General features: G+C 72.5%; 105 protein-coding genes and 2 pseudogenes (2 of these 107 running past the window's edge). 64 read left to right on the top strand and 43 right to left on the bottom strand.

Going from position 1 to position 112,264, the window contains the following annotated elements:
* The 4 genes from IH25_RS0104815 to IH25_RS42115 form a co-directional block, all read right to left on the bottom strand.
* Positions 1–639 carry the 5' portion of a hypothetical protein gene (locus IH25_RS0104815; protein ID WP_051753785.1) on the bottom strand. Its footprint begins 15 nt before the window's first position, so 639 of the gene's 654 nt are visible here — the first part of the coding sequence; its start codon is at positions 637–639; its stop codon lies off the left edge, out of view.
* Positions 640–1,420: 781 nt separating this feature from the next.
* A complete protein-coding gene (locus IH25_RS41115; RefSeq protein ID WP_280842468.1) occupies positions 1,421–1,726 on the bottom strand; it encodes a TetR family transcriptional regulator C-terminal domain-containing protein in 306 nt (101 codons plus the stop codon).
* A 368-nt stretch (positions 1,727–2,094) separates the two neighbouring features.
* On the bottom strand, positions 2,095–3,303 hold the full coding sequence (locus tag IH25_RS0104805) for an amidohydrolase (RefSeq protein ID WP_245172690.1): 1,209 nt from the start codon (positions 3,301–3,303) through the stop codon (positions 2,095–2,097).
* Positions 3,300–4,715 (bottom strand): MFS transporter, encoded by a 1,416-nt coding sequence (locus IH25_RS42115; RefSeq protein ID WP_030603360.1) that lies wholly within the window; start codon positions 4,713–4,715, stop codon positions 3,300–3,302. The genes IH25_RS0104805 and IH25_RS42115 overlap by 4 nt, the downstream gene beginning before the upstream one ends.
* 100 nt (positions 4,716–4,815) lie before the next feature.
* On the opposite strand from IH25_RS42115, the gene IH25_RS0104795 reads away from it, so the two are divergent.
* On the top strand, positions 4,816–5,835 hold the full coding sequence (locus IH25_RS0104795; RefSeq protein ID WP_030603355.1) for an Lrp/AsnC family transcriptional regulator: 1,020 nt from the start codon (positions 4,816–4,818) through the stop codon (positions 5,833–5,835).
* A 43-nt stretch (positions 5,836–5,878) separates the two neighbouring features.
* On the opposite strand, the gene IH25_RS42110 is transcribed toward IH25_RS0104795, so the two are convergent.
* Both IH25_RS42110 and IH25_RS0104780 read right to left on the bottom strand, forming a co-directional pair.
* Complete coding sequence (locus IH25_RS42110) at positions 5,879–7,072, bottom strand: glycoside hydrolase family 3 protein (RefSeq protein ID WP_245172700.1); 1,194 nt, start codon at positions 7,070–7,072, stop codon at positions 5,879–5,881.
* A gap of 545 nt (positions 7,073–7,617) precedes the next feature.
* Positions 7,618–8,118, bottom strand: coding sequence for a DUF4232 domain-containing protein (locus IH25_RS0104780; protein WP_030603351.1), 501 nt, complete (start codon positions 8,116–8,118; stop codon positions 7,618–7,620).
* Between the two features lie 254 nt (positions 8,119–8,372).
* Here IH25_RS0104780 and IH25_RS0104775 point away from each other — a divergent pair.
* The 7 genes and pseudogenes from IH25_RS0104775 to IH25_RS0104745 form a co-directional block, all read left to right on the top strand.
* Positions 8,373–8,831: pseudogene (locus tag IH25_RS0104775) on the top strand (molybdopterin dinucleotide binding domain-containing protein); the annotation flags it as partial.
* Positions 8,828–9,310, top strand: a complete 483-nt coding sequence (locus tag IH25_RS0104770; protein ID WP_030603345.1) for a hypothetical protein — start codon at positions 8,828–8,830, stop codon at positions 9,308–9,310. The pseudogene IH25_RS0104775 and the gene IH25_RS0104770, both read left to right, overlap by 4 nt.
* A gap of 252 nt (positions 9,311–9,562) precedes the next feature.
* On the top strand, positions 9,563–10,753 hold the full coding sequence (locus tag IH25_RS0104765) for a carboxylate-amine ligase (protein ID WP_030603341.1): 1,191 nt from the start codon (positions 9,563–9,565) through the stop codon (positions 10,751–10,753).
* Between the two features lie 161 nt (positions 10,754–10,914).
* Positions 10,915–12,696 (top strand): N-acetylglutaminylglutamine amidotransferase, encoded by a 1,782-nt coding sequence (locus IH25_RS0104760; RefSeq protein WP_030603338.1) that lies wholly within the window; start codon positions 10,915–10,917, stop codon positions 12,694–12,696.
* A complete protein-coding gene (locus tag IH25_RS0104755; protein WP_037654342.1) occupies positions 12,672–14,972 on the top strand; it encodes a prolyl oligopeptidase family serine peptidase in 2,301 nt (766 codons plus the stop codon). Before IH25_RS0104760 ends, IH25_RS0104755 begins: the two co-directional genes overlap by 25 nt.
* A gap of 76 nt (positions 14,973–15,048) precedes the next feature.
* A complete protein-coding gene (locus IH25_RS0104750) occupies positions 15,049–16,755 on the top strand; it encodes a RecQ family ATP-dependent DNA helicase (protein WP_030603332.1) in 1,707 nt (568 codons plus the stop codon).
* A gap of 109 nt (positions 16,756–16,864) precedes the next feature.
* Positions 16,865–17,410, top strand: a complete 546-nt coding sequence (locus tag IH25_RS0104745) for a hypothetical protein (RefSeq protein ID WP_030603329.1) — start codon at positions 16,865–16,867, stop codon at positions 17,408–17,410.
* Positions 17,411–17,450: 40 nt separating this feature from the next.
* Here IH25_RS0104745 and IH25_RS0104740 read toward each other — a convergent pair whose 3' ends face one another.
* From IH25_RS0104740 to IH25_RS0104720, 5 genes are read right to left on the bottom strand one after another with little or no spacing between them, the layout of a single operon-like run.
* Positions 17,451–18,077 carry a GOLPH3/VPS74 family protein gene (locus tag IH25_RS0104740; protein WP_030603326.1) on the bottom strand — a complete coding sequence of 209 codons (627 nt, stop codon included), beginning with the start codon at positions 18,075–18,077 and terminating at the stop codon, positions 17,451–17,453.
* Positions 18,074–18,697 carry a dTDP-4-dehydrorhamnose 3,5-epimerase family protein gene (locus tag IH25_RS0104735; RefSeq protein WP_078844138.1) on the bottom strand — a complete coding sequence of 208 codons (624 nt, stop codon included), beginning with the start codon at positions 18,695–18,697 and terminating at the stop codon, positions 18,074–18,076. Before IH25_RS0104735 ends, IH25_RS0104740 begins: the two co-directional genes overlap by 4 nt.
* Positions 18,685–19,581 (bottom strand): dTDP-4-dehydrorhamnose reductase, encoded by an 897-nt coding sequence (rfbD, locus tag IH25_RS0104730; RefSeq protein WP_051753783.1) that lies wholly within the window; start codon positions 19,579–19,581, stop codon positions 18,685–18,687. The genes IH25_RS0104735 and rfbD overlap by 13 nt, the downstream gene beginning before the upstream one ends.
* The gene (gene rfbB / locus IH25_RS0104725; protein WP_030603319.1) at positions 19,578–20,576 is read right to left on the bottom strand and encodes a dTDP-glucose 4,6-dehydratase; all 999 of its coding nucleotides are present in this window, start codon (positions 20,574–20,576) and stop codon (positions 19,578–19,580) included. The genes rfbD and rfbB overlap by 4 nt, the downstream gene beginning before the upstream one ends.
* Positions 20,577–20,592: 16 nt before the next feature.
* Positions 20,593–21,660, bottom strand: coding sequence for a glucose-1-phosphate thymidylyltransferase (locus IH25_RS0104720; protein ID WP_030603317.1), 1,068 nt, complete (start codon positions 21,658–21,660; stop codon positions 20,593–20,595).
* Positions 21,661–22,321: 661 nt separating this feature from the next.
* On the opposite strand from IH25_RS0104720, the gene lxmK reads away from it, so the two are divergent.
* The 18 genes from lxmK (at position 22,322) to IH25_RS0104630 (ending at position 39,786) form a co-directional block, all read left to right on the top strand.
* A complete protein-coding gene (gene lxmK, locus IH25_RS0104715) occupies positions 22,322–23,422 on the top strand; it encodes a class V lanthionine synthetase subunit LxmK (RefSeq protein ID WP_063755133.1) in 1,101 nt (366 codons plus the stop codon).
* The gene (locus IH25_RS0104710; RefSeq protein ID WP_157846946.1) at positions 23,419–24,378 is read left to right on the top strand and encodes a T3SS effector HopA1 family protein; all 960 of its coding nucleotides are present in this window, start codon (positions 23,419–23,421) and stop codon (positions 24,376–24,378) included. The genes lxmK and IH25_RS0104710 overlap by 4 nt, the downstream gene beginning before the upstream one ends.
* A 66-nt stretch (positions 24,379–24,444) precedes the next feature.
* Complete coding sequence (locus tag IH25_RS41515; RefSeq protein WP_167346010.1) at positions 24,445–24,612, top strand: LxmA leader domain family RiPP; 168 nt, start codon at positions 24,445–24,447, stop codon at positions 24,610–24,612.
* A 90-nt stretch (positions 24,613–24,702) separates the two neighbouring features.
* Entirely contained in the window at positions 24,703–24,885 is a 183-nt protein-coding gene (locus IH25_RS37385) for an LxmA leader domain family RiPP (protein WP_037654341.1), read from the top strand.
* Between the two features lie 151 nt (positions 24,886–25,036).
* On the top strand, positions 25,037–26,107 hold the full coding sequence (locus tag IH25_RS0104695) for a methyltransferase (protein ID WP_051753780.1): 1,071 nt from the start codon (positions 25,037–25,039) through the stop codon (positions 26,105–26,107).
* Positions 26,100–27,851 (top strand): ABC transporter ATP-binding protein, encoded by a 1,752-nt coding sequence (locus IH25_RS0104690; protein ID WP_030603308.1) that lies wholly within the window; start codon positions 26,100–26,102, stop codon positions 27,849–27,851. Before IH25_RS0104695 ends, IH25_RS0104690 begins: the two co-directional genes overlap by 8 nt.
* Positions 27,848–28,813 carry an LLM class flavin-dependent oxidoreductase gene (locus tag IH25_RS0104685; protein ID WP_030603306.1) on the top strand — a complete coding sequence of 322 codons (966 nt, stop codon included), beginning with the start codon at positions 27,848–27,850 and terminating at the stop codon, positions 28,811–28,813. Before IH25_RS0104690 ends, IH25_RS0104685 begins: the two co-directional genes overlap by 4 nt.
* Positions 28,814–28,842: 29 nt before the next feature.
* Positions 28,843–29,469 (top strand): flavoprotein, encoded by a 627-nt coding sequence (locus tag IH25_RS0104680; RefSeq protein ID WP_051753793.1) that lies wholly within the window; start codon positions 28,843–28,845, stop codon positions 29,467–29,469.
* Complete coding sequence (locus IH25_RS38490; protein WP_030603300.1) at positions 29,466–30,395, top strand: hypothetical protein; 930 nt, start codon at positions 29,466–29,468, stop codon at positions 30,393–30,395. Before IH25_RS0104680 ends, IH25_RS38490 begins: the two co-directional genes overlap by 4 nt.
* Before the next feature lie 20 nt (positions 30,396–30,415).
* Entirely contained in the window at positions 30,416–33,088 is a 2,673-nt protein-coding gene (locus tag IH25_RS38485; protein ID WP_051753779.1) for a M16 family metallopeptidase, read from the top strand.
* Positions 33,089–33,098: 10 nt separating this feature from the next.
* Positions 33,099–33,581, top strand: coding sequence for a hypothetical protein (locus IH25_RS0104665; protein WP_157846945.1), 483 nt, complete (start codon positions 33,099–33,101; stop codon positions 33,579–33,581).
* Positions 33,578–33,880: a transcriptional regulator gene (locus IH25_RS0104660; protein ID WP_030603292.1), complete on the top strand. Its 303-nt coding sequence runs from the start codon at positions 33,578–33,580 to the stop codon at positions 33,878–33,880. Before IH25_RS0104665 ends, IH25_RS0104660 begins: the two co-directional genes overlap by 4 nt.
* Positions 33,881–33,953: 73 nt before the next feature.
* Positions 33,954–35,132: a nucleotide disphospho-sugar-binding domain-containing protein gene (locus IH25_RS0104655; protein ID WP_030603288.1), complete on the top strand. Its 1,179-nt coding sequence runs from the start codon at positions 33,954–33,956 to the stop codon at positions 35,130–35,132.
* Positions 35,129–36,085 carry an ABC transporter ATP-binding protein gene (locus IH25_RS0104650; protein ID WP_030603286.1) on the top strand — a complete coding sequence of 319 codons (957 nt, stop codon included), beginning with the start codon at positions 35,129–35,131 and terminating at the stop codon, positions 36,083–36,085. Before IH25_RS0104655 ends, IH25_RS0104650 begins: the two co-directional genes overlap by 4 nt.
* A complete protein-coding gene (locus IH25_RS0104645; protein WP_245172689.1) occupies positions 36,082–36,954 on the top strand; it encodes an ABC transporter permease in 873 nt (290 codons plus the stop codon). Before IH25_RS0104650 ends, IH25_RS0104645 begins: the two co-directional genes overlap by 4 nt.
* 16 nt (positions 36,955–36,970) lie before the next feature.
* Positions 36,971–38,179 carry a glycosyltransferase gene (locus tag IH25_RS0104640; RefSeq protein ID WP_157846944.1) on the top strand — a complete coding sequence of 403 codons (1,209 nt, stop codon included), beginning with the start codon at positions 36,971–36,973 and terminating at the stop codon, positions 38,177–38,179.
* Positions 38,180–38,200: 21 nt separating this feature from the next.
* Complete coding sequence (locus IH25_RS0104635) at positions 38,201–39,442, top strand: class I SAM-dependent methyltransferase (protein WP_030603276.1); 1,242 nt, start codon at positions 38,201–38,203, stop codon at positions 39,440–39,442.
* A gap of 38 nt (positions 39,443–39,480) precedes the next feature.
* The gene (locus IH25_RS0104630) at positions 39,481–39,786 is read left to right on the top strand and encodes a hypothetical protein (RefSeq protein WP_157846943.1); all 306 of its coding nucleotides are present in this window, start codon (positions 39,481–39,483) and stop codon (positions 39,784–39,786) included.
* 64 nt (positions 39,787–39,850) lie between these two features.
* On the opposite strand, the gene IH25_RS41110 is transcribed toward IH25_RS0104630, so the two are convergent.
* Together IH25_RS41110 and IH25_RS0104615 are read right to left on the bottom strand one after the other, a co-directional pair.
* Positions 39,851–40,252, bottom strand: a complete 402-nt coding sequence (locus IH25_RS41110) for a hypothetical protein (RefSeq protein ID WP_157846942.1) — start codon at positions 40,250–40,252, stop codon at positions 39,851–39,853.
* A 218-nt stretch (positions 40,253–40,470) separates the two neighbouring features.
* Positions 40,471–41,415, bottom strand: a complete 945-nt coding sequence (locus tag IH25_RS0104615; RefSeq protein WP_030603264.1) for an NADP-dependent oxidoreductase — start codon at positions 41,413–41,415, stop codon at positions 40,471–40,473.
* A 680-nt stretch (positions 41,416–42,095) separates the two neighbouring features.
* On the opposite strand from IH25_RS0104615, the gene IH25_RS0104610 reads away from it, so the two are divergent.
* From IH25_RS0104610 to IH25_RS0104595, 4 genes are all read left to right on the top strand, one after another.
* Positions 42,096–43,160 carry an aromatic ring-hydroxylating dioxygenase subunit alpha gene (locus IH25_RS0104610; protein WP_030603261.1) on the top strand — a complete coding sequence of 355 codons (1,065 nt, stop codon included), beginning with the start codon at positions 42,096–42,098 and terminating at the stop codon, positions 43,158–43,160.
* Positions 43,157–43,378: a hypothetical protein gene (locus IH25_RS0104605; RefSeq protein WP_030603256.1), complete on the top strand. Its 222-nt coding sequence runs from the start codon at positions 43,157–43,159 to the stop codon at positions 43,376–43,378. Before IH25_RS0104610 ends, IH25_RS0104605 begins: the two co-directional genes overlap by 4 nt.
* 39 nt (positions 43,379–43,417) lie before the next feature.
* Positions 43,418–44,386 (top strand): PDR/VanB family oxidoreductase, encoded by a 969-nt coding sequence (locus IH25_RS0104600; RefSeq protein WP_030603251.1) that lies wholly within the window; start codon positions 43,418–43,420, stop codon positions 44,384–44,386.
* A 124-nt stretch (positions 44,387–44,510) separates the two neighbouring features.
* Entirely contained in the window at positions 44,511–45,287 is a 777-nt protein-coding gene (locus tag IH25_RS0104595; RefSeq protein ID WP_030603248.1) for an IclR family transcriptional regulator, read from the top strand.
* A 196-nt stretch (positions 45,288–45,483) separates the two neighbouring features.
* Here the strand turns inward: IH25_RS0104595 and IH25_RS0104590 are convergent, their stop codons facing one another.
* On the bottom strand, positions 45,484–46,170 hold the full coding sequence (locus tag IH25_RS0104590; protein WP_030603246.1) for an adenosylcobinamide amidohydrolase: 687 nt from the start codon (positions 46,168–46,170) through the stop codon (positions 45,484–45,486).
* Positions 46,171–46,416: 246 nt separating this feature from the next.
* Between IH25_RS0104590 and IH25_RS0104585 the strand changes: the two genes are divergently transcribed.
* From IH25_RS0104585 to IH25_RS0104575, 3 genes are all read left to right on the top strand, one after another.
* On the top strand, positions 46,417–47,841 hold the full coding sequence (locus IH25_RS0104585; RefSeq protein WP_030603244.1) for a glutamate decarboxylase: 1,425 nt from the start codon (positions 46,417–46,419) through the stop codon (positions 47,839–47,841).
* 69 nt (positions 47,842–47,910) lie between these two features.
* Positions 47,911–48,780 carry a class II glutamine amidotransferase gene (locus IH25_RS0104580; protein ID WP_030603241.1) on the top strand — a complete coding sequence of 290 codons (870 nt, stop codon included), beginning with the start codon at positions 47,911–47,913 and terminating at the stop codon, positions 48,778–48,780.
* A 62-nt stretch (positions 48,781–48,842) separates the two neighbouring features.
* The gene (locus tag IH25_RS0104575; RefSeq protein ID WP_037654339.1) at positions 48,843–49,760 is read left to right on the top strand and encodes an NAD-dependent protein deacetylase; all 918 of its coding nucleotides are present in this window, start codon (positions 48,843–48,845) and stop codon (positions 49,758–49,760) included.
* 45 nt (positions 49,761–49,805) lie between these two features.
* On the opposite strand, the gene IH25_RS0104570 is transcribed toward IH25_RS0104575, so the two are convergent.
* The 3 genes from IH25_RS0104570 to IH25_RS0104560 form a co-directional block, all read right to left on the bottom strand.
* Complete coding sequence (locus IH25_RS0104570; RefSeq protein WP_030603234.1) at positions 49,806–50,090, bottom strand: GlsB/YeaQ/YmgE family stress response membrane protein; 285 nt, start codon at positions 50,088–50,090, stop codon at positions 49,806–49,808.
* A 179-nt stretch (positions 50,091–50,269) separates the two neighbouring features.
* A complete protein-coding gene (locus tag IH25_RS0104565; protein WP_030603231.1) occupies positions 50,270–50,806 on the bottom strand; it encodes a hypothetical protein in 537 nt (178 codons plus the stop codon).
* A gap of 221 nt (positions 50,807–51,027) precedes the next feature.
* On the bottom strand, positions 51,028–51,579 hold the full coding sequence (locus tag IH25_RS0104560) for an NUDIX hydrolase (protein WP_030603228.1): 552 nt from the start codon (positions 51,577–51,579) through the stop codon (positions 51,028–51,030).
* 282 nt (positions 51,580–51,861) lie between these two features.
* Between IH25_RS0104560 and IH25_RS0104555 the strand changes: the two genes are divergently transcribed.
* On the top strand, positions 51,862–53,373 hold the full coding sequence (locus IH25_RS0104555) for a glycoside hydrolase family 43 protein (protein WP_030603225.1): 1,512 nt from the start codon (positions 51,862–51,864) through the stop codon (positions 53,371–53,373).
* Between the two features lie 92 nt (positions 53,374–53,465).
* Positions 53,466–53,897, top strand: a complete 432-nt coding sequence (locus IH25_RS0104550; protein ID WP_030603222.1) for a tetratricopeptide repeat protein — start codon at positions 53,466–53,468, stop codon at positions 53,895–53,897.
* A 614-nt stretch (positions 53,898–54,511) separates the two neighbouring features.
* Here the strand turns inward: IH25_RS0104550 and IH25_RS0104545 are convergent.
* Complete coding sequence (locus IH25_RS0104545) at positions 54,512–55,081, bottom strand: TetR/AcrR family transcriptional regulator (protein ID WP_037654337.1); 570 nt, start codon at positions 55,079–55,081, stop codon at positions 54,512–54,514.
* A 781-nt stretch (positions 55,082–55,862) separates the two neighbouring features.
* Between IH25_RS0104545 and IH25_RS0104540 the strand changes: the two genes are divergently transcribed.
* Positions 55,863–57,944, top strand: coding sequence for a SpoIIE family protein phosphatase (locus IH25_RS0104540; protein WP_030603219.1), 2,082 nt, complete (start codon positions 55,863–55,865; stop codon positions 57,942–57,944).
* Here IH25_RS0104540 and IH25_RS0104535 read toward each other — a convergent pair.
* From IH25_RS0104535 to IH25_RS0104510, 6 genes are all read right to left on the bottom strand, one after another.
* A complete protein-coding gene (locus IH25_RS0104535; protein WP_051753777.1) occupies positions 57,910–59,178 on the bottom strand; it encodes an MFS transporter in 1,269 nt (422 codons plus the stop codon). The genes IH25_RS0104540 and IH25_RS0104535 overlap by 35 nt on opposite strands.
* A gap of 64 nt (positions 59,179–59,242) precedes the next feature.
* Positions 59,243–60,823 carry a benzoylformate decarboxylase gene (gene mdlC, locus IH25_RS0104530; protein ID WP_030603213.1) on the bottom strand — a complete coding sequence of 527 codons (1,581 nt, stop codon included), beginning with the start codon at positions 60,821–60,823 and terminating at the stop codon, positions 59,243–59,245.
* 219 nt (positions 60,824–61,042) lie between these two features.
* A complete protein-coding gene (locus tag IH25_RS0104525; protein WP_030603211.1) occupies positions 61,043–62,287 on the bottom strand; it encodes a cytochrome P450 family protein in 1,245 nt (414 codons plus the stop codon).
* The gene (locus IH25_RS0104520; protein ID WP_030603208.1) at positions 62,284–63,420 is read right to left on the bottom strand and encodes an amidohydrolase family protein; all 1,137 of its coding nucleotides are present in this window, start codon (positions 63,418–63,420) and stop codon (positions 62,284–62,286) included. Before IH25_RS0104520 ends, IH25_RS0104525 begins: the two co-directional genes overlap by 4 nt.
* Positions 63,417–64,304, bottom strand: a complete 888-nt coding sequence (locus IH25_RS0104515) for an NAD(P)-dependent oxidoreductase (protein ID WP_030603204.1) — start codon at positions 64,302–64,304, stop codon at positions 63,417–63,419. The genes IH25_RS0104520 and IH25_RS0104515 overlap by 4 nt, the downstream gene beginning before the upstream one ends.
* The gene (locus IH25_RS0104510; RefSeq protein ID WP_030603202.1) at positions 64,301–64,639 is read right to left on the bottom strand and encodes an antibiotic biosynthesis monooxygenase family protein; all 339 of its coding nucleotides are present in this window, start codon (positions 64,637–64,639) and stop codon (positions 64,301–64,303) included. Before IH25_RS0104510 ends, IH25_RS0104515 begins: the two co-directional genes overlap by 4 nt.
* A gap of 298 nt (positions 64,640–64,937) precedes the next feature.
* On the opposite strand from IH25_RS0104510, the gene IH25_RS0104505 reads away from it, so the two are divergent.
* The 4 genes and pseudogenes from IH25_RS0104505 (at position 64,938) to cas6e (ending at position 68,256) form a co-directional block, all read left to right on the top strand.
* Positions 64,938–65,675, top strand: coding sequence for an SAM-dependent methyltransferase (locus IH25_RS0104505; protein WP_030603198.1), 738 nt, complete (start codon positions 64,938–64,940; stop codon positions 65,673–65,675).
* A gap of 483 nt (positions 65,676–66,158) precedes the next feature.
* On the top strand, positions 66,159–66,821 hold the full coding sequence (locus IH25_RS0104500; RefSeq protein WP_245172688.1) for a hypothetical protein: 663 nt from the start codon (positions 66,159–66,161) through the stop codon (positions 66,819–66,821).
* A gap of 5 nt (positions 66,822–66,826) precedes the next feature.
* Entirely contained in the window at positions 66,827–67,291 is a 465-nt protein-coding gene (locus IH25_RS42100) for a hypothetical protein (protein ID WP_245172687.1), read from the top strand.
* A gap of 268 nt (positions 67,292–67,559) precedes the next feature.
* Positions 67,560–68,256: pseudogene (gene cas6e, locus IH25_RS39010) on the top strand (type I-E CRISPR-associated protein Cas6/Cse3/CasE).
* Between the two features lie 283 nt (positions 68,257–68,539).
* Here the strand turns inward: cas6e and IH25_RS43175 are convergent.
* Complete coding sequence (locus tag IH25_RS43175; protein WP_030603189.1) at positions 68,540–68,845, bottom strand: hypothetical protein; 306 nt, start codon at positions 68,843–68,845, stop codon at positions 68,540–68,542.
* A gap of 556 nt (positions 68,846–69,401) precedes the next feature.
* Here IH25_RS43175 and IH25_RS0104480 point away from each other — a divergent pair.
* Entirely contained in the window at positions 69,402–71,489 is a 2,088-nt protein-coding gene (locus IH25_RS0104480; protein ID WP_245172696.1) for an NACHT domain-containing protein, read from the top strand.
* Positions 71,490–71,772: 283 nt separating this feature from the next.
* On the opposite strand, the gene IH25_RS0104475 is transcribed toward IH25_RS0104480, so the two are convergent.
* Complete coding sequence (locus tag IH25_RS0104475) at positions 71,773–72,312, bottom strand: GNAT family N-acetyltransferase (protein ID WP_030603183.1); 540 nt, start codon at positions 72,310–72,312, stop codon at positions 71,773–71,775.
* A 409-nt stretch (positions 72,313–72,721) separates the two neighbouring features.
* Here IH25_RS0104475 and IH25_RS0104470 point away from each other — a divergent pair, with 409 nt between their 5' ends.
* Both IH25_RS0104470 and IH25_RS0104465 read left to right on the top strand, forming a co-directional pair.
* The gene (locus IH25_RS0104470; protein WP_030603180.1) at positions 72,722–73,795 is read left to right on the top strand and encodes an enoyl-CoA hydratase/isomerase family protein; all 1,074 of its coding nucleotides are present in this window, start codon (positions 72,722–72,724) and stop codon (positions 73,793–73,795) included.
* 256 nt (positions 73,796–74,051) lie between these two features.
* Positions 74,052–74,801: a PIG-L deacetylase family protein gene (locus IH25_RS0104465; RefSeq protein WP_030603177.1), complete on the top strand. Its 750-nt coding sequence runs from the start codon at positions 74,052–74,054 to the stop codon at positions 74,799–74,801.
* Positions 74,802–74,819: 18 nt separating this feature from the next.
* On the opposite strand, the gene IH25_RS0104460 is transcribed toward IH25_RS0104465, so the two are convergent.
* The 3 genes from IH25_RS0104460 to IH25_RS0104450 are packed head-to-tail and all read right to left on the bottom strand — an operon-like array spanning position 74,820 to position 77,688.
* Positions 74,820–75,788, bottom strand: a complete 969-nt coding sequence (locus IH25_RS0104460) for a threo-3-hydroxy-L-aspartate ammonia-lyase (RefSeq protein ID WP_030603175.1) — start codon at positions 75,786–75,788, stop codon at positions 74,820–74,822.
* 47 nt (positions 75,789–75,835) lie between these two features.
* Entirely contained in the window at positions 75,836–77,020 is a 1,185-nt protein-coding gene (locus IH25_RS0104455; RefSeq protein WP_030603172.1) for a DSD1 family PLP-dependent enzyme, read from the bottom strand.
* A gap of 14 nt (positions 77,021–77,034) precedes the next feature.
* Positions 77,035–77,688 carry a helix-turn-helix transcriptional regulator gene (locus tag IH25_RS0104450; RefSeq protein ID WP_030603169.1) on the bottom strand — a complete coding sequence of 218 codons (654 nt, stop codon included), beginning with the start codon at positions 77,686–77,688 and terminating at the stop codon, positions 77,035–77,037.
* A 161-nt stretch (positions 77,689–77,849) separates the two neighbouring features.
* Here IH25_RS0104450 and IH25_RS0104445 point away from each other — a divergent pair, with 161 nt between their 5' ends.
* Positions 77,850–78,629 carry a thioesterase II family protein gene (locus IH25_RS0104445; protein WP_030603167.1) on the top strand — a complete coding sequence of 260 codons (780 nt, stop codon included), beginning with the start codon at positions 77,850–77,852 and terminating at the stop codon, positions 78,627–78,629.
* A gap of 61 nt (positions 78,630–78,690) precedes the next feature.
* On the opposite strand, the gene IH25_RS0104440 is transcribed toward IH25_RS0104445, so the two are convergent.
* The 3 genes from IH25_RS0104440 to IH25_RS0104430 all read right to left on the bottom strand — a co-directional run bounded on the left by IH25_RS0104440 (position 78,691) and on the right by IH25_RS0104430 (position 81,747).
* A complete protein-coding gene (locus IH25_RS0104440; protein WP_030603165.1) occupies positions 78,691–79,191 on the bottom strand; it encodes a peptidylprolyl isomerase in 501 nt (166 codons plus the stop codon).
* A gap of 208 nt (positions 79,192–79,399) precedes the next feature.
* The gene (locus IH25_RS0104435) at positions 79,400–80,473 is read right to left on the bottom strand and encodes an NAD(+)/NADH kinase (RefSeq protein WP_030603164.1); all 1,074 of its coding nucleotides are present in this window, start codon (positions 80,471–80,473) and stop codon (positions 79,400–79,402) included.
* Positions 80,474–80,877: 404 nt separating this feature from the next.
* Positions 80,878–81,747: an alpha/beta fold hydrolase gene (locus IH25_RS0104430; RefSeq protein WP_030603162.1), complete on the bottom strand. Its 870-nt coding sequence runs from the start codon at positions 81,745–81,747 to the stop codon at positions 80,878–80,880.
* A 107-nt stretch (positions 81,748–81,854) separates the two neighbouring features.
* Between IH25_RS0104430 and IH25_RS0104425 the strand changes: the two genes are divergently transcribed.
* On the top strand, positions 81,855–82,253 hold the full coding sequence (locus IH25_RS0104425) for a winged helix-turn-helix transcriptional regulator (protein WP_030603159.1): 399 nt from the start codon (positions 81,855–81,857) through the stop codon (positions 82,251–82,253).
* Between the two features lie 190 nt (positions 82,254–82,443).
* A complete protein-coding gene (locus IH25_RS0104420; RefSeq protein ID WP_030603156.1) occupies positions 82,444–84,132 on the top strand; it encodes a sigma-70 family RNA polymerase sigma factor in 1,689 nt (562 codons plus the stop codon).
* A 108-nt stretch (positions 84,133–84,240) separates the two neighbouring features.
* Here IH25_RS0104420 and IH25_RS0104415 read toward each other — a convergent pair whose 3' ends face one another.
* Positions 84,241–85,161, bottom strand: coding sequence for a CAP domain-containing protein (locus IH25_RS0104415; protein ID WP_030603153.1), 921 nt, complete (start codon positions 85,159–85,161; stop codon positions 84,241–84,243).
* Between the two features lie 454 nt (positions 85,162–85,615).
* On the opposite strand from IH25_RS0104415, the gene IH25_RS0104410 reads away from it, so the two are divergent.
* Positions 85,616–87,313, top strand: a complete 1,698-nt coding sequence (locus IH25_RS0104410) for a purine-cytosine permease family protein (RefSeq protein ID WP_030603149.1) — start codon at positions 85,616–85,618, stop codon at positions 87,311–87,313.
* 115 nt (positions 87,314–87,428) lie between these two features.
* Here IH25_RS0104410 and IH25_RS0104405 read toward each other — a convergent pair whose 3' ends face one another.
* Complete coding sequence (locus tag IH25_RS0104405; RefSeq protein ID WP_030603145.1) at positions 87,429–87,623, bottom strand: DUF2795 domain-containing protein; 195 nt, start codon at positions 87,621–87,623, stop codon at positions 87,429–87,431.
* Positions 87,624–87,799: 176 nt separating this feature from the next.
* On the opposite strand from IH25_RS0104405, the gene IH25_RS41510 reads away from it, so the two are divergent.
* Positions 87,800–87,943, top strand: coding sequence for a hypothetical protein (locus IH25_RS41510; RefSeq protein ID WP_167346009.1), 144 nt, complete (start codon positions 87,800–87,802; stop codon positions 87,941–87,943).
* Positions 87,944–87,952: 9 nt separating this feature from the next.
* Positions 87,953–88,276: a DUF2795 domain-containing protein gene (locus IH25_RS0104395; protein WP_030603141.1), complete on the top strand. Its 324-nt coding sequence runs from the start codon at positions 87,953–87,955 to the stop codon at positions 88,274–88,276.
* Between the two features lie 67 nt (positions 88,277–88,343).
* On the opposite strand, the gene IH25_RS0104390 is transcribed toward IH25_RS0104395, so the two are convergent.
* A complete protein-coding gene (locus IH25_RS0104390) occupies positions 88,344–89,102 on the bottom strand; it encodes an alpha/beta fold hydrolase (RefSeq protein WP_051753792.1) in 759 nt (252 codons plus the stop codon).
* A gap of 186 nt (positions 89,103–89,288) precedes the next feature.
* On the opposite strand from IH25_RS0104390, the gene IH25_RS0104385 reads away from it, so the two are divergent.
* The 3 genes from IH25_RS0104385 to IH25_RS0104375 all read left to right on the top strand — a co-directional run bounded on the left by IH25_RS0104385 (position 89,289) and on the right by IH25_RS0104375 (position 92,477).
* On the top strand, positions 89,289–90,167 hold the full coding sequence (locus IH25_RS0104385) for a helix-turn-helix domain-containing protein (protein ID WP_030603135.1): 879 nt from the start codon (positions 89,289–89,291) through the stop codon (positions 90,165–90,167).
* A 103-nt stretch (positions 90,168–90,270) separates the two neighbouring features.
* The gene (locus IH25_RS0104380) at positions 90,271–91,776 is read left to right on the top strand and encodes a purine-cytosine permease family protein (protein ID WP_051753774.1); all 1,506 of its coding nucleotides are present in this window, start codon (positions 90,271–90,273) and stop codon (positions 91,774–91,776) included.
* A 302-nt stretch (positions 91,777–92,078) separates the two neighbouring features.
* Positions 92,079–92,477, top strand: a complete 399-nt coding sequence (locus IH25_RS0104375; RefSeq protein WP_030603130.1) for an SseB family protein — start codon at positions 92,079–92,081, stop codon at positions 92,475–92,477.
* Between the two features lie 65 nt (positions 92,478–92,542).
* On the opposite strand, the gene IH25_RS0104370 is transcribed toward IH25_RS0104375, so the two are convergent.
* The 4 genes from IH25_RS0104370 to IH25_RS0104355 all read right to left on the bottom strand — a co-directional run bounded on the left by IH25_RS0104370 (position 92,543) and on the right by IH25_RS0104355 (position 96,633).
* Positions 92,543–92,941 carry a MarR family winged helix-turn-helix transcriptional regulator gene (locus IH25_RS0104370; protein ID WP_030603129.1) on the bottom strand — a complete coding sequence of 133 codons (399 nt, stop codon included), beginning with the start codon at positions 92,939–92,941 and terminating at the stop codon, positions 92,543–92,545.
* Between the two features lie 73 nt (positions 92,942–93,014).
* Positions 93,015–93,383 carry a VOC family protein gene (locus IH25_RS0104365; RefSeq protein ID WP_030603128.1) on the bottom strand — a complete coding sequence of 123 codons (369 nt, stop codon included), beginning with the start codon at positions 93,381–93,383 and terminating at the stop codon, positions 93,015–93,017.
* A gap of 236 nt (positions 93,384–93,619) precedes the next feature.
* Positions 93,620–95,929: an ABC transporter permease gene (locus IH25_RS0104360; protein WP_030603127.1), complete on the bottom strand. Its 2,310-nt coding sequence runs from the start codon at positions 95,927–95,929 to the stop codon at positions 93,620–93,622.
* The gene (locus IH25_RS0104355; protein WP_030603126.1) at positions 95,926–96,633 is read right to left on the bottom strand and encodes an ABC transporter ATP-binding protein; all 708 of its coding nucleotides are present in this window, start codon (positions 96,631–96,633) and stop codon (positions 95,926–95,928) included. The genes IH25_RS0104360 and IH25_RS0104355 overlap by 4 nt, the downstream gene beginning before the upstream one ends.
* Before the next feature lie 140 nt (positions 96,634–96,773).
* Here IH25_RS0104355 and IH25_RS0104350 point away from each other — a divergent pair, with 140 nt between their 5' ends.
* A complete protein-coding gene (locus IH25_RS0104350; RefSeq protein ID WP_030603125.1) occupies positions 96,774–97,655 on the top strand; it encodes a sensor histidine kinase in 882 nt (293 codons plus the stop codon).
* Positions 97,652–98,335 carry a response regulator gene (locus IH25_RS0104345; protein ID WP_030603123.1) on the top strand — a complete coding sequence of 228 codons (684 nt, stop codon included), beginning with the start codon at positions 97,652–97,654 and terminating at the stop codon, positions 98,333–98,335. Before IH25_RS0104350 ends, IH25_RS0104345 begins: the two co-directional genes overlap by 4 nt.
* Positions 98,336–98,476: 141 nt before the next feature.
* Here IH25_RS0104345 and IH25_RS0104340 read toward each other — a convergent pair whose 3' ends face one another.
* The 4 genes from IH25_RS0104340 to IH25_RS0104325 are packed head-to-tail and all read right to left on the bottom strand — an operon-like array spanning position 98,477 to position 102,658.
* On the bottom strand, positions 98,477–99,508 hold the full coding sequence (locus IH25_RS0104340) for a LacI family DNA-binding transcriptional regulator (RefSeq protein WP_030603121.1): 1,032 nt from the start codon (positions 99,506–99,508) through the stop codon (positions 98,477–98,479).
* The gene (locus IH25_RS0104335) at positions 99,505–100,410 is read right to left on the bottom strand and encodes a carbohydrate ABC transporter permease (protein ID WP_030603120.1); all 906 of its coding nucleotides are present in this window, start codon (positions 100,408–100,410) and stop codon (positions 99,505–99,507) included. Before IH25_RS0104335 ends, IH25_RS0104340 begins: the two co-directional genes overlap by 4 nt.
* Positions 100,407–101,345, bottom strand: a complete 939-nt coding sequence (locus tag IH25_RS0104330; RefSeq protein WP_030603118.1) for a carbohydrate ABC transporter permease — start codon at positions 101,343–101,345, stop codon at positions 100,407–100,409. Before IH25_RS0104330 ends, IH25_RS0104335 begins: the two co-directional genes overlap by 4 nt.
* Positions 101,342–102,658: an ABC transporter substrate-binding protein gene (locus tag IH25_RS0104325; RefSeq protein WP_030603114.1), complete on the bottom strand. Its 1,317-nt coding sequence runs from the start codon at positions 102,656–102,658 to the stop codon at positions 101,342–101,344. Before IH25_RS0104325 ends, IH25_RS0104330 begins: the two co-directional genes overlap by 4 nt.
* Before the next feature lie 236 nt (positions 102,659–102,894).
* Between IH25_RS0104325 and IH25_RS0104320 the strand changes: the two genes are divergently transcribed.
* From IH25_RS0104320 to IH25_RS0104275, 10 genes are all read left to right on the top strand, one after another.
* On the top strand, positions 102,895–104,916 hold the full coding sequence (locus IH25_RS0104320; protein ID WP_030603110.1) for a beta-galactosidase: 2,022 nt from the start codon (positions 102,895–102,897) through the stop codon (positions 104,914–104,916).
* A 112-nt stretch (positions 104,917–105,028) separates the two neighbouring features.
* Positions 105,029–106,591: a glycoside hydrolase family 53 protein gene (locus IH25_RS0104315; protein ID WP_030603107.1), complete on the top strand. Its 1,563-nt coding sequence runs from the start codon at positions 105,029–105,031 to the stop codon at positions 106,589–106,591.
* Positions 106,592–106,782: 191 nt separating this feature from the next.
* Positions 106,783–107,082, top strand: coding sequence for a helix-turn-helix domain-containing protein (locus IH25_RS0104310; RefSeq protein WP_030603104.1), 300 nt, complete (start codon positions 106,783–106,785; stop codon positions 107,080–107,082).
* 118 nt (positions 107,083–107,200) lie between these two features.
* Positions 107,201–108,160, top strand: a complete 960-nt coding sequence (locus IH25_RS0104305) for an SMP-30/gluconolactonase/LRE family protein (protein WP_030603101.1) — start codon at positions 107,201–107,203, stop codon at positions 108,158–108,160.
* A 68-nt stretch (positions 108,161–108,228) separates the two neighbouring features.
* The gene (crcB, locus tag IH25_RS0104300; RefSeq protein ID WP_030603099.1) at positions 108,229–108,690 is read left to right on the top strand and encodes a fluoride efflux transporter CrcB; all 462 of its coding nucleotides are present in this window, start codon (positions 108,229–108,231) and stop codon (positions 108,688–108,690) included.
* A 68-nt stretch (positions 108,691–108,758) separates the two neighbouring features.
* Complete coding sequence (locus tag IH25_RS0104295; protein ID WP_051753773.1) at positions 108,759–109,175, top strand: DUF190 domain-containing protein; 417 nt, start codon at positions 108,759–108,761, stop codon at positions 109,173–109,175.
* Positions 109,172–109,546: a fluoride efflux transporter CrcB gene (crcB, locus tag IH25_RS0104290; protein WP_030603094.1), complete on the top strand. Its 375-nt coding sequence runs from the start codon at positions 109,172–109,174 to the stop codon at positions 109,544–109,546. Before IH25_RS0104295 ends, crcB (IH25_RS0104290) begins: the two co-directional genes overlap by 4 nt.
* A gap of 77 nt (positions 109,547–109,623) precedes the next feature.
* Positions 109,624–110,460, top strand: a complete 837-nt coding sequence (locus IH25_RS0104285; protein WP_030603092.1) for an undecaprenyl-diphosphate phosphatase — start codon at positions 109,624–109,626, stop codon at positions 110,458–110,460.
* 120 nt (positions 110,461–110,580) lie between these two features.
* Positions 110,581–111,312 carry a FadR/GntR family transcriptional regulator gene (locus IH25_RS0104280; RefSeq protein ID WP_078844122.1) on the top strand — a complete coding sequence of 244 codons (732 nt, stop codon included), beginning with the start codon at positions 110,581–110,583 and terminating at the stop codon, positions 111,310–111,312.
* Positions 111,309–112,264: the 5' portion of an amino acid permease gene (locus IH25_RS0104275; protein ID WP_030603088.1), read on the top strand. Its footprint extends 484 nt past the window's final position; only the first 956 of its 1,440 coding nucleotides appear in the window; its start codon is at positions 111,309–111,311; its stop codon lies beyond the right edge, outside the window. Before IH25_RS0104280 ends, IH25_RS0104275 begins: the two co-directional genes overlap by 4 nt.

The following is a 112,264-nucleotide window of genomic DNA, read 5'->3' as shown; positions in this document are numbered from 1 at the left end:
CCCGGCGATCGCCTTGGCACGGATCACCTGCCATTGAGCCGCCATGTCATGGACCAGGTACAGATCCCGGCGCCGGGTCCATGTCTGCCCGGACTGGGGGTCGTAGGTGTGCGGCATGGCGATGCCCTGCGGCGCGTAGGCGGGCATGCCGCGGTCGCGGGTGGTCTGGACGCATCGCTTGTGGTGGTCGCGGAAGCCTACGACGCACGCGGTTCCGATGCCGCCGGGCGCCTTCTTCCGGTACTCGACTATCCGGGCGGCGACGTCGTCGGTGCTCAGATAGGTGATGGTGCCGTTGGACGCGATGACCGGCTCGATCGACGTGACGTCGTCCATCCGGTACTTCGAGTGCAGGAAGCGGGCGATCTCCCACTGGGCGTAGACGGGCATGCGCCGACGGGCGCGGATGCGGGCGATGGTGTCGGCCAGGTCCTCGTTGACTGGCCCCGGTTCGGGCAGTGTCGTGCTCGGATCGCCGCCCTCGGCCGGACGGTTGCCGAAGGAGTAGGCGACGATGAAGTCGAAGCGGTCGAGTCCGGCTGTGGCCGGGTGCCAGTCGAACCCGACGTCTTCGATGAGGGGGACGAGGGCACGTGCAGTCGCCGGGTCACCGAGTTCCCGGGCCAGCGTGACTCGCATGTGTTCGGTCAGGCCATTGCCTGCGTGGCCGAGATGCGCCCCACCTTGAGGGGCGGCCTGGGCGGGCTCCGCGCTGAGCAGTGCGGGAGTGGTGAGAGCGGCGGTGAGGACAGCGGCGAAGTCGCGACGTTGAATCACTCGAGAACCCGTTCATGATCATTCATCCGGACATGCGGGATCCTCCGCGCCTCGCCAGGCCCGCCCGTGAACACCGAGTGACACGTGTCCGACACGGGAGAGTCTTCTGCGCACGACAGGCGCTGTGGCCGAGGCCAGCCCATCTGCCACGGCCGATGTCTGAACCGGCACTCGCAACCTTGGGTGCGATGTTCGGCAACTCGCCGCCGGGTGCGATCGCGACACCGGTCACCAGGAGCCGCCGGCCGGGCCGCGGATCCGGAGGTCGCCGCATTCCGGTCGCACCGGCGGGGCCGGCTCCTGAACATCCGGGCCCACGGTGCCGCCCACGTCTCGTACGGCGACAACGAAGCGCCCCGGCCCAGGCTTTCCCAACGTCTCGGGCAGTCTTGGAGGACCAGGTTTCCCCGGAGGACCATGTGGCCCAGGGGTCCCAGTGGGCCCCGATGCCCCAGGGTCCGCAGGCGACCGCCGCCCGTCAGCCCCTACGCCACCACGAGTTCAACCTCGGTAGCGTCCTGAGCGCGGCTGTTCACGGCCTCGCCGGCAGCTGTGCGGCTTGGTGCGGAAACGCCGCACAGGCGCCTGGTGCGGAGCTGGGCCGGCGCCCGCGCGTGGCCGTCCCGACCGGGCGCAGGGGGGCTCAGGATCCGGTGACGAACGCCTGCGCCCTGCGGGCGGCTGGGACGCCGTCGGCGACCAGGGTGTCGAGGGCGTGCAAGAGCTGTTCGGGGATCGCCTCGCCTTTCCCGTACAGCGCGTGGACCTGAAGCCCGTCCCACAGGGCCGCGAACCAGGCCGCCTCCGCCTCCGCATCGAGGTCAGCGCGGAAGAGGCCCTTTGCCTGGAACACGCGGACCTGAGCTGCGACCGTGTCGAGCACACGGGTGTACCGGGCAGCCACGGACGAGGAGCGCGGGGGGTTTGTGGACCTTCGCGATGGCTCCATAGCTGGACGAGCACAGTGCGATGCACCGGGCGCCAGACACAGGACCCATTTCGAAGAGGCAGGACGGACGCGCCCCTTGGGGACCAGACGGTGTCCGCGCACCTGAACGGCACGCATGGCATCGCACGCTATGCACCCCAATTTCTCGCTGTATATGCGGACACATTGGACACCTCCTACTCCTGGGGGTCAAGGGGTCGCACGTTCGAATCCTGTCGTCCCGACTTGTGAAAGTCGCAGGTGAGGGCCGGTTTCGGAGATATCCGGGACCGGCCCTCGGCCGTTCTTGGGGACTAGCTGGGGACCAGTGCTCTCTTGACCGGTGTCAGCGGGTCATGACGATCGGGCCGGCCATGCGCGAAGAACCATCACCCCAGGGATGCGCCCGCCGCCCGCCGCCCGGCGAGCAGGTCGAGGCAGCGTTTGCGCTGTGCCGAGTCGGTGGCGAGTTCGACACCGACCTGGGCGAGGGCGATCGCGGCGTCGATCACGGCCCGGTCGGCTCCCGCCGAGTTGCCGTACCGGGCGAACGGTGCGGTGTGGTGGAGGGCGCCCTGTGTGTCGTAGCCGATGGTCGGATGGAGTGCGGGCAGGATGTGGGAGACGTTGCCCATGTCGGTGGAGGCCATGACCTCGCCCCGGCGGTCCACGGGGTCGCGGCCCAGGGATCGGGCCGCGCGGGTGTAGGCGGCGGTGAGGAACTCGTCCTGCCGCAGGTCGGCGAAATCGGCGCCGTGTTCGGTGAGTTCCAGCTCTGCGCCGGTGGCCAGGGCTGCGGCCTCCAGGCAGGCCCGGACCCGGCGGCGGGCGTGGGCGAGGTCCTCGGTGGTGCGGGCGCGCAGTTCGTAGCGGGCGCGGGCCGTCTCGGGGATGACGTTGACCGCGTGGCCGGCCTCGAAGACGATGTCGTGGACCAGGACCCCGGGGGGCAGTTGCTGGCGCAGCAGCCCGACGGCGGTGTGGGCCAGGGCGATCGCGTCCAGGGCGTTGACGCCTTCCCAGGGCGCGAGCGCGGCATGGGAAGGCTTGCCCGTGTAGGCGACATCCCAGGCGCCGACGGCCAGGGAGGATGCGCCGACGGAGTCCTCCGGCGCGGCGTGGACCATGAAGGCGGCGGCCACATCGTCGAAGACCCCGGCCTCCAGCAGCAGCGCCTTGCCGCCGATGTCCTCTTCGGCGGGCGTGCCGATGAGTTTCACGGTGATCCCGAGCGCGTCGGCGACGGCGGCGAGGCCGAGGGCGGCGCCGACCGAGGCGGCGCCGTTGACGTTGTGCCCGCAGGCGTGACCGATGCCCGGCAACGCGTCGTACTCGGCGCACAGGGCCACTACCAGCTCGCCGCTGCCGTGGGTGGCGACGAAGGCCGTTGGCAGGCCGGCCACCCCGCGTGTCACGTCGAAGCCGGCGTTCTCGGCGAGGGAGGTGATCTTGGCTGCCGATTTGTGCTCGCGCATGGCCGTTTCCGGTTCGGCGTGCAGGCTGTGGCTCAGGGCGATGAGGTCCGGCTCGCGGGCGCGTACGGCGTCGGCGGCGATGGTGAGCGCGCGGCCCCCGGTTCGTGTGGCGGGGCTGGTCAAGCGGTCCTCCCTGCAGGGGTGGTGGCGGCTTCGGGCGCGGCGGTGGTGGACGGGTGGCGGAAGAGGAGGGCGACTGCGGCTCCGCCGAGCGCCATCGCCGCGCACGCGGCCCACGCCCATTGGTAGCCCGTGCCGGTGACGGCTCCCTGGGTGGTGGTGTGGGATGACCACAGGGCGCCGATCGTGGCGGCGCCGATGGCCGCGCCGAGGGAGAGCGCCATCTCGTTGACGCCGACGGACAGCGCGGTCTCGGCCTCGTCGACCACCTCGACCGACAGGGTCCGGGTGGCGGCTTCGAACATGCCGGTGGCCAGGCCGACGATCAGGGCCCCGACCAGGTACCGCGGTACGGAGGAGTGGAAGAGGTCCAGGCTCAGGAATCCCGCCGCACCCGCGCATCCGCCGGCCGCGAGTACGGCCCGGTCGCCGATCAGACGGGCCAGTCCCGGCGTCAGCGTGGAGCCGAGGAAGCCGACGGCGACCATGGCCAGGGACACCAGGGAGATGGCCTGCGCGCCGAGCCCGAGGCCGAACCCGTCGCCGTCTGGCCGGGTGCCGAGATAGACCGCGTTGGCGCCGAGGAACCCGATCGCACCGAAGGCGATACAGAAGGTGTGCGCGCTGACCGCCGCCAGCCGGGGATCGCGCAACATGCTCAGGTTGACCAGAGGGTGCGACGAGCGCTGTTCGACCGTCACCCAGGCGGCCAGCAGTACCAGCGCCACCGTGCCCGTCAGCAGGGAAGACGCCGATGTCCAGCCCCAGGTCTGGCCCTCGGTCAGCACCAGCATCAGCGCACCGAGTCCGCAGGTCAGCAGCAGGGCGGCGGGCAGGTTGAAGCGGCCCGTGCGCGCAGCCGTGCTGGTCGGCAGGGCGATCGCGGCGGCCACCGCCAGGGCGCCGAAGGGGACCGCGGTCCACAGCCCGGCGAGGGCGTGTTCGTCACTGAGCGATCCGGCCACGAAGCCGCCGGTGCCGATGGACAACAGCAGCGCGCCGACCAGCACCGACATGCCGATCCGGCCGTGTTCGGGGGAGCGTGAGCGCAGGATGCCCGCGAGCAGCGGGAAGAAGCCGACCACGGCGCTCTGGAGCACCATGCCGACCGCGAGGGTGGCGGTGGTGGGCCGTGCCGCGATGAGCAGCGACCCGGCGGCGACCATGGTCACGGCGGCGAGCAGCAGCCGCCGATGCCCCCACATGTCGCCCCAGCGCGACAGCAACGGCGTCAGCACGGTGAAGGCGATCTGCGACAGCAGGTACAGGTTGTTCTGGCCCACGCCGCCGATGCCGACGTGGGCACCGACGACTGGCAGCAGAGGGGTGAGATACCCCTGGACGACACCGCTGCAGACCACGATCACGATCATCACGGCGATCAGTCCCCGGCCCCGGCTGATGGCGTTCGTCACGGCCTCACCCTTCCCTTGGCTGGAATGCGACTGGTGGCTAGAGTGCGACCGCAGAACGAACCGGGCGGGAAAATGTAGAGAATCGGCGGCGAGCGAGGTCATGGTGTCGGATCCGGTCACGGTGAGCGAGCTGGATCTCGCCCTCGTGCACGCCCTCCAAGTTCGGCCCCGGGCTGCGTGGACGGATCTGGCCCCATTGCTCGGCGCGACCGCGGTGACCCTGGCCCGCCGCTGGGAGCGGCTCGCCAGGGAGGGACTGGCCTGGGTGTCGGCGGTGCCCGGACCGGCGTTCTCCTCCAGCGGCTGCACCGCCTTCGTCTTCCTTCGCTGCGCTCCGTCGGCCCGGGAGCGACTGGCCACGCGCATCGCGGAACTGCCGGAGGCGGTGACGGTCGAACTGCTCGCCCCGGGGCGAGCCGACCTCATGCTGGACGTGCTGGCACCCGACCTCACGAGCGTGCAGAGCTTCGTGGACGAGGAACTGGCAGCCCTGCCCGATGTCCTCGACCTCGAATGCGTCTTCGCCACGTCGCTGTACACAGAGGGCTCCCGATGGCGGCTCGGGTCGCTCGACGCGGCCCAGCTCTCCGTGCTCGGCCGGGCCGGCACTCCGGACGGACCGGGCGGGCCCCTCGACCTGAACACCCTCGACCGCGAGCTGCTTGACGCGCTGGTGGCGGACGGCCGGATGCGGCTGACGGAGCTGGCCGACCTCACCGGTACCAGCGCCACCACCGTGCGCAGACGCCTGAAGCGCCTCACCGCCGGCGGCATCGCGGGGTTTCGCTGCGACGTGGCTCCGGCGGTCTCGGGGCTGCCCGTGTCCGTCACCTTCCGCGGCCACGCCCCGCCCAGCGACGTCAACCGCCTGCACCGCACCCTTGCGACCCTGCCCGAGTGCCGGCTGCTGGCAGCCGTCACCGGAGGCGCAAACGTGCTCGCCACCTACTGGCTCCGCGACATCGGCTCGGTGCAACAGCGCGAGACGGCGGCCTGCTCCCAGCTGCCCGCCCTCCACATCACCGAGCGCGCCCTCGGCACCCGCACTGTGAAACGGATGGGGCACCTGCTGGACGGCGCCGGGCGACGCACCGGCGTCCGGCCGATCCGGCCCTGGTGAGACGGCCGAAGTCGCCTCCGGAGCGACGAGCCGTCCTGCCGCGTCACGCCGAGGTGACGCCGCCGATCCGACGGGTCAGCTCCCGCGCGGCCCGCACAACGTGGCCCGCATCCCGTCGCGTTCCGCCAGATCGAGCTGGTCGTCGGGGAAGGTGACCGAGACGCCGGCGACCGGGTGAGCCTGATGGTCGAGCACGGGCGCGGCGACGGACGTCCCGAATCGGTGTTGCCGCCGAGTGGGGCGTCCAGGTAGGTGCCGGGCTGGCCGCCCGCCGTGCGCGGGATCTGTACCGGCAGCGTGCCCGACGTGTTGACCCGCCGGAGAGCACTCCAGCGAGGGCGGGGCCGCCCTCCTCGCCGGGGAAGAACGCCTGGACGACGGCCGCCGCGCCGTCGGCGTACGCGCCGAGCACATATGGGCGCCCGGAGATGACGAGCAGGATGAGCGGCGTGTCTGTGGCTAGCAGCGCCTCGACCAGCTCGCCCTGAACACCGGGCAGGGAGAGGTCCTCCGCGTCACAGCCCTCGCCGGAGGTGCCGAGACGGAAGAGCGCGGCGCGGTCGCCGACCATGGCGACGCAGACGTCGGCCTGTTCCGCGGCCCGCACCGCCGCCTCGAAGCCGCTGCGGTCGATGTCCTTGATGGGCAGCAGCGTTCGTGAGTGATGCGGATGCGGGGCAGCTCCGTCGCCAGGGCATCCAGCAGCGTGCGGGCCTCGATGCCATTGTCGTGGCCTGGGTGGTGGGGCAGGGCGTGGTTCGGGAAGGAGTAGCAGCCGAAGAAGCGTTGGCGTCGTCGACGCACGGGCCGACGAGGGCGAGTGACCCGGTGTCCGCGGCCAGGGGGAGGTGCCCGTCCGGGTTGTCGAGCAGCACGATGCTCTGCTCGGCGAGCTCCCGGGCGATGGACCGGTGCGCGGGCGGATCCAGGCCAATGAGGGCGTCGTAGCTGGCCTCCGGGTTGAAGTCGGCGGCCGGCAGCCCAAGTTCCACCTTCTGCCGCAGCACCCGCGGGCGGCTCTGCCGGGTGCCTCTTGGTGCGTCTGCGGCCGACGATCTTCGGGTTGCTCTAGAGTCGGGACGACCTTCCCGGTGGCGTCTCGCTGCCGGGATTTCGTGTTCTCTGGGCAGAGCTGGATCTCGCGTAAGGCGCGGCTGCACGACCGGAACTCGGCGGGACCCGTCCCACGTATCAACTGGGCGGCCCGAGCCCGGTAGGCAGGCGCCCCCCTGGCCATCAGACCGTTTCGGCTGCACTTCATTGCCCGCCTGCTCTCCTGCGGGCTCGGCCGTGGCGCCCATCGGTCTGGCCTTCGCGGTCCTCCGGATCGGCGGCGGTCCCGGTGTGCTGGGCACGGTCCTTGCGGCGAGTGTCGTACCGCAGATCCTGCTTCTGCTCGTCGGCGGGGTCGCTGCGGACCGGTTGCCCAGGGAGCGGGTCATGGTGTGGTCCAACGTCGTCTGCGCGGTCGCGGAGGCGACGGGGCAGTGCTGTTGCTGGTCTCGGGTACGGCCAGGGTGTGGCACTTGGTGGCGATGTCGGCCGTCTGCGGGCCGGCGGGGGCCTCTTCACTCCGGCGGCCGGGGCATCGTTGTGGAAGTGGTCCCGGCCGAACTCCGGCACGCGGCCGACGCTCTGCTGGAAATCGCATCGTGCGCAACCGGCCAAGGCGCCTCCGGGGGATCGACGCGTCGGACGGGCTGTCACCGCGTGCCGTATCACCTCCTGCGCCGGCCCGTTGATGGACATACGCGCGTCCCGGCGTCCGGCGGGACGGCGCGGTCAGCTGATCGGGCTGACGAAGTTGCCGGGACGGCTGGCGGCTTCCTGTCGGGTGACGTCGCCCCACGTCCAGGTGAGGGTCTTCACCGTGCCACCGGGAAGGGTGACCACGGCCTGCTCGGGGCGGATGATCTCGTTGCCGTTCTTCCCGCTGTCGCTGAGGAAGGTGACGGTGAACTTCGCGGTCGCACCGGGAGCGAGGTCCACGAGGTGGCCTCCTCGCTGTTGCGACAGCGTCTCCGGCACGCCGTTCGTGGTGAGCATGACCGACGGCGCGCCGAGCAGGGAACAGGCGCGGTCCCCGCTGTTCTTCACCCGGACCAGGGCCGTTTCCTGCCGATCGCTGCCGCCGCCGGGCTTGGCCGAACCGCCCGCCCAGGACACGGCGACGTGATCGCAGGCAGGCGGGCCGGGGGCGGCCGCCGCCGGGACGGCCGTGGAGACGGCGGCGAGCAGAGTCCCGGCTGCGACACCGAGTGCGGTGTTCGGGATGCGCTGCATGAGTCCTCCGATGAGTGTGACGGCAGTGACTGGCACGTATCCGGTACCGCGGATGGGGCGACGGACCCCTCTTGAACCGTGAACCATTGAACGCTGGACCACTGGCTGTCTGATGAGCAGACGCCTGGGAGAAGACCACCGCCGGGCGGGGCCTGCGACGGCGCCGCCGGGCGTACCCGCGCGAGGCGCCCGCCGGGGACGGCACACGTCACGCCCCCCCGGGCCGAGGACGTTAGCCACCGTGCGCGAGGGGTACCCCCGACGTATGGGTCGAGGCAGCCGCCTCCGACGCGACCGCGCTCGGACTCGGCGAAGGAGACCTGGTGGACGTCGGCACACCCCGCGGCACCCTGCGCGGGCGGCTGCGCGTCACCGGCATCCGCCCGGGGCTGCTCTTCGTCCCCTTCCACTACGGCTACTGGGACACCACGGGCGGGCACGCCCCCGAGCCGGATGCCCCCGGGCGGGCGGCGAACGAGACGACCATCACCGACTGGGACCAGGTCTCCAAGCAGCCGCTGTTCAAGGCCGCCATGGCCGCGCTGCGTCTCGTGGCACGCGGCGACGGCAGCAGCGCCCCCGCCCCGACGACCACCGCGTCCGCCCCCGCGTCACCCTCCGGCGCCGTACCACCCACGACCGGAGGGCCGTCCGCCCTCGCCACCCAGACGCCCGGCACCACGGGGGACAGCCCCCGGAAGGAGGCACCGTGAACGGCGTCAACCTCACCTTGCGCGTCCTCCACCACGGTGAGAAGCACCTGGCCAGGAAGCTGACGGCGGTGGCCGAGCGCCACCGCGCCGAGCCCGAGATCCACCACGTCGCCCGGGACCTCGCCGGCTGGTCCCGCGAACACGCCCAGCGCCTGTCCGACACGGCCGACCGCCACGGCCTGGACCTCCGCGACTTCGCCGGCACGCCCCTGCTGTCCGCACTCGGGGAGAAGACGGCCGAAACGATGGTCCACCGCCCCGACCCCGCTCTGCTGCTCCTGCGTGACCTGCGGGAGCTCCACCTCGACGCCGCGGAGAACTCCGTGCACTGGGAGATGCTCGCCCAGGTCGCCCAGGCCACGAAGGACGACGAACTCCTCGGCCTGGCCTCCTCATGTCACCCGGCGACCCTGCGGCAGATGCGCTGGACCAACACCATGATCAAGGTCTTGGCCCCTCAGGTCCTGACCAGCCTGTGAGACCGGGTGGGACCGGGTCGCCCTGCCGCCGCGCCCACGCGCGGGGCGGCCGGGCGCGTTGCGTGACGCCCGGCCGTATCAGTGCACTCCGGTAGCGCTCATCTGTGAGGTCCCTCCCTCCGAGGAGCGGCCCTGCTTAGTAATGGGTCTGGTGGGAAGTCGGAGGTGCACAGCCCCGCACCGGCGGACCGGCGGGGCGGGCCGGTTCCCGGCCGAGGCAGTCAGCGCTCGCCCGTCACCTCAAGGAGTACCGTGACCGTTCGCATCGGAGTCGAAGAGGAATTCCACATCGTCGAGGTGGAGACGGGCCTGCTCGCGCCCCGCGCCGACACCATGCTGGAAACACTCCCCGCAGACACCTTCACGACCGAACTGCAGCAGGCGACCGTCGAGACGAACAGCGGTGTGCACGAGTCCCTCGCCGACCTGTACGACGACGTGGTCGGTGCCAGACGCAGGCTCGATGCCGCGGCGAGCGCCCACGGGCTGGCCGTCGTGGCCGCCGGTACCGTGCCGCTCGCCCGCCCGCAGGACACCCGCCCGACCGCCGGGCGCCGCTACCGCCACATGGTCGACGAATACCGCATGGTCGCCGACGAGCAGCTGATCTGCGGAACCCACGTCCACGTCGACGTGCCCGACCGCGACCTGGCCGTACGCGTCATGTGCGAGGTGTCCCCGTGGCTGCACGTCCTGCTGGCCCTGTCCGCCAGTTCCCCCTTCTGGCTGGGCGCCGACACCGGCTACGCCAGCTGGCGGACCATGGTGTGGCAGCGCTGGCCCACCGCGGGCCCGCCGGGATGCTACGCCGACGCCGCCGAGTACGACGCGGCCGTGCGGTGCCTGATCGACTCCGGTGTCATCAGTGACGCCGGAATGATCTACCACGATATCCGCCCGTCCGCCCACCAGCAGACCCTCGAACTGCGCATCTGCGACGCCTGCCCCCGGCCGGAAACGGTCGTCCTGGTCGCCGGGCTCTACCGCGCCCTGGTGACCGAGGCCCGCCGGCGGCTGGAGGCGGCGGACGCGCCCAGGTGCGACGGGCGGCACGAGTGGCTGCGCGCGGCTTCCTGGCGGGCCGCGCGGTCGGGCCTGGAAGGTGCCCTGATCGATCCCGGGACCCGGCACGAGGCACCCGCGGCGCAGGTCGTACGGCGCCTGCTGGAACGGGTGCGCCCGGCGCTGGAGGCCGCCGGGGACTGGACCACGGTCCGGGACCTCGCGGAGCGGGCCCTCGCGGCCGGCAGCGCCGCCCACCGCATGCGCCGCGCCGCCGAGGCGGAGGACCTGCTCGCCTGCACGGACCTGGCGATCGCGGAGACCCGGGGCGAGGCGCCTCCGCGCCGCCGGCCCGCCGCTCCCGCCCGCAACCTCACCACCTCCGGGCGGCCCGTCGCCCGCTCCTCCGGGGCCGGCCGGGCCGGGATCGCCGGCCGCTGAGCACACGCGGCATCCCCCGGCCCACGCACGCGCCCCCATCCCCGTATTCACTTGAGGCGAAGGAGAAGCTTCACCGTGTCGATCAGTCCCGGCCACATACCGGCGGGCGGCCCGCCGCGCACCCTGTGCGACCCGTTCACGCGGTGGGGAGGTCGTTGCCGATGTGCGGCCTGAGCGGAGAGATGCGCTTCGACGGCACGCGCCCCGACCTGGCGGCCGTCGAGCGGATGAACGACCGGCTCGCCCCCCGCGGGCCCGACGGGGAGGGGGTGTGGTCACGGGACGCCGTCGCGCTGGGACACCGCCGGCTGAAGATCATCGACCTCTCCGAGCGCGGGGCGCAGCCCCTGACCGACACCGGGCAGGAGATCACCGGCGTCTTCAACGGGTGCATCTACAACTACCAGGAGCTGCGCGCGGAACTGACGGCCCTCGGCCACCGCTTCCGGTCCACCTCCGACACCGAGGTCCTCCTCGCGGCCTACCGGCAGTGGGGTACCGCCTGCGTCGACCGCCTCTACGGCATGTTCGCCTTCGCCCTCGTCGAGCACCGGACCGGCCGCCTGGTCCTGGGCCGCGACCGGCTCGGCATCAAGCCCCTGTACCTGGCACAGACCCCGGGGCGGCTGCGCTTCGCCTCCTCGCTGCCCGCCCTGCTCGCGGCCGGTGACGTGGACACCTCCCTCGACCCGGCCGCCCTGCACCAGTACCTCAGCTGGCACGCGACCGTGGCCGCCCCCCGGACCGTGCTGGCGGGCGTGCGCAAGCTCCCCCCGGCCACCGTGCGGGTCGTCGAGCCGGACGGCACCTACCGGGAACACCGCTACTGGCAGCCGTCGTACACCCGCCGCCCCGAGCACGCCGGGATGGGCGCCGCCGAGTGGCGGGACGCGGTGCTGGACGCGCTGCGCACCGCCGTACGCCGCCGGATGGTCGCCGACGTCCCGGTCGGGGTCCTGCTGTCCGGGGGTCTGGACTCCAGCCTGATCGTGGCGCTGCTGGCCGACGAGGGGCAGCGGGACCTGGCGACGTTCAGCGTGGGCTTCGAGGCGGAGGGCGGTGACGAAGGGGACGAGTTCCGCTACTCCGACCTGGTGGCCAGGGAGTTCGCCACCGATCACCAGAAGTTCGTGGTCCCCTCGCAGCGTGTGTCGACGGCCCTGGACGCGGCGGTCGCGGCGATGAGCGAGCCCATGATGAGCCACGACGTGGTCGCCTTCCACCTGCTGTCCGAGCAGGTGTCGCGGAACGTCAAGGTCGTCCAGAGCGGGCAGGGCGCCGACGAGGTCTTCGCCGGCTACCACTGGTACCCGGAACTGGCGTCCGCGGCCCGCGAAGAGGAGCCGCGGAGGTACGCCGAGACGTACTTCGACCGGTCGCACGCCGACCTCGCCACGATGCTGCAACCGGACATGCTGCCGCAAGACGACGTCTCCGGCCGGTTCGTCCAGGAGCACATGGCGGCGCCGGGCGCCGAGACGGCGCTCGACGCCGCCCTGCGCCTCGACACCCACGTCATGCTGGTCGACGACCCGGTCAAGCGGGTCGACAACATGACGATGGACTGGGGCCTGGAGGCCCGCGTGCCCTTCCTGGACCACGAACTGGTCGAGCTGGCGGCCGCCTGCCCGCCGGAGCTGAAGCTGGCCGACGGCGGGAAGGGCGTCCTCAAGGAGGCCGGCCGCAAACTGCTGCCCCGCGAGGTGGTCGACCGTCCCAAGGGCTACTTCCCGGTCCCGGCGATCACGCACATGGCCGGACCCGTCCTGGAGCGGGTGCGCGAGGCGCTGGGCGCTCCCGAGGCGAAGCGCCGCGGCGTCTTCCAGGAGTCCTACGTCGCCGAACTGCTGGCGGCCCCCGACCGACACCGCACCAGGCGCGGAGCGAACGCGCTGTGGCAAGTGGCTTTGCTGGAGATATGGCTGCAGACGCACGGAATCTGACCGGGGAGTCCTTCGTGGCCCACTCGCCCGGCACCGGCGCCGCCGGTGCCGGGCGGCCCTCCACCGCCCGCCCGAAGCGGGCCGTCCCGCCGACCCCATCGGCCCCGGCCGGCCGTACCGCCGCCTTCGCCGCACCCGCCCGCGTCCCGTTGCCGAACGCCTCCGGGCCCCGCGAGGCGACGACGCGGCTCATCGCGCACGGCTGCTGGTACCCCTCGGCCGACCCGTCCGGCACCCGCGTCGCCTTCATCTGCGACCGGGGCGGCGTGCCACAGCTGTGGACGGGACCCGTCGACGGCGAGGCCGTGCACCTGCTCGACGACGGACCGGACCCCGTGACCGAGGTGTCCTGGTCGCCCGACGGCCGCTGGATCGCCTACACCACGGCCCCCGGGGGCGGTGAGCACACCCGGGTCCTGTGCGTCCGCCCCGACGGCGGCGACCGGCACATCCTCGCCGGGGCCGAGCCGGGCAGCTCCGCCCACCTGGGCTGCTGGGCGTACGACGGGTCGGCGGTCGCGGTCACCGTCGCGGTGCCCACCGCCGTACCCGGCCCGGAGACCACGGCGGAGGCCGGTGCGCCCGGCCCCGGCGCGGCCGACGGCCGCCTGCCGGCCCACTGGCAGGACCGGGCGGCCGGCACGGAACTGCTCGGTCCGGCGCCTCACACGGCCCCCGGCCCCGCGCTGCCGTCACCCGTGCTCACGGTCCGGACGGCGGCGATCGGCGCACCGGGCGGGACCGCCCCGGCAGCCGGGTTCGGCGACGGACTGTCGGCGTACCTCGTCGACCCCGACGGTGTCGACGCCCCCGTCCTGCTCGCCGTCGAGAAGGACGCGGCGACGCTCCGCGTGTGCGATCTCAGCCGGGACGGCGCGCTCGCGCTGCTGCGCCGGGGACCCCGCGGCCGGCGCGAGGCCGTCGTCCTGCGCACCGCCGACCTGGAGACGACCTGCGTGATGCCGGTGGCCGACGGGGACCCGTGGATCGGCGGCTTCTCACCCCGCGCGGACACCCTCTGGCTGCGCAGCGACGCCCACCGGGAGTTCGCGGTCCTGCTCGCCGCAGCGCTCGACCCGGACGGACGCCCGCGCGGCTGGTCGGTCGCCGCCTCGCGGGAGAACAGCGGCCTGGAGCTGCTGCGGTGCGCCCGCGACGGCGATTCCGCCGTGCTCGCCTGGAACGTCCGGGGCGTGAGCGAGCTGGAGGTCCTGGACACGAGCGCGGCCGTCGGGCTGGGGCCGGACGAGGCCGCGGCCGACCGGGCCGGCGCGGACACGGTCTCGTACCCGCCCGGCGCGGACACGGTCTCGTACCGGCCCGTGTCCCTGCCGCACGAAGTGGTCACCCGCATCACGGCCGCCGGCCCCCGGCCGCTGCTGGCCCTGTCCGGGTCCCGCCGCCGCCCCGGCATCTGGTGGCTGCCCGACGGGGCGACCCCGGTGCGCACCCCGTGGTCGTCACGCGACGAGGACGCCGTTCCCCCGGGCCGCCCGCCCGTGCGCCCGGACCCCCTGCGCCCCACCGCCCGGGACGGGCTGCCGCTGCACGGCTGGTACTACCGCGCGCCGGGCCGCGCCCCCGGCGAACCGGCGCCCTGCGTCATCCATCTGCACGGCGGTCCCGAGGACCAGGAACGCCCCGTGCTCGACCCGCTGTACCACGAGATCCTCGGGCGAGGAGTCGACGTCTTCGCACCCGACGTCCGCGGGTCGTCCGGATACGGCCGGTCGTTCGTCGACGCGGACCTGGGCAGGGGGCGGTTCGCCGCCATCGACGACGTGGCGGACTGCGCCGCCCACGCCGTGCTGGCGGGCCTGGCCGACCCCGCCCGGCTGGCGGTGATGGGACGCTCGTACGGCGGATATCTCACCTATGCCTCGCTGGTCTGGCACCCGGACCTCTTCCGCACCGGCATCGCGGTGTGCGGCATGTCGGACCTCCTGACGTTCTTCGAGGGCACCGAACCCTGGATCGCCCAGTCGGCGGCCCACAAGTACGGCCACCCCGAGCGCGACCGCGAACTGCTGCGGGCGCTGTCACCGATGAGCCGCGTCGACGCACTGCGGGCACCGGTGCTAGCCGTGCACGGGGAGCACGACACCAATGTGCCGCCGGGGGAGTCGGAGCAGTTCGTACGGGCGGCACGCGAACGCGGTGTGACCGCGGAACTGCTCACCCTGCCCGACGAAGGACACGAGTTCCTCCGCGCCGACAACCGCCGCCTCTTCCGCCGGGCCGCCGCCGACTGGCTGCAGCGCCGGCTGGGCACGTGACCGTGCGGAGACACGCGCGTCGCCGGACCGGCCCGGGGTACCCGGAACAGCCCTGCCACCGAACGAGGAGCGCGCCATGACCGGGGAAGGACCACCGGCCCGCGGCCGGTGGGCCGGGCGGCTGCGTGAGACGGCCGCCGAGGTGTTCGGCTGGAAGGAACTGCGTCCCGGACAGCTCACCGCCATGGAGTGGGTGCTGGAGGGGCGGGACGGTCTCGTCGTCATGCCGACCGGATCGGGCAAGTCCGCCGTCTACCAGGTGCCCGCCCTGCTGCTGGACGGGCCGGTCGTCGTCGTGTCACCGCTGCTGGCCCTGCAACGCGACCAGATCGCGGGACTGCCCGGCGGCGACCGCGGCCCGGGCGCCGTCGCCGTCAACTCCGACCTCGGCGCGGCCGGGACCGAGGACGCCTGGGCGGCGGTGCGCGAGGGCGCGGTGCGGTACGTCTACCTGTCACCGGAGCAACTGGCCAAGGACGACGTCGTACAGCGGCTGGCCGAGGCACACCCGGCCCTCTTCGTGGTGGACGAGGCCCAGTGCGTGTCCTCGTGGGGCCACGACTTCCGCCCCGACTACCTGCGCCTGGCCCAGGCCGTCCGCAGGCTCGGCCGCCCGCCCGTCCTCGCGCTCACGGCCACCGCCGCGCCCCCGGTACGGCAGGACATCGTCGAACGGCTCGGCATGGACCGGCCGCGGCAGCTCGTCACCGGATTCGACCGCCCCAACATCAGGCTCGACGTGCGCCTCCACCTGGCGGACGACGAACGGCGGTCCCGCGTCATCGAGGACGCCGCGGCCGCCCCCAAGCCCGGCATCGTCTACGCGGCGACGCGCAAGGACAGCGAGTCGTACGCCGCCGAGCTGGCCTCCCTCGGGTTCGCGGCCGGCGCCTACCACGCGGGCCTGCGCGCCGCCGAACGCCGCCGGATCCACGAGGAGTTCCTCTCCGGCGGCCTGGATGTCGTGGTGGCCACCTCGGCCTTCGGGATGGGCATCGACAAGGAGAACGTGCGGTTCGTGCTGCACGCGTCGCTGCCGGGCTCCCTGGACGCCTACTACCAGGAGATCGGGCGCTGCGGCCGCGACGGACGGCCCGCCCTCGCCGTCCTGCACTACCGCACCGAGGACACGGGGATGCAGGCGTACTTCAGCAGCCGCACGCCCCGCCCAAAGGCCGTGGAGGCGGTCGTCCGGGCGGTCCACGCCCACCGCGGCGCTCCACCGGACGTCGCCGGACTGCGACGGGACACCGACATGTCGCGCGCCCGGGTCACCGCGGCCGTGAACCTGCTGGAGGAGGCTGGTGCCCTGGTCACGGACGCCTCGGGTGCCATCCGGCCGGTCCGGGGCACGACCCCCTCACGCGCGGTGCGCCGGGCCGTGGACACCGCCGAGGCCCACAAGCGCATGGACTGCTCCCGCGTGGACATGGCCCGGGCGTACGCCGAGACCACCGGCTGCCGGCGCCGCTTCCTCCTGGGCTACTTCGGGGAGGAGTACGAGGCTCCTTGCGGCAACTGCGACAGCTGCGACGAGCCGGAGAGCGGCTCCGGCGACGCGACGGGCACCGAGCGGCACCCGGACGCGGGCGCCTATCCGCCGGGAGCCGCGGTACGGCACGGAGAGTGGGGCGGCGGCACCGTGCTGAGCGAGGAGGGCGACCGCATCACCGTGCTCTTCGACGAGGTCGGCTACCGCACCCTCTCCCTGGACGCCCTGGCCGCACGGGACGACCTGCTCACGGTGGTGAGCGGACCGGACGACAGCCGGGCCGGGCCGTGAACCGGCGGCATGTACGGGCGCCCGGCCCGCGCCGCCGCGCGCCGGACAGCGGCACCGTGCCGAGCGAGGAAGGAATCCCATCCCCCACCGCGACCGAAGGAGGCCGCAGATGAACGCCCCCGCGTACCCCGGCGCCACCCGGCGCCGGCCCACCGGACGAGGTGCCGGCACGAGGCTGCTCGGCATCTACCTCAACGACCACCTCGCCGGCGCGACCGCCGGTACCGATCGGGCCGCCCGCCTGGCGCGTACCGCCCGCGGGTCCGCGCTCGGCCGCGCGATCGAGCCCGTGGCGGCCGAGATCGCCGAGGACCGGTCCGCGCTGCTGGACATCATGCGGGACCTCGGCGTCCCCGTTCGCCGGTACAAGGTGTGCGCGGGCTGGGCGGCCGAGAAACTGGGACGGCTGAAGCCCAACGGGCACCTGGTGCGTCCCTCACCGCTCGGCACCGTCCTGGACCTGGAGGCCCTGCGGCTGGGGATCGAGGGGAAGACGGCCTGCTGGCAGATGCTGCGTCGGCTCGGTGCGACCGGCGAACGCCTGGACCCGGCCCGGCTCGACACCCTGCTCGAACGAGCCCGGCGGCAACAGGAAACGATCGAGGAGTGGCGCGTCCGCCAGGCCCAGGAGGCACTGGCCACCACGACGGGCTGAGCCCTCGCGTCAGGGAAGTCATCATCCGTCCGGGTCCCTGTCAGGTCGACGCGATGAACTCGATCTGAAGGTTCTCCAGGGCTTCGCGCACCGCGACCGCCGCCCAGCTCCCTTGCGCCAGTCGCGCCAGCCGCCGCGCCACGGCCCGCTGGTCGGCCCCGGGGAAGGCCGACTCGTGCAGTCCGGCGCCGTGCACCACCGCCAGCAGCGCCGACTGCCGCTCGTCCGGGTCCGCCCCGTCCAGCACCACCCGCGACAGCCCGGCACGCAACGCGGCTTCCGGCGCGCCGTCCGCTTCCGGGTAGCGGGTCACGGAGAACACGCCCCAGCGCTTCTTCCTCTCCTCCCGTACCAGCCCCTTGTCCAGCAGGCCGCGCCGCGCGTCGGCGACCGCCGTCCGGGCCAGCCGCGACACCCATGCGTACGGCTCGGCCGGCTTCTCGCGCGCGGCGATCGTCTCCAGAGCGGTGTCGAGCGCGGGCACGCCCATCGGGGACCGGTCCTGGACGGCGACGTCGCCGTCCACGATCCCGATCCTGCCGGCCAGCGCCAGCTCCGCGAGCGTGGCCGCCGCCACCGCGTGGTCGGCCCGGGTCCGCTCCTGGACGACACCGGTCTCGTCGTCCAGCGTCAACAGCATGATCTCTTCACCGAGTGTCGTCTTCATCGGCAACGGCCTTCCTGGTCGTGGTGGGGTGCGCTTGCCGGTCGTGCGGGCGCCGGAAGGGCGCTGCCGCGCGGGAGCGTGCCGGCGGCCTCGGCGGCGGCCAGGCCGGGTGCGCGGTCGTCCTTCGGCGACAGCAGGTAGGAGTAGCCCTCCGGCCAGCTGATGCCGATCTCCGGGTCGAACGGGTGGATGCCGTGCTCCCGCTCCGGCGCGTAGGTGCTGGAGCAGAGGTACATCATGGTGGCGTCGTCGGTGAGCGCCAGGAAGGCATGACCGAGCCCTTCGGCGGCGAAGACCGCCGTGTGGTGCTCATCGTCCAGGCGGAGCGCTTCCCAGCGGCGGTACGTCGGTGAATCGGTGCGCAGGTCCACGATCACGTCCCACACCGCTCCACGGACACAGCTCACGTACTTGGCCTGGCCGGGCGGCACGCTCGCGTAGTGGATGCCGCGCAGGGTGCCGCGCCGGGACACGGAGCAGTTCGCCTGCGCGACGGCGAAGGAACGGCCGGTGACCGCCGTGAACTCCTCGCCGCGGAACCACTCGTGGAAGGAACCGCGGGAGTCGCGGTGGACCTCGGGCCGGACGGCGTAGGCGCCGTCGATGCTCAGTGGCCGCAGCATGCGCTCACCTCCGTACGGCAGAACGCGGCCAGTGCCTCGGCCCACGGCCGTACGGGCAGGACGCCGAGCTCGCGCCACCGGTCGTGGCCGAGCACGGACCAGGCCGGACGTGGTGCCGGCCGGCCGAGCGACGCCGTGGTGACGGGCTCGACGCGATCGGGGTCGGCGCCGGCCAGCCGGAAGACCTCCCGCGCCAGCCCGTACCACGTGGTGCTGCCGAGGCAGGTGGCGTGGAAGACACCGGTGGTCCGTGCCGGGGGAGCGTCCGCCAGCGCGAGCAGGGCGCACAGCACGTCGGTGGCCGACGTGGGCTGGCCGTACTGGTCGTGCGCGACGCGTACGGTGCCCTGCCCGGCCGCGTGGCGCAGCATGGTCCGCACGAAGCTGCTCCCGTGCCGCCCGTAGAGCCACGCGGTGCGCACGACGGTGCTCCGGTGGGGCAGTTCCTCGAGCACCGCCCGCTCGCCGGCGTGCTTGGAGCGGCCATAGGCGTTGACGGGAGCGGGAGGGTGGTCCTCGGGGAAAGGGCGGGGCGGGTGCCCGGCGGCCGGTGAGAACACGGCGTCGGTGGACAGGTGGAAGAGGCGTGAGCGCGTGGCGCGGCAGGCCCGGGCGAGGTACCGGGGCGCCTCGGCGTTGATCCGCAGCGCTTCGGCCTCGTGCCGCTCGGCGTCGTCCACCCTCGTCCAGGCGGCGCAGTTGACCGTGATGTCGGGCGCCCAGTCGGAGAGGTACCGGGCGACGGCGGCCCCGTCGGTGACGTCGAGCCGGCCGCGGGAGGGGGCCGCCACTATGTGGCCGCGTCCGCGCAGCGCGTCGCACAGTTCCCGCCCCAACCGGCCGGACGCCCCGATGACGAGCCATCGTTCGGGCGCGCTCATGCCGGGCTCCGCCGGCCGGCGGGGGTCAGCGGCTCCCACCAGGCGCGGTTGTCGCGGTACCAGGCGACGGTCGCGGCCAGACCGTCGGCGAAGCGGTGGCGTGGGGACCAGCCCAGCTCTCCGCGGATCTTGCGGCTGTCCACGGAGTAGCGCCGGTCGTGGCCCTTGCGGTCCGTGACGTACGCGATCCGGTCCCGGGACGCGGCGGTCGCCGCCAGCAGCATCTCGGTGAGCTGGAGGTTGCTCAGTTCGTCGCCGGCCCCGATGTTGTAGACCTCGCCGGGGCGGCCGTGTTCCAGGACCCGCAGCAGGGCGGCGCAGTGGTCCTCGACGTGCAGCCAGTCCCGTATGTGCCGGCCGTCGCCGTAGAGAGGGACGGTGCCGCCTTGGAGCAGCCGTGTGGTGAACAACGGGATGATCTTCTCGGGGTGCTGGTACGGGCCGTAGTTGTTGGAACAGCGGGTCACCCGGACATCGATGCCGTGGGTGTGGTGGTAGGCGAGGACGAGCAGGTCGGCCGCGGCCTTGGAGGCCGCGTACGGGGAGCGCGGGGCCAGCGGTTGCCCTTCCGGCCAGGAGCCCTCGGCGATCGAGCCGTACACCTCGTCGGTGGAGACGTGCAGCAGCGTCCTGGGCGTGTGTGCGGTGGTGTGCTCCACCAGGGCGTCCAGGATCGTCCGGGTGCCCTGGACGTTCGTGGACACGAAGTCGGCGGCGCGGGTGAGGGAGTGGTCGACGTGCGACTCGGCGGCGAAGTGGACCACGGCGTCGTGCCCGGCGACGAGCGCCGACATCAGGTCGCGGTCGCGGACGTCCCCGTGCACGAAGGAGTACCGGGGATCGTCGGCGACGGCGGCGAGGTTGGCCGGGTTCCCCGCGTAGGTGAGCGCGTCCACGACGGTGACGGCGGTGGTGCGTCCGCCGTGCGGTCCGAGGAGCAGACGCACGAAGTGGGAACCGATGAAGCCGGCTCCTCCGGTGACGAGCATTCTCATGGCGGTACCCGGTCGGTCAGGAGGCGATCTGGACGTTGCTGTGGTCCCCGAGGACGAGGCGGTGGGCGCGTGGCACCTTCCCGGCCCGCCGCACCCGGGCGTCGCGGCCGATGAGCGAGGCCTCGATGCGTCCCACCCCGTCGATGACGGACCGGTTCAGCACGATGGAGAACTCCAGTTCGCTGCCGGTGATCCGGCAGTCGTCCGCCACCGAGGTGGAGGGGCCAATGTAGGAGTCGGCCACCACGGTGTTCGCCCCGATGACGGCGGGGCCGACGATCCGGGAACGGACGACGCTGGCTCCGCGTTCGATACGAACCCTGCCGACGAGTTCGCTGCTGGAGTCGACCGACCCGAGGACCTCCGGCGCGAGGGTCTCCAGGATCGTCCGGTTGACTTCGAGGGTGTCGGCCACGTTCCCGGTGTCCTTCCAGTAACCGGTCACGACGGTGGGCCGGACGGTGTGGCCGTGGTCGACGAGCCACTGGACGGCGTCGGTGATCTCCAGCTCACCGCGCGCCGAGACCGGTACGGAGCGGACGGCCTCGTGCACGGCGGGGGAGAAGAGGTACACACCGACGAGCGCCAGGTCGCTGCGGGGATGCTCGGGCTTCTCCGTCAGCCGGACGACCTGTCCGTCGGGTGACAGTTCGACGACCCCGAACTGCCGTGGGTCCGCCACCTTGGTCAGCAGGATGCCGGCGGCCGGCCGCTCGCGGCGGAACCGGGCCACGACATCGGTGATGCCAGAGATAAGGATGTTGTCGCCGAGGTACATCACGAAGTCGTCGTCGGCGAGGAAGTCCCGGGAGACGAGCACCGCGTGCGCCAGGCCGCGCGGCCGGTCCTGTGCGATGTAGGTGACGCGTGCGCCGAAGCGTGAGCCGTCGCCGACGGCGGCGCGGATCTCCCGCTCGGTGTCGCCCACGACCACACCCAGCTCGGTGATGCCGGCGGCGACCAGGGCCTCGATCGCGTAGAAGAGGATCGGTTTGTTGGCCACGGGCACCAGCTGCTTGGCAGCGGTGTGCGTGATGGGACGCATGCGACTGCCGGTACCCCCGGCGAGGATGAGCGCTTTCATCAGGATCCTTAACGGCTCGTGGCGAAGCCGCGGCGCCGGGACGCCCGTGCCCCCTGCCCGCGAGCGGCCGACGGGCGCGCCACGCTCCGCGGGCACGCCGTGCGTCCGGCCGAGGGGGCGCCGGGCGAACGTCCCTGAGCTGCCCCCTAGTTGGACCGATCCTGTACGGCCCCGCCCGGATCTGCAACCCCCTTGTGGTCTGTGAGGCGCACTGGGCCCAGTGTGACGTACGCCACGTGCATGGCGCTTGAAAGTAATTCAACGCCTTGTTTAACTGCGAGTAACAGCAAGGCAAGGTCAAGGTAAAGCGACGGGAGCGACCAGCTCGTCGTGGGGGCTCGGGGGGTTGACTTGTCACGGGGATCGATGCTGCACACACCCACATCCGGAGGAATGCGTTCCGGATTGTCCGCGTCCATGTGTGTGCCCTCGGCATATGGTTTCACCCGTCCGGGTCTCGCAATAGCTGCGTGAGGAACTGACCGCAGCGTAGTCACACGTTACTGTTCGCCGGATACGCACAAGCGGGTCCGGTGTGCTTGCGCCGGCGTCCCGGCGATTCCTGAGTGATATCCGAGGTCTGCCCGCTATTCATGGCGGTGTGCCGCGCGTGTCCTGGCCCATGCGGTGAAGCGCTCTCATCGGAAGGTGCAATGAGGCTGTGCAGAACAAGAAGATAGTTCCCGTCGACCTGGACTCCTTTCCCGAGGTCGACGCACTTCTCCAAGAACTCGGACTAGGCCCCTTCGTGCGGGAAACGGTCACCTCACCGGTGGGCCGGAACAACGCCTGGGCAGGCGTCACCGAACACGGCGACGAAGTCTTCGTCAAAAGACTGAGCGGCGGTGAGAAGGACGTCGCCTCGCGCATGCGCCGGACGCTCGCTTTCGAGTCCTACGCGTCCGCTGTGGGGCTGAACGGCGTCCGCCGGCCGGCTCTCCTGGGCAGCGACACCGAACAGCGGCTTCTCGTCTTCGAGCGCATCGTGGACGCGCGCACCGGGGCCGAACTCATGGTGGACGAGGAGTTCTCCCGGGAGCAGGCGCGCGAGGTGGGACGCACGATCGGGTGTCTGCACGGCACGCCACCCCATGACGTCCAGGCGCTGGACGGCGCGCCTCCGCCCTTTCCGCCGCTGCCCTACCTGCGCGGACTGCCCATGTCGACGTATCTGCAAGCCAGTGCGGGCGAGCTGGAGGCATGGCGGCTGATCCAGGGCGACACGGTGCTGATCGAGGCGCTGGAACGGCTGGGGGAGGCGGAGCGGGCCGCGCCGCGCGTCCCCTCGCACTGCGACTTCCGGGTCGACCAGCTGCTCATCAGGTCGGGGGACCTGTACGTCGCGGACTGGGAGGAATTCCGCCTGGCCGACCCGGCGCGCGACGTCGGCGCCTTCGCCGGCGAGTGGATTTTCCGTTCCGTGCTCGACCTGGTGACCAACCGGGGCGAGGACGTGTTCGCCGACGTGGAATACACGCACGAGCTGATTCTGCAGCGCGGAGCCGAAAAAATGAAAAGGCTCCTTCCTCTGGTGCGGGAATTCTGGTTGGGCTACATTGGAGCCCGCGAAGAGGTCGACGAAGGCCTGGCCGTTCGGGCAACCGCTTTCGCCGGTTGGCATCTGCTGGACCGGCTCATCGCCGGCGCCGTATCCGCAACCCGGCTCTCCGGAATTCAGAGAGCAGCGGCCGGAGTGGGGCGCACCGCGGTGATATCTCCTGAGAAATTCTCGCTGACTCTCGGTTTTGGGGACGTGGCATGACCGCAGACATGGGTGCGCTGAGCACCTCGCTGGCGCCGGCGATAAGTGACGTCGTGCGGGCGATCCACGTGGCGGCGGACCGTCTCACCGCACGGGTCCGGGACCGGGACATAGTGGCCGACACACCCCGTGAAATGCGGCGGCTGCTGTCCGAGAGCATTTACGACGTTTTCCATGCGGGACAGCCCGACGGACATGTACCGTCGCGACTGCGGGACCGCAAATTGGAGGCACAGTTCGCGGAAGTCGTTCCGCACCGCGACATCACGGTCCGGGCCCGGGTACTGTCCGAACCGGTCCGTGACGCCGATGGCGCCGTGCACCAGCTGGTGCGGCGGGACGGAGTGCGTTTCTGGGCGCCCCAGAGCGCGCTGCGCGCCGAGGGCGCGGGGCCCGGGGACACCGTCGACCTCGTCGTGCCGTCGGTGCGGCCCGCGCTCTCTCCCGGGTTCTTCCTCGTCGACGGCTCCCGGCAACGCACCGGCGGACCGGCCGTCCTGCGCGTCTACCTCCACGTCCGCGAGGTGCGACAGGCCGTCACCGTATGGCAGGAGACACTGTCCTACCTGGAGCGGGAGGGAGTCGGCTACCGCGCCAAGGTGCTGTCCGCCGCCGAGCTCTATCCCCGCCGCGACGCGGTCGTCGTCTACCTCGACGGCGACCAGGAGCACGTGGCCCGCGCAATCGCCCGTACCGTCGGGCACCTGCCGGGCATCGAACCCGCGGTCTCCTCCTTCACCGAGCGGCTGTGCCCCGGCGTGGCCACCGCCTGGGAACCCACCGACACCCACGCGGGCCGGCAGGGGCTGAGCTTCGGACAGCACCGCGCCACCGTCCTGGCGGCGGCCCTGGTCGAAGCCGCCACCGACCCCGACCACACCGAGCAGGTCGTCGTACGCCACTTCACCGAGGCGGCCATCGACCCCGCCAACCCCGCGCGCAACCACCCTTCCTGAGCTTCTTACTGGGAGCGTCCGGTGGCGCTTCCAGTACTGAGTTCAGTCATCCGAGAGAGGAACACCATGAACAACACCGACAGCATCATGGAGCTCGTCGCCGGCTACGAGACCTACATGGACGCGAGCGAGCTCGACGTCAACGCGGTCACCGACGCCCCCGCCACCACCTGGTACTGCGTCTCCGCCGGCGTCAGCTTCGTCACGGCGGCCACCTACGAGGCCACCTGCTGAACCTCCCGCCCACCGCGCCGGTACCCCGGTGCCCGGCGCACCCCCCGGCGCGTTCCGGCGCCGGTGGTCCACCACTCCCAAGGAGAGAACATGGAAAAGGTCGACTCCATCATGGAGCTGCTGTCCGGCTACGAGACGTACAGCACCGTCGAGGAAATCAACCTGTCCGCCGCGTCGGACGCCCCGGCCACCACGCTGGTCTGCGCGGCCACCGCCGGCGCCAGCTGGCTGACCGGCCAGGCGGTTTCCAAGACGTACGACGAGGGCTGCTGATCTGACCCGTCCCAGGTGAGCCGTGCGTGTGCCGGTCCCGCTATGACCGGCACACGCACGTCCTGATCCCGAGGGCCCCCGGCGGGGGCCCTCGGGCAGCTCTCCGCAGCGTGCCCGATTATCCCAGACTCCCAGAAGGCGTGAACCGGCGATGGCGGACCCTCAGCCCTACCAGCAACTGTTGTCCCTGGCGGACCTCCTGACCCCGTCCGCCATCCGTGCCGCGGCCACGTTGCGGGTCGCGGACCACCTGGCGGCCGGCGCGACGACGGCACGCGAGGTCGCCGAACGCGCCCAGGCCAGGCCGGACCTCACGGAGGCCCTGCTGCGCCAGCTCGCGCGGACCGGTCTGCTGACGGAGACCGGCGGCACGCCGGACGGCGAGCGGCGGTTCGCCCTCACCCCGCTCGGCGAGCCGCTCCGCTCGGACCACCCCTCCGGCGCCCGGGAAGCACTGCGCAACGACAGCATGATGGGCGGCAGCGCCCTGTCCCTGCTCCGCCTCGACCACACCGTCCGCACCGGAGAGCCGGCCCTGGCCGCGGAGTCCGGCGGCAGCTACTGGGAGAAGGTCAACGGCGATGCGCGGTACGCCGAGGAGTGGGCCGCGCAGGCCCGCGCCGTCGACGAGAACGCGGGCGGACCGCTCCACTGGGACGCCGACAACATCGTCACCGCCTACGACTGGAGCGGCGTCCGGCGGGTGGTCGACGTGGGCGGGCACCTGGGCGTCATCCTGATGGCGCTGCTGCGCAAGCACCCGCACCTGCACGGCACGCTGGTGGACCTGAAGAACGTCGCCGAGCAGGCGGCCGCGCGTTTCGCGCACAGCGACGTGGCGGACCGGGCCACGGCCGTGGTGGGCAGCTTCTTCGATCCGCTGCCCGAAGGCGCGGACGTCTACCTGATCTCCGCGATCCTGGCCGACTGGTCCGACGACGACGCCGTGCGCATCCTCCGGGGCTGCGCGGCGGCGGCCGGCGGCCACGGCAGGATCCTCCTGGCGGAGGTGGCCATGCCGACCGGGGACCCCGCGGTCGAACTGCGCCTGCGGTCGATGATGCCCGCCCCGTCCCGCTCGGTCGCCGAACTGGAGGCCCTCGCCGCCCGGGCCGGCCTGGAGGTCACCTGGCGCGGACCGGCCACCGCCGCGCGCACCCTGCTGGAACTCACCCCGCCGCGGACCGCCGGCCGAGCCGGAGAGGTACCCGCCCGTGGCTGAACGCGCGCGCAAGGCGGGCGAGTTCTCGATCCTCCGGGAACTCGTCGCGGGCCGCAAGGCCACCCTGGCCCTCATCGGCGTGCTCGCGCTGCTGTCGACCGCGAGCTCCCTGGCCCTGCCGTGGATCGTCGGAAAACTCATCGCCACGCTGAGCGGCGGCGGGATGAACCGGTGGACCTGGCTGCTGGTCGGCATCGGCATCGCCTCCGCCGCGGCCAACGCCGCGGCCACCTTCCTGCTGTCCCGGCTCGGTCAGCAGATGATCTGTTCGCTGCGCGTGCGGACGATGCGCCATGTCCTGGGCATGCGGATGGCCGAGATCCGCCGGGAGGGCAGCGGCAGCCTGGTGTCCCGGATCACCGCGGACACCGCCCGGATCAAGAAGCTGATCGACGTCGGCCCGGTGCAGTTGCCGATGGCCGCCCTCACCACCCTCGGCACCCTGGTGATCATGGGGTTCGTCGACTGGGTGCTGCTCCTGGTCACCGTCGGGGCCTTCCTCGTCGCCGCCGCCCTGATCGTCCTGGTGGTCAAGGCGCTGCGGCGCAGCTACACGGCCGTGCAGGAGGCGACGGGCACGCTGGCGCAGCGGTTCGCCGCCACCGTCGACGCGGTGAAGGTGATCAAGGCGTACCAGGCGGAGGAGCAGGTCGCCGCCGGCCTGGCCGAGCAGGCCCACGGTGTCGCGCGGCGGGAGATCGCCGCGGCCAGGGTCGAGGCGCTGATGATGCCTGCGCTCAACCTCGGCCAGCAGATCGCCATGGTCGCGGTGATCACGGGCGGCGGCGCGCGGATGCTGGACGGCCGGCTGTCCCTCGCGGACTTCGTGGCGTTCCTGCTGTACCTGCTCCAGCTGACCGGCCCGCTGATGATGGCGTCCTCGGGCGTGACGGCGGTGAAGATGGGCCTGGTGGCCCAGGACCGGTTCACCGGGCTGTTCGCCAAGGAGCAGGAGGACGCGAAGGGCGGCGAGACCGCCGCGGCCCCCGCCGCCGGGGCGCCGGCCGTGCGGTTCGACCGGGTCGACTTCGCCTACGGGTCCCAACCGGTGCTGCGCAAGGCCGACTTCCGTGTCCCCGCCGAAGGCCTGACGGCCCTGGTCGGGCTCTCCGGCTCGGGCAAGACCACGGCGCTGGAACTGATCCAGCGCTTCGTCGAGGCGGACGCGGGCCGGGTCAGTGTCTTCGGCACCGATGTGGCGCGCTGGGACCTGACGCGGCTGCGGGCCCGGATGGCCTACCTCGACCAGTCGTCGACCCTCGTGCAGGACTCCGTGCGGGCCAATCTGACGCTCGGCCGGAACGCGGACGACGTGACCGACGAGGAACTGATGCGGGCCCTGGACAAGGTGGGCCTCGCCGACGTCGTGCGGGACACGCCCGACGGGCTGGACACCGTGCTGGCGGGGGACACCGATCTCTCCGGCGGCCAGCGCCAGCGGCTGGGCATCGCACGGGCGATGCTGACCGAGGCGCCGCTGATCCTGCTGGACGAGCCGTCCTCGCAACTCGACAGCCTCAACGAACAGAAACTGCGGGACCTCGTGGACGACCTCGCCCGGGACCGTGCCGTTCTCGTGGTGGCCCACCGGATCTCGACGATCCAGCACGCCGACCACGTCATCGTCTTCGAAGGAGGAGAAGTGGTCGGACAGGGGACCCACAAGGCGCTTCTGCGGGAGTGTCCGCAGTACGCGCAACTGGTCCGGGGCCAGGCACTGATCGGTGAGGCGGTGCCGGCATGACCGACCACTCCTTCCTCGTGCCCTTCGTGCCGATCCGCCCGGAGCAGCTGCTGCCGTTCGCGGCGCTGGCGCAGTGGAGCGGGACGCACCGCATGTGGCAGGGACAGACGGTCAGCAGCGACCCCCTGCAGACGTTCACCTACGCCGCGGCCAGCGGCTTCCGCACCCCGGTCGGTACGTCGGTCTCCCTCATGCCCTTCTGCCATCCGCTGGAGGCGGCACTCCGGGTACGGAGCCTCGCCGCGGGGACGGGACATTCCGTCGTCGCCGGGTTCGGGCCGGGCGCCACCGTGCTCCAGCGCAGCCTCCTCGGCAGCGCGTACCGCAGCCAGCTGGGCGCCGTCCGCGACTACGTCACCATCGTCCGCGCCCTGCTGGAGGAAGGGCAGGTCCAGTACGAGGGTGAGTTCTACTCGTGCCGGGGACAGATGCCCCGGCTGCCGCTGCCGCCCATCGAGGTCGGCCTCGGCGTCCTGCGTCCGGGCATGGCGGAACTGGCCGGCGAGATCGCCGACGTCGCGATCACCTGGCTGACCCCCGTGGACTACCTGCGCAGCACGGTGATCCCCGCCCTGCGCAAGGGCGCCGAGAAGGCCGGGCGCCCGGTCCCGCGCCTGGTGGCGCTGGTCCCCGTCGCGCTGCACGCCCCCGACCGGGACGTCACCCGGCTCGCCCTCGCCAGCAACTCGGGCCACATGCGGCTCCCGCACTACATCGACATGCTCAGCCGCTCCGGCATCGCGGTGGACATGCAAAACTCCCCGGAGGCCAGCGCCAAGGCGCTGGTGGCGGGCGGCGCCTTCCTCTACGGCGACGAGCAGGAACTCAAGGCCCGGCTGGCGGAGTACGCGGACGCCGGCGTCGACGAGATCGTGCTCAACCTCACCGGTGTGGCGGGGACGCACGGCAACCACATCGCGCTGCGCGAGACCGAGATCCTGCTGAAAGCGGTGGGCTCGTGACCGCGCCGGCGTCTTCCCAGGCTTCCGGCGTGCTGGACGTACCGCCGCTCGGCGTCTCCCGGCTGCTGCTGGTCATCACCGGCTCCGCCGCGGCCTCCGGCATGCCGCAGTGGCTCACCTGGATCCGCGCGGCGTACCCGGAGCTGCGTCTGAAGGTCGTCATGAGTCCGAGCGCCCGGCGCTTCGTCACCCCGCTCTCCCTGGCTCTGCGACTGGACGAGGAGGTCGCGGTGGACGACTGGGAGGAGTGCGACCGGGCACGTCACATCGAGCACGCCGAGTGGGCCGAGGCCGCTCTGGTGTACCCGGCGACGTTCCACTTCACGGCGCGGCTGGCGCTGGGACTCGCCGACAGCCCCGCACTGCTGACCCTGCAGTGCACCGACGCGCCGGTCGCGGTCGCCCCCTCGCTGCCGCCCGGCGGGCTCGACAGCCCGGCGTTCCGGTCGCACTGGGCGGCACTCGCCGCTCGCCCCCAGGTGGTCCTCGTCCCCCCGGTGCAAGGGCACAGCCTGACCACGGGGCGCGAGGACAGCTGGGTGCCGCCGCCCCTGCCGGACGCCCTGCGCCGTCTGGAGGAGCGCCGGGCCGCACTGGCCGCGGCACCCCCGGACAGCGGCCCCGCCTCGCTGCTCGCGGACGGAGACCGCTCATGAGCGCCACCGCGGGCACCGCCGCCGGGGAGACCGGCTCCCGGCAGCTCCGGGACTTCGGTACCGCCCTGCTGCACACCGTGGTGTCCCGCTCCCCGGACGGCGGTTACACCTGGCGCCGGGAGAACGGGCCGGAGGCCCCAACCCCGTTCGTCCCGGCGGACGGCGGGCTGCACCGCCTCATCGCCGGGCTGGAACCGCGTACGACGGTGCGCTGGTCGGTCGGCGCCCCCGACGGGGCCGCGCGGCTCTACCGCGTCCGCGGACCGGAGTCGCTCGCCGGCCGCCTGCTGCGCGAGGGCCCGGACCAGGACACGGCCGCGACGGTGCGCGGTCTCGGCCAGGCCCTGCGGGAACTGCACGACACGGCCGTACCGGCGGGCACCGGCGCGGGAGAAGGGCCGCGCGGGCTGCGGCGGCTCACGGACTGGCTGGACGGCCGTGCGCCGAACCCACGGGCGGCGTACGCGGAGTCCCTGCTGCGGCCGGCGCTGGGCGGGGAGCGCCTCGCCGTGCTGCGCGGGCTGGCGGAACGGATGCGCGGCGGCGACGGCGCCGACGTACGGCTCTGCCACGGTGCCGCCGCCCTGGGCTCGCTGGTGCCGGCGGAATCCGGCACCGGTCCCCGCGGGGCGGCGGACATGCTGATCGGTGAGGACGTGTGCCTGGCGCCCTGGCAGTTCGACGTCGGCTGGACGCTCGGCGAGCTGGTGGAGCTGAAGTGGTACCGCAACGACCGGCACCCGGCGTGGTCCGGGATGGCCGAGGCGCTGTTCGAGGGTTACGGACGCGACCTGGCGGACGCCTGGCAGCGGCACGCGGCGCTGCGCGTCCTGCTCCACCTGCACGACTACACCGCTTACGTGGGCTGGGACCGGGCGGCGTTCGACAGGTACACGGGCTTCGTGAAGTTCCTGCTGGATCTGTGACTTCGGAGAACACGGCACACATGCATCCCGGAATCCACCACCCCGCCGGGGGCGGCGAACCGCCCGCCGCCGTGCGACGACGCACGCTCGGCAACGGGCTGCGCGTCGTCCTCGCACCCTTCTGGCCGGGCCCCCGCGCCGCGGTGGGCGTGCACTACGGGGTCGGCTTCCGGTCCGAACTCCCCGGGCAGGAAGGCCTTGCCCACCTGTTCGAGCACCTGATGTTCCGCGGCAGCGAAAGCCTGCCGGACGGCGGGTTCTTCGACGGCATCCATCCGCTGGCCGGCACCGCCAACGGCACCACGCACCAGGACTACACCGACTACGTCCAGGTCCTGCCCGCCGCGGCGCTGGAGCAGGCGCTCTTCCGGGAGGCGGACCGGATGCGCGCCCCCCTGTTCACCGAGACCCAGCTCGCGGCCCAACTGAGCGGTGTGGCCCGGGAGATCGCGCACGTGCGCGACGACCGGCCGTACGGCGGGTGCCCCTGGCCGCTCCTGCCGCGGGTGCTGTTCCGCGACTTCGCCCACGCCCACGACGGGTACGGCGACATCGAACGGCTGCGCCGGACCACCGTGGCGGACTGCGCCGCGTTCTTCGACGCGCACTACACCCCCGCCAACGCCGTACTGACCGTGGTGGGGCCCTTCGCCCCGGAGGACGTCTGGCCGCTGGTCGAGCGGCACTTCGGCGACATCCCGGGCCGCCGCCCGCTGTCCCCGCCGCCCGCGCACGAGCCGCCGCCGTCCGAGGACACCTGGCTGACCTGCCGGGAGCCGGGGGTGGAGAGGACCGCCGTCGCCCTGGGGCACCGGCTGCCGGATCCGGTCACCGCCCTTCCGGACTATCTGGCCCACATGGTCCTCGCGCGCCTCCTCGGCCGCCCGGACGGCGGCGGCACCGACGGCCTCCCCGCGCCGGTCAGCGCCGGCTGCGGATTCTTCGGCCCGTTGGACACACGGGGGCCCGACGCGCTCGTCGTCACCGCACTGCTGCCGCCCGGCCTCCCGCCCACCGGCTTCCGGCAGGCGCTGGCCGACTGGGGGGCCCGGCACAGTACGCCGGGGGCCGTCGCGGAGCGGGCGGTCCGTGCCGCTGCCTTCCTGGGGGCACAGCACCGGCGCACCCACGCCGGCCTCCAGGAGCGGTGCCGGGCGCTGGGCCGCCTCGAACTCCTGTACGGCCGGGCCGAGTTGGTCGACGAGGTACCCGAACTGCTGGAGGGCACCGGCCCCGAGGCCGTCGCCGCGGCGGCGGCCGGGCTGGCCGGTGCGCCTGCGGGCGTGCTGGTGCTGGAGCCCGGCCGGGAGCGGACCCGCCCCGCCGCTCCCGCGCCGGCCCCCGCGCCGCTTGTGCCGACGGCCGGACGAAGCGCCGCGGAGCTGGGGCGCAGCCCGCTGGGCCCGCGCCCGCTGCCGCCTCTGGCGAAGCAGCCGGAGGCGGCACTCGACAGGGCCCACGAGACCCGGCTCGCCAACGGACTGCGGGTGGTCGCCGTCCCCGACGCCCGCTCCCGGACGGTGGAGCTGCGGCTGCGCATCCCGCTGGGCGGCGTCGGCTGGAGCCGGCCGCGCGAGGTGGCCCGGCTGCTGCGGACGGTGGAGCACGTCACGGGGACCGGCGCCGCTGCCGCCCGGCTGGGCGGCGAACTGCGTCTGACCACCGACGGGCAGTGGGCCGACGTCGGCGGCTGGGCACCGGCGGACGCCCGGACGGAACTGTTCGGCGCCGTGGCCCGGCTCCTCGACGCGGACCGCCTCGCCGGCACCGCCGTGACCGGCCACCGCTCGCCGGGCCTGCCATCGGAGCGGCACATGGACGAGGTGCTGCGGCTGCACTGGCTCCGCGGCCGCGTGGCGGACCCCGCGGCGGAGAGCCAGGCGGCCCTGCACCGCGCTGTGTTCGCACCGCGCGGCGCACTCCTGGTCGTGGTCGGTGACGCCGATCCGGAACGGCTGGCCGAGGAGGTGGGCGCCGCGATGGGTGCGTGGACCGCCCCGGGGGCGGCCGTACCGGCGCCGCCCGGGGACGCCCCCGCAGCCGTGCTCGTCGTCGGCTCCGGCGGGGCCCGGCGGCCGTCGGACGGCGGGACGGCGCACGTGACGCTCTCGTGCCCGGAAAAGGCCGGGGGGTCACTGGATCCCGCGCGCTACCTCGCGACGGCACTGTTCGGCGGGCACCCGGATTCGCGGCTCGCACGATGGTGCCGGGAGTCCGGAAATCCCGCACACCACATGTACGCGGGCCGGGACACGGTCGCCGACCGGGCGCGCTCCCTGGTTCGGCTGTCGGTGCCCCGCACCTCCATGGCGCCCGCGGTCGCCGGGGTACGGGCGCAGATGCGCCGTCTTGCCACGGAACCACCCGCGCCGCCGGAGGTGGCGGCGGTCGCCCGGTACTGTGCCGCGCAGCTGCTGTCCGCCTTCGACTCGCCGGCGATGCTGGCCGACGCGCTGCGGCACACCCTCGCCGCCGGGCGGGACCTGGACTGGGTGGTGCGCCGGCCGCGTCTGCTGCGGGCCGTCGACGGCGAGGCGGTGACGGTCGCCGCGCACGCCCTCTACCTGGCGTCCGAGGTGACCGCCGTAGCTCTGACGGAAGGCGAACCCGCGGGCACGGAAGGGGAGTTGAGGGCCGCCCTGAAGGGCGAACGTACGACTCCGCCCCTTGCCATGGTGGAAAGTCACCCCTAGACTTTCCATCATGGAAAGAGAGGAGAACGCCGTGGAATCCGTGAATCCGCGTGACGCCCGGGAAGCTTTGGACCGGGCGGCCGGCGCCCGCGAAAGGAGCGCACGGGCCGCCGTCCATCCGGGCTGGTACTACCCCGCCATGGGCTGCTGCCTGCTGATCGCCTTCGCCTCCGTCAGCGCCGACCTGATGGTCTGGGGGGTGCCCTTCGGCATCGGCATCGGCCCCGCGCTGATCGCGCTCATCGCCTCGGGCGCGTCGGGCGCGACACCCGACCGCTCCTACGCCACCCCCGCCACCCGCCGGATCAGCTACCTCTTCGCCCTGCTGGTGGTGGTACTGGCCGCGATCGGCCTGGTGCTGGAGTGGGTCGCCGACATGCGGTGGTCCGCCGCCGCGTGCGGGCTGCTGGCGCTGGCCCTCACGGTGACCCTCGGCCGCCGGCTGGACCGGACCCGGGCGGACGAGCTGGGAGGAGGCGGGGTGCGGCCATGAGTGCCGCGGCCTTCGACGAGATCATCCACCCGTACAACCGGCTGCAGATCTGCGCGATGCTCAGCCCCGTCGACTCCCTCGCCTTCTCCACCGTGCGCGACGCCGTCGGGCTCAGCGACTCCGCGCTCAGCAAGCAGGTGAAGGCCCTCCAGGAAGCCGGGTACGTCACGCTCCGCAAGGAGCCGCTCAACTCCCGGGTCAGAGCCTGGATCGCCCTCACCCCGAAGGGCCGCAAGGCACTGGCCGGCCACCTGGCGCAGCTGCGCCTCATCGCCGACGCGGCACAAACGCCGGAGTGACGTCCCGGCGGGCCCGTGCGGACACTACCGGCCCCCTCCACCGGCGGGGCGCCCTCGACAGAAGGACGGAACCATGGCACATGTCGCCCTCATGTCGGTGCCCCTGCACGGACATGTGAACCCGCTGCTCGGCGTCGCGGCCGAACTGGTGGCCCGCGGACACCGGGTGACGTTCGCGACCGGAGCCGACTTCGCCCCGCTCATCGAGGAAGCCGGTGCCGTACCGGTCCGCTACCGGACCACCTTCCCCGGCACGGACAACCGCGGCCGCTCCTGGCTGCCCGCCGACGACGACGGGCGGCTCGCGGTGGACGCCTTCGCCAAGGAGCGCGACGCCGCGCTGCCGCAGGTGGCCGCGGCGTACACGGCGGACGTTCCCGACCTCGTCGTCTACGACACGGTCACCGGGCACGCACCGCTGCTGGCCCGCGCCTGGGGCGTGCCCGAGGTGCAGTTCTCCCCCACCCACGCCTTCCCCGCGGGCACACGCGGTCCCGGTGTCGGCGGCGGCCCCGGGGCGCTGTCCGACACCGTGCCCTGCATCGTCGCCATGCCGCCCTCGCTCCAGTTCGAGGCGGACAAGACGGGGCCGCACCACACCTATGTCGGACCCGTCACCTGGCGCCGCCACGCCCACGGCACCTGGACGCCGCCACCGGACGGCCGGCCGGTCGCCCTCGTGTCGCTCGGCACCACCTACAACACCCGCACGGACCTCTTCCGCCGGGCCGCCGAGGCGGTACGCGCACTCGACGGACCCGACTGGCACGTGGTGGTGGCGACCGGCCACGGGACCGCGCCGGAAGCCCTCGAAGGTCTGCCGCCGGGCACCGAGGTCCACGAGTGGGTCCCCCAGGTGAGCGTCCTGGCACGGGCGCGGCTGTTCATCACCGCGGGCGGCACGGGCAGTGTGCTCGAAGGATTGACCGCGGGCGTGCCCCTGGTCGTCCTGCCGCAGGCGATCGAACAGTTCCTCACCGCCCGCCAGGTGGACACCCTCGGCCTCGGCCGCGCCCTGCCGCCGCAGGAGGTGACCGCACAGTCCCTGCGGTCCGTGGTCCGGGAGGTGACCGGCGACCCGGGGATCGGCGGCCGGCTCGCCCGCATGCGGGAGGAGATCGCGCGCTGCGGGGGTGCCCGGGCGGCGGCGGACGTCATCGAAGCGCGGCTGCCCACGGACGGCTCCCGGCCCCCGGGCGCCGCACCCCGCACGAGTGCCGCACCCCACGGAAGCAAGGAGAGACTCGGATGACGGTTGTCCGGCCGGACCGCCGGAACGCTCCCGCCGACGAGGAGCCGGTCCTCGAGGTGCACGGCCTGCACATGCGGTACGGGGACAAGGAGGTGCTGCGCGGAGTGGACTTCTCCGTGCGCCGCGGCGAGGTCGTCGCGCTCCTCGGGCCCAACGGCGCGGGAAAGAGCACCACGGTCGAGATACTCGAGGGCTTCCGCGGGCGCTCCGCCGGCGAGGTACGCGTCCTGGGCACCGACCCCGCCCGCGGGGACGAGCGGTGGCGCTCCCGCCTCGGCATCGTCCTGCAGTCCTGGCGGGACCACGGGAAATGGCGGGTACGGGAACTGCTCACCCACTTCGCGGCCTTCTACGCGCCGTACTCCACGCCCGGCCATCCGCGTCCGCGGGACGTCGGCGAGCTGCTGGCGACCGTCGGCCTTACCGACCAGGCCGACCAGCGGATCGCCAGCCTCTCCGGCGGCCAGCGCCGCCGCCTCGACATCGCCCTCGGTGTCGTCGGCCGTCCCGAACTGCTCTTCCTGGACGAGCCCACCACCGGCTTCGACCCCGAGGCCCGCCACGAGTTCCACGCGCTGGTGCGGGCGCTGGCCGACGAGCGGTGCACCGTCCTGCTCACCACCCACGACCTGCGGGAGGCGGAGAAACTCGCCGACCGGGTCCTCATCCTGATCGGAGGCCGAGTGATCGCCGAGGGAACGGTCGAGGAACTCGCCCGGCGCACCGGCGCGGAAGCCGAGGTCACCTGGACCGGCGGGGGCGAGCGGCGCAGCCGGCGCACCGCCGACCCGACTGCGTTCGTCCAGCGGCTCTTCGCCGAGGACGGAACCGATGTGCACGACCTCCGGATACGCCGGGTCGGGCTGGAGGAGGTCTACCTCGCCATGGTCCGCGACGCGGAGGCGGGACGCGTGGAAGAGGCCTCCCGTCGGCTCGCGGAGGTGGCCCGGTGACCACGACGACGGCGACGGCCGGACCGTCCGCGAACGCCGTCCGGGAGGGTGTGCGCCGCGGCGTGAGGGAACTGCACCAGATGGTCACCAACCGTCAGGACCTGGCCGGCAACCTCATCTGGCTCTTCGGCATGCTGGCCCCCCTCTACTTCCTGCGCGACAACGAACTCCCGCACTCCACCATGCCGGTCGCCGGCTTCATCCTGCCCAGCGTCATGAGCATGTGCCTGGCCTTCAACGGGATGTTCAGCCTGGCCCAGCAACTGGTGGTCGAGCGCCAGGACGGCACCCTGCTGCGCCTGAAGGCACTGCCGCACGGCATGCTCGGCTACCTGATCGGCAAGATGACCAGCGTCGCCGCCACCGTCCTGCTGGCCTGCGCGATCGTGACCCTCACCGGCATCTGCATGCTGAAGGGCGTCTCGCCGGCCGACGCCGGCCTCTGGGCGACGCTGGCCTGGATGCTGCCGCTCGGCCTGCTGGCCGTTCTGCCGGCCGGCGCGGTACTCGGCTCCCTCGTCGAGAGCCCCCGCAACATCGGCCTGATCATGATTCCGCTCTTCGGCCTGGCCTCGGTCTCCGGGATCTTCTACCCGGCCTCGCGGCTGCCCGAGTGGGTCCAGCACGTGGCGGAGGTCTTCCCCCTGTACTGGATCGGCCTCGGGGCCCGTTCCGCGCTGCTGCCCGACGGCTACGCCGCCGTCGAGATCGGTGCGTCCTGGCGGCACTGGGAGACCGCCGGCGTCCTCGGCTGCTGGGCCGTGGCCGGAGTGCTCCTCGCTCCCGCGGTGCTGCGCCGCATGGCACGCCGGGAGTCCGGTTCCGCCATGGTCTCGCGCCGCGAGCGGGCGCTGCGGAACCCGGTGTAGGGGGGGGGCGGTGGACATGCGGACCGAACGGACAGCGCCCACCGAGCGGGCCGAGGGGCCCGTGACCGGCACCGGGCCGGACGGCATCGTAGTGATCGTCGACCAGTGCATCCCCCGCCCCGACCAGGACTCGGGGTCGGTACGCCTCAGCCGTGTCATCGACCAGCTGCGGGAGCTGCGACGACCGGTCCTCTTCTGCCCCCTGGACGGGCAGGCCCCGGAGCCCTACGCCACACGCCTGCGGGAACAGGGCGTGGCGCTCCTGCGCGACCCGGCACAGCAGCGGCGTTTCCTGCGCGAGCAGGGGCACCGGATCGTGCTCGCCCTGCTGTGCCGGCCGCAGCCGGCCATTCAGCTCCTCGGCGATCTGCGCGACCACGCCCCGCACTGCCGCGTCGTGTACGACACGGTGGACGTGCACTTCAGGCGGCTCGCGCGCCAGGCCGACCTGTCGGCACGCGAAGGACGCGCGGACCGCTTCACCCTGCGCGCACAGGCCGAGGCGACCCGGGCGCTGGAACTGCTGCTGGTACGGGAGAGCGACACCACGCTCGTGGTCTCCGACGAGGAGCGCCGGCTGCTGACGTCACTCGTACCGGAAGCCGATGTGCGCGTGCTCTCCAACATCCATTCCCGGGTGGGCACCGGCGCGCCGCCCGCTCCCGGCGCACGGGTGCTTTTCGTCGGGCACTACCTCCACGCGCCCAACGTGGACGCCGCCCAGTGGCTGGCCCGGGAGATCATGCCCCTCGTGCGCCGCGAGGTCCCGGAAGCGACACTGGACCTCGTCGGCAGCGCCGCCCCCGAGGCCGTCACGGCCCTCGCCGGCCAGGGCGTGGTGGTCCATGGATGGGTCGAGGACCTGGCCCCGCTGTACGCCCGGGCGCGCGTGGCGGTGGCCCCGCTGCGCTACGGCGCCGGCGTCAAGGGCAAGGTCGGCCAGGCCCTGGAGTACGGGGTACCGGTGGCCGGGACGAGCATCGCCTTCGAGGGCATGGGCCTGGTGCACGACCGTCACGTCCTGGCCGGTGACACCGCACGGGACCTCGCCGGGCACATCGTCCGGCTGGTCCGGGACGACGAGCTGTGCGCCAGGCTGACCCGTGCGGCGGCGGGGCAGCTGGCCGCCCGGTTCGGTCCCGCGCACGCCCGCGCCGTCCTCGACGACCTGCTCTCCCCGAGAGCCACCCCACCGCGGGCAGACCGGCCCGCCGTCCGTATCTGACTCGTTGCCCATGGAGAGCCCATGTCCCGTACCACCACTGTGCCGCCGTGCCGCATCTGCGGCGGCGGGCTGCAGGAATTCTTCGACTTCGGCAAGCAGCCGATGGCCAACGCGTACCGGACGCCGGGGGAGCCCGGCGAAGCCTTCACCTTCCGGCTGGCCGGCGGCATCTGCGACCGCTGCACCACGGTGCAGCTGCTGGAGGAGGCTCCGCACGACCGCATGTTCCATGGTGGCTACCCCTACCGTTCTTCCGGTTCGAGTGTCATGCGGTCCCACTTCGAGCAGTTGGCGGACACCTTCCTCGCCACCGAACTGGACCGGCCGGACCCGTTCATCGTCGAACTGGGCAGCAATGACGGCATCATGCTGCGGAAGATCGCGGCGGCCGGAGTCCGGCACCTCGGTGTCGAACCGTGTGACGACCTCGCCGAGACCGGGCGGCGCAACGGCATCCGGGTGTGCAACGAGTTCTTCGACGAGGAACTCGGGAAGCGGATCCGCGAAGAGGACGGACCGGCCGATGTGGTGTTCGCGGCGAACACCTTCTCCCACATCTCCTTCCTCGACTCCGTTCTGCGGGGCATCGACGCCCTCCTCGCGCCGCACGGCGTCTTCGTCTTCGAGGACCCGTACTTCGGGGACATCGTGCGGAAGACGTCGTTCGACCAGATCTACGACGAGCACATCTTCTTCTTCACCGTCAGATCGGTGAAGTACATGGCCGCCGCGCACGGCTTCGAACTGGTCGACGCCGAACGCCTCCCCGTCCACGGCGGCGAGATCCGCTACACCCTGGCGAGGCCGGGGACACGTGCCGTCCAGCCTTCGGTGCGGACGCTGCTGGCGGAGGAGGAGAAGGCCGGCCTGGCCGACCCGGCCACCCTGCGGCGCTTCTCGGACGACGTGCGGCGCGTCTGCACCGACCTGGTGTCCCTGCTCCGCGCACTGCGCGAGGACGGCAGGACCGTGGTCGGATACGGCGCGACCGCCAAGAGCGCGACCCTGCTGAACCTCTGCGGCATCGGACCCGAACTCCTGTCGTACGTCTGTGACACCACGCCCGCCAAGCAGGGCCACCTGACGCCCGGGACGGGTATCCCGATCCGGTCGCCGCGGGCGTTCACCGAGGAATTCCCCGATTACGCACTGCTCCTCGCCTGGAACCACGCCGAGGAAATCAAGAGCAAGGAGAGCGCGTTCGTCGCGAGCGGCGGCCGCTGGATCGAATACGTACCGGACGTGCGCATCAGCGCCACGTGAACACCCAGTTTGCTTCGAAACTACTCAAGGGATGCGCAATGACTCGTTCGACAAGGACAGCACTGCTCTGCGTTATTCCGGCCGCGATGCTCGCCCTGGGCGCATCCCAGGCACTCGCCGCCTCCGATGGCAATACCACCGGTGCCGCCCACCCGCCCGTGGCCTCCTCGGTGAGCGCCTGGACGCCTCCCGAGGGCTTCACCCGCGAGGACTCCTTCTACGGCATGGCCGCCGCCTGCGAGTCGGCGGGGAGAAACGGCATCGCGGAGGGCAGGTGGAGCGCCTACGTGTGCGTGCCGATCGCCCCCTTCTCGCCTTTCCACCACCTCTACGTCAAGAGGTGACGTCTTCCCGCGCGGGCGCCCGTCCCCTGTCGTAGGGGCGGGCGCCCATGACCCGAGCCGACCGCTACCCCGGAAGGTTGAGCTTCAGGGCGGAGCCGTCCGCCGGCTTGGTGATCGGGACGTTCTTCTTCTTGTACGTATTCGTGTCGCCGTCGTCGTCCACGCAGACAACCCTGACGGTGGCTGTCGTTCCGCCGTTCGGAATGCCGGTGAGCCTGACCGTGTATGGTTCGGTCTTCCCCTCGCCGGGCGGTTCGTCCGAGTCGGCGGTTCCCCTGCGCGGGGTTATCGTCACCGTCTTCGGAGACGAGTCCTCGAATTGAGCGCAACTCACCGTGCCGGTGATGGTGACTTTCACGGCGGCGTGCGCCGTACCCATGGCCGCGGCGGACGCCGCGAGCGTCAGCGAGGACGCGACCGCGATGGTCCTGAGGGAATTCCTTCGGGTGCTGTCGGAGTTCCGCATATCAGACTCCCGTACTGAGCTCAGCGCTCTGTCCCGGTTGAGCTCCGGTTTTCGTTCCGGTTGACTCCGGTTTTCCACGCCCGCTTTCCCGCGTACCGATCGCCGCGTCAGGCGTGGCATTCGTCCATCGAGCCTAGCCAGCGGGAAACGACGTGTCCACTTTTGCGCCACCGCGGGTGATTGACAGCTGAATCACCCGCGGTGGCGCAAAAGATTTCTCAGGAGAAATCCAGCACCACTCGCCCCCGCAGGCCGCCGGCTTCCAGCAAGCGGTGTGCCCGGGCCGCTTCGGCAGCGGGCAACACCTTCGCGACGCGCAAGGTCAGGACGCCCTTCTCGGCCTGGCGGCAAAGGGCGTCCAAGCCGGCGGTGTCGTCGATGCGGTCGGGCACCATCACCGGGTACACCCGGATGTCCCGCTCGGCCGGCCCTGCCCAGCCCCTGAGTTCGGCCAGGGCGCCACCGTCTGCGATCGCGGGCACGATCTCCGAGGTCTGCACCGATCCGTCCACCGCCCCGGCCACTCCCTCGGGCACGAGCGCACGGATCCGTCCGGCGATCCCGGCCCCGCGCTCAACGACGTGGTCGGCCCCGAAACCACGGACCAGTTCCCCATCACGCTCGGCCGCGTCGGCGATCACGGTCAGCCCGTCGGCCTTGGCCAACTCGACCGCGTACCCGCCCACGGCGCCGGCGGCACCGCTCACGGCGACCGTCCCGTGACGCGGCACGGACAGCACATCCAGAGCGAGGCGCGCGGTCATGGCGTTCATCAACAAAGTGGATGCCTCCGGGAAGCCGGCCCCTTCCGGAGCCGGCACCACCGATGGGGCGGGCACGACGACCTGCTCCGCGTAGGCTCCGCCGTGCGGACCGGTGAACGGCACCAGCGCCACCACCCGTTGGCCCAGGGCGAGACGGTCGTCAGCGCCGGGCCCGAGTTGATCGATCACCCCGGCGGCATCCATACCCGGTACGAACGGCGGCCGTCGGCCGGGCATGCGGACCGCATGCCCACCGGTACGCAGCAGGACATCGGTAGGACTGACCGCGGCGGCGTGCACCCGGATACGAACCTCACCGGGACCCGCCTGGGGTTCGGGCAGCTCCAGCACCCGCAGAACCTCCGGGCCGCCGAACTCGTGAATACCGATCGCCTTCATGCCCCACGCAACCGGTCCTACGGGCCGGGTATTCCGGTGCGGCCCACGCACTGACCGGAACCGCGTGCCGCCGCTCGCGGCACCCGAAGTCGGTGCTCTGCCGGCGGACTTCCAGGAGGGGGCGGGGTGCTCCGCTCCGGGTGGCCGCGTCGACGCCCGGCCCAGCGCGCACATCGCCGCCGGGGCTGCTCTCGCAGGCCCGACCGAGGCAACGGACGTGCCGAAGCTGTCCAGATCGTGCGATCGGGCAGCCGGGGGCGCGCGCCGGGGAGCATCGGTGTGTGTGCCCCGGTGCAGCAGCCGGCGCAGACGGACGGCGGCCCCTGTTGGCAGCCTCGGCACAGATCCGGGCTCGGTCTCCCACGTCTTCCGCGCCCCGCCCCTCCCGCGCCATGGCACCCCGCGCACGCCGCCCGGTCCGGTCGATCAACTCGACCTGCCGGCGATCGACTTGGCCGGTCGCCGGTGTCGCGATCCCGTAGGTGCCCCGAGGGTCTAGGTCTTCCGGTCAGCGGAAGGCGCCCTGTTCACAGGCCGGTGTCCGCAGCACTCTGGAAAGCGGAGGCGCCCGCTTCGGCCTCCCGGGCTGTCGGCGTCCGAAACCCGCGAAGCCACACCGTCGGGCACCAGTCCTCAGCCGGCCGACGCGTGGGGCTCGCCCGTACACAAGGGAGATGACGATGACGTCATTCGCGCGCAACCAGTGGTACGTGGCCGCCTACGGCCGCGAGATCGGGCGGGAGCCGTTCACCCGCACCGTCTGCGGCGAGCCGGTCCTTCTCTGGCGTACGCGAGCGGGCGAGGTCACCGCCATGGCCGACCGCTGCGTACACCGCCGTTTCCCGCTCTCCGAGAAACCGGGCCGGCTGGACGGCGACACGGTCGTCTGCGGCTACCACGGCTTCACCTACGGAGCCGACGGCGTGTGCGTGCGGGTGCCCGGTCAGCAGCGTGTGCCGCGCACCGCCCGGCTGGCCTCCTACCCGGTCAAGGAGCAGGACTCCTTCGTATGGGTGTGGATCGGCGACAAGGACAAGGCCGACGAGGCCCTCATCCCCCGCGCCCCCTGGCTGGACTCGCCCGACTACACCACCATCAGCGGCATGGAACCGCTGGCGGCCCGTCACGGTCTCCTCGTCGACAACCTGCTCGACCTCTCCCACGAGACGTACCTGCACGGCGGTTACATCGGCACCCCCGAGGTCGCCGAGACGCCCATCACCACCGAGGTCGACGAGAAGGCGGGCGTCGTGTACGTCAGCCGTCACATGGACGACGCGGAGTGCCCGCCGTTCTACGCCGGGTCCACCGGCATCGGCGGCCGCATCACGCGCTGGCAGGACATCGAGTACCACGCCCCCTGCCTGTACCTGCTGCACTCGCGCATCGCCCCCGTCGGCGCCCCCGGCCCGGGCCCGGACGGCAGCGATCCGGGCGCCTTCCACGTCGAGGTCGTCTACGCCATCACCCCCGAAACCGAGACCAGCACCCACGACTTCTGGGCCGTGGCCCGCGACTTCGCCCTGGACGACCAGGCGGTCACCGACTTCCTGTACGAGAGCAACCGCACCGTCGTCCTCCAGGACGTCGTCGCCCTGAACAGGCTGGAGCAGGCCATCGCCTCCGAGCCGGCCGGGACGCAGGAGCTCAGCATCAACATCGACACCGGTGGCCTGGCCGCCCGCCGCATCCTCGAGCGGCTCGTCCAGGCCGGCGCGACCGCGCCCGTGGCGGCCGTGCGATGAGCCCGCGGCCCACGGCCATGCTCGACGGGGACACGGTCCACCGGGTCGTGTGGATCCCGGGCACGGACCGGCTGTGCGGCTGGTGCTGGTGCGGGGAGTCCCGGGAGTCCGAGGACCCGGTGGAACTGTGGGAGTGGCTGCTCGCCCACCCCGACGGACACCCGGGACCAGGACCCGCCGCCCCGGCCCCCGCGCCCGGCCACCTCGTCGGTGCCTGACCCCGCTCGTTCACGTACCCGCGTACTCAAGGACCCCTGATGCCCGGAAACACCACCGCTCCCGAGGCCGAACTCGACCTCGTCGTGGTCCGCCGCACCGACGAGGCCGACGGTGTCGTCTCGCTCGACCTGCGCCGGGCCGACGGCGCCCCGCTGCCCGCCTGGACGCCCGGCGCGCACATCGACCTGGTGCTCGCCCCGGATCTCGTACGGCAGTACTCGCTGTGTTCCTCGCCCCGGGACGCCCGCGTATGGCGCGTCGCCGTCCTGCGGGAGAAGGAGGGCCGCGGCGGTTCCCTCCACGTGCACGACGAGCTGGCCGAGGGCGATCCCGTCCGGGTGCGCGGCCCGCGCAACCACTTCCCCCTGGAGGACGCCGGGACGTACCTCTTCATCGCCGGCGGCATCGGCATCACCCCGATCGTCCCGATGCTGGAACGCGCCGAACAGCAGGGCTCCGCCTGGGAGTTGGTCTACGGCGGGCGGACGCTCGCGTCGATGGCATTCCGCGAGGCACTCGTCACGCGGTACGGCGAGCGGGTGCGTGTCCGGCCCGAGGACGTGTACGGGCTCCTCGATCTCGACGCGCTCCTGGGGACACCGCGCCCCGGGACGCTCGTCTACTGCTGCGGACCCGAACCGCTGCTCAAGGCCGTCGAGGAGCGGTGCGCCGGCTGGCCGGCCGGCACCCTCCACGTCGAGCGGTTCACGCCGAGGGAGCCTCAGGCGCCCCTGCGGGACGGGGCGTTCGAGGTCGAGCTGGCGCGGACCGGCGTCACGGTGGCCGTCCCGCCGGACACGTCCGTGCTGCGGGCGGTCGAGGAGGCCGGGGTGCCGGTCCTCTCCTCCTGCCGGGAGGGCACGTGCGGCACCTGCGAGACGACCGTGCTCGACGGCAGGGTCGACCACCGCGACTCCCTCCTCACCCCCGCCGAACAGGAGGCGCACGACACGATGATGATCTGCGTCTCCCGGGCGGCGGGCCCGAAACTGGTCCTGGACCTCTGACAGCGATCTCTGACAGCGATTCGCCAGAGCGTTGACGGGCGTCAAAACTCTGCCTAACTTTTCGGTGACGTGCCGTGGCCTGGGTCCGCTGTGGAGCGGCGCGCACCCGAACGAGGAGGTCCGCATGCGGCGCCGAGCTCCGACCGGCGGCGGTTCCGTGACGGCCAGGGCGCTGCGGGTGCTGGAAGCCTTCGCTCCGGACCGCTCCGTCCTGCGGCTCGCCGAGATCTCCCGCCACACCGGTCTGCCCCTGACCACCACCCACCGGCTGGTGAGGGAACTGGCCGGCTGGGGCGCGCTCGAACGCGAGGCGGACGGCGGCTACCGCATCGGGCTGCGGTTGTGGGAGATCGCCTCGCTCGCCCCGCGGGGCCTGGGCCTGCGCGAGGCCGCCCTGCCGTACCTCTCCGACCTCGGCCACATCACCCGCGAGAACGTGCAGCTCGCCGTCCGGGAGGAGCTGTCCGTCGTCTACGTGGAGCGCCTCGCCGGCCGTGACGCCGTCCCGGTTCTCACCCGCGTCGGCGGGCGGTTCGACCTCGCTCCGACCGGCGTCGGCCTCGTCCTGCTCGCCCACGCGCCCCTGGACGTCCAGGAACGGGTGCTTTCCCGGCCGTTCGTACGGCACACGGAAAAGACGCTGTGCGACCCGGACGAGGTCCGGCGCGCTCTCGCCGAAGTGCGCCGTACCGGGATCGCCATCAGCGACCGGCAGGTGACGATGGACGCCGTGTCGGTCGCCGCCCCCGTGTGCGGGCCGGACGACACCGCCGTCGCGGCCGTCTCGGTCGTCGCCCACGCCGGCACCGTGAACCCGCACGCCCTCGTCCCGCTGGTACGGATCGCGGCACGCGGGATCTCACGGTCACTCGGGGCACGGCTCAAGTCCTCGGCCGCCTGACGGACACGGCCGGGTCGTCGCGGTGTGGCGCCGTACTGCCGGACGTACCGAGCCGGTACGGCTGTACCGCTGACGGGGCCGGTGGCCTCCCGGAGACGGCCACCGCCTGATGTCCCACCGTCGGCGGTCTCCGTCACCAGGTGATCGACCCGGTCCAGGCCCGTGCGGTGGCGGCTCCGGTGCCGGCCCGCCCGGGTCATGGACGGCCGGTCCGGGCGGCGGTGCCCACGGCCCCGTGGACGGCGCGGGCCACGCGCGCGCCCCACAGTGAGCGGGGACCGGCGAACGCGTGGACCTCGGCGTCGGCGCGCGGGGACCGGGCGGCCACGCACACGGCGTCCGTGGGGGTGCCGGAGCAGTCGTAGCCCGCCGCCAGCAGCGCCTGCACCTTGGCCTCGGTGGCGGTGGCCACGGCGTTGACCAGCGCCGCGTCGGTCAGCGCCACCGGCAGTGCGACGAGGATGTTGATCGTGCCGGGCCGTGCCGCGACGGCCGTGCCCTCCGCCGGGGAGGCGGCCCAGCCGCGTACCCCGAGCCCGGCGGTGGCGACCGCCTCCACACCGCCGTCGCACGCGTGCCCGTACGCCCGGACATCGGCGGCGGTCATCAGCCCCACTCCCGGCCCGTCGGCGCCCGCCGCGCGCGCCAGCTCGGCGAGGTGGCGGTCCGGGTCGGTGCGCCGGTAGCCGTGGGACACCTGCGCGTTGAGCACCCAGGAGCGTTCCCCGATGCCTCCGCCGAGCACGGCGCTGCTGATCACCCGCCAGCCGGCGCCCGCCCGCCACAGCAGGCTGTGCAGCCGCTCGCCGTCCTCGGCGCGGGTGTGCTGCCGCACCCGCAGCAACGCGGTCGCGGGGCGGGGCGACGGTATGGCGGCGGGCATCGGACGGTACTCCTCGCGGGACGGGGACCGGATGATCGTACGCCGCGCCGTCCGGCCCGGTGCCGGCCCGCGGCCCGCTGTGACGCCGCCGGCGCGGATGAAGGTCCTGCCGTACCGCCCTGACGAGGCCGGCCCCCGACCGCGCTGTTCTCTTTTGTTCTGGTTCGCCCGTGCGGGGGCGGGGAACCCCGGACAGTGCCACCCCGCACAGTGCCACGCCGGCCTGGCAGAGAGGACCGAGCGCGTATGACGGTGCAGCGTGACAAGCGCGGCGAGGGCCGGGACCTGGAGATCAATCCGATCTTCAGCCGGGAGCCCGTCCGAGTGCCCCGGTACGCGTTGCCGGACCAGGGGATGGAACCGGACACCGCCTACCAGGTGGTCCACGACGAGCTGATGCTCGACGGCAACGCCCGGCAGAACCTGGCGACGTTCGTCTCCACCTGGGCCGAGCCCCAGGCCCGGCGCCTGATGGCGGAGTGCGCCGAGAAGAACATGATCGACAAGGACGAGTACCCGCAGACCGCGGAACTCGAGAACCGGTGCGTCCACATGCTCGCCCGGCTCTGGCACGCCGAGGACCCGCGCCATGCGACGGGCTGCTCGACCACCGGTTCGAGCGAGGCGGCGATGCTGGGCGGGCTGGCACTCAAGCGGCGCTGGCAGCACAAGCGGCGCGCCGAGGGCAGGCCCGCCGACCGGCCCAACCTCGTGATGGGCATCAACGTGCAGATCTGCTGGGAGAAGTTCGCCGACTACTTCGAGGTCGAACCGCGCTACGTCCCGATGGAGGGCGACCGCTACCACCTCACGCCGGACAAGGCGGTCGAGCTGTGCGACGAGAACACCATCGGGGTCGTCGCCGTGCTCGGCTCCACCTTCGACGGCAGCTACGAACCCGTCTCCGGCATCGCCGCGGCCCTGGACGATCTGGAAAGCCGTACCGGACTCGACATCCCCGTCCACGTCGACGGCGCGTCCGGAGGGATGATCGCGCCCTTTCTCGACCCGGACATCACCTGGGACTTCCGGCTGCCCCGGGTCGCCTCCATCAACACCTCCGGCCACAAGTACGGCCTGGTCATGCCGGGCGTCGGCTGGGCGCTGTGGCGGGACCGCGACGCCCTGCCCGACGACCTCGTCTTCCACGTCAACTACCTCGGCGGCGACATGCCGACCTTCGCGCTCAACTTCTCCCGGCCCGGCGCCCAGGTCGTCGCTCAGTACTACAACTTCCTGCGCCTCGGCTTCGACGGCTACCGGCGGGTCCAGCGGACCTGCCGCGACGTCGCCACCCGGCTGGCCGCCGAGATCGCCGGGCTGGGCCCGTTCGAGCTGATCACCGACGGCGGCGAACTCCCCGTCTTCGCCTTCCGGATGCGCGACGGGATCGACACCTTCAGCGTCTTCGACGTCTCCGCCGCGCTGCGTGAACGCGGCTGGCTGGTGCCCGCCTACACCTTCCCCGAGCACCGGACCGATCTGGCCGCCCTGCGCGTCGTGGTCCGCAACGGCTTCAGCCATGACCTGGCCGACCTGCTCCTGGAGGACCTGCGCCGCGCCCTGCCCCGCCTGCGCGAGCAACACGGGCCGCACCGCGACGCCGACGACGCGGGCGGCTTCGCCCACGGCGCGGAGACCAAGAACCCGCGGCGCCCGGGCCGCCACTGACCACGCACCACCGCCGGACACCCCGTCCGCGCGCGCCGACGGGGTGTCCGGCGAGCGAGGAGAACGACCATGTGCCGTCTGTTCGGCCTCAGCAGTGCGCCACGACGCACCCACGCGACGTTCTGGCTGCTGGACGCCCCCGACAGTCTCAGCCGGCAGAGCCGTCACGACCCCGACGGCACCGGCCTCGGCTACTTCGCCGCGGACGGCACCCCACGCGTGGACAAGGCGCCGATCGCCGCCTACGAGGACCGGGCCTTCGCCGAGGAGGCCCGCCGGGTGGAGTCCGCCACCTTCGTCGCCCATGTGCGCTACGCCTCCACCGGCGGCCTCGACGCCCGCAACACCCACCCCTTCGCCCAGGAGGGACGGCTGTTCGCGCACAACGGGGTCATCGAGGACCTCGACCGGCTCGACGACCACCTGGGCGAGGACCGGTCACTGGTCGGCGGCGACACCGACTCCGAGCGCTTCTTCGCCCTGATCACCCGGGAGACCGGACGGAACGGCGGCGACCCCGGCGCCGGCATCCGCCAGGCCGCCCGGTGGATCGCCCGGAACCTGCCCGTCTACGCCCTCAACCTCGTCCTCGTCACCCCCACCCGGCTGTGGGCCCTGCGCTACCCCGACACCCACGAGCTGTACGTCCTCGAGCGCCCGGCGGGCGGACAGCACGGCGCGCGGCACCTGGACCACAGCGGCAGCCACGGCCGTATGCGCGTCCGCTCCTCGACCCTGGCCGACCACCCGGCCGTGATCGTCGCCAGCGAACGCATGGACGACCACCCCGGCTGGCGCCTGATGGAACCGGGCGAGCTGCTCCACGCCGCCACCGGCTCGCAGGCCACCCGCGAGGTGATCCTGCCGGAGCCCCCGGCGCACCGGCTGACCCTGGCGGATCTGCGTCCCGACGCCGCGGCTTCCCAGCAGGCGCCGTGACCCGGACCCCGCCGGCACCCGGCGGCCGGGAGCAGGGCAGAGCTGTTCCGTACGCTGGCCGTATGCGTATGCGCCCCACTTTGAACTGGACGCCCACCGAGGACCCGCTGCCGGGCAGCACGGACCTGGAACCGGTCGTGGAGGCGCTGCGCGCCGGAGGTGTGCTCGTGCTCAGCGGGGCGGGCATCTCCACGGAGTCGGGCATCCCCGACTACCGGGGCGAGGGCGGCAGCCTGAGCCGGCACACCCCGATGACCTACCAGGAGTTCACCACCAGCGCGCGGGCCCGGCGCCGGTACTGGGCGCGCAGCCACCTCGGCTGGCGCACCTTCGGGCGCGCCGAGCCGAACGCCGGGCACCGGGCCGTGGCCGCGTTCGGGCGGCACGGAATGCTCTCGGGGGTGATCACGCAGAACGTCGACGGCCTGCACCAGGCCGCCGGCAGCGAGGACGTCGTGGAACTCCACGGAAGTCTGGGCCGGGTCGTCTGCCTGTCCTGCGGCGCCCGCAGCGCGCGCCGGGACCTCGCCCGGCGGCTGGAGGAGGCCAACGCGGGCTTCGAGCCGGTGGCCGCCGGCGTCAACCCGGACGGCGACGCCGATCTCACCGACGAACAGGTCGGGGACTTTTGCGTGCTGCCCTGCGCTGTCTGCGGCGGCATCCTCAAGCCGGACGTGGTGTTCTTCGGCGAAGCGGTGCCGCCGCGGCGGGTCGAGCACTGCCGCGAGCTGGTCCGGGAGGCGGCCTCGGTGCTCGTCCTCGGCTCCTCGCTGACGGTGATGTCCGGGCTCCGGTTCGTCCGCCAGGCGGCCGGGGAGGGCAAGCCGGTGCTGATCGTCAACAGGGACCCGACCCGTGGCGACCGGCATGCGGTCACCCGGGTCGGGCTGCCTCTGGGAACGTCTCTCACCACAGTGGCCGGCCGGCTGGGCCTCCCCGCCGACGACGGGGAGGCCCAGCCGGCCGGCGCGAGGCCGTGACGCCGCCGACGCGGCGCGGGCCCGGACACGGCGGCCTTCGGCCGGTCAGGCGTGACGGTGGGAGTGCGAGTGCCGGCTGCCGGTGAACAGGCGGTAGAGAGCCAGCAGGATCAGGGAGCCGACGATGGCGGCGATCCAGGTGGAGAGCTCGAAGAACCCGTCGACGGAATCGACGCCGAACACCACCTTGCCCAGCCAGCCACCGAGCAGACCGCCGACCACACCGATGAGCATGGTGACGATGATGCCGCCGGGGTCCTTGCCCGGCATGATGGCCTTCGCGATGGCGCCGGCGAGCAGCCCGAGGATGATCCAAGCGATGATGCCCATGGTGGCCTCCGTTTCGTCGTTTCGTCGGGTAGAGCTTGTTAGCTCATCGTGTGTACCGTCTCCGCTCGTACAAACGTCCCCGTGCGAAAGAGGCGCGGCTGTCGTCCTGAAAGAGGCGCGGCTCTCGTCGCCGAGAGCCGCGCGTTCCGCCCGAGGAGGGCGGCGAAGTCCCGCGTGTGTCAGGCGCCTTCCGCCTTGGACAGCGCGTTGCTGATGAGGCGGGTGGCGAACTCGCGGTCGTCGGTGAGGCGGTTGATGTGCTCGGCGAGCAGGAACGCGGTGGCCTCCAAGGGGTTCATCTCCTCCTTGGTCCACTTGCCGTACTGCTGGCGCCACAGGCTGGGGCTCAGACCCATGCCCGCCGCGACGACCAGGCCGGCCATGGTGGGGATGGCCTCCGGACGGATGCTCTTGGGCATCATGCGCATCGAGGCCACCAGGCTCGGCACCACGTACTCGATGACGTCCTTGTCGTGGTCCTCGTGCGCCCTCCGCAGCCAGGTCATGAACATGTAGATGATCGTGCAGGCGCCGTCCAGCAGGTCGTGCGCCCCTCTCGGGCCCAGGGACGCGGTGAACTGGTCGGTCAACTGCCGCTGTTCGGGGTCGATCTCTCTCCCGCCGTCGTAGATGGCCTTGAGCCGGGAGTCGATCACCATGAGTGCTCCACTCACATCGCCGGCGGGGGCGTACTTGGGGTCGCAGACCGATGCCAAAGGGTCCCTCCTCATGTGGCCGCGGCACACGCGCGGCAGGTGCGTACGTACCGTAGACGGCCGATCACCCACCGTCCGGAGAATGTCCGGGGGAGGACCCGATGGAGGGGCGCGAGGCCGGCCGGCCTCACCCGTTCGGGTGGCGACACGGCTCACGGCAGGTCTCCCCGGCGGACCGGCGGTCTGCGCGGGCGCCGCCCCGGGGCGTGGTGGACCGAGGGTCAGTCCGCGAGCAGTGCCTCCACGCGGGACAGGGTCTCCTGGATGTTCTCCTCCGTGATCACCCGGCGTGCCTCACGCGGTGTCAGCCAGCGCAGTGGCGCCTGCGGGTTCTCCGGGCGGACCGCCTCGGGGGTGCGGGTGGCCAGTGTGAAGCGGATGTCGGCGTGTTCGTGGGCCGCTTCCCGGGAGTCGGCCGGAACCGGCACGATCGCGAGGTGCCGGATGCCGGCGTCGGGCCAGGGTGCGAGGTCGGTCAGTCCGGTCTCCTCCCGCCCCTCCCGCAGGGCGATGGCGAGCGGGTCGGACTCGTCCGGGTCGGCGTGCCCGCCGACCAGCAGCCAGGACTCGTGGCGCTGGTGCCAGCGCAGCAGGACCCGGCCGCTCTCCGGGTGCACGATCAGCGCGGACCCGGTGACGTGCAGCGGAGACGACCGCTGCCAGGGGTCGCCCGACGTGACGAGGGCGCGTACCCGCTCCGCGTCGGCGCGTTCGGTGGTGTTCTTCGGCTCGTAGCGGGCAAGGAGACCGAGGACTGCGTGCTGGGTGACCATGCACGGAATCCTAGTGACGGGGCGCCGGCCGGGCGGCGTACACGGGCCGGCGCAACCTCCGCGGGCCGTCCGGGAGTTGGGTGCCGGATCCGGCGGGGGAGCGTGCCTCCGCGGCCGAAGGAGGTGATCCGCGGCCACCCGGCGGCCATACCACCGCGCCGGAACACACACCCGTTGACCGCTCCAACGGCGGTCGATAGCCTCACCGGGAATGATTCGAACCTGCGAGCGAAACTTTCGCCGCATCGCCGTAGCCGCGGCTCATCCCGGAAAGGACTCGATGTGCCGAGCGCGCCCGAGAGCGGCATCAGCCTCAGCGACCCCGTGATCCCGGGATTCCACCCCGACCCGAGCGTCTGCCGGGCCGGGGAGGACTACTACCTCGCCTGCTCCAGCTTCGAGTACTACCCCGGCATCCCCGTCTTCCACAGCCGCGACCTGGTGCACTGGACCCAGATCGGCAACGCCCTGGACCGGCCGGAACAGCTGCGGCTGCCGCCCGGCGCCCGCTCCTCCGGCGGCCTCTACGCCCCCACGCTGCGCTACCACGACGGCCGCTTCTGGCTGATCGTGACCAACGTCAGCGGCGACGGAAACCTCCTGTTCACCGCGACCGACCCGGCCGGCCCCTGGTCCGACCCGGTCCGGCTGCCGGGGGTGCGCGGCATCGACCCGGACCTCGCCTGGGACGACGAGGGCACCTGCTGGTGCACCGTGGCGGGGGTCAGCCAGGTCCCGATCGACCCGCACACGGGCAGAACCCTCGGCGAGCCGCGGCGCGTGTGGTCCGGCACGCCCGGCGCCAAGGCCCCGGAGGCGCCGCACCTGTACCACATCGGCGAGTACTGGTACCTGCTGATCGCCGAGGGCGGCACCGAGCGCTGCCACGCCGTCTCGGTCGCCCGTGGGCGCACGCCCGACGGCCCGTTCGAGCCCTGTCCGGCCAACCCCGTCCTGACCCATCGCGGCACCGACCACCCCGTCCAGAACACCGGCCACGCAGACCTGGTCCAGGGGCCCGACGGTTCGTGGTGGATGGTGTTCCTCGGGGTCCGGCCGGGCGGCGGGTCGCCCGGCTGGCACGTACTGGGCCGGGAGACGTTCCTGGCCCCGGTGACCTGGTCCGACGGCTGGCCGGTCGTCGGCGGGATGACATCCGCCCCGGCCGTGCCGCCGTGGCCGCTCCAGCGGCCCGCCGCCGTGCCGGTCCGGGACGACTTCGAAGGCGGCGGCCTCGCCCCGGGCTGGATCTCGCCGCGCTTCCGGCACGAGGCGGACTGCACCACCAAGGAGCGCGCCGGCTGGCTGACCCTGCGCGCCCGCGGGGCCTCGCTGGACGACACCGACGTCACCTTCGCCGGCCGCCGCCAGCAGCACCTGGCCTGCCGTGTGCGGACCCTGGTCGACCCGGCCGGGGGCGGCGGCGGTCTGGCCGTCCGCCTGGACGAGCGGCACCACTACGCGATCGAGGCCACGGCGGACGAGGTGCGGGTGATCGCCCGGATCGGCCCGCTGCGGTCGGTGGTGGCCTCCCGCCCGTCGGCCGGCGGCCCGGTGGTGCTCGGCGTCGAGACGACCCCCGCCCGGGAGATCACCGACCCGCGCGAGGGGCCCGACACCGTCGCGCTCGGCGTGCGGGAAGCGGACGGCACGTTCACCGAACTCGCCAGGCTCGACGGCCGGTACCTGACCACCGAGGTCGCCGGCGGCTTCACCGGCCGCGTGATCGGCCTGTACGCCGCCACGGGAACCGTCCACTTCGACTGGTTCGACTACGAGCCGTACGAGGACTGAGCCGGCCGGGGGAATACCGGCGGTCCGGCACCGGTTCCAGGCCAGTGGTTGATGAATCAACAATTGGCTCGCTCATCCCAGAGGGAGGACTCGTGAACGACACCTTCCACGACTACCCGGCGACGGGCGGGGTCGCGCCGGACCGCTGGGCGAGCGCCCTGCACCTGTTCGACAACGGCCCCGGCGTCCCGCACGAGGAGACCACGGCCGAGCGCTGGGAACGCGCCCGGCTGCTCTTCGACGCCAAGGACTACGCCGGGGCGGCCAGGCTGCTTACCGCCGTGGTCGAGGAGGCCCCGGAGCAGACCGGGCCCCGGCTGCTGCTGGCCCGCGCCTACTACCACTCGGCTCAACTGCGGCGGGCCGAGGAGCAGCTGCGGCGGATCATCGACCGGGACCCGGTGGAGCACTACGCCCATCTGATGCTGGGCCGCACCCTGGAGCGACAGGGCCGCCACGAGGAGGCCGCGCCCTGGCTGCGCATGGCCGCGGCCTTCACCGGCGAGCTTCCCGCCGACGGCTGACGGGCGCCGCCGGGGCCACAAGGTGCCGGGGTGACGGGTTGCCGGGGTGCCGTGGTGCGGTGCCGGGGGCGTCGGCGCGGGTGGGCCGTGGACCGCTGCGAGCAGGGGCGCGCGGACGTCGGTGTCGAGGTCGGGGAGGTGGCCGAGCAGGACGTCGGCCGGGCCCTCGATCCGCAGCCGGCCCAGCGCGGCGGGCAGCAGCAGGCTCTCCGACCGGGCCGGCCGCTCCCGTCCCCCCGGCGTGGTCACGGTGACCGGCGCCCCCGCGCTGCTCAGGACCATCGCGACGGCGTTCCACTGGATCGACCCGGCGGGGCGCTCGCCGTGGTGCGCACCCGGCATGGGCGGGGCGGCACCGAGGGGCTCTGTGCCGAGGTCCAGCGCTGCTACGAGCGCTTCGACCCGGACACCCGCCCCGGTCTGCTGCCCCCGGACGCCTCCGGCCGCGACAGTTCGGACCACCATGCGGCGGAGGTGGCGCGGAGGGGTCGATTCGGGCGCACGGCGTTCCGCCGGCACGAGCGGGGTACGAGCAGGACATCACCTGCACCTCGGCGGAGCACTTGGACGTGCCGCGCACCTACTGCCGTCACCGGGCCCTGCCGGAGGCCGCGTCACCGCTCGGGCGGTCGCGGTTCGGTGAGGCGGCGGGCGGTTTCCACCACGGCCGCGCGGTGCCGGGCCAGCCGCTCCGGTGACCGGGGGCGGCCGTCGTCGTCCACCCAGAACCAGGCCTGGGCCGCGGCCACGACCATGGTGAGCAGATCGGCGGGCGCCAGCGCACGGGACAGCTCGCCGCGCGCTTGCGCGTCGGCCACCTCGGCGGCCCGGCGCCAGAAGCCCTCCGTCCCGGAGCCGGGGCCGGCGGGGCGCTCCAGCAGCTGCCACAGCCGCAGCCGCAGGAGGTCCGGCCGGGCCACCAGGTGGTCGAAGACCGCGCCGGCGTATCCGGGCAGGTCGTCCGCGTCGAACGGCACGGACTCGGCGCCCGCCTCCGCCGCCCGGCGCAGCACCTCGTCGAACAACTGGTCCTTGCTGCCGAAGTGGGCGTAGATCAGCCGCTTGTTCGCCCCGGCGGCCGAGGCGATCCGGTCCACCCGGGCGCCGGCGATGCCGTGGGCGGCGAATTCGGCGAAGGCGGCGTCGAGCAGCCGGGCTTTGGTCGCGTTCGAATCCCGAGGCATGCCCGCCACCCTAACCAGTGACGATCCGTTTGTTGACCCTTACACCGATCCGGACCGGGTGGCAGTCCGACGCCCCCGGACGGCCTGACCGGAACCGCCGGCGGCACCGTCGGCGGCACCTCGGGCCACGACCGCCGGAGTGGGAGGGAGCGAGGCCCGGCCCCCGACCGAGGCGCCGCTCCCGGCCTGCCGTCGCGGTCGTCTGCGGCCCGTAGCCCTGGCTCTCCTCGACCTGCCGCCGTGATCACCCTGGGCCTGCCGCCATGGTCGTCTCCGGCCCGCCGTCGTGACCCTTCCCGGCCCGCCCGTGGCCCTCCCCGGCTCGCCCCGTCGTGGGGCGTCCCCGGCCCGTCATCGTGGCCCTTCCCGGCCCACTCGTTGCGAGTCGGCTCCGGCCCGCCGTCGTGGCTCCTCCCGGTCTGCCACGGTGTCCGCTGCCCCGGCCCTCCGCGGTCTGCCACCGTGTCGGTTCCCCGCCTGCCACGGTGTCCGCCGCCCCGGCCCTTCCCGGCCTGCCACCGTGTCCGTTCCCCCCTGCCACCGTGTCCGCCGCCCCGGCCCTCTGCGGTCTGCCACCGTGTCCGTTCCCCCCTGCCACCGTGTCCGCCGCCCCGGCCCCCCGGTCCCCCACGTGGCCCTCTCCACCCCGCCGCCGTGGCCGACCCCGGCGCCGTGTCGCATCGTGGAGGGGGCTGGCGATCCGCGGGGAAGGCCGTCTCGTCCGACCCGTGGGGCGAGCCGGCCGTACCGCCGGTACGGCCGAGGGAAGGAGCGCGTTTCGATGGGACTGGAGAAGCGGCGCCCGCAGCAGGCCGATCCGCTGGCGGGTGCCGCGGCCGATCCGAGCGGGCTGCTGGACCTGCTGGGCGTCGCCGCGGTGCTGCTGGAGGCCGACGGCAAGATCGACATGTGGAGCCCCCAGGCCGAGGAGCTGTTCGGCTACACCCGCGGCGAGGTGGTCGGGCAGTACGCGGCACCGCTGCTCCTCCACCCCGAACACCAGGACGCGGCGATCACCCTGTTCGCCGAGGTGATGCGGACCGGCCGGCGCTGGGCGGGGGCCTTCCCCGTCCGGCACAAGGACGGCAGCACCCGGATGATCGAGTTCCGCAACGTCCGGCTGACGGACAGCCTCGGCGACCACTACGCCCTCGGCCTGGCCGTCGACCGGGTCGCCCTGCGGCAGATGGAACGCAAGCTGGCCCTGTCCAACCGGCTGGTCAGCCAGGCGCCGATCGGGCTGGCCGTCATGGACACCGAGCTGCGCTACCTCGCCGTCAACCCCGCCCTCGCGGCCATGCACGGCGTCAGCGAGGCCGACCACGTCGGCCGCGCCTTCCGCGAGGTCCTCTCCGACCCGGCCTTCGAGGACGCCGAGGCCCTGATGCGGCGGGTCCTGGAGACCGGCACCCCCTCGGTGGAGCAGCAGGTGGTGGGCCGTACGGCCGCCGACCCGGAGCAGGACCACGCCTGGGCGGTGTCCGTCTACCGGCTGGAGGACCACCGCGGCGGGGTCCTCGGCATCGCCAACGTGGTGGTCGACGTCACCGACCGGTACCGGGCGGCGCGCAAGGCCGACCAGGCCCAGCGGCGGCTGCGGATGATCGCCGACGGCTCGGCCCGGATCGGCACCACCCTGGAGGTGGAGCGCACCGCGCGGGAACTGGCCGACGTCCTGGTGCCCGGCCTGGCCGACATGGTCTCCGTGGACCTCCTCGACTCGGTCCTGCAAACCGGCCGTACCGCCCTCGGCGACGGCCCGGCCCTGTTCCGCGTCGTGGCGGTGAAGACCGCCTACCCCACCGACGCCGGCCGGGCCATGGTGCCGCCCGGCCGCCTCACCACCTACCACGCCGACCACCCCGCGTCGCACTGCATCCGCAGCCGCCGCCCCCTGCTGATCACCCACCTGAGCGGCGGCGACCACTCCCGCATCGCCGCGGACTCCGAGGCCGCCGCGCTGCTGGCCCGGGCCGGCGTCCACACCGACATGGCCGTCCCGCTCATCGCCCGCGAGAAGATCCTCGGTGTCATGGGCCTGGCCCGGGCCCGCAACCCGCTGCCGTTCGACGAGGACGACCTCACCCTCGCCTGCGAGCTGGCCTCCTCGGCCGCGCTGAGCATCGACAACGCCGTGCTGCACCAGCACATCCGCAGTGCCGTCGAGACCCTCCAGCGCAGCCTCCTGCCGCAGTCCCCGCCCCGGCGCCCCGGCCTGGAGGTCGCCGTCCGCTACCGCCCCGCCCAGGCCCGCGACGAGGTCGGCGGCGACTGGTACGACGTGATCCCGCTCGACGGCGACCGCACGGCGCTGGCGGTGGGCGACGTCATGGGCAGCGGCATCCAGGCCGCCACCGCCATGGGCCGGCTGCGCACCGCGACCGCCACCCTGGCCGACCTCGACCTCGACCCGGCACGCATCCTCACCCATCTCGACAAGATCACCCGCGAGCTGGACCCGTACATCGCCACCTGCGTGTACGCGGTCTACGATCCCCACCGGGCCCGGCTGCACGTGGCGTCCGCCGGTCATCTGCCCCCGGCCCTGGTGCGCATCGGCGAGCAGCCGAGGCTGCTGGACCTGCCGACCGGCACCCCGCTCGGAGTCGGCGGCGTCCCCTTCGAGAGCACCACCGTCGAGCTGAAGCCCGGTGACCGCCTCGTGCTCTACACCGACGGGCTGGTCGAGACCCGTGACGACCCCATCGACGAGCGCCTTCAGGCCCTGCTGCGTCTCCTCGCACCGCCGGACCAGTCCGTGGAGGAGACCTGCGACCGGCTGCTGCGCCTGCTGCGGCACCCGGCCGACCACGACGACGTCGCCCTCCTCATCGCCTGCGCACTGCCCCTCGCGCCCTCCTGAGCGCCCCGGCGCCGCCCGGCAGGGTGAGGACGGCCAGGACGGCGCAGACGGCCACGGCGGCGAAGAACCAGAAACCCCAGGGGTGGCCGATCCCGGCGGTCACCAGGGCACCCGTGACCGACGGGCCGACCAGGGAACCGACACGGCCGATGCCGGACGCCGAGCCGAGCGCGGTGCCGCGGACGGCGGCCGGGTAGAAGTGGGTGACGTACGCGTAGACGAGCACCTGCGCGGAGAAGACGAACACGCCGGTGAGGAAGACGACCGTGTCGAGCAGCAGGTCGCTGTCCATCCTGAAGCCGAGGCAGGCCAGCAGGACCGCGGAGGCGGCGAACCAGCCCAGCGCGGTCGGCTTGATGCCGCGCCGGTCGGCCACGAAGCCGCCCAGCACCAGCCCGGCCACCCCGCCCGCGTTGAGCACCAGCAGCTGCGTCACGGCCGTCGGCACGGGATACCCGGCGTCGTTCATCAGCTTGGGCAGCCAGGTGTTCAGGCCGTACACCAGCAGCAGCCCCATGAACGAGGCCACCCAGACCCCGATCCCCGCGCGCAGGTACGCCGGCCCGAGCAGCTCGGTGAAGGGCACCCGCGGTGACCCGGACGCCTCCCCGGCGCGTACGAACGCCGGCGACTCCGGCAGCCGGAACCACTGCACGACCGCGACGGCCAGTCCGGCGGCGCCGAGCACGTAGAAGAGCACCTGCCAGTCGGTGGTCACCCGGAGCGCCAGCAGCGAGGTGATCACGGCACCGGTGTGGTAGCCGGTCATGGTCAGCGTGCCGGCCCGCGCCCGCCGCCCGGCCGGCAGCCGCTCGGCCGTCATCGTCAGCGCCACGGGCATGCACGCCCCGAGCCCCACCCCGGCCGCGAGGCGCAGCGCGGCGAACACCGCAACCGAGCCGGCCACCGGCACCAGCAGGGTGAACACCGAGAACTCCACCACCGAGGCGATGAGCAGCAGCCGCCGGCCCAGCCGGTCCGCCAGCGGGCCGGCCAGCAGCGCGCCGACGGCCACGCCGACGAGCGACAGCGTGGCGACGGTGGTGGCGTCCCCGGCCGTCATGCCGAGGTGACGGGTCTTCAGCAGCGTCGGGATGACCGCGCCGAGGACGACGAGGTCGTAGCCCTCCAGCAGGACGGTGGTCCAGCACAGGATCACCGTCCAGACGGCGTGCCCGGCGCCGCCGGCCCCCGCCGAGGTGCCGGACGCGCCGGACGAGGCGACGGATGACATGACGACGAACCCCCTGGGCGGCTGTGGGACGGGTGAGCGGGCGACCGGGACCGGCGGCCGGTGGCTAGGCGGGCGTGGTGAGCGCGGTGTCGACCTGGAGCAGCCGGGGTCCGTCGACGGGTTCGGACAGCGCGGCCCGCAGCTCCGCCACGCCGCCGATCTGCCGGGCGGGCACCCCGTAGCCCTCGGCGATACGGGTGAAGTCCAGGCCGGGAAGGTCCAGTCCCGGCGCGTCCGGCACCCCGAGCAGCCCGCCGAACCAGTGCAGGGCCCCGTACGTCCCGTTGCGCAGCAGCACCACGGTGAGGGGGACCCGCAGCCGGGCGGCCGTCCACAGGGCGGTGATGCCGTAGTTGGCCGAGCCGTCCCCGATCACGCCCACGACCGGCCGGCCGGGCCGGGCCAGAGCCACGCCGACCGCGCCGGGCAGCCCGAAGCCGAGGCCGCCGGCCGCCGGGAAGTAGTACGAGCCGGGCCGGCGCAGATCCATCTGGCGCCACCAGGAGGAGTTGGTCGAGGTCGACTCCACGACGTACGCGGTGTCGGCGGGCTGTTCCTCCCGCAGGGCCGCGAAGACCTCCTCCGGGTGCAGCCGCGGCCCCCGCGTGCCGGCCGGCGCCGGTACGGGCCGGTAGCCGTGCACGGGAGTGTCCGGCGTGCCGAGCGCCGTCAGCAGCAGACGTGTCACCGCGGCGGGGTCGGCGACCAGTGCCTCGCCGACCGGTGCCCGCGCGGCGGCGGACACGTCCTCGGTGACCTGGATCAGCCGGGTGCCCTCCGGCAGGTACCGGCCGGGCAGATGCTCGTGGTACCGGAACACCGGGGCGCCCAGCACTAGGACGAGATCGTGGCCGGCCAGGGCCCGGCAGGCGGGCTCGATACCGGCGGGCAGTACCCCGCGGAACAGCGGATGGCGGTTGGGGAACGGCAGCCGGAACACCGAGGGCGCCGCCCACACCGGGCCGCCGAGCCGCTCGGCCAGCCGCACCGCGTCGTGGAAGAGCCCGTCCGCGTCGATGTCACCGCCCAGCACCAGGGCGGGCCGCCGGGCAGCGGCCACCGCCCCGGCCAGCCGGCGCCCCTGCTCCGCGCCGGGCACCCCGGCCCGCTCGACCCGGCGCTCCAGCACGGCCGGCGCGTTCTCGTCCGCGTCGGCCGTCCAGTCGTCGTACGGCACGGACAGGAAGGCCGGCCCGCGCCGCAACCGTGCCTCGAAGACGGCCTGGGCGAGCGCGCGCGGCACATCCCGGGCGCACGCCGGCTCGGCGGCCCAGCAGACGAGCGGCCGCATCAGGGCCGGGGCGTCGACGTTGGTGAGGTAGGCCTCCGGCCCGATCGCGGGCCGTGCCTGCTGGCCGGCCAGGACGACCAGCGGGGTGCGCGCGGCCACCGCGTTCGTCAGCGCGCCCAGCGCGTTGCCGGAACCGGCGGCCGAGTGCAGGCTGACCAGCGCGGGACGGCCGGACGCCTGCGCGTAGCCGTCGGCCATGCCCACGACCGCGCCCTCGTGCAGCCCCAAGACGTAGCGGAACCCGTCGGGGAGACCGCTGAGGAAGGGCAGTTCGTTGGAGCCCGGGTTGCCGAAGACGGTGGTGAGCCCTTGGCGCTCCAGGAACGCGTGGGCGATGCGACGCACGGACGGCACGGGCGGCCCCTTCCGGACGGGCGGTCCCTTCCGAGCGACGCGCCACGTGGTGACGCGCCACACGCTGACGTGCCACACGTGTGCCGCGGCACACGGCGACGCGGCATATGGTGCCGCGCCACAGGGTGACGCGGCACACAGTAGGGAGCGCGCGCCCCGGCCGCCATACGCCGGTCGCCCCCGGTTTCCCGGTGCTTCGCCGGCGAGTTCCCGGCGCGCCTATCCGGCGGGGTCCAGGACGACCGGCAGCTCCGCCAGGCCGCGGAAGGCCGGGAACGGCACCTCCAGCCAGCGTGGCCCGGCGGCCGGGTCGGCCAGGGCCATCCGGGGGAACCGGTCGAACAGCAGCGTCAGGGCCAGCTGGGTCTCCAGCCGGGCCAGCGGGGCGCCCAGGCAGTAGTGGCCGCCGTGCCCGAAGCCGAGGTGGGCGTCCTGCGCGTTGCCGGGCCGCCGCACGTCCAGCTCGTCGGGGGAGTCGAACTTGGCGGGGTCGCGGTTGGCCGAGCTGAGCGCGATCTGCACCAGGGCGCCCTTGGGGATCAGGGTCCCGCCGTACTCCACGTCCTCGGTCGCGTAGCGGAACGTCGCGCTCTCCACCGAGCCGTCGTAGCGCACCAGTTCCTCGACCGCCGCGCGGATCAGCTCCGGGTTCTCCCGTACGGCGTCCCACTGCGCGGGGTGGCGCAGCAGATGGTGCACGGCGTTGCCGATGAGGTACGCGGTCGTCTTGTGGCCCGCGAACATCAACAGGAAGGCCGTGGAGACCAGTTCGCTCTGGGTGAGCGAGCCGTCCGTGCCGTCCCGCACCGCGATGAGCGCGCTCAGCAGGTCGTCGCCCGGGCGGCCCCGCTTCGCGTCGATCAGCTCGGTGAAGTACCCGTGCAGGTCCTCCTCCGCCTGCTGCTGGGCCCGCTTGAACTCCTCGCCGAAACCGGTCTGCGCCACCGTGGTGGACAGCCGCTGCATCCGCGACCGGTCCTCGGCCGGCACCCCGAGCAGATCGCAGATCACGGTGATCGGCAGCGGGAACGCGAACGCGGGCAGCAGGTCGACGGGTTCCCGGGCCGGGCACGCGTCGAGCAGCTCGCGCACGATCTCCTCGATGCGCGGCCGCAGCGCCTGCACCCGCCGCGGGGTGAAAGCCGAGTTGACCAGTCTGCGCAGCCGGGTGTGCTTGGGCGCGTCGGAGTTGAGCATGTTGTCGTCGAGCGCGATGGACGAGTCCCCGAAGATCCTCCGGTAGGCGTCCATGGCCCCGTACATGTCCTTGCTCAGGCGCGGGTCCGACAGCGCGGCCCGCGCGTCCTCGTACCGGGTGATCAGATACGTCTCGTTGCCGTGCGGCGGTCTCATGGGGCAGACCGGCGCCTCGGCGCGCAGCCGGGCGTACACGGCGTGGGGATCGCGGCGGAACTCGGGAGTGCACCGTTCGGCCGCGGCGACGGCCTCCTGCGTGGTGGTCACGGACGGCTCCTCAGGTCGAAGAGGGCTTGGGCGTTTCCGCCGAGGATGAGCTGCTGGGCCGCCTTGTCGAGCGGCAGCTTCTCGACCATGTGGACGAAGTCCTCCAGCGGCGCGGCCATCGGCGGCGAGTCGGTGCCGAACAGCATCCGTTCCGGCCCCAGCACCTCCGCGTTCAGGCTCAGGTGCGCCGCGCTGAACGGACTGGTGTCGACGTACATGCGGCGCAGGGCGGCGACGGGGTCGGGGGACGGGGGGAGGGCGGGGGCGGTCTCCGGGGGAGCGGTGGCTCTGTGCGGACCGGGTCCGGTGTGCGTACCCGGGGCGCCGGACCTGCCGGAGGCCGGGGCGGTACCGGCGGCCCCCGGCGCCCCGGAGGCCCGCGGCCGGCCGGCACCGGGCGCGCCCCCGGCCCTACCAGTCCCATCGGCTCCACCAGTCCCACCGGCCCCGCCGGGCGCGCCCCCGGCCCAGTGCCGGGGGCGCGCCGCGGTCTGCAGCCGCTCGGGCAGCAGCGCCAGCGCGCCGCCGCCGGTCGCGCCGATCAGCCGCAGACCGGGGTACTTGTCCAGCCACCCGGCGAACGCGATCATCGCCATGCCCAGGGTGACGTCGCCGAAGCGGCCGATCTGCTCCACGAACGGTGTCTGCCCGACCCGTTCGGTGCCGGCCGGTTCCGCCGGGGCGTGCACCAGGACCGGCACCCCCGCCTCCGCGGCCAGCGCGAAGAACGGGTCCGCGCGCGGCGAGCCGAGCAGCTCCCCGTGGACGCTGGAGGTGGTGATCAGACCGACGAACGCGGGGTCCGCCAGGGTCTCCCGCACCCCTTCCAGGTGATCGTCGTCGCCGAACGGGTTGGCGTACACATAGCCGCGCAACTGGTCCGGGAACCGGCGGATCAGGCCCGACATCCAGGCGTGGAAGGCGCGCAGCCGGTCGCGTGGCTGCGCGTAGTTGTCCACGCCGGGCACCCGCGCCATCGCCCCGGCCCCGACGGGACTGCCGATGATGGTCAGGTCGATGCCGGCCTCGGCGCGGGCGGCGAGCATGCCGTCGACGTCGGTCAGCGCCGGGGGCATGGGGAAGCGCTCGGCGGCCTCCGGTGGGGACAGGTGCCCGTGGATGTCGATGATCACGTGTCGGTTCCCGGTTTCGGTCTCAGTGCGCGGGTGATCGCGGCACAGTCCTGGTCGCCCAGTCCTTGCTCGGTGGCGCGGACGTGGGTCTCCGCCGCGGCGGTCGCCAGCGGCAGGCTCAGGCCGGCGGCTGCCGCCTGCTTGGTAGCGAGCATGAGGTCTTTCGCCATCAGCCGCAGCCGGAAGTCCGGCTCGTCGAAGCGGCCCGCCGCCAGCCGCCGCGACTTGAACGCCATGACCGGCGAGGCGAAACCGCTGCCCGCGACGGTCTTCAGGACCAGCTGCCGGTCCAGTCCCGAGGCCTCCGCCAGCTCGGTGGCCTCGGCCAGCGCCTGCACCTCGATGCCCATCAGCAGGTTGAGGAGCAGTTTCATCCGCATGCCGGAACCGAGTGCGCCCAGATGGACGACGTCCTTGCCCAGCGCCCGCAGCAGCGGTCCGGCGGCGGCGAACGCCTCCGGCGTGCCGCCGACGAACAGCCGCAGCTCGCCGTCGCGGGCGTGGTCGCGGTTGCCGAGCATGCCCACGTCCAGCGCGGCGGGCAGGTCCCCGGCGATCTGGACGATCTCCTCGGGGGCGACGGTGCTGGCGCACAGCAGCGTGCCCGGGTAGGGACCGTGGGCCAGCACGCCGTCCGGTCCGCGCAGCACGGTGCCGAGGGCCTGGCCGTCGGCCACGACGCAGATGGCGGCGCTCGTTCCCGCGACCGCCTCGGCGGGGTGGGCGGCGACGTGCGCGCCGGCCTGGGCGAGCGGCGCGGTCCGGTCCGGAGTACGGTTCCAGACCCGGACCGGTATGCCCTGGTCGAGCAGGCGGTGGGCCAGTCCGGCGCCCATCGCGCCGAGGCCGAGCACGGCGACGGGGCCGTGGGCGGTGCGCGTCATGACGTCACCCCCCGGGTCTCCTTGACGACCCGGTAGCGCAGCGACTGCCGCTGGTCGACGAACTCGCGCAGCGGCGCGACCAGTTCACGGTGCTCCTCGCTCTGCTGCCAGGCGAAGAACTGCTCGGCCGACTGCCACTCGCTGGTGATCACCCACTGGCGGGAGTCGTCGACGGGGCGGCCGAGCCTTTCCACGATGTGGCCGGGGGTGCCGGCCACGGACTTCCGGAGCTGTTCGTACAGGTCCAGAAAGCCTTCTTCACGGCCTTCGATGACGCGGACCGCGAAGACGACGCCCAGCTTGTCGGCCGATCGGCCCTGGTGGTTGGTGCCCATGTCTCCTCCTGGGTGAGATCCGGTGGGACACGACTCCCACGGACTCATGTCGCCCGTACGGCCGCAACTCCGAACGGGGGAGGCCCCAGTGGGCACAAGGGGTGCACGCTGCGTCATTAGTCGGTTCGGGTGAGTGGGGGGCTGGTCGGGGCCCGGTCGCGGCGCCACCGGGACGGTCCACGGACGAGGCTCTCCGGTATGCCCCTTTCGAGTGGCGAGGCGTTTCGGCCCGCTCCGTGCGCGCCGCCCGGCCGAAATCCGGGTGCGCGGGTGCCGCCGGGCGTGTCAGGCTCCGCCGGTGGACCGTGAGGAGATCTCCAGGCGCGCTCACGCGGATCATCCGATAGCCGCGCCGCTCGACGACGACGCGGTGCGCGGGCTGCTGGACCGGGCCCTGCCGCACGACGGCGGACGCGTGCTCGACCTCGGCTGCGGCGGCGGGGAGTGGCTGCTGCGGGCCCTGACCGCGCGCCCCGGGCTGCGTGCCGAGGGCGTCGACCTCTCCGAGCGCGCGCTGGCGGACGCCCGCCGGGCCGCGGGCCGGCTCGGTGTCGAGGACCGCCTGGTGCTCCACCGGGAGGACGCCGCCCGGTTCACCGCCCCGCAGGCCTTCGACCTGGTGCTGTGCGTGGGGTCCAGCCACGCGTTCGGCGGCCTGCTCCCGGCCCTGGCGGCGGCACGCGGGCACCTCGCGCCCGGCGGACGCGTCCTGGTCGGCGACGGGTACTGGGACCGCGAGCCCTCCGCCGAGGCCGTCGCGCTGCTCGGTGACCTCGACGACCTGCCGACCACGCTGGCCCGGGTCGGCGCGGACGGCTGGACACCGGTCCACGGACATCTCAGCACCCGCCGGGAACTGGACGACTACGAGTGGGCGTGGACGGGGACGCTCGCCTCCTGGGCGCTGGACCACCCCGGCCACCCGGACAGCGCCCAGGCGCTCGCGACGGCCATGGCCCACCGCGACGAGTGGCTGCGCGTCTACCGCGACGCCTTCGGCTTCGTCTGCCTCGTCCTGCGCCCGACGACACACTGAACGCCGGGGCATCGCTGACACCGGCTCCCGCTGACACGAAGCCAGGCGCAGGGCTGGGCCGGCCGGGCGGGAGCCCGGTGACGCCACGACACTTCATGAGCCGGGACGATGCCGCCGGGACCGGCCATTTCCTTTGACGGTCATGGCCCTCTGGTTGTCGTCAAACACCGCGCCGACCTGGACGGGATCGCGGCCATGGCCCGCCCGCTGCTGCCCGCCCGGATACAACTGTCCCGGATCGGCCCGCCCCACCCGCAGGTACGGCTGCTGCTCCCTGCCCCGCACTTGCCACACCCCTCCAGCCCCCTGTGCCGGGCGGCGTAGACGGAATCGTCTCCTCCGCGCGCTGACTGCTGCCGCACGAAAAAGATCCTCAAGTCCGGCTCAGAAAAAGGATCACCTGCTTGTAGCAGACATAACTGTTCCGTAGTGTCCCGGTTGCCGCCCGTGACCACGGCGGATATCAGAAGAGGGGGGATACACATGAATCTCGGTATGCGCCGGACTGCCATGGCATCCGGTACCGCACTGCTGCTCTGCCTGGGAACCGTGGGCACCGCGATCGCCGATGGGGAGCTTCCCGCACCCGCGGCAGACGCCTCGGAGCGGCCCGTGTCCACCGATGACATAGCGGCGCAGGACGAAATCGACATCAACGACCGGACCGGCTGGGAGAACGGCGAGGTCACCAGCGTGGTGACTCCGCAATACTGCGACGGCCCGCAAACCTGGATCGAGATCACGTCCAAGAAGAACTACCACGTGCCGTCGTGGTGGAATGGCACAAGCTACAAGGACGGTCCCGGCGGCAGTATGACCGTGAGCGTCACCAAGGCCGGCACCGTCGGCATGGAAATATCAGCCGGAGCGGAAGCCGAGGCTGACGCAGTGCTAGCCAAGGTCAAGGCGAGCGTCAGTGTCAAAGTGGTCGGAAGCGTGACGATCACCACCGGTCACACCTATAGCCACACCATTTCCAGCCGTAAGTACGGCCACCTGCAATACGGTTCGTGGGGCTATAAGGTCTCATGGAAGAAGTGGCGGCGCAGAGGCAGCGGCTGCGGCAGCCCGACCCTCGTCACGAGCGGCACGGCTACCCTTCCGACGAAGGAAACAGGCTGGAAATATTGGGAGACCTCCTCATGAGGCCGGTGCCTGTATGGCTGCTCGGCATCGCCTTGGCCCCGATGCTGTGCCTGACGGCTTGCACATCCGACAACGACCCGGCACCCGGCCACGCTGCCACAACGTCTCCTCACGCAAGCGCGGAACCCTCCGGGGAGAAGAAGCTCACCGCGCAGGCGCAGTCGGCATTGGACGCGGTCACCGAGCAGGGTCAGTCCATGGTTGAGTCGGGTGTGGAACGAGTCTCCGACGGGGTACACACCCAGCCCGACCTCCCGGCAGGACGTTCCTACAAGCTGACGGTGGTCTGCGCCGGTAAGGGAGAAGCGCAGATCGTCATCACTCCGAGCAAAACTGTGCCGAAAAAGGCCGTACCCTGCGATCGCTCCGTTGTCTTCCAACGCTTCACCGGCGGTAAGGACGTGCGCATCGATGTCGAAGGTGATGCCCGGGCAACCGGAATGATCGCCTGGCGGATCAACACCATCTGAGTCGCTATTCGGGGCTGCGTCTCCGGCCGGAGACGCAGCCTCTCACCGCTACCGCCCACGACACTGCGCGTACGCTCCGCTGGGCCGGACGCCAGCACCGCGTCGAAGGCGGTATCCACTGGCGCCACCAGCCAGACCCACCGCACCCTCGTCCTAGCCTCGCGTTCTCCGGCGACACCGTGCTGGTCAGCTTTGTCGCGGGCTGTGGCGTAGGCGGTAGCCGCCCGGTGCATGTCGCCGTGACCCCCACCGGCTCCACGCCGCCGTCCTGGGCGGCCTCGCCATCCCGCCCGTCACCGAACGCGTGCTGTGGCGCCTGGAGAACAGCACTCCGCACCGTGCCGAGATCCTCGTCCTCACCGAGAAGCGGCCCTCCTGGCAGCACTTGGTGGAACAGGCCGGCTGGCCGGACGCCGACGGCGCCGGACCACTCATCGCCGACTACACACCGCTGCGCAACACCGCACCGCCGACGAGGAGTTCGCCTTCCGGCTCACCGCCAACCCCGTTCAGACCGTGCAGCGCCCCGACAAACCCAGCGAACAGCAGACGCAACGTCTGAAGATCCTTGCCGGCGCTCAAGAAAAGCGGCGCGGCTTCCGCGTCGCACACCGCACCGCCGCACGACAGCCCGCCTGGCTGCTCGCCCGTGCCGAACGCCACGGCTTCCCCATCCCCGCGGCCCGCACCGCCTCCGCCATCGATCTGGGAACCTCTGCCCCGGCCGAGCCTGCCGCCGGGCCGGCGCCCGCAGTCTCCCTCATCGCCCGGGAGACCCAGCGCTTCGCCAAGAGCAAGAACGCCCCCGCATCACGCTCTCCTGCGCCACCTTCCAGGGAAGGATCAGGGTGACGGACCCCGAGGCACTGAGGGCCGCCCTGCTGGGGGGCGTCGGGCCCTCCAAGGGCTACGGGCAGGGCTTGCTCACTCTCGGCCCGCTCCCGCCGGAGGCACCCCATGCCTGAACCCTGGTGGCGTACCGGCCCCCAAGACGTCCACAGGATCGAGGACCGGGTCTCCAGCCTGTACGTCGAACGCTGCCACATCGACCGGGACGACAACGCCATCGTCCTGATCGACAAAGCCCGCATCGTTCACGTACCGGTCGCCTATCTGGTTCGCCACCCGGCCCAAGGAACGGGTCGCCGTCGCGCGCCGTATGCACGACCTGCGCTTCCCCGGCGAAGACACATCCGCGCTCACCCTCCAGCAGCTCCGCGGACGCGAAGGCACCCGCGTCCGAAGACACTACGCACACCATTCCGAACGCACCGGCGTCCCCTGGACCAAGCGCGAGTACAAGGCCGGAGACGCCTTCGCCGCCGACGACGACGTCAACCGTCTGCTGTCCGCCGCCAACTCAACATTTGCCACACGGTCATCACCGGCATCGGCGCCAGCCCCGCCCTCGGCTTCGCCCACACCGGAGCCACCCTGTCGTTCGTCCTGGACATCGCCGACCTCTACAAAGCCGAGTTCACCATCCCCCTTGCCTTCGACCTCACCACACAACGCGACGCCCACACAGCCCTGCGCGAGGCCGTCGTCCAGCACAAGCTCCTCGCCCGCATCGTCCTGACATCAAACAACTTCTTGTGCCCGACGAGGGTCACCTGCCCGAGACCGATTTCTCCGGCCTGTAGAACGAAGGTGAAACCGTGGTCAGCGCCGGTCGGAACTGGAGCGATCCCTTCAGCCCGGACCACCACATCGACGTCATCCCGCCCGCCCCCGAAAAGGAAGACGGCAAAGGACAGGGAGCGAACGAATGAGCGCGGGCACCACGGTCCTGATCCTGATCGCGGCACCAGGAGGCGGCCGCACGCCCACACTCGGGGACAGGGTCGTAGACGAAGGAGCGCGGGCAGCGTCCGGTACGCCCGCATGGTCGCGGTGCGGCGCCGTGCGCCGTCGTCGGCAGCGATCAGCCGGGCCGGGTGCTGGCATGCATGTGGGCCCAGCCGTAGCCGAGCTGAGGCGTCTTCCGCTGTTCCTACGCCGGATGCCGTCTTCCTCGGGCACGATCGAGTGCGGCCGGACGAAGGCAGAGCGAAGGGCCTGAGGCATGGGCGGAGGAACGCGGTGGCCGGGGCGGTTGTACGCGTTGACGGTGCTGCTGGCCGTGACCGGAGTCCTGTGGGCATGGGGTGTTGACCGGGTCGACGACATAGGCAAAGTGATCGGTGTGGTGGCCGCACTTCTCGGCTTGCCGCCGCTGGTGGTCACCGCTTTCCGGCTGCGGTGGGGAACGTCGGCACCCGGCGGTGTGTCACTGGCGGAAGCCGTGGACCTCCTGGCAGAGGCGACGCGACGCCAATGGGAGGCAGAGAGCCGGGTCCGCAGACTGAACGACCCCTACCCTTTGCCGGTCGCCTGGAATGCGGCCGGCCCTGACGTGACGGAGGACTGGCGCTTGTTGCGCACCTTCGCCGAGCAGGCCCCCGGTGGACCGTCGAACGACCGATGCCACTGGGTCGATGGCTCCGAGGGGCTCAGCGGTTCGGGAAAGGACATCGAGGACGTCTTCCTCCAGCGGATCCCCACACGCCGACTGGTCGTGCTGGGTGAGCCGGGATCCGGCAAGACGATGCTGCTGATCCGGCTCCTCCTTGCGCTGCTGCGCCCTGACTACCGCGAGTCCGGCGGGCCGGCACCGTTCCTGTTCGCCCTGGCGTCCTTCGACCCGACACGTCAGGACCTGCGTACGTGGATGACCCAACAGCTGGTTCAGGAGCACCCGGAGTTGCGCGCCCCTGTCGAAGGAATCGGCACGGGGTCCGGGCCGCGGGACGGCTCCGTGGCCCGAGCCCTGGTGGAGAGCGGACGGGTGATCCCGCTCTTCGACGGTCTCGACGAAGTGCCCCGTGCTTTCCGCACCCACGTTCTGCAGGCGGTCAACGAGGCATTTTCGTCCCATGAACCGCTCGTTCTGTCCAGTCGTACTACCGAATACGGGCAGACGCGCGTACCGGCATGGGACGCTCCCGCCGTACGGTTGAACGGAGTCGCCGGGATCGTTCTCCAGCCCTTGGGCGTTGAGGAGGTCATCAAGTATCTGGCCAGGGATGCCGGGGACGGACACGGTGCGAGCACCGGACGCTGGTCCAGGGTCGCGAACGTCCTGCGAGACGACCCCCACTCGCCGCTGGCAAAGGTGCTGAGCACTCCACTCGGGCTTTTCCTGGCCCGCACCATCTACAACCCGCGTCTGGGGGAATCAACTGGCGCGGTCCCGCACCCCGACGACCTCCTTTTCATCGACCGGTCGTCACGGAACACCGTCGAAGCCCACCTGTTCCGCGTGTTCGTACCCGCTGCCTACCGCCCCCATCCCTTCCACCCCTGTCCCTGGAGTCTGCGGCAGGCCGAGCGTTACCTCACCTTCCTGGCCCGACACCTGCAGAGCAAGCTGGCGGGCAGGCCCCACCTTGCCTGGTGGCAGATTTCGGCGTCCTTCCGCAATCGCCATCTGATCCTCGCCCCGGGTGTCGCCGGCCTGCTCATAAGCCTGCTCGCCGGTCTCCTTCTGGGATGGCCGGCGCTGGGTGGCGGTGTCCTGGTGGTGGCCCTACTGTGTGCCAGTACCGTCGTAGGAACCTTGTTCAGCCCCGTGTACGAGTACTCGGGACCCAACACCCGGATCGGCTGGCTGCCCAACCCCTTCGTCGCGGTAGGAGCCGTCTGCGGCCTCGCAGCAGGGCTGGCACTCGGCCTGCCGTTCGGCCTGCGGAACGCGGTCACGACCGGTCTGGCGGCCGCGTTGGTCGGCGGCCTCGCGGGAGGGTTGAGCGCCAACGTCCCCACCACCTCCGCCGTGGACAGCCCGCGCGACCTCCTGGCCGCCGACCGCCGCGCGTTCATCGGCCTGTGGAGCACCGGCGCTCTCACCGCCGGCCCTGTGTTCGGGTACGGCACCCGCCCGTGGCTTGGAGCCCTCTGCGGTCTGGCCTTCGGCACGTTGCTGGCCACCGGCGGAGCACTGTGGTGGCGCTACAGCGTGGCACGCCTCCTGCTGGCCGCCCGCGGACGACTCCCCTGGCGCCTCATGCATTTCCTCAACGACGCCCATGTGCATCGAGGAGTCCTGCGCCGCGTTGGGACCGTCTACCAGTTCCGCCACCTCACGCTGCAGCGTTATCTGGCGCACCCGGAACACCCCTCAGGCGAACGGGCAGCCGGCGCTCAACGGTCACCATGAAATGCGGAGGGCACGGCCACGGATGCCTTTGCACGCCGCGATCGTCCCCGGGGCATAGGGAGCTGCGGCTATGGAAGGCTCCACACCGAACGCTTCTCCAAGGCCGTAGAACAACTCGGCCCAATCTCCCCAGCGGTTCGACTCGGTGGCGTCCACGCCTTGGCCGGCCTCGCCACGACGCTCACAGGGGAACATCGAACGCGCCCGCGCCCGCAGGGAAAGGGCATCCGCTGGGGGACGCCCCCCGGCCTCCGCAGCTTGATCAGCGACTTCAGCGAGGGCGTCAGGTTCTCGCACCCCGGGCGATGCGGAACAGTACGTTCGGACGCAGCGGTCCGTCGGGTGCGCAGGGGTCGTCGAAGTCGTCGGCCGGGTCGCGGATCATGCCGATGCGGCGCATCACCGCCTGAGAGCGGTGGTTGGTGGATGTGGTTACGGCGAGGATCTCGGGAAGCCCAAGGGTGTCGAAGCCGTAGGCCAGGACCGCCCGCGCAGCCTCGGTGGCATAGCCCTGGCCCCAGGCCGAGCGGGCGAGGCGCCAGCCGATCTCCACTCCGGTGAACGGCATGCCGTCATCCACCGGATCCAGGCCCGCGAAGCCGATGAACTCGCCCGTGCCCCGAACCTCAACAGCCCACCAGCCATAGCCCCGCCGGTCGAAGTCGGCCTGGTACTGCGCCACAGAGGCATCGCTCCGGTCACGGCTGAGCAGGTCACCCAAGTGCTCTCGCACCTCGGGATCGGCGTTCATAGCCGCCCACGGTTCAAGGTCGGAGTCACGCCAGCGACGCAGGAGGAGGCGATCAGTATGCAGTTCGGCCATACTGCCCAGCCAACGTGAGCCCTCCCCCCGAAGCAATCCCGTTTCCGCGGTGCGACACCTCATGCAGAAGGGACCTCAACGACTCGCGCCGAAGATCGGACGAAGCGACGCCCGCCCCGGCGAACCTATGCGGTCACAACCGTCACACACGTTCCCTGACGTACCGTGGTCGTCGGCGCACACGGACGAAACAGGCCGGAGTCTCCCTCCCGGCGCTCGCGGAGCGAGCCGCCCCGCCTGACCCCGTGCCTGTCGGGGCCGACCGCTCGTCGGTGAGGAGAGGGGGCCGCCGCCACCCCGGCCGACACGGCACTGAGAAGATCGTCCGCGACCGTGGGTGCACCCGACCGGAAGGAAGCGACGAGATCATGTGTGTCATCGTGGCCGGTGGCCTGATGGAGGCGTTCGGATGACCGGCACCGCCGAACCCGTCCTGCTGCGCACGGAGGGACGGGCCGCGTACCTCACGCTCAACCGGCCCAAGGCGCTCAACGCCCTGAACCATGTCATGGTCCGCCGGATCGGCGAGGCCCTGACCGCGTGGGAACACGACCCGGCCGTGGAGACCGTCGTCATCACCGGCGCGGGGGAGCGCGGCCTGTGCGCGGGCGGCGACATCCGCGCCGTCCACGACGACGCCCGCGACGGCGACGGCACCGCCTCCGCCGCGTTCTGGCGCGACGAGTACCACCTCAACGCCCGCATCGCCCGCTACCCCAAGCCCTACGTCGCCGTCATGGACGGCATCGTCATGGGCGGCGGGGTCGGTGTCTCCGCGCACGGCGCGGTCCGCGTCGTCACGGAACGCTCGCACATCGCCATGCCCGAGACCGGTATCGGCTTCGTCCCCGACGTCGGCGGCACCCACCTGCTCGGCCGCGCCCCCGGCGAACTGGGCACCCATCTCGCGCTGACGGGAGCCGTGTTCGGTGCCGGGGACGCCCTGCTCTGCGGGCTCGCCGACCACTACCTGCCGTCCGAGTCCCTCCCCTCCTTCCTGGCGGACCTCGCCGCCCGCCCCGTGGCCGACGCCCTGGCCCGTCATGAACAGCGGCCCCCGGGTGCGTCGTTGTCCGGTCAGCGCGCCTGGATCGATGCTTGTTATGCCGCCGGCACGGTCGAGGAGATCGTCGCGCGGCTGTTCGCCCACGGTGGTCCGGAGGCGAAGGAGGCGGCCGAGACCCTGCTCGCCAAGTCGCCCACCTCGCTCAAGGTCACCCTGACCGCGATCCGCCGCGCCCGGAACCTCGGCTCGCTGGAGCGGGTCCTGGACCAGGAGTACCGCGTCTCCTGCGCCGCCTTGGACAGCCCCGACCTGGTCGAGGGCATCCGGGCACAGATCATCGACAAGGATCGTCGTCCGCGCTGGTCCCCCGCGACCCTCCCCGAGGTCACCGACACCGCCGTGGAACGGTTCTTCGCCCCGCTCGGCGACCGCGAGTTGGGGCTCGGGGGCAACGGAGACGCAGACGGCCCGCGCTGAGCACCGTGCCGGGGCGGGCGGCGCCTGTCGCCAACTCCCGCCGAAGGCACCGGACTTGAAAGCACGCCGAGCAGCTGGGCCCCGGAGGAGCACGGCCAGGTGTGCGTGCTGCCGTTCGCGGACCGGCGGCCGTACCGGTGTGGCCGCGTACTTCCGCACCTGGGACCGGGGCAGGATATGACAATGGAGTCGGTCCCGTCGGCCGAAACGGCCGGCCCGGGCCGTCGCGAGGGGTCCGGATGTCTTGGAGGAAGCCGTGCCGCCCAGTCTGCTCGCCGTGTTCGCCCACCCGGACGACGAGGCGCTCCTCGCCGGCGGGATCCTCGCCCGGTACGCCGCCGAGGGCGCCCGTACGGCCGTCGGCACGGTGACCTGGGCGCCCGGCAGCCCGCGCGCCGGTGAACTCGCCGACTCCCTGGCGGCCTTGGGCGTCCCCGGACCCCCGCGCCTGCTCGGCTACGCCGACCACCGGGTCCCGGCCTCCGCCCCCGGCCGGCCGCGCTGGTGCGACGCCCCGGTGGACGAGGCCGTCGGACGGCTGGTCGCCCACATCCGGGAGGTCCGGCCCGGGATCGTCCTCACCCATGACGCCTACGGGCAGCTGACCGGCCACCCCGACCACCGGCACACCCACCGGATGACCCTGCTCGCGGTGACCGCCGCCGGGCTCGGGCAGCTCTACCCCGAGACGGGCGAACCCTGGCGGCCCGGCGCCCTGTATCTGGCGACCCACCCCCACTCGGCCGTGACCGAGCTGGGTGAACTCCTGGACGGAGTGGGCAAGTCCGTGCTGAGCGTGCCCGACCCGCACGTCACCGACACCGTGGACGTACGGCCGTGGCGGGAGCGGAAGTGGGCGGCGATCCAGGCCCACCGCACCGAGGTGGCGCGGGACCGGTCGCTGCCCGCCATCCTCGCCCGCCTCCCGGAGGAGACCCGCGACCGCCTCCTGGGCACCGAGTACTACACCCGCGTCGGCCTCACCGACGGCGCCCACCTGGTGTGACGGCCCGCCGACGGCAGCTCAGCCGCCGACCAGGGCGGTGAAGCGGCCGACGTCGATGTTGCCGCCGGAGGCGATGACCCCGATCCGCCGCGGGAGGCGGTCGACGCGCCCGGCCAGCAGCGCGGCCAGCGCGCTGGCGCCGCTCGGTTCCAGGACGATCTTCAGGCGTTCGAAGGCGAACCGCATCGCGGTGACGATCTCGTCGTCGCCGACCACGGCGATGGCCTCGACCAGCCGCTGGTTGACGGGGAAGGTGAGTTCGCCCGGGGTGGCCAGCGCCTGGCCGTCGGCGATGGTGCGGGGCACCGGGATGGTGACGCGCGCGCCGGCCGCCAGGGAACGCCTGGTGTCGTCGCCCGCCTCCGGTTCCACGCCGACGATCCGGATGCCGGGGTGCAGCGCGGTGGCGGCGGTGGCGCATCCGGCGATGAGGCCGCCGCCCCCCACCGGCACCACGAGGGCGTCCAACGGGCCGGTCTCCTCCAGCAGTTCCAGGGCCGTGGTGCCCTGGCCGGCCATGACGTGCGGGTGGTCGTAGGGCGGGATCAGGGCCAGACCGCGGTCCTCGGCCAGGGCGTGACCGAGCGCGGTGCGGTCCTCGGTGTAGCGGTCGTAGGTGACGATCTCCGCGCCGTATCCGACGGTCGCCTCCCGCTTGGAACGGGGAGCGTCCTCGGGCATCAGGATCACCGCGTGGGTGCCCAGTTCGCGGGCGGCCAGCGCGGTGGCCTGGGCGTGGTTGCCGGAGGAGTAGGCCGCGACACCCTTCGCCAGCTGCTCCGGGGGGAGTTGGGCGATGGCGTTGTAGGCGCCGCGGAACTTGAAGGCGCCGATCCGCTGGAAGTTCTCGGCCTTGATGAACACCTCCGCTCCGACAAGGGCGTTGAGCGTGCGGGAGGTGAGGACGGGGGTGCGGTGGGCGACACCCTCGAGGCGGGCGGCGGCCTCGCGGACGTCGGCGAGCGTGAGGGGCGGTGCGGTGGCCATGTACAAGTCCTTCGGGCGACGGGACGGGGAAGGGGGGACTGAGGCGGTCACCAGCCGGAGACGCGCGGCCAGTACGCCTCGATCGCGGGGGGCGCCGACGTACCGCGGCCGCTGTCGACGACGTGGTAGCCGTGGTGCTGGGCGGCCGTGGCGCAGGCGTGGTTGGGCAGGACGCGCAGCCGGGTGCCGATGGGCAGTTCGGGCAGGGCCGCGCCGTCCCGGGCGGTGAGGGTGCCGTGCTCCTGGCTGGCGGCGGTCATGACCAGGCCCGGGATCAGGGTGCCGGACAGGTCGGTGACCAGGCCGTAGCCCTGGTCCTGCGGCTGGGCGGCGGTGCCCCGGTCGCGGGACAGGGCCATCCAGCCGCCGTCCGTGACGATCCACCCGTACTCCGGACGGTGCCCGATGACGGTGACCACCACCGACAGGGCGATGTCGGCCGGCGCGCAGACGCCGAGGCCCGCCATCACCAGGTCGAAGAAGACGTAGTTCCCGGCGCGCAGCTCGGTGACCCCGGTGAGGTCGTCGGCGGCGTGCGCGGTGGGCGTGGAACCCACGCTGACGGTGCGCACCGGCAGGCCGGCCGCGCGCAGCCGCCGTGCCGCCGTGACCGCCGCGTCGCGTTCGTTCCGGGCCGCCGCGCGCCGCTCCTCGGCGGTGAACGCGGAGTACGACTCGCCCGCGTGGGTCAGGACGCCGTCCAGGCAGCCCGCGTCGTGCAGGACGCGGCCGATCCCGGTGAGGCCCGGCGCGTCGGGCTTGAGGCCGCCGCGATGGCCGTCGCAGTCGATCTCGATCAGCGCGGGCAGGGCGAGGCCGGCCTCCCGGGCCGCCGCGGCGACGAACTCCGCCTGCTCGGTGCTGTCCAGCAGGACGCGCAGCGTGACACCGCGCCGCACCAGGGCGGTCACGCGCGGGAGTTTGCGCGGTTCGATGCCGACGGCGTAGGTGAGGTCGCGGTACCCCGCGTCGGCGAACGCCTCGGCCTCGGCGAGGGTGGAGACGGTGACCGGGCCGGGCGTGCCGTCGTGCAGGAGGGCGGCGGCGTCCAGGCTCTTGGCCGTCTTCACGTGCGGGCGCAGGCCGACCCCGAGGCGGTCCGCCCGGGCCCGCAGCCGGGCGATGTTGCGCCGGGCCCGGTGCGCGTCCACGACGGCGAACGGTGTGTCGGGGTCGGCCAGGGTCCGGACGGCGGTGGGGCGGACGGCGGCGGGGGAGAAGGCGGTGCTCATGGGCGGGTGACCCCTCACTTCGCGTAGTTGTAGACCGTCGCCCGGGACACGCCGAGCAGGTCCGCGATGGTCTGCGCGGCGTCGCGCGAGTCGAAGTAGCCGTCGCGCTGCAACTGCCGTACGAGGGCCCTCTTCTCCTCCCGGCTCAGCGAGCGCGGGGTGGCGGCGCGCTCGGCGGCACGGGCCTCCACCGCCTCGCGCAGCTCCCGCGCGGTACGGTCGCGCAGGGTCTCCAGGGGCCGCTCGCGGTGCTCGGTGTCCGTCGCCACGAGGTTGGACAGGGCGAGGGTGACGGGGGAGAGCACGGACACGTCGAGGTTCAGGCACAGGGCGGCGACGTACTCGCCGGCCGCGTTCTTGATGCCGATGGACGTGCTCTTCGCCGGGCGGCCGTCGGGGAACCGGTTCGGGTAGTTCTGCACGACGCCGGGGTAGTCCGGGTCGGAGATGCGGGCCAACCCCAACTCCGTTGCCGGATCGCCTATCTGACGGCCCGACAGGTTGTTCTCGATGGCGCGGATTGCGTGCTCCGGGTCGCGCAGGTCGTGCAGCACGACCTCGCACAGACCGGGGAACATGCGGCCCAGCGCGACCGCGATCTTCTCCGCCTCCTTCAGGAGGTGCTCGTCCGCGTCGTGCTCGTCCGTGGCGTCCACCCGGTGCTCCATGGGTCTCCCCGTCGGCCTCGACATACGGTCTACTTCTGGACGAGGAGTCTAAGTTGTGTGATGTCCGCTGTCCAGGGGATCCGGGCCGCACCGCCGCCGGACGTCAACTACCCTCCGTACCGGCAGGTTTCGCACACGGCACGTATCGACGAGGGGGACGCATGGCAGACCGGTCCAGCGGGGGGCGCCCGAAGTGGCTGCGCCGCTTCCACCAGCCGGAGCCGGGCGCGCCGCGGCTGCTGTGCCTGCCGCACGCCGGCGGCTCCGCGAGCTTCTACTTCCCCGTCTCCAAGGCGCTGTCGCCCGCGGTGGACGTGCGCGCGGCGCAGTACCCCGGCCGTCAGGACCGCGCCGAGGAACCCTTCGCGCACTCCGTCCAGGAACTCGCCCAAGGGGTGTTCGACGAGCTGGACGAGTGGGAGCGGACGCCGCTGGCGCTGTTCGGGCACAGCATGGGTGCCTTGGTCGCCTTCGAACTGGCCCGGCTGCTGGAGAACGCCGGCCGGCCCCCCGCGGTGCTCTTCCTGTCCGGCCGCCGGGGCCCGTCCGCCGAGCGGGCCGAGAGCCTCCACCTGGACGACGACGCGCGGCTCATCGAGGAGGTCGTCCGGCTCGACGGCACCGACGCGGCCGTCTTCCAGGACGAGGAACTGCTTCAGCTGGTGCTGCCCGCGCTGCGGGCGGACTACCGCGTCGTGGAGAGCTACCGGCCCACCCCCGGACCACGACTGGGCTGCCCCCTCGTCGTCCTGACGGGTGACGCCGACCCCAGGGTCACCCCCGACGAGGCCCGTGCCTGGGCCCGGGAGAGCGACGGCCCGTTCGAGTGCCACGTCCACCCCGGGGGCCACTTCTACCTGGTCGCGCGGCAGCAGGCCGTCCTGGCCGGGATCGAGACCGCGCTGCGGCGGTTCGCGCCCGGCGCCGGGGCGGCCCGCTGAGCGCGCCGGGCACATGCGACGGGCGGCACCGGTGGAGACGGTGCCGCCCGGCGGGAGGGTGTCAGCCCAGGATCTTGGCGGACTCGATGACCACCGGCTCGGTGGGGACGTCCTGGTGGCCCTGGCGGCTGCCCGTCTTCACGCCCTTGATGGCGTCGACGACGTTCTGGCCCTCGGTGACCCGGCCGAACACGGCGTAGCCCCAGCCGTTCGGGGTCTTCGAGGAGTAGTTCAGGAACGCGTTGTCCGAAACGTTGATGAAGAACTGGGCCGTCGCGGAGTGCGGGTCGCTCGTCCGCGCCATCGCCACGGTGTAGTTGTCGTTCTTCAGCCCGTTGTCGGCCTCGTTCTGGATCGGCGCCAGGGTGGGCTTCTGCTTCATGTCCTGCGTGAAACCACCGCCCTGGATCATGAAGTCGTTGATGACCCGGTGGAAAATCGTGCCGTCGTAGTGGCCGCTGCGCACATACGCCAGGAAGTTCTCGACCGTCTTGGGCGCCTCGGCGTCGTTCAGCTCCAGCACGATCCGGCCGGCGCTGGTGTTCAGCTCGACTGTCGACATGAAAAAATCTCCTCATTCCGGTGGGACTCGCCCACGCTACAGGTACGGCCCGGCCGGCCGTTCTCCGGTGCGACCGACGGGCACGCCGGTCGGACGGCCCGAGGGCCCCATGGAATATACGACCACAGAGCACCCGTACGACGCTGCGGCGCCCCGGGCCCCGGGCGGCCATCCGGGTCATGGCGAGGTGCGCGGACGGCCCCGGGCATCAGGACAGCCGGGGCGCGTCGCCGGGGACCGGGGGCAGCGCCAGATGGGCGAGATCGCCCGGCGGCGGCGTGGTCACCGGCCACAGCGGGGCGGCCTCCCCGTCGGCGAGCGCGGCCGGCGCGTCGGTGAGGTTCATCCGCTCCCGCAGCCGGCCGTAGAAGTCCATCGGACCGAGCCGGACCGCCTTCAGCCGGCGCGGAGCGGCGTACACCCCGATCCAGTCCCCGGGGCCGAGCACCCCGCGCAACTGGCCGTCGATGCTGACCGCGGCCCGCCCCGACCCCTGGAGCACCCGCAGCGCGACGGGCTCGTCCGGCGCCGCCACCACCGACCGGTTGAACACCATGTGCGGCGCGACCGGCGTGAAAATCAGACCCTCCGCGCGGGGCGACACCACCGGGCCGCCCGCGGCGAAGCTGTACGCCGTGGACCCCGTGGGCGTGGCCACCAGCAGCGCGTCCGCCGAGTACGAGGCCAGCAGCCGGCCCGCCAGATACACCCCGACCGACACCTGCCGGTCGCGGGAGAGCTTCTCCAGGACCACGTCGTTCAGCGCCGTCACGTCCAGGGCGACCCCCCAGTCCCCGCCCGCCTCGCACTCCGTGCGCACCGGCGGCGGAGGCAGCAGCGGCCCGCGCCCGTAGCTCAGCAGCGCCTCCATGTGCGCGGGCACCTCCAGCCGGCAGGACGCGCGCAGGGTGAGCAGCATCCGGTGCTCCACGTGGATCCGGTCCTCCTGTACGGCGTCCAGCGCGGCCCGGACCGCCGGGGCGGGCACCTCGGTGAGGAAGCCGACCCGGCCCAGGTCGACACCGAGCACCAGGGCGTCGTTCTCGGCGGCCAGGCGGGCACCGCGCAGGAACGTGCCGTCGCCGCCCAGGGTGACGATGAGGTCGGGATCGCCCGCGCTGTCCAGCTCCTCGCGGGCACTGTGCCGCGCGCCCGCCCGCCACACGTCGATGTCCGCGCAGCCCACCCCGCGCCCGGCGCACCACGCGCGTACCTCGCGCGCGGCGGCCACCGCCTCGGCGCGCCCGCCGTGCACGACCAGGCCGACACGGTTCACCGTCATACCCGCACACCCGCCTCCCAGCCGGTTTCCTGCCCGGCGTCATCCTCGCCGCCCCCGGCACCGGCCCGGCGCGCGCCACGCCGCCGGGCGGCACCGTCCCCGCGTGTGCCGCGCGGAGGGCCACCGTCCCGGGGGCGTGTCGTACGGGAGTCGCCCTTCCCGGGGGCCTGCCGTACGGAGAAGAGCAACTGTCCCCGGGGTGCGCCGTGCGGAGAGTCGCTCTCCCCACGGTGTGCCGGGCGGAGAGCCGCCGTTTCCCGGGCGTGCCGTGCCGAGGGGCACCGTCCCCGGAGCCTGCCGTCCGGAGAGGAGCCGCCGCCCTCGGGGCGTGCCGTCCGGAGAAGAGCCGCCGTCCCCGGGGTGTGCCGTACGGAGAGCCGCCGCGGAGTGCCGGGCGGTGGCGCTCACTCCCGGTCGTCGTCCTCCGCCGCGAGGAACGGCTCCAGCACCGCCAGCAGCGCCTCCGGACGGTCCAGCGGGATGATGTGGCCGCAGTCCGGGATCACATGGCCGGTCAACCGGTCGGCGTACGGCCGCAGTTGCCGTTCCAGTGACCGGCCCACCGGATGGGCGCCGAGAGTGAGTGCCGGCACGGTGAGACGGGCCCCGGACACCGCCTCCCGGATCTGCCGGGCACCGGCGGGCAGCGCCCGGTAGGGGCCGAACGCCGCGCGCAGCGCCTCGCCGCCGGTGTAGGCGCGGACGAACTCCGCGCGGACGTCCGGCCGTACACCCCGGCCCAGCGTCCCGCGCCGGAGGAACCAGTCGACGTACGCCTCCTCGTGCCCCACCAGCACCGACTCGGCCAGTCCGGGCACCGCGTGGAACCCGAACCACCACGGCGGCCCGGCCGCGAGGAACTCCTCGGCGCCCGGCAGATCGCCCAGCAGGGACTCCATCAGCACCAGCCGCCGTACCAGGCCGGGCCGCCGCATGGCCAGCAGGAACGCGGGCGGGGTGCCGAGGTCGATGCCGACCACGGCGGCCGGTCCCGCGTCGAGCGCCTCCAGCAGGCCCGCGGCGTCGGCGGCGAGGGTCGCGGCGTCGTAACCGTCCGCCGGCCGGTCGCTGTCGCCGAAGCCGCGCAGGTCCGGTGCGATCACCCGGTACCGGCGGGCCAGCGGCCCGATGACCTCGGTCCACAGCCGCCAGGTGTGCGGGAAGCCGTGCAGCAGCAGCACGGCCGGACCCGAGCCCGCCGTGGCGACGTTGAGTCCGGTCCCGTCGACGGTGACCCGGCGCAGCCGCACACCGGGCAGGGAGGTGACAGTCATGAGAGACCTCTCTCAGTCCCTTGAGTAACCAATGGTGACAAGGGAAGGCTAGGTAACTAGGCTCGGGGTCAACAGACCGCACTTCCCCGTCAGTTGGTGAGCTTCAGGTGACTTCCCAGGCCAAGGGCGCGCCCGCCGCGCGCGGTGACCTGTTCGACCCCGCGTGCCCGACCCGCCGGCTGCTCGACCGGATCGGTACGAAATGGACGTCGATGGCGGTGAAGGTGCTGGCCCAGGCCGCACCGGGAGAGGTGCGCTTCGCCGAACTGCTGCGCCGGATGCCGGGCGTCTCCCAAAAGATGCTCTCGGCGACCCTGCGGAGCCTGGTCCGCGACGGTCTGGCCGAACGCCGGGTGGAGCCCTCCGTGCCGCCCGCCGTGCACTACCGGCTCACCCCGCTCGGCCTGTCGCTCGACAGCGTGCTCGCCGCCGTACGGGACTGGGCCGAGGAGCACATGGCCGAGGTCGACCGGGCCAACGCGCTGAGCGACCGGCAGGAGAAGTGAGCCACGACGCTCCGGTCCGTCCGGTGTGATCTCCCTCCTTGCGGTCGCCGCACCACCCTGTGAGCCTCCCCTCGAACGATTCTCCGAAAATCCGAAGAACTGTCCCGCGAAGAAGTGTTATCGGCACCGCACCGGACGGTCTCCCAGGTGACGCACAGCATCGTTCGGCGCCGAGGACAGGGAAGCTTTGATGAGGACACAGCACACGGTGGACACGGCGGCACTGGTCGACGCCGCCCGCGCGGGAGACCCGGCGGCCCAGGACGCCCTGGTCGGCGCGTACCTCCCGCTCGTGTACAACATCGTGGGGCGGGCCCTGAACGGTTCGGTCGACGTGGACGACGTGGTCCAGGAGACCATGCTCCGGGCCCTCGGCTCGCTCGGCGACCTGCGCACCCCGGAGAGCTTCCGCTCCTGGCTCGTGGCCATCGCGATGAACCGCGTCCGCGCGCACTGGCGGGACCGCCAACTCGCCCCGGGCACCGTGGAGGAGGCCGCCCACGTCGCCGACCCGGGCGCCGACTTCGTGGACCTGACCATCGTCCGCCTCCAGCTGTCCGGCCAGCGCCAGGAGACCGCGCGCGCCACCCGCTGGCTGGAGCCGGAGGATCGAGAGGTGCTCTCGCTGTGGTGGCTGGAGTGCGCCGGCGAGCTGACCCGCGCCGAGGTCGCCACGGCCCTCGGGGTGTCACCGCAGCACACGGCGGTCCGGGTGCAGCGGATGAAGGCGCGCCTGGAGTCGGCCCGCGTGGTGGTACGGGCGCTCGACACCCGGCCCCGCTGCGCGGAACTGGGAGGGCTGCTGGCCTCCTGGGACGGCCTGCCCTCCGCCCTCTGGCGCAAGCGAATAGCCCGGCACGCCCGCGAGTGCGCGCGCTGCGGCGGCCTGTGGAGCGGTCTGCTCCCGGCGGAGGGGCTGCTCGCCGGGCTCGCGCTCGTCGCGGTGACCTCGACGCTGACGGCGGCGACCCGGTCCGCCGTGGCGGCCGGCCTCCACCCCACCGCGTACGCCGACTCCGCCGCGCCGGACACGGGGGACACGGCAGCCACCGGGCCGGACGCCGCGCGCGACCGGAGCGGTCCCGTCGGTGTGCGTGCCTCCCGGCGTCGTACGACCGCCCGCGGCGAGGCCCGGCGACGGCGGCGGATCCGGCGCCGGGCCGTCGGCGGCGCCGTGGTGGCGGCCTGCGTGGCGGGCGGCGGCCTGTGGTACTTCGGCACCGGCTCCGGACCGGAGACCAAGGAGGCGACCGCCGCACCCACCGCCGGCGCCTTCGTGGCGGACCTGTCCGCCCCGAGCCCCGTACGGACCTCGGCATCGCCCTCGGCCTCCTCGTCGCCGTCCCCCTCGCGGTCGAAGAAGCCGAGCCCCGCCATGAACCCCCGTCCCGCGCGCACGACCGGCACGCCGAAGGCCCAGCCGACCCAGCCGCCCACGCCCGCGTCCGCCACGCCCAGCCCCGCTCGGACGGCCCCGCGGACGCGTCCGGCGCCCGCCGGCACGGTCGCACAGGTGGTCGCGCTGGTGAACAAGGAGCGGGCGGCCGCCGGATGCGGCCCGGTCGCCGAGGACCCGCAACTGGACCGGGCCGCCCAGGGACACTCCGACGACATGGCCGCGCGCGGCTTCTTCGACCACACGAACCCCGACGGAGCCGGCCCCGGCGAACGCGTCACCGCCGCGGGCTACCGCTGGTCCACGTACGGCGAGAACATCGCGCGCGGCCAGCAGACCCCGCAGGCGGTGATGGACTCCTGGATGCACAGCCCCGGCCACCGCGCCAACATCCTCAACTGCTCGTTCAAGAACATCGGCGTGGGCGTCCACAAGGGCTCGGGCGGCCCGTGGTGGACCCAGAACTTCGGTGCGAAACTCTGAACGGCGGACAACACCGCGCGCGGGTGGGCGCGTTGGGGACTGCGGAGCTGCCGAGCTGTCGGCCTGCGGGGGTCCCGGCCGGCGGGCGGGCCTGCCGGCCGGCCCGGCTCAGCGGGCCGTGCCGAAGTCCTGCGTCCAGTAGCTGCCGGGCTGCGCCAGACCGACGCCGATCTCCTGGAACCCGCAGTTGAGGATGTTGGCCCGGTGGCCGGGGCTGGCCATCCAGCCCGCCATGACCTGCTCCGCCGTGGTGTAGCCGTAGGCGACGTTCTCGCCGTAGCTGCTCCAGGTGTAGCCGGCGCGCGTGATGCGCAGGCCCGGGTCCGAGCCGTCCGATCCGGTGTGCGACATGTTCTGGTGGGCGGCCATGTCCGCGCTGTGGTCCTGCGCGGCCTTGGTGAGCGCCGGGTCGAGGGTGAGCGGCCGGCAACCGGCCTTGTTCCGCTCGGCGTTCACCAGCCGCAGGATCTCCGCGCCGACCCCGGACGCCGGGGCGGCGGACGCCGGTGCGCTGGTCGCCGTGGCGGTGGGCGCCGGGGCGCTGGGCGCGGCGGCCGTCGGGGCCGTGGGGGTGGTGGCGGTCGTGGGGGTCGTAGCGGTGGTGTCGGGGGTGGGCCGAGGCGGCTGGGCGAGGGGCCGGGCCGTCACCGCCGGACGCGCCTTGGGCCGTACGGCCGGACGCGCGTGCGCGGGCCGCGCCTTGGCCGGGGGCGTGACCGGCGCGGAGGGGGCCGGTGCGGACGTGGAGGGGAACGGCGTGGACGACGGCGGCACGGTGGTGACCGGTTCCGTGGTGCGCGGCGCGGTGACCCGGTCCGTGACCGCGTCCACTCCGTTGCGGTGGTGATGCCTGTGAAGGTGCTGCCCCTGCACCCCGGGCGTGCTCGTCGCGCCGGCCTGCGGCCGCGGGTCCGTGCCGTACGGCCAGTCGGTACAGGCCAGGGCGACGGACGGCACGCCCACGGCGCCGACGGCGACGGCGGTGATGACTATGCGCCGGTAGTGCTTGGTCTTGCGGTGCTGTCCCATACGTCAACCTCACTCGGTGATCGCGGAGCGCCCATTCTTGGGACGGCCTCACACGGGACGCAAAGACACCGGCTACTACCCCGCCTCGTAGACCCTCCCGGCCCTTGCCAGTCACGCCGGGAGATGCAGAAGATTGCGACCGCGACGTTTGCGCATCACTGTCGGTTCCTCAGGAACCCGATGCCGACGAGGGATCCGGCGAGTTGCCCGCAGGCCGTTCAGGTGTCACGCCGGGTGTGTTCCATGGCTGCGGCAAGACGGACAAATCCCATATGTCGTGGGAGCGGCACCTACTATCCGGCACCCTTAGTCGCCGACAGCCCTGTGACGGTTGTCACCTCCGACCGGGACGCTGTTCTTAAAGACGGGGAAACGGCAGGGCAACACGGCGGCACGAACCTTCCCTGCAACCGGCCCGGCGCGTCCGGGCGCAGCGCAGGACGAGGGGAGCGCCGTGACGGACATCGTCGACAGCCAAGCGCCACCGGCCCCGCCCGGCAGCCGTACGTACAACGGCTGGACGCGGAACGACACGCTGGAGGACTACTCGCTGCGCTACGCGCCCAAGTCCTTCCGCCGCTGGACGCCGTACGTCGTGGCCACCACCGCCCTCGGCGGCATCGCCTACCTCGCGGACTTCGCCATCGGCGGCTCGATCGCCGTCGCGCACGGCTTCTCCAGCGCCCTGGTGGCCATCCTGGCCGCCGCGGTGGTCATCTTCCTGACCGGCATCCCGATCTCGTACTACTCGGCGAAGTACTCCATCGACATGGACCTGCTGACCCGGGGCGCGGGATTCGGGTACCTCGGCTCGACGCTCACCTCGGTGATCTACGCGAGCTTCACCTTCATCTTCTTCGCCCTCGAAGGTTCCATCATGGCGCAGGCGCTGGAACTGGGCCTGCACATCCCGCTCGCCGTCGGGTATGTCGTCTGCTCGCTGGTCATCCTGCCGCTCGTGGTCTACGGCATGACCGCGCTGTCGAAGATGCAGGTGTGGACGCAGCCGGTCTGGCTGGTGCTGATGGTCGCCCCGTTCGTGTCCATCGCGATCCAGGATCCCGGGAAGTTCTCGGAGTTCACCCACTTCGCGGGCGACTCGCCCACGGGCTCCACGCTCAGCGCGCTCGGTGTGGGCGCGGGTGCGGGCGTCGCGCTGTCGCTCATCGCGCAGATCGGCGAGCAGGTCGACTACCTGCGGTTCATGCCCGACAAGACTCCGCAGAACGGCAGGCGTTGGTGGACCGCCGTGCTGGGTGCCGGACCGGGCTGGGTGGTCCTCGGGGCGCTGAAGCAGATCGGGGGCGCCTTCCTGGCGTTCTGCATCGCGGGCAGCGCGGGGCTCGCCAAGGCCGACGAACCGATCCGGCAGTACGTCCACGGATTCGGCACATTCGCCGCACCGGTGGCCCTGGGCCTGGCGACCTTCTTCGTCATCCTCTCCCAGATAAAGATCAACTCGACCAACGCGTACTCCGGTTCGCTGTCCTGGTCGAACTTCTTCTCCCGCCTGACACACCGTCACCCAGGCCGTGTCGTCTACATCTTCCTCAACGTCGGCATAGCGCTCGCGCTGATGGAGGGCGGTGTCTTCGGCTTCCTCAACACCGTGCTCGGCTTCTACTCCAACGTGGCCATCGCCTGGATCGGCGCGGTCGTCGCCGACCTGATCATCAACAAGCCGCTCGGGCTCAGCCCGTCGTACATCGAGTTCAAACGGGCCCACCTGTACCACTTCAACCCGGTGGGCTTCGGCTCGATGCTGATCGCCTCCGGGGTGTCCATAGCCGCCTACTTCGAGGCGTTCGGCGCCTACGGCAAGGCGTTCTCGCCGTTCATCGCGCTGTTCCTCGCCATGGCGCTCTCGCCGCTGTTCGCGGTGCTCACCAAGGGACGCTACTACCTCGCCCGCCCCGACACCCTGGACGAGCCGCTGCTCGGCGCGGACGGGCTGCCCTCGGCCGCCGTACTGACCTGCGCCGTCTGCGCGACCGACTTCGAACGGCCCGACATGGCCGGCTGTCCCTTCCACCAGGGCCCGGTCTGTTCGCTGTGCTGCAGTCTGGAGAAGGACTGCCATGACTCCTGCAAGCGCGGAGCGGGCGCCCCGGGGCCGGTCGCCCTCGGCCTGCCCGCCGTCCGGGTGCGGTGACCAATCGCGTGCACCCGCGGCTCGTTACGTAACCGTGTGACCGTGTGCGCGGCGGCCGAGCCTGGATGGCCGGCCGCCGCGCACCCGTCTCACCACACCGTCGGTCCGTGGGCCGTCACTCGTTCCGGAAGACGGCCTTACTGACCTCGGCGGGGTTCTCGAACTGCTTCTTCCCGAGGTGGGAGATCCGCTCCGTGATCTCCTTCGGCGCGTGGTTCTTCTCGGCCGCCTTCCGAAGGTCGTCGGTACCGGCCGGGTACTCCACGCCGTGCAGCGCTTTCTGCAGATCAGGTGGGGTGATGCCCGCCATGGCTCCTCCTGGCAGTTAGTCGGTGAACGGCCGGCGCGAAAGGAGCGCCGGGACTGCTCAGGTACCCATCCCACGGAAGCGGATTCAGATATTCCGGTTGATGGTGGGCCGAGGCGCGCGCGGGTACCCGACGGTTGCGAACCAGCAAGGCACGGGACCGCGGATGAGAGGACCCGATGAGCGAGAACACCCCATCGCAGGCCGAGGGCGAGCGCGAGACGGACGCCCCGGACACGGAGCAGCCGACCCGCACCACCCCCTCCCAGGCGGAGGGGGAGAACACCGCCGACGAGACCCCGGACGAGGAGGGCGACGCGTAGGGAGGCGTCATGGGCACGGCACACACCAGCGACCCGCTGGTGTTGGACGCGCTGAAGGACGTGACCTACCCGGCCGGCAAGGAAGAGCTGAACTCGGCCGCCCGGCAGGCCGGAGCCGGGGACGAGGTCGTCAAGGCCCTGCGCGGCATGCCCGCCGAGGAATACGCCGGCCGCGCCGAGGTCGCGAGCTTGGCCCGGGTGGACCCGGACTCCGATCTCGGAACCGACGCCGGCCGGCGGGCCGGACAGGCACCGCGCGGCGGCAGACCAGGTCTCTCCCAGCACCTGCGGGAAGAGCCGAAGACACCCATCCAGGAGGAATTCGACCGCTGAGCCGGCCTGCGGGGACGGCCGCACCGGACGCGGCCGTCCCCGGCCGTGTCGATCGTTCGGGCCGTCCTCAGCCGCGCAGGCCCTTGAGGAAGTCGCCCAAGCCCCCGGCCACCGCTTCCGGAGCCTCCAGTGGCAGCAGATGCCCGCCCGGAACGGTGGTCAGCGTCGCGTGCGGAACGTAGGACAGCAGGCAAGCGCGCAGTACGGCGGGCGGTTCCACCTTGTCCCGCGCGCCCGCCAGCACGGTCACCGGGACCTCGATACGCAGGGCCTCCTCGGTGATGTCCCGGGCGATGCCCCGCAGCGGCCACTCCGTGCGGGCCTCGTCCGCCGCCGCCAGGCTGTCCCGTACGACCGCCTCCCGCGCCGGCCCGGGCAGGGGCCCGGCCGTCAGGACCCGGTCCAGGGCCTGGCCGACCGACTCGGGGGAGTCGTAGGCGTGGGACAGTGCCTGCCGGTACTCCTGCGTGACGGCTTCCGGCGGCCGTGGCGGAGCGGGCGCGACCAGGAACACGCCGGCCAGTCCGGCCGGACGCCGGGCCGCGACCAGCTGACCGACCTTTCCGCCCATGGAGTGCCCCACGAGGACGAACGGACCCGTGACGCATTCCTCGGCCACGCGCGCCAGATCATCGGCGAGCCGGTCCAGGTGGTACGGCCCCGGCAGCTCCCGTGAGGCGCCCCAGCCGCGCTGATCGAACCGGACCGTCTTCTGCCCGGGCGGCAGCCGCCGGACGACCTCGTCCCACGTACCGGCGGAACCGCCCCAGTAGTGCGCGAACACCAGCGCGGGCCCGTCACTCCCGTCCCTGATCCGGACCTTCATCGATCCGCCGGTGACGGCCACGGTCCTTGTGCTTTCCAACACTTCCACGTCTCCCCTCCGTATCGTGGCAGGCGTCGGCGACCCCGTGGCACACTCGCCGGGCCATGCCGTCCGCCTGCTTCCGGGCACGGGATAGACGCTAGGCCGGTGGCACACTCCGTCTTCGTGGAAAGAGACCGACCTGTTGTGGAAAACGGACACCCTGCCGTACGGCACCTGCGCTATCTCCCCCCGGTCGGAGCCACCTACGGCGTGGAGGTCCTCAGCTTCGCCGCGCTGCGCGAGACCGATCCCGACCGGCGGCGCACCCGGCTCCAACGCCCCGACTTCCACGTCCTCGCCCTGATCACCGGGGGGAGCGGCGCCCACGAAGCGGACTTCCATCACCACGAACTGCACGAGGGCAGCGTCGTGTGGATCAGGCCGGGCATGGTGCACCGCTGGAGCGACGTCGAGCGCCTCGAAGGGCCTCTGATCCTCTTCCAGCCGGGGTTCCTGCCCGACCCCGCCCTCGAAACCCGGGGCGTCGCCGCACCCACCTGCTGGCGCCTGCCGCCCGAGGTCCTCCGGCTGGCGGCACCGGCCGCCGACCACCTCGGCCACGAGCACCGCGCGGCGGTGCGCCGCCCGCACCTGGCCTCCTCCGCGGTGCTCTCCCATCTGCTGGCGGCCCTGCTCCTGCGCGTCCTGCCCCCGGCCTCCGCACCACCCACCCCCGGCGTGTCCGTGAGCCGGCAGTCCGAGGTCTTCCACGCCTACCGTGCCGCCGTCGAGACCCACTTCCGCCACCGGCACCGCGTGGCCGACTACGCGCGGGCACTCGGCTACGACGTGCGGACCCTGACCCGCGCCACCCGCGCGGCCACCGGACACGGCGCCAAGACCTTCCTCGACCAGCGCATCCTGCTCGAAGCGAAACGGCTGCTCGCCCACGGCGGGCTGCCGGCCGGTACCTGCGCACACCGCCTCGGCTTCCCCGATGCCGGCAACTTCACCACCTTCTTCCGGCGCCAGACCGGCCTCGCCCCCACCGCGTGGGCAGCGGCGCTCCACCAGAAGCCTTGACCACTCTCCGGGCCGCGACCTAGCGTGACGCACACATCAGTGCACGCAGTGCAGTCAGTGCAGTCAGGGCAGGCAGGACAGTGCAGTCGGCGCAGGAGGCTCGGTGACGGCCCATCCGCACGGCGTCCCGGACGGGGCGCCCGCCGGCCGCCCTCCGCGGGTGGAGACCCACGGCCTCGACGTGATCGAGGACGCGGAACGCAAGGGCACCCCGCGCACCCTGTTCTGGCCCTGGTTCGGGGCCAACGTCTCCGTCCTCGGCCTCGGCTACGGCGCGTTCGCGTTCGGCTTCGGCATCTCCTTCCGGCAGGCCCTCGCCGCCGGCGCGCTCGGCATCGTCGTGTCGTTCCTGCTGTGCGGCTTCGTCGCGGTCGCCGGCAAGCGCGGCTCGGCCCCGACCATGGTGCTCAGCCGTGCCGCGTACGGCGTGCGCGGCAACCGGCTGCCGGCCGTCGTCTCCTGGATGCTCACCGTCGGCTGGGAGACCGTCCTCACCGCGCTCGCCACGATGGCCACCGCGACCGTCTTCGGCGCCCTCGGCTGGGGCGGCGGCACCGGGACCAAGGCCGCCGCCCTCATGGTGGTGGCCGCGCTGACCGTCGTCGGCGGAGTCATGGGCTTCGACCTGATCATGCGGCTGCAGACCTGGATCACCCTGGTCACGGGCGTCCTCACGCTTGTCTACGTCGCCCTCGTCGCCGACCGGATCCACTGGAGCACGGTCGACGCCCTCCCGGCCGGCTCCGCCCAGCGGTTCATCGGCGCGCTGGTGTTCATGATGACCGGCCTCGGCCTCGGCTGGGTCAACGCCGCCGCCGACTACTCCCGCTATCTGCCCCGGGACTCCTCCAGCCGGGGAGTCATCGGCTGGACCACCTTCGGCGCCTGTCTGGCCCCGCTGGTGCTGCTGGTCTTCGGCCTGCTGCTGGCCGGATCCGCCCCGGAGCTGAGCCGGGCGATCGCGGCCGACCCGATCGGCGCGCTGGCCACCCTGCTGCCGGCCTGGTTCCTGGTGCCGTTCGCCGTGGTCGCCGTCCTCGGCCTGGTCGGCGGCGCCGTCCTCGACATCTACTCCTCCGGCCTGGCCCTCCTCTCGGCCGGCCTGCGGGCACCCCGCTACCTGGCCGCCCTCCTCGACGGCATCCTGATGATCGTCGGCTCGGTCTACATCGTGTTCTTCGCCGATGACTTCCTCGGCCAGTTCATGGGCTTCCTCACCACACTCGGCGTGCCCATCGCGGCCTGGGCCGGTGTCATGCTCGCCGACCTGGCGCTGCGCCGCCGCGACTACGACGAAGCCGACCTGTACCGCCCGCACGGCCGCTACGGCGACGTGCCCCTCCTCCCGCTATGTGTCACCCTCGCCGCCACCGGCGTCGGCTGGGGCCTGGTCACCAACACCGCGGCGCACTGGCTGACCTGGCAGGGCTACCTGCTGGCGCCGCTCGGCCTGGGCGGCCGGACCGGCCCCTGGGCGTACGCCAACCTGGGCGTCCTCGGCGCGCTGGCCCTCGCCTTCCTGGGCACGCTGTCGACGGGCAGGGCCCGGATACGGCACCAGGAGGCGCGGGCACCCGGCCCGGCCCGCGAGGACGTGCCGCACCCATGAGCCCCGATACTCGCTGACGACTTTGTGCGGCGGATGTCGCGGAAACGGCCCGTGACCGGCTCCCGACCCACACACATCCCGCGCGCTATGTGCCGGCAGGCCATGTGCCGGGGCCCCGCTGTGCCCGGCAAGCCATGTGCCGGCAAGCCACCATTCCGTCGATGCCGTCGATCCATGTGCCGGGGATCCACATGTTCCGCGTACGCATGCCCCGCACCCCACCGGGTACGCGAGGCGGGAGCACGTCCGGGGCGCCGAGCCGTCCCGGCAGCCCGTACGACCGCCGAACCTGGGGACCAGCCATGGAGACACCCGCACACGCCGACTCGCCGACGCCGGCCCAGCAGGCACTGGACGCGCTGACCGTCAACGCCGAGGACCAGGCCGCACTGGAGACCCTCGCGCACAGCGACGTACTCGTCCCGGTGCCGGACGACGCGCTGGACGGAGAGGGCGCCGATGCCACGACGGTGGCCCTGCCCGTCCTGGAACAGCCCGGCGGCGACGCGGTCGTCCCGGTGTTCACCACGGAGGGGGAGATGACCGATCTGCTGCCCTTCGTCTCGCGCTACCGTCTGATCCCGCTGGGCGCGCTCGCCGCGCAGTGGCCCGACGAGAACCTGTCGCTCGCCATCGACGGCAGTTCCTCGCACGCCCTGACGCTCACGTCACAGGGGGTCCGCACACTGCTGGCCCGCTGAGCCGCAGACCACCTTGCGAGGGCGCCGCCGGGGTACCGCCCCCGACGGCGCCCGGCTGCGCCGGTCTACAGCTCCTGCCCGGCCAGCATGCGCCGCAGGACCGCCCGCTGGAGGGGCAGTACCTCGGCGTGCAGGGCGCGGCCCTTGGGGGTGAGCGCGACCCACACCCCGCGCCGGTCCTCCGCGCATACCGAGCGTTCCACCAGGCCGTCCTTCTCCAGCCGGCCGATCAGCCGGGACAGCGCGCTCTGGCTGAGGTGGACCCGGCCGACCAGGTTCTGCACCCGGCACTGCTCACCCTGCTCGGGCGGCTCCGTGGCCAGCAGGTCCAGCACCTCGAAGTCGCTGGCGCCGAGCCCGTGCGGATGCAGGACGCGGTCGATCTCGCACATCGTGCGCGCGTGCACGGCGAGGATGTCCCGCCAGCGTTCCTCCAGCCGGGTCTCGGCCGTCTTGACTGCCATAACCGCACGGTAGCACCGCGCCGACCACTCGTTGAGTGCGCAACCAGTGCCGGGGCCGGCGGTCGCTCCCGGCTCAGGCCGACGGGCCCGACGGGTCCGACGGGTCCTGGAGCAGCCCCAGGTGGTTGCCGTCGGGGTCCTTCACGAAGGCGATCAGCCGGCCGCCGCCGACGTCCTGCGCGTCCTGGAGCAGTTCCGCGCCCGCCGCCAGCAGCGCCGCGAGCCGCTCCCGCAGGTCCGTCACGTGCCAGTACGGCACCGGCCCGGTCATGCCCTTGGCGTGCCCGCTCGGGTCCAGCCCGACGTCCTGGCCGGCGGCCTTGTAGCCCACGTAGTACGGCTCGTCCGCGTACGGCTCGACGCCCAGCAGCGCGCCGAACAGGGCCTTGGCCCGGTCCAGGTCCTTCACCGGGTAGATGATCGTCTGCAGGCCTGCGGCCATGATGCTCACTCCTTCGCACAGCGGTGCCCGGCTTCACGGGGCCGGGGCACCGACGCATTCCTCGTCGGTGCCCCCACGCTAGGACGGGCGAGCCCACGGCGGCTTCTCCGATCCTGACCGGTTGCGTGACCGGATGCCGTGTGCGGGTGCCGTGACCGGTTGTGCGGCACATGTCCCGACCGGTCGCCGCCACGCGCCGAGCGGCGGCGGCACCTGCTCACGGCCGCTCGCGGCGTTCACTCGTTGCGCAGCACCTCGGCGACGGTGAGCCGGGCCGCCCGTCGCGCGGGCACCAGCGCCCCCACGACGGCTATCGCCACCCCGGCGAGCGCGAGGACGGCCAGGAGAGGCGGATGCCAGACCGCCGTCATGGAGTCGGGCAGCGTGATGTCCAGCCCGGCCGCCATGCGCGGCACCACCACCCGGTGGGCGGCGATGCCGAGGGGAACCCCCAACAGCGATCCCAGCACGCCGAGCACCGCCATCGACGTCACCGTCATCACGGTCACCTGGCGCGGGGTCATCCCGATCGACTTCAGCATGCCGAGGTCACGGCGCCGGTCGTGGGTGTTGAGCACGGCGGTGTTGAAGACACCGAGGGCGGCGACCAGGGCCAGCATCAAGGTCAGGGCGGTCGCGGAGCCGACAATGGTGCCGGTGACGGTGTTCGGCCCGCTCACCTGGACGGACAGCCCCCGATCGGCGGCCCGGACCGCACGGGCGTACGCCTCCTGCTCCACGCCCTCGCCCAGCTTCACGTGGTACGCGATGGGCCGCACGTCCGGCATCAGCGCGGTGACCGTCGGCCAGCCGCCGATGACCAGCCGGTCGTCGGTGTCCATCGTCTCGCCCACGACGGTCACCCGCTCCTCGCGGCCGTCCTTGCGCAGCCGCAACCGGTCCCCGAGCCGCACCCCGTTGCGGCGCAGGAACGGCGACCCGGCCACCACCTCGCCCGTCCGGCTCATCCAACGGCCCTTCACGAGCACGCCGCCCAGGGACCGGCCGCCGCGCCGCCCCTCGAACATCACCACGTTCGTACTGCCCACGAGGAGCACCTCGTCGTCCGACCGCGCCGTGACATGACGCGCGCCCGGCAACGAGCCCAGCAGCGCCTGGAGTTCACGGTCACCGTGCACCGGCCGTACCTCCTTGCCGTGCCGGTACGCCCCCGCGTAGACGGTGACGTCATAGGTCCGGTCACCGCCGTTCCCGATGCTGTTCAGCGTCGCGGCCAGGCCGGTCGCGAAGGTCACCGTCGTCACCCCGAGGACCACGGCGGCCAGCGTGAGCGCGCTGCGCGCGGGCCGGGCGAAGGGGAGTCCGGCGCCGAGGCTCACCGAGCGGGGCAGCCGGGCCCCCGCCAGCCGCCGCTGGAGACCGAGCGCCCGCCCGGCCCGGGGCGCGCTGCCCGCGCTGATGGCCCGCGCCGCCGGCAGCCGCCGCGCCCGCACGGAGGGGCCGAGGGCGGCGAGCACACAGACCAGGGGCATGCCGAGCAGGGCGACCAGGTTCACCCGGAGCGGGATGCCCAGGCCGTCGTGCAGCACTCCCGAGGCCGGCCCGGAGAACACGAACTCCAGGAACGGCTCCGCCAGCAGATTGCCGGCCACGGTGCCCAGTCCGCAGCCCAGGACCGCGGGCACGGAGATCATCGTCAGATAGACGCCCAGTACCTGCCCCGGGGTGAAGCCCAGCGCCTTCAGGATGCCGATGTGCCGGAACCCGGAGACCACGGCCCCGCCGACCACGTTCGCGACGATCAGCACCGCCACCAGGATGCCGAGCACCCCGAACGCCATCAGATACGGCGCGTAGGCGCGCGCGTTGCCGCCGATCCGGTGCTTGAGCGCCAGGTACGTCTGTGATCCGGCGAGCGAGCCCGGCGGCAAGTCCCCTGTCACCTCGGCCAATTGCGCGCGCAGATCCTGCTCCGTCGCCGCGTCCCGGAACCGGAACAGCATCTGTCGGCCGGCCGGGTGCAGCGCACCGATCTGCTCCGGGGCGACCCAGGCGTCCGCCGTGTGACCGAGGTCGAAGGCGAACCCGACGATCGTGAGCCGCGGGCCGGACGGCACCTGGAACCTCTTGCCGAGGTCGTCGGCGGTCCAGTCCCGCTGCCGGTTCAGGACGATCTCGCCCGGCCGGGTGGGCCAGCGGCCCGCCCACACATCCACCCGGTCCACCGGCCCGCCGGGACCGGGGCGGCCCACCACCGTGATCTCACCGCCGAGCCCGAAGTCCGCCGCAGTGCGCGGAACACTGACCGTCGCCCGCGCGAACGGCCCCGCCACCGCCTCCACTTCCGGCCGCCGTGCCGCGCGCGTCAGCCGGGCGTCCGACACCTTGCCGCTGTCGAAGGCGGCCACGACGTGCGGCCCGTGCAGCTTCTCGAAGGCGCGGTCGAACGGCGCCGACGCCGCGTCGACCAGCCCCAGCGCCACCACCGTCGACCCCGTCGACACCAGGGTGACCAGCCAGATCACCAGCGTCTGCACCCGCCGCCGGCGCACGGCCGCCCGCGCCGCCTGCCACACCGCCCTCACGCGGACGGCTCCAGGGTGTGCCCGCCGGTCACCCGGCCGTCGGCCAGCAGCACCAGACGGCTCGCGCAGCGCTGCGCGAGCTGCTCGTCGTGAGTGACGATGACCAGGGTCTGGCCGATCTGGTTCAGATCGATCAGCAGGTCCATCACCTGCTCCCCGGCCCGGCTGTCCAGCGCGCCGGTCGGCTCGTCCGCCAGCAGCAGCGCGGGCCGGTTCATCAACGCCCGTGCCACCGCGACCCGTTGCCGCTCACCACCGCTGAGCACCGCCGGGTAGGCGTTGCGCCGGTCCGCGATCCCCAGCTCCGCGAACAGCTCCAGCGCCCGCCGCCGGGCCTGCCGGGCCGGTGTGCCCGTCAACTGGGCCGCCAGCGCCACGTTGTCCAGCGCCGACAGGTCGTCGACGAGGTTGAAGAACTGGAAGATCATCCCGATCCGCCGGCGCCGGTACAGCGCCAGCCCCTTCTCGCTCAACTCCCCGACGTTCTCACCGTGTACGACGATCCGCCCGGCCGACGGCCGGTCCAGCCCGGCGATCATGTTGAGCAGCGTGGACTTGCCGCACCCCGACGGTCCCATCACGGCGACCGCCTCCCCGGCCCGGATCTCCAGCGACACCCCGTCCAGCGCGACCGTCTCGCCGTACTCCTTGCGCACCCCGTCGAGCCGTACGACGGCGTCTTCCGTTCTCACCTCGGTGACCATGGGCAGGACGCTAGACGCGGGCCCGCACCCCGGGCATCCCTCCCCGGATGGCACTCGGCCGCGGAACTCATCCCGGGGATGCAGTGCGCTGGATCCCCGGGTCGATGCGGATGTCAGTGGCGTCTGCGAGAGTGGTGGCCATGGGGGAGGACGAGGTGCTGACGGCGGCGCTCGCGGTGGCGTGCGCGGCCGCCTCGGGACTGGCCGTGGCGCTGGCGCGCACCCGGCGCCGCTGGCAGGCGGTGGCCGGCGAGCGGGGGTGGCTGCTGGAGCGGGAGCGGGAGAGCGCCGCCGAGGCCGCGATCGCGGCCGAACGGGACCGGATCGCGAGGGAGTTGCACGACATCGTCAGCCACAACGTCAGCCTGATGGTCGTCCAGGCGAGCGCCGCCCGGGAGGTGCTCGGCACCATGCCGGACGAGGCGGCGACCGCGCTGCGCGCCGTGGAGGACGCGGGCCGGGGCGCGATGACCGAGCTGAGACACCTGCTGGGCCTGCTGGCGCCCGCACCGGACGGCACGGAAGGCACGGACGGCGACCCGGGACCGGGCGCGCGGGCGGTCGCTGCGCCGCTCGCCCCGCAGCCCGGCCTGGACCGGCTCGGCCCGCTGGTGGACCGCATATCGTTCGCCGGGCTGCCCGTGGAGGTCCACGTCTCCGGCGAGCCGTGCCCGCTGCCCCAGGGCGTCGACGTGACCGCCTACCGCATCATCCAGGAGGCCCTGACCAACGCGCTCCGGCACGGCGACGGCGGCAAGGCCCAGGTGACCGTGCGCTACGCCGGCCACGCCCTGCGCGTCGAGATCCTCAGCACCGGCCCCAGCGTGCTCACCGGCACCGCGCCGTCCGTCACGGGCGGCGGCAGCGCGCCTCCCGCTTCGCGACCGTACGGCGAGGGCACCGGACGCGGTCTGCTCGGCCTGCGGGAACGGGTCGCCGTGTACGGCGGTGAGCTGGACGCCCGGCGCCGGCTCGGCGGCGGCTTCCGGGTGCGCGCCCGCATCCCCCTGGACCGGCCGTGACCCCGGACGCGCCCGGGCGGGCGCCCCGTGTCCTGATCGCCGACGACCAGACGCTGATCCGGACCGGTTTCCGGCTGATCCTCACCGCCCGGGGCATCGAGGTGGCGGGCGAGGCCGCCGACGGGGCGCAGGCGGTCGCCGCGGTCCGTGAACTCAGGCCGGACGTCGTCCTCATGGACATCCGCATGCCGGTCATGGACGGACTGGAGGCCACCCGGCGCATCCTGGCCGAGGCACCCGGCTGCCGGGTGCTGATGCTGACCACCTTCGACCTGGACCGGTACGTGTACACGGCCCTGTCCCTCGGGGCCGCCGGCTTCCTGCTCAAGGACGTCACCCCGGAGCACCTCGCGGCGGCCGTACGGCTCGTCGGCACCGGTGACGCCCTGCTGGCCCCGCAGATCACCCGGCGGCTGGTGGAGCGGTACGCGGCCGAGGCCGACCGGACGGGCACGGCCCTTCCCGCCGATCTGGCCGCCCTCACCCCGCGCGAGCGGGAGGTGCTCACCCTGATGGGCCGGGGCCTGTCCAACACGGAACTGGCCGCCGAACTGACCCTCAGCGAGGCCACGGTGAAGTCCCACGTGGCCCGCATCTTCGCCAAGCTCGGCCTGCGCGACCGCGCCCAGGCGGTGGTCATCGCGTACGAGACGGGTCTGGTGAGACCCGGCGCGCGGTGACGAAGGCGCGCGGTGACGAAGGCGCGCGGTGACGAAGGCGCGCGGTGACGAAGGCGCGCGGGGAACCGCGCGACCGGGCCACGGCGAAGCGGCAGCCGCCCGACGGCCGAACCCGGCACCCCGGGCGGCCCGGCCCACCGTCTACGCGGACTCCCGCCGCACCAGCTCCGTAGGAAGGATCACCGCCGCCGGCTCCTCACCGCCCAGCTGGGCGAGCAGCACCCGCACCATCTCGCTGCTGATCCGGTCCCACGGCTGCCGGATGGTGGTGAGCGCCGGAGTGGCGGCGGTCGCCGCCGGGGAGTCGTCGAAACCGCCTACGGCGATGTCCTGCGGCACCCGCTTGCCGGCCCGGTGCAGGGCCGCCAGCACACCCTGCGCCATCAGGTCGGAGGCGACGAACACGGCGTCCATGTCCGGCGCCCGCTCCAGCAGCCGCTCGGCGCCCGCCTCACCGCTCGCGCGGCTGTAGTCGCCGGAGACGACGAGCCGCTCGTCGGCCGGCAGCCCCGCCTCGGCGAGCACCTCCCGGTATCCGGCGAGCCGCTCCACACCGCCCGGGGTGTCCAGCGGACCGGTGACCACGCCGATCCGGCGCCGCCCCAGCGACAGCAGGTGCCGCACCATGTCCCGGGCGCCGTCCCGGTCGTCGGCGGCGACGTAACTCACCTTCGAACCGAGGCCGATCGGCTTGCCGCAGGCGACCAGCGGCACCCCCGCCGCGCGCAGCTCCTCGGCCACCGGGTCGCCGGAGTGGCTGGAGACCAGCAGCACGCCGTCGACGTGCCCGGCGGTGATGTACCGCGTGATCCGGCGCCGTTCGTCCCGCGTACCCGCCAGCATCAGCAGCAGCGGGATGTCGTGCGCGGCCAGCGCCTGGGTGCAGCCGCGCAGCAGGACGTTGAAGTTCGGGTCCTCGAAGAACCGCTCCTGCGGCTCGGTCAGCAGGAAGCCGACCGAGTCCGAGCGCCCCGTTATCAGCGAACGGGCGTGCCGGTTCACGACGTAACCGGTCTTGCGAATGGCGGCGTTGACCGCCTCCTGCGCGGCGGGGCTGACATAGTGCCCGCCGTTGAGCACCCGCGAGACGGTGCCGCGCGAGACCCCCGCCTCGCGCGCCACATCGTGGATCGTCGGTGCTCTGCGCCGGCCCCCCGTGTTGCTCATGGTCATGACTTTACGGCCCCGGACAGCAGATCCAGGCTCCAGAACCGCTGGATGACCAGGAACAGCGCGATCAGCGGAAGCACCGCGAGGAACGCGCCGGTGATCACCAGGGTGTACAGCGCGGGCGTGTTCGCCCCCTGCTCCAGCAGCGTGTAGAGACCCAGCGTCAGCGGGAACTTCTCGTCGTCGCTGAGCATGATGTACGGCAGCAGGAAGTTGTTCCAGATCGCGACGAACTGGAACAGGAACACCGTCACCATGCCGGGGATCATCATCGGCAGCGCGATCCGGGTGAAGATCCGCCACTCGCTCGCCCCGTCCATCCGCCCGGCCTCCACCACGTCGGCCGGCACGGCGGCGGACGCGTAGATCCGGGCCAGGTAGACCCCGTACGGGGAGAGGATCTGCGGTAGCAGCACGGACAGGTAGGAGTCCGTGAGGTCGGCCTTCGCCAGCAGCAGGTACTGCGGGATCGCGAGGATCACCGGCGGCATCAGCACGCCCGCGAGCAGCACGTTGAACATCGTCTCGCGGCCCCGGAAGCGGTACGTGGCGAGCGCGTAGCCGCTGAACGCCGACACGGCGGTCGACAGTACGGCGCCCAGACCGGCGTACAGCGCGGAGTTGCCCATCCACGTCCAGTAGACCCCGCCCCGGTAGGCGTCGAGGTCCTTGATGTTGTCGGTGAAGCCGGTGCCGGGCAGGAAGGTGAACGTGGAGAACAGCTCGTGCCCGGACTTGGTGGACGCGATGACCACCCAGGCGACCGGCAGCAGGGTGTAGACCGCGCCGAGCAGCAGCGTGACCGTCGGCACCAGCGCGATCCGGCGCCGCAGCGGAGGCCGCCGCGCCGTACCCGGAGCGGTGCCGGCGGCCGGGGCCGCCTCGTGGACGGCGAGAGCACTCATCGCGCCCCTCCTTGACTGACGGCCCGCTTGTCGCGGCGGTTGGAGGCGCGCAGGAACCCGAACGACAGCAGCAGCGTGACCACGGCGATCAGGGTCGCCTCGGCCGCCGCCGAGTACATGTCGTTGCGGCCGAAGGCGTCCTGGTACACCTTCATCAGCGGACTCCAGGTCGTGTTGACGGAGTTGGTGAGCGGCTTCAGGGTGGTCGGCTCGTTGAACACCTGGAGCGTCGCGATGATCGAGAAGAAGAAGGTCAGCACCAGCGAGGGCGCCACCATCGGGATCTTGATCCGCAGCGCGATCTGCAGCGGGGTGGCCCCGTCCAGCCGCGCCGCCTCGTACACCTCGGCCGGGATCGACCTCAGCGAGGTGTAGATGACGATCATGTTGAAGCCGGTGCCGCCCCAGACCGCGATGTTCGACAGGGCGAGGTAGAGCGGTCCGCCGTCCAGCAGGTCCGGCTGCGGCAGGCCCAGCCTGTCGAGCACGAAGTAGAACGGGCTGACGTCCGGCAGGTACAGAAAGCCCCACAGCAGCGCGGCCACCACACCGGGGATGGCGTACGGCAGGAAGATCGCGAGCCGGGTGAACGGGGCGAGCCGCACCTTCTCGGAGTCCAGCATCAGCGCGAACAGCAGGGCGAGGCCGAGCATCACCGGGACGACGATGCAGCCGTAGCCGAGCACGCGCAGCGCGCCGTGCAGCAGCTCGCTGTCCTGGAAGGCCGCGCGGTAGTTCTCGAAGCCGGCCCAGACCTCCTGCCGCGCGCCCGATCCCAGGCCGAGGCCGGAGACGTGCACCTTGCGGAAGCTGAGCCACACCGCGTAGCCGATGGGCAGCGCGAAGAAGAGGGCGAACAGGATCGTGGCGGGGAGGAGGAAGGTGTAGGGGGCCGCCTTGACCCCGTACCCCCTCCGGCTGGTCGGGCTGCTCACCGCGAAACCCCGAAGCCCTGCTTCTTCATGTCGGCGACCGTGTCGTCCTGCATCTTCCTCAGGGCGGCGGCGAAGTCCGACTTGTCCTTGGCGGCGGCGCCGAAGGCGTCCTTGAACGACGTGTAGGCGACGTTCACGTTCGGGCCCCAGGAGGCGGGCGCGGTGGTCTTCGCTATGCCGGCGGCCTTGGTGTAGAAGTCCGGCTGGTTGGAGAAGTACGCCGGCGGGTTGGAGAAGGCGCCGCTGAGCTGGGCGGAGGTGGACGCCGGGTAGATGCCGCCCTCCTTCGCCAGCGCGTTCAGGGCGTCGTGGTCGGTGTTCAGCCAGACCGCGAACTTGGCGGCGGCCTCCTTGTGCGCGGAGTCGGTGGTGACCGCCGTGGAGGACCCGCCCCAGCTGCCGGTGACGTCCTGTTCCGCCGACCACTGGGGGAGCGGGGCCATGGCCCACTTGCCCTTGGTGTCCGGCGCCGCCGTGTTCAGGGTGCCGGGCGCCCACACGGCGCTGACCCAGGCGATCTGCTTGCCCGTGTTCAACGCCTTGTTCCAGGACGGGGTGTACATCGGCTGGTTGTCGATGACGCCCTCCTTGACCAGACCGCCCCAGAACTCGGCGACCTTCCGGGTGGCCGCGTCGTCGATGCCGACCTTCCACTTGTCGCCGGAGGTGGTCCACCACTTGGCGCCGGCCTGCTGGGCGAGGCCCGCGAAGAGACCGGAGTCGTTGGCGGAGAAGGTGGTCAGGTCCTTGTCGGGGGCCTTCTTCTTCAACTGGCGGGCGGTCTCGGCGAACTGCTCCCAGGTGGTGGGGACCTTGAGGCCGTACCTCTTGAACAGGTCCTCGCGGTAGTAGAACATCATCGGGCCGATGTCCTGCGGCACCGCGTAGACGGCGTCCGTGCCGAGCGTGGTCTGCTGCCAGACGCCCTCGGCGAACTTCTCCTTGACGCCGTCGACGTCCTCGGAGACATCGGCCAGGGCGTCGTTGCTGACCAGGGTCGGCAGCGCCTGGTACTCGGCCTGCACCAGGTCGGGGGCCTTCTTCGCCTTGTGCGCGGTGAGGATCTTGGTGACCAGCGTGTCGCCGGACGCCTGCTTCTTCACCGTGACGGTGATCTGCTCCTTCTTCCCCGGCCCCTTGTTCCACAGGTCGACGACCTTGTCCATGCCGGGTGTCCAGGTCCAGTACGTCAGCGACACCGGACCCGACTCGGCCTTGCTGTCGTCCCCGGACCCACAGGCGGCGAGGGCGGTGGCGCCGAGCGACACGGCGACGGCGGTTGTCACGAGGCGACGGCGCTTCGTGTGCGGCATGGTTTCTCCCCTGACCCGGGTCCCCGCCCGCTGCGGAGACCTGTCATGCAGTTGTGCACGCTCACATGACCCGGGCGCCCTGGTGCCGGGAGCCCCTGCCATGCTTCTGTGAGCGTTCACAGTAGAGAAACATCCCGGACACTTGTCAATGGTTGTTGCTGTGCGGTTATGTTGGCCTCGCAGCGCAGCCGCTGTGTGTGCACGTTCCCATCTGATCGATTTTCCGGGAGAGATCCATGCCGGACAGCGCCCCCAGGGGCCTCACGAGGCTCGCCTTCGGCGGGGACTACAACCCCGAGCAGTGGCCGGAATCCGTCTGGCGGGAGGACGTCCGGCTGATGCGGGAGGCCGGCGTCACGATGGTGAGCGTCGGCATCTTCTCCTGGGCCCTGCTGGAACCGGCGCCGGGGGAGTACGACTTCGGCTGGCTCGACCGGATCCTCGGCCTGCTGCACGAGGGCGGCATTCGCGTCGACCTCGGCACCCCCACGGTGGTGCCGCCCGTCTGGTTCTACCGGGCCCACCCCGAGGCCCTGCCGGTCACCGCCGACGGCGTGCGCTACGAATTCGGCTCGCGCGGCGCGATCTGCCACAGCAACGCCGACTACCGCGCCGCCGCCGCGCACATCACCACCCGGCTCGCCGAGCGCTACGGCGACCATCCCGCGCTCGCGATGTGGCACGTCCACAACGAGTACGGCGTGCCCGTCTCCGCCTGCTACTGCGACTCCTGCGCGGCCCGTTTCCGCGGCTGGCTCGCGGACACCTACGGCAGCGTGGACGCGGTCAACGAGGCCTGGGGAACGGCCTTCTGGGGCCAGCGCTACACGGACCTGGCGCAGATCAACCCGCCCCGCACCACCCCGACCGTCGGCAACCCGGGCCAGGCCCTCGACTACAAGCGCTTCACCGACGCCGTCATCCGGGAGAACTTCCGCGCCGAGCGCGACATCCTGCACCGCCTCTCACCCGGCGTCCCGGTCACCACCAACTTCATGACCGCGCTCAGCCAGTGCGACTCCATGGACTACTGGGCCTGGGGCCGCGAGGTCGACCTGGTCACCAACGACCACTACCTGATCACCGACGGCCGGCGCACCCACGTCAACCTCGCGATGGCCGCCGACCTCACCCGCTCGGTGGCCGGCGGCGCCCCCTGGCTGCTGCTGGAGCACTCCACCTCGGGCGTCAACTGGCAGCCCCGCAACCCCGCCAAGGCACCCGGCCAGATGGCCCGCAACTCCCTCGCCCATGTCGCCCGCGGCTCCGAGGGCGCGATGTTCTTCCAGTGGCGCCAGTCCCGGCGCGGCGCCGAGAAGTTCCACTCCGCGATGGTCCCGCACGGCGGCACCGACACCCGTGTCTGGCGCGAGGTCGTCGAACTCGGCGCGTCGGTGGAGGCGTTGAGCGAGATCCGGGGCACCCGCACCGAGGCCGACGCGGCCATGCTGTGGGACTGGCAGTCCTGGTGGGCGCAAAACCTCGACTGGCGGCCCAGCGAGGACCACGACCCGCGCGAGCGCGCCGACTCCTTCTACGAGGCCCTCTACGACCGCCACCTCACCGTCGACTTCGCCCACCCGGAAGCCGACCTGTCCGGCTACCCCCTGGTCGTGGTGCCGGCCCTGTACCTGATGACCGAGGCCGCCGGGCGCAACGTCCGGAGTTACGTCGAGAACGGCGGCACGCTCGTGGTGTCGTACTTCTCCGGGATCGTGGACGAGCACGACGCCGTCCACGAGGGCGCCTACCCCGGTGTGCTGCGCGATGTCCTCGGCCTGACCGTGGAGGAGTTCTCGCCGCTGCTGAAGGACCGGCGGGTGCGGCTGACCGGCCCGGACGGGCCCGGGCCGACCGGGGATGTGTGGACGGAGTTCGTGGTCCCGCGCGGCGCCGAGACCGTGTGGCGGTACGCCGACGGGCTCACCGCGGGCCGCCCGGCCGTCACCCGGCACCGGCTCGGCCGCGGCACCGCCTGGTACGTCTCCACCCGCCTCGACACCCAGGGCCTGGACGCGCTCCTCGGCCGGGCGGCCGACGACGCCGGACTCGCCCCGCGCGCCGAACTGCCCCGCGACGTCGAGGTCGTGCGCCGCCGCGGCGAGTCGGGCACCTTCCTCTTCGTCATCAACCACACCGCCGACGACACCAAGGTGCCGCTGGCCTCGCCCGGCACCGAGCTGCTGACGGGCGAACGCGCCGCGGGCCGCCTGGCGGTCCCGGCGGGAGCCGTCCGGGTCGTGCGACTCGACGGCTGAGCCGACCCCCCTCCGCCCGCGTGAGCCGTGGGAGCCGCGGGCGGAGGGGCCCCTCCTCCCGCCCCACCGCGGGAGGAGCCTCTCCCCAGTTACGTCGAAGGGACGACGGACGATGAAGTTCCATCCCAGACGCACCATCACCGCCCTGCTGCCGCCGCTCGCGGCCGGGCTCGCCCTCACCGCCCTGCCCGCCCAGACCGCCCAGGCCGCGAGCACGCTGGCCAACGGCGGCTTCGAGTCCGACGGCGCCGGCGTGGCCGTGCCCGCCGGCTGGTCCGAGTACGGCGACACCGGCGCCTCCTACACCGAGGCCGGCGGCCACGCCGGGAGCTACCGCCTCAGCCACTACTCGGCCTCCGCCTACAAGGTGGAGACCTACCAGTACCTGTCCGGGCTGGCCAACGGGAACTACAAGCTGACGGCGTGGGTGCGGTCCAGCGGCGGACAGAAGGCCGCGTACATAGCGCTCAGGAACTGCGGGGGTTCCGAACAGCGCACCGATCTGCCGGTCTCGTCCAGTGGATGGATCCGGATCGTCACGCCGGTCAATGTGACCAACAACCAGTGCACCATCAGCGTCAACAGTGACGCGAACGCGGGCAACTGGATCAATGTTGACGATCTGACCTTCACCTCCGGCACCACGGGTACCTCCATCCACGGCGCCGACATCTCCTCCCTCGCCAAGAGCGAGGCCAAGGGCGGCGTCTACCGGACGAGTTCGGGCACCGCGGGCGACGCCCTGCCCATCCTCAAGTCGTACGGCATGAACTACGCGCGCCTGAAGGTGTGGGTGAACCCCGCCGACGGCTTCAACGACAAGGCGCACGTCCTGGCGATGGCCAAGCGCGTCAAGGCCCAGGGCATGAAGCTGCTGGTCGACTTCCACTACTCGGACACCTGGGCCGACCCGGGCGCCCAGAAGAAGCCGGCCGCCTGGTCGGCCCATACATACAGTCAACTGAAGACCGACGTGTACAACCACACGTACGACGTGTTGAACGCCTTGAAGGCTCAAGGCACCACCGCCGACATGGTCCAGGTGGGCAATGAGATCAACGGCGGCATGCTCTGGTCCGAGGGATCAACGGACAACTGGACCCAGCTCGCCGGGTTGATCAACTCCGGCTACAGCGCCGTCAAGGCGGTCAACCCGTCCACCTCCGTCGCGCTGCACCTCGCCAAGGGCGCGGACAAGGCCGGCACCGAGTGGTGGTTCGACAGCGCGGTGGCCAACGGCGTCAAGTTCGACGTGATCGGTCTGTCGTACTACGGCTACTGGCACGGCGCGCTCTCCGACTTCCAGACCACCCTGGACGACGCGGCCGCCCGCTACGGCAAGCCGGTGTTCGTCGCCGAGACGGCCTACCCCTTCCGTCTCGACAGCGACGACGCGCTCACCAACCAGATCGACACCACCGGCGAACTCGTCCCCGGCTACCCGGCGACCGTGGCCGGCCAGACCAAGTGGCTGAACGACGTGGCGAGCATCGTGGAGGCCGTCCCGAACGGCCGCGGTCTCGGCGTCTTCTACTGGGAGGCCACCTGGACCGCCGTCCCCGGCAACGGCTGGGACCCGGCGGACGCCGGCTCCGGCAACGGCTGGGAGAACCAGGCCCTCTTCGGCTACGACGACAAGGCGCTCTCCTCGATGACGTGGTTCAGCCACCGCTGAGCCATCGGGACGGGGCCCGGTCGCGGCGCGGCGACCGGGCCCCCGCCACGGGCCTGGGGCGTTACAACCCTCCCTGGGAACAGGGCCGTTCCTTACCGGACAACGGGCGTCGAGTCCCGGACGCGGCGGCGTCGCCCGGGCCACAGTGGGAACACTGCGTAGGAGGCGGCCGGGGGACGGGAGGCGGACGGATGACGGTGACTTTCCCGGGGACTCCCACGGGCCGCATACGGCACACCATCCTGGAGTGGCTCAAGGACCCGGCGGCCCACTTCCCGGCCGGGCGCGGCCGTGACCTCGCCGCCACGGGCGTCACCGCGCGGGCCGTCGCCGGCAAGCTGGGCCAGCCCCTTCGGACCGTCCGCGCCCACCTGGACTTCCTCGCCCGCCTCGGAGTCCTGCGCACCCGCCGGATCCGCTGCCGCGTCCACTACCGGCGCGACGAGAGACGCATCGCCGAGGTGGCCAGGATGTTCGAGAAGGGCTGGTGAGGCGGACGCACCCCCGATGACGGCCGCATCACACGGCGAGCGCACCCGCACGGCACTGTGGGCGCTCGCCGACGACCGCCCAGGACGGTGAGGACAGGACGGTGAGAAGGTGACGCCCATGGACCGACCCGCGGAACTCGTGCCCCTGCACTACGTCTCCCTGGGGGCGCGCGGCCCCGAGGACGTCGTGCCCGACCCGCACGGACGCGTGCTGACCGGAGTGGCCGACGGGCGCATCCTCCGCGTCCACCATCTCGGCGACCCGCGCACGGCCCGTACCGAGGTGCTGGCCCGCACCGGCGGCCGTCCCCTCGGCCTGGAACTCCTCCCGGACGGCGACCTGGTGGTTTGCGACGCCGAACGCGGCCTGCTGCGTGTGGACACGGACAACGGCACCGTCCGCGTCCTCGCGGACTCGGTGGCGGGGGAGCGGCTCCGCTTCTGCAGCAACGCCGTCGCCCTCCCCGACGGCACCCTGTACTTCACCGTCTCCAGCCGCCGCCACCCCCTGGACCGCTGGATCGGCGACATCGTCGAGAACACCGGCACCGGACGCCTGCTGCGGCTGCCCCCGGAGGGCGGCGAGCCCGAGGTCCTGCTGGAGGGGCTGCGGTTCGCCAACGGCCTCGCCGTCGCGGCCGACGGCTCCTTTCTGGTGCTCGCCGAGACCGGCGCCTGCCGCCTCGTCCGCTACCGGCTCACCGGCCCCCGCGCCGGTCACGCCGAACCCTTCGCCGACCTGCCCGGCATGCCGGACAACCTCTGGCGCGAGGGCCCCGGCGGCCCGGTCTGGGTCGCCCTGGCCAGCCCCCGGGTCCCCCCGCTGGACCTGCTGCACCGCGCCTCTCCGGCCGTCCGCCGCGCGGCCGCCCGGGCCGCCGTACGCCTGCCGTACCGCCCGAGCGGGACCGCCGGCGTGGTCGCCGTGGACGACGAGGGGCGCGTCGTCCACCACCTCACCCGCCGCCGGTCCGGTTTCCGCATGGTCACCAGCGTCTGCGCCACCGGCGACCACTTGGTGCTGGGCAGCCTGGGGGAGCCCGGGGTGGCGGTCTGCGCCCGGCCGGCCGCCCGCTGACCCGGCGGTACGCTGGGTTCCGGCCTTGATCGCCCGACGGGTCAGGGCCGGCAGAGGAGACCTGACCGATGACAGCCCCGCAGACGCGGACCCGCGGCGTCCGCCCCGCGCCACCCCGGCGGTCCGAGTGGCGTGCGCAGGCGCCCGTCGTCGCGGTCGTGGCGGCCGGCGGCGCGCTCGGCGCGACGGCCCGCTACGCCCTCACCCTCGCCTGGCCCACACCCCCTGACGGCTTCCCCTGGGCGACCTTCTGGACCAATGTCTCCGGCTGCGCCGCCATGGGCGTCCTCATGGTGCTGGTCACCGACGTGTGGGCCGCCCACCGCCTGCTGCGGCCGTTCCTCGGCACCGGCGTACTCGGCGGTTACACCACGTTCTCCACCTACGCGGTCGACATCCGCGGGCTGACCGACGCCGGCCGCCCCGGCCCGGCGCTCGCCTATCTGGCCGCGACGCTGTGCGCGGCCCTCGCCGCGGTGTGGCTGGCCTCGGCCGCCGCCCGCCGGGTCTTCGTCGGGAGGCGGCGATGAGCCGGAAGACAGCGACGAGCGCGGAGGCAGCGACGGGCCGGAAGACAGCGACGAGCCCGGAGCCGGCGATGGTCCCGGAGTCAGCGACGGGCCCGCGGGTGGCGGCGACCCCCCGCACCGGCCAGGCCCTGCGGCTGACCGTCTACGTCGGCGAGAACGCCACCTGGCACCACCGGCCCCTCTACTCCGAGATCGTGCACCGCGCGCACGCCGCCGGACTCGCCGGCGCCAGCGTCTTCCGGGGCATCGAGGGCTACGGCGCCTCCTCCCGCATCCACACCTCCCGGCTGCTGTCCCTGAGCGAGGACCTGCCGGTCGCGGTGGTCGTGGTGGACACCGAGGAGCGGATCCGGGCGTTCCTGCCCCGGCTCGGCGAACTGGCCGGCGCGGGCCTGGTGACCCTGGAGCCGTGCGAGGTCGTCCGGTGGCCAGGGGCCTGCGCCGGCCCGGACGAAACGGACCCGAGGGGTAAGAAGTCGTTGTGAACTGGCTGCTGGTCGTCGCGGGCGCCGTGGTCGGCGCGCCCCTGCGCTACCTCACCGACCGCGCCGTGCAGGCCCGGCACGACTCGCTCTTCCCGTGGGGCACCTTCGTGGTGAACGTCGTCGGCTGCCTGGTCCTCGGGCTGGTCACGGGCGCCGCCTCCGCCGGGGCCGTCGGCCCCGACCTGCGGCTTCTGCTGGGCACCGGGCTGTGCGGCGCTTTGACGACGTACTCGACCTTCTCCTACGAGACCCTGCGGCTGGCCGAGGCCGGCTCCGGCCTCTACGCTGCCGGGAACATCGTGGCGAGTGTGGCGGCGGGGCTCGCCGCGGCCTTCACCGGTGTCTCACTCGCCGGTCTCCTGTGGGCCTAGGCATGCGCCGCGCGGCCCGCGGCAGTGAGTACTGTCTACGGCACTGTCGACCCAACTCTTCCCCAGAACTGGATCCCATGAGCGCCATCTCCGTCGGTCAGGCCGTCGTCCTCGGAGTAGTCGAGGGGGTGACCGAGTTCCTCCCGGTGTCCTCCACCGGACACCTAAAGATCGCCGAAGGGCTCATGGACATCCCCGTCGACGACTCCTCCGTCGTCGGGTTCTCCGCCGTCATCCAGGTCGGCGCCATCGCCGCCGTGCTCGTGTACTTCTTCAAGGACATCCGGCGAATCGTCACCGCCTGGTTCCGCGGCCTGGGCAACCGCGAGGAGCGCTACCACCACGACTACAAGTTCGCCTGGTGGGTGATCGCCGCCACCGTCCCGATCGTGGTGGTGGGCCTGGCCGCCAAGCCGCTGATCGACGGCCCGCTGGCCTCCCTGTGGGTGGTCGCCGGCTCGCTGATCCTCGGCTCCGGCGTGATGTGGGCCGCCGACCAGATGGGCCGGCACAAGCGCGGTGAGGACGACACCTCCTTCAAGGACGCGATGTGGGTCGGCTGCTCGCAGATCCTCGCCCTGCTCTTCCCGGGCTTCTCGCGCTCCGGCGCCACCATGTCCACCGCGCTCATCCTGGACCTGGACCGCGTCGCCGCCACCCGGCTGTCCTTCTTCCTCGGCATCCCCGCCCTGACCGGCGCGGGCCTGTACGAGCTGAAGGACGCCCTCGGCGCGGGGGTCGGCGCCGCCCCGCTCGCCGTCGGCACCATCGTGTCGTTCCTCGTCGCCTACGCCTCTATCGCCTGGCTGCTGAAGTTCGTCGCCAAGCACTCCTTCAACGCCTTCGTGATCTACCGGATCGTCGTCGGTGTGCTCCTGCTCGGCCTGCTCGCCACCGGCACGCTCGGCAGCTGAACCGCCCGCCGTCGTCCACCCACGGGGTGCGGATGCCTGTATTCAGGCATCCGCACCCCGTGAATCTTTTCTTACCGCACGCCTTGACAGTGTCCGCCCGCACCCCGCAGGATCGCTCCCGTGAACCTGTCAGACAGCCAGACAGGTGGTCTCGTCCCCCGGCGCGTCAGCGCGATGGAAGCGGTACTCGACCACCTCCGCGGCGCCATCGAGAGCGGCCGGTACGCCATCGGCGACAAGCTCCCTTCCGAAGCCGAGCTGTGCCGCACCCTGGAGGTGTCCCGGCCCGTGCTCCGCGAGGCGCTGCGCGCGCTGCAGACCATGGGCCTGACGGTCTCCCGCACCGGCAAGGGCACCTTCGTGGTCGCGAACACCGTCGAGGACCCCACCTTCGGCGACTACGCGGCCAGTGATCTGCTGGAGGTGCGCCGCCACATCGAGATCCCGGTCGCCGGCTACGCGGCCGTGCGCCGCACCCCGGAGAACCTGGACCACCTGGCCCATCTGCTCGACCGCATGGAGCGGGAGACGGACACCACCGCCTGGGTCGCGATGGACACCCTCTTCCACCTCGCCGTGGCCGAGGCCGCCCAGAACCCGGTCTTCCGCCGGGTCATCGAGGAGATCCGCGACGCACTGGCGCGTCAGTCGGCCTTCCTCAACGAGCTGGGCGGGCGCCGTGAGCAGTCCAACCGCGAGCACCGGGCGATCGTCGAGGCGCTGGTCGACGGCAGTGAACACGACGCCGTCCAGGCCATGAGCCACCACCTGGACCGCGTCGAGACGACCCTCACCGACATCGTCCGTCCCCAGCGGACGGACCCCCTCACGGAAGGCGGAGCCGAGGCGTGAGCGAACAGCACCTCAAAGACGAGACGCGCCCCTCGACCGGCCATGTCGACGCCGGAGACGCCGGCTACAGCAAGGGCCTGAAGCACCGGCACGTCAACATGATCGCCATCGGCGGCGCCATCGGCACCGGCCTGTTCCTCGGCGCGGGCGGCCGGCTCGCCGACGCCGGGCCCTCCCTCTTCCTCGCGTACGCCGTCTGCGGCGTCTTCGCCTTCCTGGTCGTCCGGGCCCTCGGCGAACTCGTGCTCTACCGCCCGTCCTCCGGCGCCTTCGTGTCGTACGCCCGGGAGTTCCTGGGCGAGAAGGGCGCCTACACCGCGGGCTGGATGTACTTCCTCAACTGGGCGACGACCGGTATCGCCGACATCACGGCGGTCGCCACCTACACCCACTACTGGGGCATGTTCTCCGACATCCCGCAATGGTTGATCGCATTGATCGCCCTCGCGGTCGTGTTGACCGTCAATCTGATATCGGTCAAGATCTTCGGCGAACTGGAGTTCTGGTTCGCGATCGTCAAGGTCGGCGCGCTTCTCGTGTTCATGTGCATCGGCATCTACCTGCTGGTCACCCAGCACCCGGTCGACGGCCACCACCCCGGCCCCGCCCTGATCACCGGCAACGGCGGCGTCTTCCCGCACGGCCTGCTGCCCATGCTGCTGATCATCCAGGGCGTCGTCTTCGCCTACGCCTCCGTCGAGCTGGTCGGCGTCGCCGCCGGCGAGACCGAGAACCCCGAGAAGATCATGCCGAAGGCGATCAACTCGATCATGTGGCGGGTGGGCGTGTTCTACGTCGGCTCGGTCGTCCTGCTGTCGATGCTCCTGCCGTGGAACAAGTACTCCGCCGGCGAGAGCCCCTTCGTCACGGTCCTGTCGAACATCGGTGTCCCGGCGGCCGGCGGCGTGATGAACCTGGTCGTCCTGACCGCGGCGCTGTCGTCGCTGAACTC

The sequence above is a fragment of the Streptomyces achromogenes subsp. achromogenes genome, from assembly GCF_000720835.1.
Lineage (GTDB): Bacteria > Actinomycetota > Actinomycetes > Streptomycetales > Streptomycetaceae > Streptomyces > Streptomyces achromogenes.
Note: the sequence above shows the minus strand (reverse complement) of the source record. Positions and strands in the feature narration are given on the sequence as shown.

What these genes read in the sequence shown, in the direction of transcription:
- IH25_RS41115 (WP_280842468.1), bottom strand. Translation starts at nt 1,726, where the DNA reads ATGGAGCCATCGCGAAGGTCCACAAACCCCCCGCGCTCCTCGTCCGTG.
- IH25_RS0104795 (WP_030603355.1), top strand. Translation starts at nt 4,816, where the DNA reads ATGGTGTCGGATCCGGTCACGGTGAGCGAGCTGGATCTCGCCCTCGTG.
- IH25_RS42110 (WP_245172700.1), bottom strand. Translation starts at nt 7,072, where the DNA reads ATGGCCAGGGGGGCGCCTGCCTACCGGGCTCGGGCCGCCCAGTTGATA.
- IH25_RS0104780 (WP_030603351.1), bottom strand. Translation starts at nt 8,118, where the DNA reads ATGCAGCGCATCCCGAACACCGCACTCGGTGTCGCAGCCGGGACTCTG.
- IH25_RS0104760 (WP_030603338.1), top strand. Translation starts at nt 10,915, where the DNA reads ATGTGCGGCCTGAGCGGAGAGATGCGCTTCGACGGCACGCGCCCCGAC.
- IH25_RS0104755 (WP_037654342.1), top strand. Translation starts at nt 12,672, where the DNA reads ATGGCTGCAGACGCACGGAATCTGACCGGGGAGTCCTTCGTGGCCCAC.
- IH25_RS0104750 (WP_030603332.1), top strand. Translation starts at nt 15,049, where the DNA reads ATGACCGGGGAAGGACCACCGGCCCGCGGCCGGTGGGCCGGGCGGCTG.
- IH25_RS0104745 (WP_030603329.1), top strand. Translation starts at nt 16,865, where the DNA reads ATGAACGCCCCCGCGTACCCCGGCGCCACCCGGCGCCGGCCCACCGGA.
- IH25_RS0104740 (WP_030603326.1), bottom strand. Translation starts at nt 18,077, where the DNA reads ATGAAGACGACACTCGGTGAAGAGATCATGCTGTTGACGCTGGACGAC.
- rfbD (WP_051753783.1), bottom strand. Translation starts at nt 19,581, where the DNA reads ATGAGCGCGCCCGAACGATGGCTCGTCATCGGGGCGTCCGGCCGGTTG.
- rfbB (WP_030603319.1), bottom strand. Translation starts at nt 20,576, where the DNA reads ATGAGAATGCTCGTCACCGGAGGAGCCGGCTTCATCGGTTCCCACTTC.
- IH25_RS0104720 (WP_030603317.1), bottom strand. Translation starts at nt 21,660, where the DNA reads ATGAAAGCGCTCATCCTCGCCGGGGGTACCGGCAGTCGCATGCGTCCC.
- IH25_RS0104710 (WP_157846946.1), top strand. Translation starts at nt 23,419, where the DNA reads ATGACCGCAGACATGGGTGCGCTGAGCACCTCGCTGGCGCCGGCGATA.
- IH25_RS41515 (WP_167346010.1), top strand. Translation starts at nt 24,445, where the DNA reads ATGAACAACACCGACAGCATCATGGAGCTCGTCGCCGGCTACGAGACC.
- IH25_RS37385 (WP_037654341.1), top strand. Translation starts at nt 24,703, where the DNA reads ATGGAAAAGGTCGACTCCATCATGGAGCTGCTGTCCGGCTACGAGACG.
- IH25_RS0104695 (WP_051753780.1), top strand. Translation starts at nt 25,037, where the DNA reads ATGGCGGACCCTCAGCCCTACCAGCAACTGTTGTCCCTGGCGGACCTC.
- IH25_RS0104685 (WP_030603306.1), top strand. Translation starts at nt 27,848, where the DNA reads ATGACCGACCACTCCTTCCTCGTGCCCTTCGTGCCGATCCGCCCGGAG.
- IH25_RS38490 (WP_030603300.1), top strand. Translation starts at nt 29,466, where the DNA reads ATGAGCGCCACCGCGGGCACCGCCGCCGGGGAGACCGGCTCCCGGCAG.
- IH25_RS38485 (WP_051753779.1), top strand. Translation starts at nt 30,416, where the DNA reads ATGCATCCCGGAATCCACCACCCCGCCGGGGGCGGCGAACCGCCCGCC.
- IH25_RS0104665 (WP_157846945.1), top strand. Translation starts at nt 33,099, where the DNA reads ATGGAAAGAGAGGAGAACGCCGTGGAATCCGTGAATCCGCGTGACGCC.
- IH25_RS0104660 (WP_030603292.1), top strand. Translation starts at nt 33,578, where the DNA reads ATGAGTGCCGCGGCCTTCGACGAGATCATCCACCCGTACAACCGGCTG.
- IH25_RS0104655 (WP_030603288.1), top strand. Translation starts at nt 33,954, where the DNA reads ATGGCACATGTCGCCCTCATGTCGGTGCCCCTGCACGGACATGTGAAC.
- IH25_RS0104650 (WP_030603286.1), top strand. Translation starts at nt 35,129, where the DNA reads ATGACGGTTGTCCGGCCGGACCGCCGGAACGCTCCCGCCGACGAGGAG.
- IH25_RS0104640 (WP_157846944.1), top strand. Translation starts at nt 36,971, where the DNA reads ATGCGGACCGAACGGACAGCGCCCACCGAGCGGGCCGAGGGGCCCGTG.
- IH25_RS0104635 (WP_030603276.1), top strand. Translation starts at nt 38,201, where the DNA reads ATGTCCCGTACCACCACTGTGCCGCCGTGCCGCATCTGCGGCGGCGGG.
- IH25_RS0104630 (WP_157846943.1), top strand. Translation starts at nt 39,481, where the DNA reads ATGACTCGTTCGACAAGGACAGCACTGCTCTGCGTTATTCCGGCCGCG.
- IH25_RS41110 (WP_157846942.1), bottom strand. Translation starts at nt 40,252, where the DNA reads ATGCGGAACTCCGACAGCACCCGAAGGAATTCCCTCAGGACCATCGCG.
- IH25_RS0104615 (WP_030603264.1), bottom strand. Translation starts at nt 41,415, where the DNA reads ATGAAGGCGATCGGTATTCACGAGTTCGGCGGCCCGGAGGTTCTGCGG.
- IH25_RS0104610 (WP_030603261.1), top strand. Translation starts at nt 42,096, where the DNA reads ATGACGTCATTCGCGCGCAACCAGTGGTACGTGGCCGCCTACGGCCGC.
- IH25_RS0104605 (WP_030603256.1), top strand. Translation starts at nt 43,157, where the DNA reads ATGAGCCCGCGGCCCACGGCCATGCTCGACGGGGACACGGTCCACCGG.
- IH25_RS0104600 (WP_030603251.1), top strand. Translation starts at nt 43,418, where the DNA reads ATGCCCGGAAACACCACCGCTCCCGAGGCCGAACTCGACCTCGTCGTG.
- IH25_RS0104595 (WP_030603248.1), top strand. Translation starts at nt 44,511, where the DNA reads ATGCGGCGCCGAGCTCCGACCGGCGGCGGTTCCGTGACGGCCAGGGCG.
- IH25_RS0104590 (WP_030603246.1), bottom strand. Translation starts at nt 46,170, where the DNA reads ATGCCCGCCGCCATACCGTCGCCCCGCCCCGCGACCGCGTTGCTGCGG.
- IH25_RS0104585 (WP_030603244.1), top strand. Translation starts at nt 46,417, where the DNA reads ATGACGGTGCAGCGTGACAAGCGCGGCGAGGGCCGGGACCTGGAGATC.
- IH25_RS0104580 (WP_030603241.1), top strand. Translation starts at nt 47,911, where the DNA reads ATGTGCCGTCTGTTCGGCCTCAGCAGTGCGCCACGACGCACCCACGCG.
- IH25_RS0104575 (WP_037654339.1), top strand. Translation starts at nt 48,843, where the DNA reads ATGCGTATGCGCCCCACTTTGAACTGGACGCCCACCGAGGACCCGCTG.
- IH25_RS0104570 (WP_030603234.1), bottom strand. Translation starts at nt 50,090, where the DNA reads ATGGGCATCATCGCTTGGATCATCCTCGGGCTGCTCGCCGGCGCCATC.
- IH25_RS0104560 (WP_030603228.1), bottom strand. Translation starts at nt 51,579, where the DNA reads ATGGTCACCCAGCACGCAGTCCTCGGTCTCCTTGCCCGCTACGAGCCG.
- IH25_RS0104545 (WP_037654337.1), bottom strand. Translation starts at nt 55,081, where the DNA reads ATGCCTCGGGATTCGAACGCGACCAAAGCCCGGCTGCTCGACGCCGCC.
- IH25_RS0104540 (WP_030603219.1), top strand. Translation starts at nt 55,863, where the DNA reads ATGGGACTGGAGAAGCGGCGCCCGCAGCAGGCCGATCCGCTGGCGGGT.
- IH25_RS0104535 (WP_051753777.1), bottom strand. Translation starts at nt 59,178, where the DNA reads ATGTCATCCGTCGCCTCGTCCGGCGCGTCCGGCACCTCGGCGGGGGCC.
- IH25_RS0104515 (WP_030603204.1), bottom strand. Translation starts at nt 64,304, where the DNA reads ATGACGCGCACCGCCCACGGCCCCGTCGCCGTGCTCGGCCTCGGCGCG.
- IH25_RS0104510 (WP_030603202.1), bottom strand. Translation starts at nt 64,639, where the DNA reads ATGGGCACCAACCACCAGGGCCGATCGGCCGACAAGCTGGGCGTCGTC.
- IH25_RS0104500 (WP_245172688.1), top strand. Translation starts at nt 66,159, where the DNA reads ATGAATCTCGGTATGCGCCGGACTGCCATGGCATCCGGTACCGCACTG.
- IH25_RS0104475 (WP_030603183.1), bottom strand. Translation starts at nt 72,312, where the DNA reads ATGGCCGAACTGCATACTGATCGCCTCCTCCTGCGTCGCTGGCGTGAC.
- IH25_RS0104470 (WP_030603180.1), top strand. Translation starts at nt 72,722, where the DNA reads ATGACCGGCACCGCCGAACCCGTCCTGCTGCGCACGGAGGGACGGGCC.
- IH25_RS0104460 (WP_030603175.1), bottom strand. Translation starts at nt 75,788, where the DNA reads ATGGCCACCGCACCGCCCCTCACGCTCGCCGACGTCCGCGAGGCCGCC.
- IH25_RS0104455 (WP_030603172.1), bottom strand. Translation starts at nt 77,020, where the DNA reads ATGAGCACCGCCTTCTCCCCCGCCGCCGTCCGCCCCACCGCCGTCCGG.
- IH25_RS0104450 (WP_030603169.1), bottom strand. Translation starts at nt 77,688, where the DNA reads ATGGAGCACCGGGTGGACGCCACGGACGAGCACGACGCGGACGAGCAC.
- IH25_RS0104445 (WP_030603167.1), top strand. Translation starts at nt 77,850, where the DNA reads ATGGCAGACCGGTCCAGCGGGGGGCGCCCGAAGTGGCTGCGCCGCTTC.
- IH25_RS0104440 (WP_030603165.1), bottom strand. Translation starts at nt 79,191, where the DNA reads ATGTCGACAGTCGAGCTGAACACCAGCGCCGGCCGGATCGTGCTGGAG.
- IH25_RS0104435 (WP_030603164.1), bottom strand. Translation starts at nt 80,473, where the DNA reads ATGACGGTGAACCGTGTCGGCCTGGTCGTGCACGGCGGGCGCGCCGAG.
- IH25_RS0104430 (WP_030603162.1), bottom strand. Translation starts at nt 81,747, where the DNA reads ATGACTGTCACCTCCCTGCCCGGTGTGCGGCTGCGCCGGGTCACCGTC.
- IH25_RS0104420 (WP_030603156.1), top strand. Translation starts at nt 82,444, where the DNA reads ATGAGGACACAGCACACGGTGGACACGGCGGCACTGGTCGACGCCGCC.
- IH25_RS0104415 (WP_030603153.1), bottom strand. Translation starts at nt 85,161, where the DNA reads ATGGGACAGCACCGCAAGACCAAGCACTACCGGCGCATAGTCATCACC.
- IH25_RS0104405 (WP_030603145.1), bottom strand. Translation starts at nt 87,623, where the DNA reads ATGGCGGGCATCACCCCACCTGATCTGCAGAAAGCGCTGCACGGCGTG.
- IH25_RS41510 (WP_167346009.1), top strand. Translation starts at nt 87,800, where the DNA reads ATGAGCGAGAACACCCCATCGCAGGCCGAGGGCGAGCGCGAGACGGAC.
- IH25_RS0104395 (WP_030603141.1), top strand. Translation starts at nt 87,953, where the DNA reads ATGGGCACGGCACACACCAGCGACCCGCTGGTGTTGGACGCGCTGAAG.
- IH25_RS0104390 (WP_051753792.1), bottom strand. Translation starts at nt 89,102, where the DNA reads ATGAAGGTCCGGATCAGGGACGGGAGTGACGGGCCCGCGCTGGTGTTC.
- IH25_RS0104375 (WP_030603130.1), top strand. Translation starts at nt 92,079, where the DNA reads ATGGAGACACCCGCACACGCCGACTCGCCGACGCCGGCCCAGCAGGCA.
- IH25_RS0104370 (WP_030603129.1), bottom strand. Translation starts at nt 92,941, where the DNA reads ATGGCAGTCAAGACGGCCGAGACCCGGCTGGAGGAACGCTGGCGGGAC.
- IH25_RS0104365 (WP_030603128.1), bottom strand. Translation starts at nt 93,383, where the DNA reads ATGGCCGCAGGCCTGCAGACGATCATCTACCCGGTGAAGGACCTGGAC.
- IH25_RS0104355 (WP_030603126.1), bottom strand. Translation starts at nt 96,633, where the DNA reads ATGGTCACCGAGGTGAGAACGGAAGACGCCGTCGTACGGCTCGACGGG.
- IH25_RS0104350 (WP_030603125.1), top strand. Translation starts at nt 96,774, where the DNA reads ATGGGGGAGGACGAGGTGCTGACGGCGGCGCTCGCGGTGGCGTGCGCG.
- IH25_RS0104340 (WP_030603121.1), bottom strand. Translation starts at nt 99,508, where the DNA reads ATGACCATGAGCAACACGGGGGGCCGGCGCAGAGCACCGACGATCCAC.
- IH25_RS0104335 (WP_030603120.1), bottom strand. Translation starts at nt 100,410, where the DNA reads ATGAGTGCTCTCGCCGTCCACGAGGCGGCCCCGGCCGCCGGCACCGCT.
- IH25_RS0104325 (WP_030603114.1), bottom strand. Translation starts at nt 102,658, where the DNA reads ATGCCGCACACGAAGCGCCGTCGCCTCGTGACAACCGCCGTCGCCGTG.
- IH25_RS0104320 (WP_030603110.1), top strand. Translation starts at nt 102,895, where the DNA reads ATGCCGGACAGCGCCCCCAGGGGCCTCACGAGGCTCGCCTTCGGCGGG.
- IH25_RS0104315 (WP_030603107.1), top strand. Translation starts at nt 105,029, where the DNA reads ATGAAGTTCCATCCCAGACGCACCATCACCGCCCTGCTGCCGCCGCTC.
- IH25_RS0104310 (WP_030603104.1), top strand. Translation starts at nt 106,783, where the DNA reads ATGACGGTGACTTTCCCGGGGACTCCCACGGGCCGCATACGGCACACC.
- IH25_RS0104305 (WP_030603101.1), top strand. Translation starts at nt 107,201, where the DNA reads ATGGACCGACCCGCGGAACTCGTGCCCCTGCACTACGTCTCCCTGGGG.
- crcB (WP_030603099.1), top strand. Translation starts at nt 108,229, where the DNA reads ATGACAGCCCCGCAGACGCGGACCCGCGGCGTCCGCCCCGCGCCACCC.
- IH25_RS0104295 (WP_051753773.1), top strand. Translation starts at nt 108,759, where the DNA reads ATGGTCCCGGAGTCAGCGACGGGCCCGCGGGTGGCGGCGACCCCCCGC.
- IH25_RS0104285 (WP_030603092.1), top strand. Translation starts at nt 109,624, where the DNA reads ATGAGCGCCATCTCCGTCGGTCAGGCCGTCGTCCTCGGAGTAGTCGAG.